102 protein-coding genes and 1 pseudogene (2 of these 103 running past the window's edge) are annotated in these 114,692 nt (G+C 67.6%); 56 read left to right on the top strand and 47 right to left on the bottom strand.

Going from position 1 to position 114,692, the window contains the following annotated elements:
* From AB8808_RS16330 to prpC, 3 genes are all read left to right on the top strand, one after another.
* On the top strand, positions 1-159 hold the end of the coding sequence (locus tag AB8808_RS16330; RefSeq protein ID WP_369930661.1) for an alpha/beta hydrolase. 1,440 nt of this gene lie to the left of the window's left edge; the window shows 159 of its 1,599 coding nt (coding positions 1,441-1,599); its start codon lies beyond the left edge, outside the window; it ends in the stop codon at positions 157-159.
* An 85-nt stretch (positions 160-244) separates the two neighbouring features.
* Positions 245-1,132, top strand: coding sequence for a methylisocitrate lyase (gene prpB, locus AB8808_RS16325; RefSeq protein WP_285406030.1), 888 nt, complete (start codon positions 245-247; stop codon positions 1,130-1,132).
* A gap of 12 nt (positions 1,133-1,144) precedes the next feature.
* A complete protein-coding gene (gene prpC / locus AB8808_RS16320) occupies positions 1,145-2,299 on the top strand; it encodes a bifunctional 2-methylcitrate synthase/citrate synthase (protein ID WP_036140202.1) in 1,155 nt (384 codons plus the stop codon).
* A gap of 227 nt (positions 2,300-2,526) precedes the next feature.
* Here prpC and AB8808_RS16315 read toward each other — a convergent pair whose 3' ends face one another.
* Positions 2,527-4,545, bottom strand: coding sequence for an FAD-dependent oxidoreductase (locus AB8808_RS16315; RefSeq protein WP_369930659.1), 2,019 nt, complete (start codon positions 4,543-4,545; stop codon positions 2,527-2,529).
* Positions 4,546-4,877: 332 nt separating this feature from the next.
* Here AB8808_RS16315 and AB8808_RS16310 point away from each other — a divergent pair, with 332 nt between their 5' ends.
* Positions 4,878-5,735 carry an outer membrane protein gene (locus tag AB8808_RS16310; protein WP_369930658.1) on the top strand — a complete coding sequence of 286 codons (858 nt, stop codon included), beginning with the start codon at positions 4,878-4,880 and terminating at the stop codon, positions 5,733-5,735.
* A 590-nt stretch (positions 5,736-6,325) separates the two neighbouring features.
* On the opposite strand, the gene AB8808_RS16305 is transcribed toward AB8808_RS16310, so the two are convergent.
* Both AB8808_RS16305 and AB8808_RS16300 read right to left on the bottom strand, forming a co-directional pair.
* Complete coding sequence (locus AB8808_RS16305; RefSeq protein WP_369925716.1) at positions 6,326-7,270, bottom strand: IS110 family RNA-guided transposase; 945 nt, start codon at positions 7,268-7,270, stop codon at positions 6,326-6,328.
* Between the two features lie 446 nt (positions 7,271-7,716).
* Positions 7,717-8,385, bottom strand: coding sequence for a TerC family protein (locus tag AB8808_RS16300; RefSeq protein WP_369930657.1), 669 nt, complete (start codon positions 8,383-8,385; stop codon positions 7,717-7,719).
* 291 nt (positions 8,386-8,676) lie between these two features.
* On the opposite strand from AB8808_RS16300, the gene AB8808_RS16295 reads away from it, so the two are divergent.
* Positions 8,677-10,128: a bifunctional 2-methylcitrate dehydratase/aconitate hydratase gene (locus AB8808_RS16295; RefSeq protein WP_369930655.1), complete on the top strand. Its 1,452-nt coding sequence runs from the start codon at positions 8,677-8,679 to the stop codon at positions 10,126-10,128.
* A 195-nt stretch (positions 10,129-10,323) separates the two neighbouring features.
* Positions 10,324-11,424, top strand: a complete 1,101-nt coding sequence (locus AB8808_RS16290) for an OmpA family protein (protein ID WP_036140216.1) — start codon at positions 10,324-10,326, stop codon at positions 11,422-11,424.
* A gap of 305 nt (positions 11,425-11,729) precedes the next feature.
* On the opposite strand, the gene AB8808_RS16285 is transcribed toward AB8808_RS16290, so the two are convergent.
* Positions 11,730-14,162: a TonB-dependent receptor plug domain-containing protein gene (locus AB8808_RS16285; protein ID WP_369930654.1), complete on the bottom strand. Its 2,433-nt coding sequence runs from the start codon at positions 14,160-14,162 to the stop codon at positions 11,730-11,732.
* Between the two features lie 193 nt (positions 14,163-14,355).
* Between AB8808_RS16285 and AB8808_RS16280 the strand changes: the two genes are divergently transcribed.
* The 4 genes from AB8808_RS16280 (at position 14,356) to AB8808_RS16265 (ending at position 17,864) form a co-directional block, all read left to right on the top strand.
* Complete coding sequence (locus AB8808_RS16280; RefSeq protein WP_369930653.1) at positions 14,356-14,814, top strand: DUF3574 domain-containing protein; 459 nt, start codon at positions 14,356-14,358, stop codon at positions 14,812-14,814.
* On the top strand, positions 14,814-16,409 hold the full coding sequence (locus AB8808_RS16275; protein ID WP_369930652.1) for a hypothetical protein: 1,596 nt from the start codon (positions 14,814-14,816) through the stop codon (positions 16,407-16,409). The genes AB8808_RS16280 and AB8808_RS16275 overlap by 1 nt, the downstream gene beginning before the upstream one ends.
* Positions 16,410-16,663: 254 nt before the next feature.
* Positions 16,664-17,194, top strand: coding sequence for a lactoylglutathione lyase (gloA, locus tag AB8808_RS16270; protein WP_369930651.1), 531 nt, complete (start codon positions 16,664-16,666; stop codon positions 17,192-17,194).
* A 13-nt stretch (positions 17,195-17,207) separates the two neighbouring features.
* A complete protein-coding gene (locus AB8808_RS16265) occupies positions 17,208-17,864 on the top strand; it encodes a rhomboid family intramembrane serine protease (RefSeq protein ID WP_369930650.1) in 657 nt (218 codons plus the stop codon).
* Between the two features lie 6 nt (positions 17,865-17,870).
* On the opposite strand, the gene rapA is transcribed toward AB8808_RS16265, so the two are convergent.
* The 5 genes from rapA to AB8808_RS16240 form a co-directional block, all read right to left on the bottom strand.
* Positions 17,871-20,702 carry an RNA polymerase-associated protein RapA gene (rapA, locus tag AB8808_RS16260; protein WP_369930649.1) on the bottom strand — a complete coding sequence of 944 codons (2,832 nt, stop codon included), beginning with the start codon at positions 20,700-20,702 and terminating at the stop codon, positions 17,871-17,873.
* Between the two features lie 72 nt (positions 20,703-20,774).
* A complete protein-coding gene (locus tag AB8808_RS16255; protein ID WP_369930648.1) occupies positions 20,775-21,455 on the bottom strand; it encodes a Fe2+-dependent dioxygenase in 681 nt (226 codons plus the stop codon).
* A 19-nt stretch (positions 21,456-21,474) separates the two neighbouring features.
* Entirely contained in the window at positions 21,475-23,790 is a 2,316-nt protein-coding gene (locus AB8808_RS16250) for a catecholate siderophore receptor Fiu (protein WP_369930647.1), read from the bottom strand.
* A gap of 259 nt (positions 23,791-24,049) precedes the next feature.
* Positions 24,050-24,838 carry an ABC transporter permease gene (locus tag AB8808_RS16245; RefSeq protein WP_369930646.1) on the bottom strand — a complete coding sequence of 263 codons (789 nt, stop codon included), beginning with the start codon at positions 24,836-24,838 and terminating at the stop codon, positions 24,050-24,052.
* Positions 24,835-25,434 carry an ABC transporter ATP-binding protein gene (locus AB8808_RS16240; RefSeq protein WP_369930645.1) on the bottom strand — a complete coding sequence of 200 codons (600 nt, stop codon included), beginning with the start codon at positions 25,432-25,434 and terminating at the stop codon, positions 24,835-24,837. Before AB8808_RS16240 ends, AB8808_RS16245 begins: the two co-directional genes overlap by 4 nt.
* Before the next feature lie 226 nt (positions 25,435-25,660).
* Between AB8808_RS16240 and AB8808_RS16235 the strand changes: the two genes are divergently transcribed.
* From AB8808_RS16235 to AB8808_RS16215, 5 genes are all read left to right on the top strand, one after another.
* Positions 25,661-26,326, top strand: a complete 666-nt coding sequence (locus AB8808_RS16235) for a response regulator (protein ID WP_369930643.1) — start codon at positions 25,661-25,663, stop codon at positions 26,324-26,326.
* A 91-nt stretch (positions 26,327-26,417) separates the two neighbouring features.
* Positions 26,418-27,764, top strand: a complete 1,347-nt coding sequence (locus tag AB8808_RS16230) for a TolC family protein (RefSeq protein WP_369930642.1) — start codon at positions 26,418-26,420, stop codon at positions 27,762-27,764.
* On the top strand, positions 27,761-28,792 hold the full coding sequence (locus AB8808_RS16225) for an efflux RND transporter periplasmic adaptor subunit (RefSeq protein ID WP_369930641.1): 1,032 nt from the start codon (positions 27,761-27,763) through the stop codon (positions 28,790-28,792). Before AB8808_RS16230 ends, AB8808_RS16225 begins: the two co-directional genes overlap by 4 nt.
* Positions 28,789-31,869, top strand: a complete 3,081-nt coding sequence (locus AB8808_RS16220; protein ID WP_369930640.1) for an efflux RND transporter permease subunit — start codon at positions 28,789-28,791, stop codon at positions 31,867-31,869. The genes AB8808_RS16225 and AB8808_RS16220 overlap by 4 nt, the downstream gene beginning before the upstream one ends.
* A gap of 45 nt (positions 31,870-31,914) precedes the next feature.
* Positions 31,915-33,030 carry a glycosyltransferase family 9 protein gene (locus AB8808_RS16215; RefSeq protein ID WP_354517053.1) on the top strand — a complete coding sequence of 372 codons (1,116 nt, stop codon included), beginning with the start codon at positions 31,915-31,917 and terminating at the stop codon, positions 33,028-33,030.
* On the opposite strand, the gene AB8808_RS16210 is transcribed toward AB8808_RS16215, so the two are convergent.
* Both AB8808_RS16210 and AB8808_RS16205 read right to left on the bottom strand, forming a co-directional pair.
* On the bottom strand, positions 33,012-33,164 hold the full coding sequence (locus AB8808_RS16210; RefSeq protein WP_506193229.1) for a hypothetical protein: 153 nt from the start codon (positions 33,162-33,164) through the stop codon (positions 33,012-33,014). The genes AB8808_RS16215 and AB8808_RS16210 overlap by 19 nt on opposite strands.
* A gap of 118 nt (positions 33,165-33,282) precedes the next feature.
* The gene (locus AB8808_RS16205) at positions 33,283-35,421 is read right to left on the bottom strand and encodes a M13 family metallopeptidase (RefSeq protein ID WP_369930639.1); all 2,139 of its coding nucleotides are present in this window, start codon (positions 35,419-35,421) and stop codon (positions 33,283-33,285) included.
* Positions 35,422-35,664: 243 nt separating this feature from the next.
* Between AB8808_RS16205 and AB8808_RS16200 the strand changes: the two genes are divergently transcribed.
* Together AB8808_RS16200 and AB8808_RS16195 are read left to right on the top strand one after the other, a co-directional pair.
* Positions 35,665-37,383, top strand: coding sequence for a phospholipase C (locus AB8808_RS16200; protein WP_369930638.1), 1,719 nt, complete (start codon positions 35,665-35,667; stop codon positions 37,381-37,383).
* Complete coding sequence (locus AB8808_RS16195; RefSeq protein ID WP_369930637.1) at positions 37,376-38,998, top strand: multicopper oxidase family protein; 1,623 nt, start codon at positions 37,376-37,378, stop codon at positions 38,996-38,998. Before AB8808_RS16200 ends, AB8808_RS16195 begins: the two co-directional genes overlap by 8 nt.
* 38 nt (positions 38,999-39,036) lie before the next feature.
* Here AB8808_RS16195 and AB8808_RS16190 read toward each other — a convergent pair whose 3' ends face one another.
* Complete coding sequence (locus AB8808_RS16190) at positions 39,037-40,866, bottom strand: M14 family metallopeptidase (RefSeq protein WP_369930636.1); 1,830 nt, start codon at positions 40,864-40,866, stop codon at positions 39,037-39,039.
* 51 nt (positions 40,867-40,917) lie between these two features.
* Here AB8808_RS16190 and AB8808_RS16185 point away from each other — a divergent pair, with 51 nt between their 5' ends.
* From AB8808_RS16185 to AB8808_RS16170, 4 genes are read left to right on the top strand one after another with little or no spacing between them, the layout of a single operon-like run.
* The gene (locus AB8808_RS16185; RefSeq protein ID WP_369930635.1) at positions 40,918-41,448 is read left to right on the top strand and encodes an RNA polymerase sigma factor; all 531 of its coding nucleotides are present in this window, start codon (positions 40,918-40,920) and stop codon (positions 41,446-41,448) included.
* The gene (locus AB8808_RS16180) at positions 41,435-42,073 is read left to right on the top strand and encodes a hypothetical protein (protein ID WP_369930634.1); all 639 of its coding nucleotides are present in this window, start codon (positions 41,435-41,437) and stop codon (positions 42,071-42,073) included. Before AB8808_RS16185 ends, AB8808_RS16180 begins: the two co-directional genes overlap by 14 nt.
* A 55-nt stretch (positions 42,074-42,128) precedes the next feature.
* Positions 42,129-42,794 (top strand): response regulator, encoded by a 666-nt coding sequence (locus tag AB8808_RS16175; protein ID WP_369930633.1) that lies wholly within the window; start codon positions 42,129-42,131, stop codon positions 42,792-42,794.
* On the top strand, positions 42,791-44,185 hold the full coding sequence (locus AB8808_RS16170; RefSeq protein ID WP_369930632.1) for a sensor histidine kinase: 1,395 nt from the start codon (positions 42,791-42,793) through the stop codon (positions 44,183-44,185). Before AB8808_RS16175 ends, AB8808_RS16170 begins: the two co-directional genes overlap by 4 nt.
* An 83-nt stretch (positions 44,186-44,268) precedes the next feature.
* Here the strand turns inward: AB8808_RS16170 and AB8808_RS16165 are convergent, their stop codons facing one another.
* A complete protein-coding gene (locus tag AB8808_RS16165; RefSeq protein ID WP_369930631.1) occupies positions 44,269-46,146 on the bottom strand; it encodes a M61 family metallopeptidase in 1,878 nt (625 codons plus the stop codon).
* Between the two features lie 176 nt (positions 46,147-46,322).
* Between AB8808_RS16165 and AB8808_RS16160 the strand changes: the two genes are divergently transcribed.
* Entirely contained in the window at positions 46,323-46,766 is a 444-nt protein-coding gene (locus AB8808_RS16160; RefSeq protein WP_369930630.1) for a DUF4442 domain-containing protein, read from the top strand.
* Positions 46,767-46,781: 15 nt separating this feature from the next.
* Here the strand turns inward: AB8808_RS16160 and trxA are convergent, their stop codons facing one another.
* Entirely contained in the window at positions 46,782-47,654 is an 873-nt protein-coding gene (trxA, locus tag AB8808_RS16155) for a thioredoxin (protein ID WP_369930629.1), read from the bottom strand.
* 120 nt (positions 47,655-47,774) lie between these two features.
* Between trxA and AB8808_RS16150 the strand changes: the two genes are divergently transcribed.
* The 13 genes from AB8808_RS16150 to AB8808_RS16090 all read left to right on the top strand — a co-directional run bounded on the left by AB8808_RS16150 (position 47,775) and on the right by AB8808_RS16090 (position 64,325).
* Positions 47,775-48,455, top strand: a complete 681-nt coding sequence (locus AB8808_RS16150) for a paraquat-inducible protein A (RefSeq protein ID WP_369930628.1) — start codon at positions 47,775-47,777, stop codon at positions 48,453-48,455.
* Positions 48,452-49,072 (top strand): paraquat-inducible protein A, encoded by a 621-nt coding sequence (locus AB8808_RS16145; protein ID WP_285406106.1) that lies wholly within the window; start codon positions 48,452-48,454, stop codon positions 49,070-49,072. The genes AB8808_RS16150 and AB8808_RS16145 overlap by 4 nt, the downstream gene beginning before the upstream one ends.
* The gene (locus AB8808_RS16140; RefSeq protein WP_369930627.1) at positions 49,069-50,748 is read left to right on the top strand and encodes a PqiB family protein; all 1,680 of its coding nucleotides are present in this window, start codon (positions 49,069-49,071) and stop codon (positions 50,746-50,748) included. The genes AB8808_RS16145 and AB8808_RS16140 overlap by 4 nt, the downstream gene beginning before the upstream one ends.
* Positions 50,745-51,335, top strand: a complete 591-nt coding sequence (locus AB8808_RS16135) for a PqiC family protein (protein ID WP_369930626.1) — start codon at positions 50,745-50,747, stop codon at positions 51,333-51,335. The genes AB8808_RS16140 and AB8808_RS16135 overlap by 4 nt, the downstream gene beginning before the upstream one ends.
* A 1,021-nt stretch (positions 51,336-52,356) precedes the next feature.
* Positions 52,357-55,104 carry a leucine--tRNA ligase gene (gene leuS, locus AB8808_RS16130; protein WP_369930625.1) on the top strand — a complete coding sequence of 916 codons (2,748 nt, stop codon included), beginning with the start codon at positions 52,357-52,359 and terminating at the stop codon, positions 55,102-55,104.
* 2 nt (positions 55,105-55,106) lie between these two features.
* The gene (locus tag AB8808_RS16125) at positions 55,107-55,688 is read left to right on the top strand and encodes an LPS-assembly lipoprotein LptE (protein ID WP_036140265.1); all 582 of its coding nucleotides are present in this window, start codon (positions 55,107-55,109) and stop codon (positions 55,686-55,688) included.
* Between the two features lie 60 nt (positions 55,689-55,748).
* Positions 55,749-56,711, top strand: coding sequence for a DNA polymerase III subunit delta (gene holA / locus AB8808_RS16120; protein ID WP_369931279.1), 963 nt, complete (start codon positions 55,749-55,751; stop codon positions 56,709-56,711).
* 5 nt (positions 56,712-56,716) lie between these two features.
* The gene (gene nadD, locus AB8808_RS16115) at positions 56,717-57,376 is read left to right on the top strand and encodes a nicotinate-nucleotide adenylyltransferase (protein ID WP_369930624.1); all 660 of its coding nucleotides are present in this window, start codon (positions 56,717-56,719) and stop codon (positions 57,374-57,376) included.
* Positions 57,377-57,464: 88 nt separating this feature from the next.
* Positions 57,465-57,851 (top strand): ribosome silencing factor, encoded by a 387-nt coding sequence (gene rsfS, locus AB8808_RS16110; protein WP_081916412.1) that lies wholly within the window; start codon positions 57,465-57,467, stop codon positions 57,849-57,851.
* Positions 57,852-57,858: 7 nt separating this feature from the next.
* Complete coding sequence (gene rlmH, locus AB8808_RS16105; protein WP_036140272.1) at positions 57,859-58,329, top strand: 23S rRNA (pseudouridine(1915)-N(3))-methyltransferase RlmH; 471 nt, start codon at positions 57,859-57,861, stop codon at positions 58,327-58,329.
* 10 nt (positions 58,330-58,339) lie between these two features.
* Positions 58,340-58,897 (top strand): Maf family protein, encoded by a 558-nt coding sequence (locus AB8808_RS16100; protein WP_369930623.1) that lies wholly within the window; start codon positions 58,340-58,342, stop codon positions 58,895-58,897.
* Between the two features lie 55 nt (positions 58,898-58,952).
* Positions 58,953-60,437: a ribonuclease G gene (gene rng / locus AB8808_RS16095; protein WP_036140276.1), complete on the top strand. Its 1,485-nt coding sequence runs from the start codon at positions 58,953-58,955 to the stop codon at positions 60,435-60,437.
* Positions 60,438-60,467: 30 nt separating this feature from the next.
* On the top strand, positions 60,468-64,325 hold the full coding sequence (locus AB8808_RS16090) for a YhdP family protein (protein WP_369930622.1): 3,858 nt from the start codon (positions 60,468-60,470) through the stop codon (positions 64,323-64,325).
* A gap of 71 nt (positions 64,326-64,396) precedes the next feature.
* On the opposite strand, the gene AB8808_RS16085 is transcribed toward AB8808_RS16090, so the two are convergent.
* Complete coding sequence (locus AB8808_RS16085; protein WP_036140279.1) at positions 64,397-65,593, bottom strand: sterol desaturase family protein; 1,197 nt, start codon at positions 65,591-65,593, stop codon at positions 64,397-64,399.
* 331 nt (positions 65,594-65,924) lie between these two features.
* Here AB8808_RS16085 and AB8808_RS16080 point away from each other — a divergent pair, with 331 nt between their 5' ends.
* The 3 genes and pseudogenes from AB8808_RS16080 (at position 65,925) to tldD (ending at position 67,913) form a co-directional block, all read left to right on the top strand.
* The gene (locus tag AB8808_RS16080) at positions 65,925-66,038 is read left to right on the top strand and encodes a type II toxin-antitoxin system RelE/ParE family toxin (RefSeq protein WP_369931278.1); all 114 of its coding nucleotides are present in this window, start codon (positions 65,925-65,927) and stop codon (positions 66,036-66,038) included.
* 12 nt (positions 66,039-66,050) lie between these two features.
* Positions 66,051-66,302, top strand: a pseudogene (locus AB8808_RS16075) (HigA family addiction module antitoxin); the annotation flags it as partial.
* A gap of 171 nt (positions 66,303-66,473) precedes the next feature.
* A complete protein-coding gene (gene tldD, locus AB8808_RS16070; protein WP_036140281.1) occupies positions 66,474-67,913 on the top strand; it encodes a metalloprotease TldD in 1,440 nt (479 codons plus the stop codon).
* A gap of 67 nt (positions 67,914-67,980) precedes the next feature.
* Here tldD and yjgA read toward each other — a convergent pair whose 3' ends face one another.
* Together yjgA and AB8808_RS16060 are read right to left on the bottom strand one after the other, a co-directional pair.
* Positions 67,981-68,538 carry a ribosome biogenesis factor YjgA gene (gene yjgA, locus AB8808_RS16065; protein WP_369930621.1) on the bottom strand — a complete coding sequence of 186 codons (558 nt, stop codon included), beginning with the start codon at positions 68,536-68,538 and terminating at the stop codon, positions 67,981-67,983.
* Entirely contained in the window at positions 68,535-68,783 is a 249-nt protein-coding gene (locus AB8808_RS16060) for a DUF1653 domain-containing protein (protein ID WP_369930620.1), read from the bottom strand. The genes yjgA and AB8808_RS16060 overlap by 4 nt, the downstream gene beginning before the upstream one ends.
* Before the next feature lie 124 nt (positions 68,784-68,907).
* Here AB8808_RS16060 and pmbA point away from each other — a divergent pair, with 124 nt between their 5' ends.
* A complete protein-coding gene (gene pmbA / locus AB8808_RS16055) occupies positions 68,908-70,257 on the top strand; it encodes a metalloprotease PmbA (protein WP_369930619.1) in 1,350 nt (449 codons plus the stop codon).
* Between the two features lie 104 nt (positions 70,258-70,361).
* Positions 70,362-70,790: a DUF4870 domain-containing protein gene (locus AB8808_RS16050; protein WP_369930618.1), complete on the top strand. Its 429-nt coding sequence runs from the start codon at positions 70,362-70,364 to the stop codon at positions 70,788-70,790.
* Between the two features lie 250 nt (positions 70,791-71,040).
* On the opposite strand, the gene ispA is transcribed toward AB8808_RS16050, so the two are convergent.
* Entirely contained in the window at positions 71,041-71,943 is a 903-nt protein-coding gene (gene ispA / locus AB8808_RS16045) for a (2E,6E)-farnesyl diphosphate synthase (RefSeq protein ID WP_369931277.1), read from the bottom strand.
* Positions 71,927-72,187 (bottom strand): exodeoxyribonuclease VII small subunit, encoded by a 261-nt coding sequence (locus tag AB8808_RS16040; RefSeq protein ID WP_369930617.1) that lies wholly within the window; start codon positions 72,185-72,187, stop codon positions 71,927-71,929. Before AB8808_RS16040 ends, ispA begins: the two co-directional genes overlap by 17 nt.
* A 155-nt stretch (positions 72,188-72,342) precedes the next feature.
* On the opposite strand from AB8808_RS16040, the gene AB8808_RS16035 reads away from it, so the two are divergent.
* Entirely contained in the window at positions 72,343-72,552 is a 210-nt protein-coding gene (locus AB8808_RS16035; protein WP_369930616.1) for a hypothetical protein, read from the top strand.
* A 31-nt stretch (positions 72,553-72,583) separates the two neighbouring features.
* Here the strand turns inward: AB8808_RS16035 and tilS are convergent, their stop codons facing one another.
* Positions 72,584-73,879, bottom strand: coding sequence for a tRNA lysidine(34) synthetase TilS (tilS, locus tag AB8808_RS16030; RefSeq protein ID WP_369930615.1), 1,296 nt, complete (start codon positions 73,877-73,879; stop codon positions 72,584-72,586).
* A 30-nt stretch (positions 73,880-73,909) separates the two neighbouring features.
* Complete coding sequence (locus AB8808_RS16025) at positions 73,910-74,869, bottom strand: acetyl-CoA carboxylase carboxyltransferase subunit alpha (protein WP_369930614.1); 960 nt, start codon at positions 74,867-74,869, stop codon at positions 73,910-73,912.
* A gap of 258 nt (positions 74,870-75,127) precedes the next feature.
* On the opposite strand from AB8808_RS16025, the gene AB8808_RS16020 reads away from it, so the two are divergent.
* Positions 75,128-75,868: a hypothetical protein gene (locus AB8808_RS16020; RefSeq protein WP_369930613.1), complete on the top strand. Its 741-nt coding sequence runs from the start codon at positions 75,128-75,130 to the stop codon at positions 75,866-75,868.
* Between the two features lie 48 nt (positions 75,869-75,916).
* Here AB8808_RS16020 and dnaE read toward each other — a convergent pair whose 3' ends face one another.
* The 8 genes from dnaE to AB8808_RS15980 form a co-directional block, all read right to left on the bottom strand.
* Positions 75,917-79,462, bottom strand: a complete 3,546-nt coding sequence (gene dnaE / locus AB8808_RS16015; protein ID WP_369930612.1) for a DNA polymerase III subunit alpha — start codon at positions 79,460-79,462, stop codon at positions 75,917-75,919.
* A 143-nt stretch (positions 79,463-79,605) separates the two neighbouring features.
* Complete coding sequence (locus AB8808_RS16010) at positions 79,606-80,190, bottom strand: NUDIX hydrolase (protein WP_285404402.1); 585 nt, start codon at positions 80,188-80,190, stop codon at positions 79,606-79,608.
* Between the two features lie 71 nt (positions 80,191-80,261).
* Entirely contained in the window at positions 80,262-81,086 is an 825-nt protein-coding gene (locus AB8808_RS16005) for a 5'-3' exonuclease (protein WP_354517356.1), read from the bottom strand.
* Positions 81,087-81,148: 62 nt separating this feature from the next.
* On the bottom strand, positions 81,149-81,721 hold the full coding sequence (locus tag AB8808_RS16000) for a nitroreductase family protein (RefSeq protein ID WP_369930611.1): 573 nt from the start codon (positions 81,719-81,721) through the stop codon (positions 81,149-81,151).
* Between the two features lie 59 nt (positions 81,722-81,780).
* Positions 81,781-82,374 (bottom strand): DUF3106 domain-containing protein, encoded by a 594-nt coding sequence (locus tag AB8808_RS15995; RefSeq protein ID WP_369930610.1) that lies wholly within the window; start codon positions 82,372-82,374, stop codon positions 81,781-81,783.
* Positions 82,375-82,379: 5 nt separating this feature from the next.
* Positions 82,380-82,757, bottom strand: a complete 378-nt coding sequence (locus AB8808_RS15990) for a hypothetical protein (RefSeq protein ID WP_369930609.1) — start codon at positions 82,755-82,757, stop codon at positions 82,380-82,382.
* On the bottom strand, positions 82,754-83,272 hold the full coding sequence (locus tag AB8808_RS15985; RefSeq protein ID WP_369931276.1) for an RNA polymerase sigma factor: 519 nt from the start codon (positions 83,270-83,272) through the stop codon (positions 82,754-82,756). The genes AB8808_RS15990 and AB8808_RS15985 overlap by 4 nt, the downstream gene beginning before the upstream one ends.
* A gap of 194 nt (positions 83,273-83,466) precedes the next feature.
* The gene (locus tag AB8808_RS15980) at positions 83,467-83,922 is read right to left on the bottom strand and encodes a hypothetical protein (RefSeq protein ID WP_369930608.1); all 456 of its coding nucleotides are present in this window, start codon (positions 83,920-83,922) and stop codon (positions 83,467-83,469) included.
* A 191-nt stretch (positions 83,923-84,113) separates the two neighbouring features.
* Here AB8808_RS15980 and sufT point away from each other — a divergent pair, with 191 nt between their 5' ends.
* From sufT to AB8808_RS15965, 3 genes are all read left to right on the top strand, one after another.
* Positions 84,114-84,671 (top strand): putative Fe-S cluster assembly protein SufT, encoded by a 558-nt coding sequence (gene sufT, locus AB8808_RS15975; protein WP_036140313.1) that lies wholly within the window; start codon positions 84,114-84,116, stop codon positions 84,669-84,671.
* 214 nt (positions 84,672-84,885) lie between these two features.
* Positions 84,886-86,739, top strand: coding sequence for a M4 family metallopeptidase (locus AB8808_RS15970; protein WP_369930607.1), 1,854 nt, complete (start codon positions 84,886-84,888; stop codon positions 86,737-86,739).
* A gap of 320 nt (positions 86,740-87,059) precedes the next feature.
* A complete protein-coding gene (locus AB8808_RS15965; protein ID WP_369930606.1) occupies positions 87,060-88,412 on the top strand; it encodes a S8 family serine peptidase in 1,353 nt (450 codons plus the stop codon).
* A 13-nt stretch (positions 88,413-88,425) separates the two neighbouring features.
* Here the strand turns inward: AB8808_RS15965 and AB8808_RS15960 are convergent, their stop codons facing one another.
* The 4 genes from AB8808_RS15960 to wrbA form a co-directional block, all read right to left on the bottom strand.
* Positions 88,426-88,911, bottom strand: a complete 486-nt coding sequence (locus AB8808_RS15960) for an asparaginase domain-containing protein (protein WP_369930605.1) — start codon at positions 88,909-88,911, stop codon at positions 88,426-88,428.
* Positions 88,912-88,970: 59 nt separating this feature from the next.
* A complete protein-coding gene (locus AB8808_RS15955) occupies positions 88,971-90,617 on the bottom strand; it encodes an acyl-CoA dehydrogenase family protein (RefSeq protein WP_369930604.1) in 1,647 nt (548 codons plus the stop codon).
* A gap of 108 nt (positions 90,618-90,725) precedes the next feature.
* Entirely contained in the window at positions 90,726-91,088 is a 363-nt protein-coding gene (locus AB8808_RS15950; protein WP_369930603.1) for a DUF2069 domain-containing protein, read from the bottom strand.
* Positions 91,085-91,687, bottom strand: coding sequence for an NAD(P)H:quinone oxidoreductase (wrbA, locus tag AB8808_RS15945; protein ID WP_369930602.1), 603 nt, complete (start codon positions 91,685-91,687; stop codon positions 91,085-91,087). Before wrbA ends, AB8808_RS15950 begins: the two co-directional genes overlap by 4 nt.
* Positions 91,688-91,770: 83 nt before the next feature.
* Here wrbA and AB8808_RS15940 point away from each other — a divergent pair, with 83 nt between their 5' ends.
* Positions 91,771-93,042: a YihY family inner membrane protein gene (locus AB8808_RS15940; RefSeq protein WP_369930600.1), complete on the top strand. Its 1,272-nt coding sequence runs from the start codon at positions 91,771-91,773 to the stop codon at positions 93,040-93,042.
* Positions 93,039-93,515 (top strand): TlpA family protein disulfide reductase, encoded by a 477-nt coding sequence (locus tag AB8808_RS15935; RefSeq protein ID WP_369930599.1) that lies wholly within the window; start codon positions 93,039-93,041, stop codon positions 93,513-93,515. The genes AB8808_RS15940 and AB8808_RS15935 overlap by 4 nt, the downstream gene beginning before the upstream one ends.
* Before the next feature lie 16 nt (positions 93,516-93,531).
* Here AB8808_RS15935 and AB8808_RS15930 read toward each other — a convergent pair whose 3' ends face one another.
* Positions 93,532-93,981 (bottom strand): copper chaperone PCu(A)C, encoded by a 450-nt coding sequence (locus AB8808_RS15930; RefSeq protein WP_369930598.1) that lies wholly within the window; start codon positions 93,979-93,981, stop codon positions 93,532-93,534.
* Positions 93,978-94,595, bottom strand: a complete 618-nt coding sequence (locus tag AB8808_RS15925) for an SCO family protein (protein WP_369930597.1) — start codon at positions 94,593-94,595, stop codon at positions 93,978-93,980. Before AB8808_RS15925 ends, AB8808_RS15930 begins: the two co-directional genes overlap by 4 nt.
* An 80-nt stretch (positions 94,596-94,675) precedes the next feature.
* Between AB8808_RS15925 and AB8808_RS15920 the strand changes: the two genes are divergently transcribed.
* From AB8808_RS15920 to AB8808_RS15895, 6 genes are all read left to right on the top strand, one after another.
* Complete coding sequence (locus AB8808_RS15920; protein WP_369930596.1) at positions 94,676-95,053, top strand: DUF423 domain-containing protein; 378 nt, start codon at positions 94,676-94,678, stop codon at positions 95,051-95,053.
* Positions 95,054-95,085: 32 nt separating this feature from the next.
* Entirely contained in the window at positions 95,086-96,267 is a 1,182-nt protein-coding gene (gene purT / locus AB8808_RS15915) for a formate-dependent phosphoribosylglycinamide formyltransferase (protein WP_369930595.1), read from the top strand.
* 72 nt (positions 96,268-96,339) lie between these two features.
* Positions 96,340-98,073, top strand: a complete 1,734-nt coding sequence (locus AB8808_RS15910) for a tetratricopeptide repeat protein (RefSeq protein WP_036140331.1) — start codon at positions 96,340-96,342, stop codon at positions 98,071-98,073.
* A gap of 5 nt (positions 98,074-98,078) precedes the next feature.
* Positions 98,079-98,912, top strand: a complete 834-nt coding sequence (locus AB8808_RS15905) for an SDR family oxidoreductase (protein ID WP_369930594.1) — start codon at positions 98,079-98,081, stop codon at positions 98,910-98,912.
* A gap of 97 nt (positions 98,913-99,009) precedes the next feature.
* The gene (mrcB, locus tag AB8808_RS15900) at positions 99,010-101,343 is read left to right on the top strand and encodes a penicillin-binding protein 1B (protein ID WP_369930593.1); all 2,334 of its coding nucleotides are present in this window, start codon (positions 99,010-99,012) and stop codon (positions 101,341-101,343) included.
* A 4-nt stretch (positions 101,344-101,347) separates the two neighbouring features.
* A complete protein-coding gene (locus AB8808_RS15895) occupies positions 101,348-101,860 on the top strand; it encodes a tetratricopeptide repeat protein (RefSeq protein WP_036140336.1) in 513 nt (170 codons plus the stop codon).
* Positions 101,861-101,996: 136 nt separating this feature from the next.
* Here the strand turns inward: AB8808_RS15895 and hemE are convergent, their stop codons facing one another.
* From hemE to AB8808_RS15875, 4 genes are read right to left on the bottom strand one after another with little or no spacing between them, the layout of a single operon-like run.
* A complete protein-coding gene (hemE, locus tag AB8808_RS15890) occupies positions 101,997-103,070 on the bottom strand; it encodes a uroporphyrinogen decarboxylase (protein WP_369930592.1) in 1,074 nt (357 codons plus the stop codon).
* Positions 103,060-103,323, bottom strand: coding sequence for a hypothetical protein (locus tag AB8808_RS15885; RefSeq protein ID WP_369930590.1), 264 nt, complete (start codon positions 103,321-103,323; stop codon positions 103,060-103,062). Before AB8808_RS15885 ends, hemE begins: the two co-directional genes overlap by 11 nt.
* Before the next feature lie 42 nt (positions 103,324-103,365).
* On the bottom strand, positions 103,366-104,433 hold the full coding sequence (gene aroB, locus AB8808_RS15880) for a 3-dehydroquinate synthase (RefSeq protein ID WP_369930589.1): 1,068 nt from the start codon (positions 104,431-104,433) through the stop codon (positions 103,366-103,368).
* Positions 104,433-104,963, bottom strand: coding sequence for a shikimate kinase (locus tag AB8808_RS15875; protein ID WP_369930588.1), 531 nt, complete (start codon positions 104,961-104,963; stop codon positions 104,433-104,435). The genes aroB and AB8808_RS15875 overlap by 1 nt, the downstream gene beginning before the upstream one ends.
* Before the next feature lie 7 nt (positions 104,964-104,970).
* Between AB8808_RS15875 and AB8808_RS15870 the strand changes: the two genes are divergently transcribed.
* Both AB8808_RS15870 and pdxH read left to right on the top strand, forming a co-directional pair.
* Positions 104,971-105,819 (top strand): SDR family oxidoreductase, encoded by an 849-nt coding sequence (locus AB8808_RS15870; RefSeq protein ID WP_369930587.1) that lies wholly within the window; start codon positions 104,971-104,973, stop codon positions 105,817-105,819.
* A gap of 77 nt (positions 105,820-105,896) precedes the next feature.
* Positions 105,897-106,484: a pyridoxamine 5'-phosphate oxidase gene (gene pdxH / locus AB8808_RS15865; protein WP_369930586.1), complete on the top strand. Its 588-nt coding sequence runs from the start codon at positions 105,897-105,899 to the stop codon at positions 106,482-106,484.
* Positions 106,485-106,503: 19 nt separating this feature from the next.
* On the opposite strand, the gene AB8808_RS15860 is transcribed toward pdxH, so the two are convergent.
* From AB8808_RS15860 to AB8808_RS15825, 8 genes are all read right to left on the bottom strand, one after another.
* A complete protein-coding gene (locus tag AB8808_RS15860) occupies positions 106,504-107,157 on the bottom strand; it encodes a response regulator (RefSeq protein WP_369930585.1) in 654 nt (217 codons plus the stop codon).
* Entirely contained in the window at positions 107,127-108,713 is a 1,587-nt protein-coding gene (locus tag AB8808_RS15855) for a sensor histidine kinase (protein ID WP_369930584.1), read from the bottom strand. Before AB8808_RS15855 ends, AB8808_RS15860 begins: the two co-directional genes overlap by 31 nt.
* On the bottom strand, positions 108,706-109,500 hold the full coding sequence (locus AB8808_RS15850) for a cobalamin-binding protein (protein WP_369930583.1): 795 nt from the start codon (positions 109,498-109,500) through the stop codon (positions 108,706-108,708). The genes AB8808_RS15855 and AB8808_RS15850 overlap by 8 nt, the downstream gene beginning before the upstream one ends.
* A 65-nt stretch (positions 109,501-109,565) precedes the next feature.
* Positions 109,566-110,267 (bottom strand): arginyltransferase, encoded by a 702-nt coding sequence (locus tag AB8808_RS15845; protein WP_369930582.1) that lies wholly within the window; start codon positions 110,265-110,267, stop codon positions 109,566-109,568.
* A gap of 41 nt (positions 110,268-110,308) precedes the next feature.
* Positions 110,309-112,195, bottom strand: a complete 1,887-nt coding sequence (locus tag AB8808_RS15840; RefSeq protein ID WP_369930581.1) for a GAF domain-containing protein — start codon at positions 112,193-112,195, stop codon at positions 110,309-110,311.
* Complete coding sequence (locus AB8808_RS15835; RefSeq protein ID WP_506193228.1) at positions 112,188-112,907, bottom strand: biliverdin-producing heme oxygenase; 720 nt, start codon at positions 112,905-112,907, stop codon at positions 112,188-112,190. The genes AB8808_RS15840 and AB8808_RS15835 overlap by 8 nt, the downstream gene beginning before the upstream one ends.
* Entirely contained in the window at positions 112,908-113,300 is a 393-nt protein-coding gene (locus tag AB8808_RS15830) for a putative signal transducing protein (RefSeq protein ID WP_036140358.1), read from the bottom strand.
* A 36-nt stretch (positions 113,301-113,336) separates the two neighbouring features.
* Entirely contained in the window at positions 113,337-114,587 is a 1,251-nt protein-coding gene (locus tag AB8808_RS15825) for an alkaline phosphatase family protein (protein WP_369930579.1), read from the bottom strand.
* Between the two features lie 53 nt (positions 114,588-114,640).
* On the opposite strand from AB8808_RS15825, the gene AB8808_RS15820 reads away from it, so the two are divergent.
* A protein-coding gene (locus tag AB8808_RS15820; RefSeq protein ID WP_369930578.1) for a hypothetical protein crosses the window boundary here: on the top strand, positions 114,641-114,692 show its beginning. Its footprint extends 359 nt past the window's final position; the window shows 52 of its 411 coding nt (coding positions 1-52); it begins with the start codon at positions 114,641-114,643; its stop codon lies off the right edge, out of view.

Genomic DNA, 114,692 nt, shown 5'->3' with positions numbered 1-114,692 from the left:
AAGGAAACGCTGGATGGCCTGCACGCCCGCAGCGATATCCGCTTCCTGCCCGGCAAGACCCACTTCGACGTCTATGTCGAGGGCGACGATCGCCAGGCGCTGATGAAGAAGATCGCCTGGGAGATGTATGGGGTGGCGCGCCCAGGGCAGGGGAGGTAAATCCCGGTAGGACGCGTACGCCGCGCCGCAGCAAGGCCTCTTCACGCAGCTGCGCTAAAATGCGCGTCTTTACCCGGAGCATTCCATGGCGCAGCCTTCCTCGGCCGGTGGCCGTTTCCGTGCCGCCCTCGCGGCCGAACGGCCCCTGCAGGTCATCGGCGCGATCAACGCCAACCATGCGTTGCTTGCGAAGCGAGCCGGGTTCCAGGCCATCTACCTGTCCGGCGGCGGCGTGGCCGCCGGGTCGCTGGGCCTGCCCGACCTGGGCATCAACACGCTGGACGACGTGCTCGTGGACGTGCGCCGCATCACCGATGTCTGCGACCTGCCGTTGATGGTCGATATCGATACCGGCTTCGGGCCCAGTGCCTTCAACATCGCCCGCACCGTCAAGAGCCTGATCAAGGCCGGCGCCGCGGCGTGCCACATCGAGGACCAGGTGGGCGCGAAGCGCTGCGGTCATCGTCCCGGCAAGGAAATCGTCACCACGGGCGAGATGGCCGACCGGGTCAAGGCCGCGGCCGACGCGAAGACCGATCCCGACTTCTTCCTCATTGCTCGCACCGACGCCATCGCGGTGCTTGGCGTGGACGCCGCCATCGAGCGGGCGATCGCCTGTGTCGAGGCGGGTGCCGATGCGATCTTCGCCGAGGCGGCTTACGACCTGCCGACCTACCAGCGTTTCGTCGACGCGGTGAAAGTGCCGGTGCTGGCCAACATCACCGAGTTCGGCCAGACCCCGTTGTTCAGCACCGAGGAACTGGGCAGCGTCGGCGTCGGCATCGTGCTGTATCCCCTTTCCGCGTTCCGCGCCATGAACAAGGCGGCGGAAAACGTCTACACCAGCATTCGCCGCGACGGTCACCAGCGCAATGTCATCGACACGATGCAGACGCGCGAGGAGCTCTACGACCGCATCGGCTACCACGAATTCGAGCGTCACCTCGACGCGCTTTTCTCTAAGCAGGGTTAAGGAGAGTCACGCATGAGCGACACCGCAACCACGACCGGCCCGAAGCCGAAGAAATCCGTCGCGTTATCCGGCATCGCCGCCGGCAACACGGCGCTGTGCACGGTCGGCCGCAGCGGCAACGACCTGCATTACCGCGGCTACGACATCCACGACCTGGCCGCGAAGGGCTCGTTCGAGGAAGTGGCCTACCTGCTGGTGCACGGCGTGCTGCCGAACTGGATGGAGCTGAACGCGTATCGCGCCAAGCTGAAGCGCCTGCGTGGCCTGCCCGCGCCGGTCAAGGCGTCGCTGGAGCTGCTGCCGGCCGCCACGCATCCGATGGACGTGATGCGCACCGGTGCCTCGGTGCTGGGCACGGTGTTGCCGGAGAAGGACGACCACAACGTCACCGGCGCGCGCGACATCGCCGACCGGCTCATGGCCAGCTTCGGTTCCATCCTGCTGTACTGGTACCACTTCAGCCACAACGGCAAGCGCATCGAGACCGAGACCGACGACGAGTCGATCGCCGGCCATTTCCTGCATCTGCTGCATGGCCGCAAGCCCAGCGAGCTGCATTCGCATGCGCTGGATCGTTCGCTGGTGCTGTACGCCGAGCACGAGTTCAACGCCAGCACCTTCGCCGCGCGTGTCATCGCCGGTACCGGCTCGGACATGTACTCGGCTATCACCGGTGCCATCGGCGCACTGCGTGGCCCGAAGCACGGCGGTGCCAACGAGGTGGCGATGGAAATCATCGCGCGCTATCGCGACGCCGCCGAGGCGGAAGCGGATATCCGCGCACGCGTCGAGCGCAAGGAGATCATCATCGGCTTCGGGCATCCGGTGTACACGGTGTCCGATCCGCGCAACGAGATCATCAAGGAAATCGCGCGCAAGCTGTGCACCGACGGCGGCAACCCGCGCCTGTTCGAGGTGTCGGAAAAGATCGAGAAGCTGATGTGGGAACTGAAGAAGATGTTCCCCAACCTCGACTGGTACTCGGCGTCGGCGTACCACATGATGGGCGTTCCCACCGCCATGTTCACGCCGCTGTTCGTCATTGCGCGGACGTCGGGCTGGAGCGCCCACGTGATCGAACAGCGCCAGGACGGCAAGATCATCCGCCCGAGCGCGAACTACACCGGGCCGGAAGACCAGACGTATACGCCGATCGAGAAGCGTTGATGTAGTGAGGCGGCTTCGCCGCGGTGTCTCGATTCGCGCACATCGTGCGTTATCGGAGGCGGCTTCGCCGCGGCGTTTTCTGTTCGCGCACATCGTGCGCTCCTACAACGCGGCTGTCGTAGGAGCGCACGATGTGCGCGAATGGGGGCACCGCGGCGTAGCCGCCACATCGAACGCACGATGTGCGAGAAGCAGGATGCCGCGGCGCATTGACGCCGTAGCCTGATTCACATCTCCGCCGCCATCCGCGTCGCGCGGTCGATCGCCCGCTTCGCATCCAGTTCTGCGGCCACATCCGCGCCACCCACCAATCGTACGTCGACGCCGCGCGCCAGCAGGGCGGCATGAAGGGCGCGATTGGGCTCCTGCCCGGCGCAAACGACCACATGGTCCACGGCCAGCAATTGAGACTCTCCATCCGCGGTCACATGCAGGCCGGCGTCGTCGATGCGCTCGTAGATCACGCCGCCGATCATCTTCACGCGCTTGTTCTTCAACGTGGCGCGGTGCACCCAGCCTGATGTTTTGTTGAGGCGCGCACCGGGTCGCCCCTCGCTTCGCTGCAACAACCACACCTCACGCTCGGGTTTCTCCGGCTGCGCCGGCATCAGGCCGCCGGGAGTAGCCATGGTCATGTCCACGCCCCATTCGCGCGTCCAGCGTGCGATGTCCGTCGTCGGCGAGGGGGCGCTCTCGGTCAGGAATTCGGCGACGTCGAAGCCGATGCCGCCCGCGCCGATGACGGCGACCCGGGCGCCCACCGCAGCGTTGCCGTGAAGGACATCGATATAGCTCAGCACCCGGGGATGATCGGCGCCGGGGATCGACAGCGGCCGGGGTAGTACGCCGGTGGCGAGGACCACGGTCTCGAAGCCGCCGGACGCCAGCATGTCTGCGTCGGCATCGGTGCCCAGCCGGCGGGTCACGCCGGTCTCGTCCAGGCGATGGTCGAAGTAGCGCAGCGTTTCGCTGAATTCTTCCTTGCCCGGAATTCGCTTGGCCATGTTGAACTGGCCGCCGATCTCGTGGGCGCGATCGAACAGCGTGACGGCATGCCCGCGTTGGGCCAGGGTGGTCGCGGCGGCCAGGCCCGCGGGCCCCGCACCGACCACGGCGACACGGCGCGCGACGGCCGCCGGCGTGATCGTCAGTTCGGTCTCGTGGCAAGCCCGCGGGTTGACCAGGCACGACGCCCGGCGATTCTCGAAGACGTGATCGAGGCAGGCCTGGTTGCAGGCGATGCAGGTGTTGATCGCCTGCGGCCGCGAGGCGCGCGCCTTGTTCACCCATTCCGGATCCGCGAGCAGCGGCCGGGCCATCGAGACCATGTCGGCGTCGCCGTCGGCCAGGATGCGTTCGGCCACGTCGGGCATGTTGATGCGGTTGGTGGTCACCAGCGGTATCGCCACCTCACCCTTCATGCGCCGGGTCACCCAGCGGAACGCGCCGCGCGGCACGCTGGTCACGATGGTGGGAACCCGGGCCTCGTGCCAGCCGATGCCCGTGTTGATGATCGTCGCACCGGCGGCTTCCACCGCCTTGGCGAGGGTGACGATGTCGTTCCACGGCTGCGCGTCGTCGACCAGATCGAGCATCGACAGGCGGTAGACGATGATGAAGTCCTTGCCCACCGCCTCGCGCATGCGCCGCACGATCTCGATCGGGAACCGCATGCGGTTGTCGGCCGAACCGCCCCAGCAGTCGGTGCGCTTGTTGGTGCGCGAGGTGAGGAACTGGTTGATCAGGTAGCCCTCGGAGCCCATGACTTCGACGCCGTCGTAGCCGGCATCCCGTGCCAGCTTTGCGCTGCGTACGAAGGCGTCGATGGTGCGCTCCACGCCACGCGCGCCGAGCGCCCGTGGCGTGAACGGCGTGATCGGCGACTTGATCCGGGAGGGGGCGACCGACAGGGGCTGGTAGGCATAGCGGCCGGCGTGGAGAATCTGCATGCAGATCTTGCCGCCCTCGGCGTGGACCGCCGAGGTGACCTTGCGGTGTCGACCCACGTGCCAGGGCATCGACATCGTGCCCGACATCGGTTTCAGCCAGCCCTGGATGTTCGGCGCGATGCCGCCGGTGACGATCAGGCCCACGCCGCCGCGCGCGCGCTCGGCGAAAAACGCCGCCAGCTTGTCGTAATCGGCGGCCTTGTCCTCCAGTCCCGTATGCATCGAGCCCATCAGGACACGGTTGCGCAGGGTGGTGAAGCCCAGATCGAGCGGGGCGAGCAGATGGGGGTAGGACACGGCGACATCCGGTTCAAACGATCGTTCGAATGATCCCCGGATCGTGTCGTCGGGGCAAGGGCGGGCGCAGCAGCGGGCGACCTTGCCAGGTGGCGCGGGCGTGGCGGAGTAGGCCTCACTTTCGCAAGGTAAAGCGCACGTGAGTCCCGATATGTGATGCAGATCACCTTTCGTCACGGGCGGAATAGGCCCTGAAGGCGGCTTGCGGTGCTGTTTTCGCCGATGTTTCAAACGCTGGGAGGTTCCCGTGCACGAAACGCACACACTTGCGTTTGTTAAAATTTCAAACGGGGCTACTAACAACTTTTAAACATTTCCAGGGAGTTTTGTTCATGCGCACAGGTCAATTCCGTTACGGCAAGCTCACTGCAGGCCTTGCCATCGCTTCGCTCGCCGCCTTCGGCGCGGTGGCGCATGCGCAGGACACCAGCGAGAAGAAGTCGCAGTCTCCCGCCCTCGATAACGTCAGCATCTGGTTGGGTGGCTACTACACCAACAACGACACGACGATCGGCGCGAAGACCGGCTTTCTCAACACCAGCGGCAAGGTGAACCTCGAAGACGACCTCGACTTCAAGAAGCACAAGACCGTGCCGCGCGCGCGCCTCGACTTCCTGATCGGCGAGCACCAGGGCTTCACCTTCGACTACTACGAAGTGAACCGCTCGCACGCCAAGAGCCTCGATACCTCGATCAATTTCCTCGGCACGCCTATCGACGCCACGGCTCGCGTCAAGGGCGACCTGAAGTTCACCTTCGGCAGCGCCGCCTACAAGTGGTGGTTCGGCACGGGTAACGACGTGTTCGGCGTCGGCCTGGGTGCGGCCTACTACAAGGTGCAGGCGAGCATCAGCGGCACCGCGTCGGGCTTCGGCCAGACGGTTTCGGACCGCGCTTCCAGCGACGTCAACGCCTGGGCTCCCAACCTGCAGCTGGGCTGGCGCCACGCGTTCAACGACCAGTGGCGCATGTACTTCAACGCCTCGGGCGTGAAGAAGAACGGCGGCAGCGTCTACGGCCACATCTGGGACGCGGCGCTCGGCGTCGAGTGGTTCCCGTGGCAGAACGTGGGCTTCGGCGCGGAATATGCCTATACCCGCATCAAGCTCAACCAGGACAAGCGTCGCTACGACCTGGATCTCGACATGAAGCTCGACGGACCGGCTGCCTACGTCCGTTTCCGCTTCTGACCAACCGGTTGGCGGTCGGCTCTCGCCGTCCGCCTCGCCGGGGGGAATCCTGGGCCGCCTTCGGGCGGCCTTTTTTGTTGGTGGTTGGTGGTTGGTTGGTCGGGTGATGGGCTCGCCTTCGGCATCGCGTTGGGCCTTGGGCCGTGGAGCAAGAGCCGGCGGGTGCCACCCTCGTGGCCACGCCTGCGGCGACCCGAAAGGGAAGGGCCGCTGGCGCGTCCGTTTACTTATTGCCCTTCGGGCACGGGTCGGGCTTCGCCCGGGGATTTTTGATTCGCCATCCATGGCTCAGCAAAAATGGCCGGCCGTCCTGGCCGGCCCCCTTCGGGCCTTTTCCGTTCGAAGCCCTCGCCTGCGGCTACCGGCCACGAGGGTGGCACCCGCCGGCTCTTTCGCAGACTGAGGTTGCGTGTGGGAGAGCACAGAGCGGGGGGTCGCTTCGTTGCTGGGAACGCTCGCTTGCCTGTTGCGTGTGGCATCTGTCGCCTTAGGTGTGTTGAGGGTTCGCGCACACGCGTGCGCTCCTACCCAGCCGGCGGATCACGCGTTCCACACCCTGCCTACCCTGGGTGTAGGAGCAACTGTCTTTTTCAGGCCTCTACCGTGCCGTGCCATTGAGTCTGATCGCGGGCCATGGCGTTGAGGGTGATGAGCAGTTTGCGCATGCAGGCCACGATGGCCACCTTCGGAGGCTTGCCTCGCGCTTTAAGGGCCTGATAGTGGGCTCTCAGAGGTGACTGGGTGCTGCGGATGGCGGCGAGTGCGGCCATGTAAAGGATGCGCCGCACGAAGGGCCGGCCGGCCATGATCTGGCGGGGGCCGTCCCGCCGCCCGCTCTGCTTGGTGTACGGCGCGACGCCGACCAGCGCGCTGATCTGCCGATTGCCGCGTTGGCCCAGCTCCGGTAGGAAGGCCAGCAGCGTGGCGACGGCGATCTTGCCCAGGCCAGGCACCTGGAGCAGTTGCTCAGCAAGCGGCGCATCGGCGGCTTTGGCGGCTTCCGCCATGAGCCCTTCGAGTGCCTTGATCTCCGCGGTCAGCAGGGCGCCTACCCGCTCTAGCGCCCCTTGGACGACCATCGACTCGCACCGTTTGATCCGGCGGCGGTTGTCGTCGCGCTGCCGGATCAACTGATCCCGGCCCTTCACCAGGCCGCGCAGATGGCGTTGCGCCGGCGTTGGCGGCTTATAGGGCTGCGGCGTGATGGTCTGGGCCATGTGGGCCAAGGCCCTGGCGTCGGCCTTGTCGGTCTTGGCAAACTTGCCCAGGCTACGCACGAAAGCGGTGCCACGATGCGAGGCAATCCGGGTCACCGTATAGATCTGGGCGATGGCATCCAGAATCAGGTTCTCGTAGCCACCGGTGGCCTCCAGGACCACGTGTTGCACGTCCAGCCTGGCCATGACGCGAAGCAGTTTCTTCGCACCGGCTGGGCTGTTGTCGAACTGCTCACAGGCGCCGGTTTGTTCACCGGCACGGAAGAAAGCCACGTCAAGCGTCTTGCTGCTGACGTCGATACCGAGGTAAAAAGTCATCGTCTCGTTCCAGCTAGGGCGGGATAGAGAGCACTTTCCACGGGCCCACGCTTGTGATGTTCGAGCCGTTAACTCGGGCAACTGTTCGGGCTTGGTGGAAAGAAGGGAGTGTGGCGGCCCGGGCTCCTACACGTGCTCAAGGCACCGCGCACAATCGGCCTGCCACACTCCGCTCTCGACTTCGAATCTACCCCATCGAAAAGACACAAGCGCACGATGTGCGCGAACAGCCAACAAAGCGGCAACGCCGTACCCCGACCGCTACTCGTTCACCCCACGCGCTACTCGCCCAACACGCCACCTCAATTTGAGGAAGAGCCGGCGGGTAGCCCCCTCGGTGCGGGTCGCCGGAGGCGTGGCACCGAGGGGGCTACCCGCCGGCTCTTGCTCCAAGGTGCCAAGGCTCAAGCCCCAACGCGATGCCGAAGGCGAGCCACTCACGCTGATCATCCCCGCACCCGACGCCCCCAAAGCCACCCGCCGCCACAGACGCCCAGCACGAGCACCGCATCCAGCACCCACGGCGCCCACGGCCGTCCATCGAACCAGGGCGCCACCAGGCCGTCATGGGCGATCATGCGCGCCGCGGTCCAGGCGATGGCCGCGGCACCGATGTAGACGACCGCAGGGAACCGCTCGATCAGTTTCAGGATGAGGGTAGAGCCCCACACCACCAACGGCACGCTGATCGCCAGCCCGAGAACCACCAGGCCCATGTGGCCCTTGGCCGCGCCGGCGATCGCCAGCACGTTGTCCAGGCCCATGAGGGCGTCGGCCACCACGATGGTGCGGATCGCCGGCCAGAAGCCCGACGCGGCATCGATGTTCGGATCGTGGTCGTCGTGCTTGAGCAGTTTCCAGGCGATGGGGATGAGCAGGGCGCCGCCGACCAGCATGAGACCGGGCAGCTTGAGCAGCCAGATCACGGCGAAGGTCAGCACGATGCGCAGGGCGATCGCCCCGAACGTGCCCCAGAACACCGCTTTCTTCTGCAATTCGCGGGGCAGGTTGCGTGCCGCCAGGGCGATCACGATCGCGTTGTCTCCCGCCAGGACGAGGTCCAGCAGGACGATGGCGGCAAGGCCGGAGAAGAATTCGGGAGTGAGAAAATCCATGCGTGGCGGCCTTTGCGCGTGGTGAGATCGAATGCGGCGGCCACGGGCACGCGCGCTCGTGGTCACCACAAAAGTCTCGTTCCTGGCGCAAGCCACCGCGACGACCGGGATGCATGGGGCATCCGTATTGACGACCGTCGCGCACGAAACCCCGGAGGGACTTCGCGGAACTACTCCCCTTCGGGTTGGTAGTGGGGTGCATTGTGCTCGGTTGGGATGCACCGCGGCAAGACATTGCCCCGGGGTCACCGGTTAAAATCGTCGGCTATCCCAACCCCGCGAGTGACATCCATGAGCGCACACGACATCCGTTCCGCCACGCGTCCCGATCCGGACCAGCCGCTGGTGGACATCGCCAACTACGTCGCCGACTACCGGATCGACTCGCAGGAGGCCTACGACACCGCGCGTTACATGCTCCTGGATTCGCTGGCCTGCTCGGCCCTGGCGATGAAATTCCCCGATTGCGTCAAGCACCTCGGGCCGCTGGTGCCGGGCGCGATGATGCCCGGTGGCTCCCGCGTGCCGTTCACGGCGCACGAGCTGGACCCGGTGCAGGCGGCCTTCGCCATCGGTACGCAGATCCGCTACCTGGATTTCAACGACACCTGGCTCGCTGCCGAGTGGGGTCACCCCTCCGACAACCTGGGCGCCATCCTCTCGGTGGCCGATTACCTTTCACGCAAGGCGGTCAAGGAAGGCGGCGCGCCGCTGACCGTGCGCGACGTGCTCGGCTATGCGATCAAGGCCCATGAAATCCAGGGCTGCTATGCCCTGAAGAACAGCTTCAACCGCGTCGGCCAGGACCACGTGATCCTCGTCCGGCTGGCGTCCACAGCCGTCACCACGGCCATGTTGGGCGGCGACAAGGACCAGATCACCACCGCGGTCTCGCACAGCTGGATCGACAACGGCGCCCTGCGTACCTATCGCCATGCGCCCAATACGGGTCCGCGCAAGAGCTGGGCCGCGGGCGACGCCTGCCGCCGTGCCGTCACCCATGCCATCAACGCGGTCTACCGCAACGTGGTGGGTTATCCGTCGGCGCTGACCGCCAAGACCTGGGGCTTCTACGACGTGGCCTTCAAGGGCAACGCCTTCGAGTTCGAGCGCCCGTTCGGCAGCTACGTGATGGAAAACGTGCTGTTCAAGATCAGCTTTCCGGCCGAATTCCACGCCCAGACCGCGGTGGAATGCGCCATGGCGCTGCACGAGCAGGTCGCCTCCCGCGTGGACGAGGTCGAGAAGATCGTGATCGAGACGCAGGAAGCCGGCGTCCGCATCATCGACAAGACTGGCCCTTTGGCGAACTACGCCGACCGCGACCACTGCATCCAGTACATGGTGGCCGTGCCACTGATCTTCGGCCGCCTCACCGCGGACGACTACAACGACGCCGTGGCGGCCGATCCGAGGATCGATGCCCTCCGCGACAAGATGACGGTGGTGGAGAACCCCCAGTTCACCCGCGACTACTTCGACCCGGAGAAGCGCTACATCGGCAATTCGGTGCAGGTTTTCTTCAAAGATGGTTCAAAAACTGAAAAGATTTCGATCGACTTTCCCATCGGTCATCGCAACCGCCGCGCTGAAGGCATCCCGGTCCTGCTCCGCAAGTTCGAGGCGGCCCTGCGCGCAGAGTGGCCTGCAGAGCGGGTTGAGAAGGTTCTGGAGGTGACTTCGTCGGCCGAAAAACTCGACGCGATGCCCATTCACGAGTTCATGACGCTCTTCACGGCTTGATAATAGCCGTGACTCAAGTATGAACGGCGGTTTTTAGCACGTGTTCAATTGTTTGATTTTTGCTAAACTGCCGCCGCCCGTTGAAGGGATATAAAAGCGAGGGACGGCTGAAGTCCCCGGATTAGATTTTAGATTTACGCGCGATTCCGTTTGGGGTGGAGCGCGGAAGCGAATACCAATAATGAGGAGACACCGATGAAACGTAAGGGCTTGTTTTTGCTGATCGGCTTGGCCCTGGGCGGCGTGGGTGCCGTTCATGCGCAGGAATCCGCTGCTGACACCGCGGGTAACGGCTATGACGGCCGCTGGTACATCGCACCGACGGTGGGCGGTTACTACAACGACACCGACCGCAACACCAACAGCCGTCAGGTCTATTACGGCCTGGGCTTCGGTAAGTTCATTTCGAACAACGCGTCGATCGACATCTTTGCCGATCGCACCAAGCGCGACAACGACGGTAACGGCCACTGGTCGAACAACAGCTACGGCGTGGCAGCTCGCTTCTACGCTGGTGCCTGGGACAGCTGGCGTCCGTACCTGCTGGCTGGCGTGATGGGTTCGTACCACCACAACCCGTCCGACAACGGCTGGTCCCCGGCTGCCGAGCTCGGCGTCGGCGTGTCGAAGACCATCACCGACAGCTCCGACTTCCGCGTCGAAGCCGGCTACCGCTACGACTGGGACGACAAGACCGTCGAGAGCGAGAATGGCTACGGTGACTGGTTCCTCGGCTTCTCGATCGTCTCGCGCTTCGGCGAGCCGCCGGCAGCTCCGGCTCCGGTCGCTGCTGTCGCTCCGGCCGCTCCGGATTGCTCGACGCTCGACAGCGACGGCGACGGCGTGAACGATTGCGACGACAAGTGCCCGGCCACCCCGGCTGGCACGATCGTCGGCCCGGACGGTTGCCCGCAGAAGGTCGTCATCGACCTGCGTGGTGTCAACTTCAAGTTCGACCGCCCGAAGAAGGGTGAGACGAACATCGGACCGACCCTGCAGGAGCCGACCAGCGACTCGCTGGGCGTTCTCGACCAGGCTGTCGACACCCTGCAGCGTTACCCGGCCGTCAAGGTCACGGTTGCTGGTTACACGGATAGCGTCGGTAAGGACGCTTACAACCAGGGCCTGTCCGAGCGTCGCGCGAAGATCGTGTTCGACTACCTGACCTCGCACGGTATCGGTGCGGATCGTCTGGAAGGTCCGATCGGTCACGGCGAAAGCAACCCGATCGACACGAACGACACGGCCGAAGGCCGCGCTCGTAACCGTCGCACGGAACTGCAGGTTCAGCAGTAATCGTTGCAAGATCGGTAAGTGCAGCATGAAAGAGCCCGGCGAAAGCCGGGCTCTTTTTTTGTGCAGGCCACAGGGTCGGCCAACGTTCCAAGGGTCCGGCACCCCGACGGTCCACGTGCCCGCGTGGCATTCCGCGCCATGTGAGACCGCTTTGTTCGGTGGTTGGAAACGCCCGGCGTTAGGCGGGGCGCGGCATCGTTCGTTTTAGTGGCCTGGAGGGTTCGCGGACATCGTCCGCTCCTACATTGGCCCGCGACCGCGACGATCTTGACGGCGGACGCAACGCACCGCCGGGTGTGGCGGGGTTACCAGGCGTAGCGGAGTCGTCCGTACCAGTACGCGCCGTTCGAGCCGATCGGGGAGATCACGTCGTAGGGGAAGTTGCCGGCGTAGGCGATGTCGGGGATCGAGCGATCGGGGTACTGGTCGGTGATGTTCTGCCCGCCCAGCGCGAGGGAAAGGCGATCGGTGGCGTGCCATTCGGCTTCCGCATCCAGCTGCCAGCGCGCCGCATAGGTCTGCTTCGGCACGAAGCCACCACCGAAATCGAACACCCGCGTGGTGCTGCCCTGGCGTGTGGCGCGGCCCAGTAACGACCAGCGCGAGTTGTCCCAGCGTGCGGTGAACGCGCCACGCTGGCGCGGGGCGGCATCGGTGAGCGTGTTGCGTTCTTCCAGCCCGAACAGCACCGCATCCGCGCCGAGCGCGGCCAGTTCCGGTGGCGTGTCGCGGACGTGGCGGATCGACGTGCGGTTGTAACTATAGGTGGCGGTGAGCGTGAGGTTGCCGCCGAAGGCCGGTTGCCGGTAGTTGGTGACCAGCTCCGCGCCACGGGTGCGCGTGTCCACGGCGTTGGTGAAGAACGCCACGCTTTGGATACCCGGTACGCCGAAGCGCGCGTCGATGTAATTTTCCAGGCCGTCTGGTGCGATGGTTTCGGACAACGTGACACGGTGGTCGACATCGATGCGATACACATCCAGCGAGGCGTCGAAGCGCTCGCCCAGGCGGGCGGTGAGCCCGAGACTGTAGTTGCGGGATTTCTCGGGCTTGAGGTCGCGCGCGCCCAGCCCGCGCGCGATGGGATTGTCGACCGAGAGCACGCGGCCCTGTACCAGGGTGCCGTCGGCGCCGTAGCCCGTGGATGTGGATTCGAAACCGACCTGGCTGAGCGAGGGCGCGCGCAGGTTGTTCGATGCGGCGCCGCGAATGGCGAAGGCATCGGTGAGCGCGTACCGGCCACTGAGCTTGCCCGTCCACGCGGAGCCGAAGTCGTCGTAGTGCTCGTAGCGCCCTGCGGCATCGGCGAAGAAGCGATCCGTGACGTCGCCGGAGAGATCGACATAGGCGGCGCTGACGTTGCGATGCAGGTCTGCCGTGTCCTGGGGTGTCAGGCCGCCACCGGCCTGCGCGCCGGTCGGTGCGCCCATGATCGGCCCCACCGCATAGGACGCCGGATCGCCCGCATAGGTCCGGAAGCCCTCGTGGCGGAACTCCGCACCCGTTGCCAGCGTAAACAGCTTCGAGCCCCATTCCACGGATCGGCTTAAGTCGAGGTTGGCGGTGCCCTGCGTGCTGTCGTACTTGCCGATGGCGAAGCGCGTGGGGCTTTGCTCGCCCAGGGACACGTTGACGGTGTCGCGCAGGTCGTAGTCGAAGGTGTTGCGACCCCAGGTCAGGCTGCCGTCGATATCCCATTCGCCTGCACGGCCGCGCGCGCCGGCGGTGAGGTTGACGTCGCGGTTGTAGCCGAGCGATTCGGGCCGATAGCCTTGCGGATAGAGCGCCGGCACGTTCGCGTCGCTGTCGGGATAGCGAAAATAGTTGTCGCCGACGGTGCGGCGTTGCGTGTACATGCCGAAGGCGTAGCCGCGCACGGTGTCGCCCAACGGCAATTCGGCGTTGAACCAGCCGCTGTAGTTCTCGTTGCGCGGATCGCCGGCGGCGTAGTTTCGCTTGCCGCGCAAGGCCAGGTTTTCCGGCGAGGGGTTCTCCCAGGAGGGGATGTCGTCACGGCCGGCCCGGTTGGTCGGCTGGCGGTTGTTCCCCTCGATGCCGGCACGGACGAAGCCACCGTCGCCCCCGAGTTTGGCGCCCGCCTTGGCGCTGACGTAGCCGCTCTGGCCGTCGGTGATCTCTCGGTTCCCGGGGCGGAAATTCGTGTGGTAGGCCCCATAGGTGGCGTCCACCTCGCCGCCCTCCGGGGCATCGTCGAGGATGATGTTGACCACGCCCGCGATGGCGTCGGATCCGTATTGCGCGCCGGCACCGTCGCGCAGCACCTCGATGCGCTTGATCGCGCTGATCGGAATGGCGTTGAAATCCACCGGCGTGGTGCCGCGGCCGATCTTGCTGTCGCTGTTGACCAGGGCGGAGGTGTGGAAGCGCTTGCCGTTGACCAGCACCAGCACCTGGTCCGGGCTCATGCCTCGAAGCTGGGCGGCGCGCACGTGGTCGGAGCCGCCCGAGTTGGACTGGCGGGGAAAATTGAACGAGGGCAGCAGGGTGGCCAGCGCCTGGCCGAGCTCGCCGTTGACGGCACCGGCGGAGCGCAGGTCCTCCGGCGTGAGCACATCGATCGGCACCGGCGAATCCAGTACCGTGCGGTCTTTGGCGTGGGTGCCCGTGACCACGATCTGGTCGAGCGTGGAGGCGGTGTTGCGGTCGGCCTCCTGAGCGGCGGCGGGAAGGGCGGCAAGACCGAGCAGGACGGCGGAAGCGAGGCGGGACGGGTGCATGGATGATCCTGGCGGGCACGCGGGGAGGTCACCGCGGCGACACGGGCGACGATGGCGGAGCATGATGGTTCCGGTGGCCGCAGTAACGTGCGAACCTTGCACTATTTGTTGCATTGCAGTGTACGCTGTGTCAATAGGTCGGACGCCTAGCCGTATGGACGTCCGTTTCGAAATACTCGTGCAAGGGGTTTCCATGAAGGTGTTCGCTGGTCTTTTCCTCGCCGTCTCGCTCGTGACGGCCGCCTGTGCCGGCCCCGCGCAGCGCGGCTCGGCCGCACCTGTCGCGGCAACGCTGCAAGGCGATACGGCCCATCCGGATGCCACCCGTGGATGGGTCCGCACGGAGCTCTACTTCGGGTTGGGTCGCGCGGATGCGCACGACGGCGTGGACGAAGCGGCGTGGCGCGGTTTCCTCGACAAGGAAGTGACGCCCCGTTTTCCCAGCGGCCTCACCGTGGTCGACGCTTACGGCCAGTGGCAGGGCAGGCAACAGGCCCAGCCCGAGCGCCTCCGCTCGAAGATCGTGGTGCTGCTGTATCCCGATACGCCGGCGGCGCGGGCGTCGGTCGATGCCATCCGCGCGGCGTGGAAGGCGAAGACGGGCGACCAGTCCGTGCTGCGCGTGACCCAGCCCGCGGACGTGTCCTTCTGATGGCGGCCGTCCCCGCAACGCGTCGTCGCTTCGGCGGCGGCGACCTCAACGGCGTCCTGGGTCTGGTGGTCGACAACCTGTCGTTGCTGGCCTTCCTGGCCACGGCGCTCATCGGCATCTTCGGCATGCCGGCCGACCTGGTGTTCCGGCGCATGTTCCCCGGCACGGCACTCGGCGTGCTGCTGGGCAATCTCGCCTATACCTGGATGGCCCGCCGCCTGGCCGCGCGCACCGGCCGCGACGACGTCACGGCCATGCCGCTGGGGATCGACGCGCCGACCACCATCGGCATGGCGCTGCTGGTGCTGGGCCCGGCGTTCGCGGGCTACCGGCAAGCCGGCATGGATGCCGCCGCCGCCGGGGAGGCCACCTGGCACCTGGGCATGGCGTCGCTGGTGGTCATGGGCGTGCTCAAGTTGGTGCTGTCGTTCTTCGGGGCGTGGGTGCAGCGCTCGGTGCCGCGCGCGGGCCTGCTGGGCTCGATTGCCGGCATCGCGCTGGTGCTGATGGGCCTGCTGCCGCTGGTCGAGATCCTGCGTGTGCCGGTGGTGGGCTTTGCCGGGCTGGGTATCGTGCTGTACGCGCTGATCGCCCGGCGGCGCCTGCCGTTCGGCATCCCGGGCGTGCTCGGCGCCTTCGTCGTCGGCGTGGCGCTGTATTACGGGCTGGGCCCGGTCGGATTGCTGGGCAGCGGTTATCACGCGCCCGCGGGCTGGACATGGCGGCTGGGCCTGCCGCTGCCCAACCTCGGTTTCCTCGATGCCTTGCCGGCCACGCTGCCCTACCTGCCCCTCATCCTGCCGTTCGGCCTGCTGATGGTGGTGGGCGGCATCAACGTGACCGAAAGCGCGCGCGCGGCGGGGGATGATTACTCGACCCGCGACATCCTGCTGGTCGAGGCGCTGGCGACGCTGGTGGCGGGCATCTGCGGGGGCGTGGCGCAGACCACGCCATACATCGGACAGCCGGCCTACAAGGCCATGGGCGCACGCACGGGCTACACCCTGGTCACGGGTCTGGTCATCGGCCTGGGCGGCGTGTTCGGCTACCTGTCCAACCTGGTGGAATTGCTGCCCGTGGCGGTGCTCGCGCCGATCCTGGTCTTCGTGTCCGTCAGCATCACCACCCAGGCGTTCGAGGCCACGCCGTTACGCTACGCGGGCGCCGTGGTCTTCAGTTTCTTCCCGGCCATCGCGCGGCTGCTGGCCATCAAGCTGGGCGATCCGACCATCGTGGACCCGGCGCATTTCGCGGCGCTGTACGCCGACAACGCCCACGGTATTTCGGCCATGGCGGTCATCGTGATCCTCGGCAACGGCTTCATCATCACCTCGATGGTCTGGGCCAGTTTCGTGGTGGCGATGATCGACGGGCAGGTGCGCAAGGCCGCGGGTATCGTGGCGCTGGGGGGCGTGCTTACTGCGTTCGGGGTGATTCATTCGGTGGCGCCGATCGGTTCGGTGTACCTGCCCTGGTTGCTGGATGCGGCGGCGCGGGCGGTGGTGTGGCAGTTCGTGGCGGCGTATGGGGTGTTGGCGGGGGTGTTGATGGTGTTGTCGGTGGGGGAGACGAGGGGGGCGCGGGAGGCTTCGTAGGGGCGGCGGGGTGGGGTCGGAAGCGCCTTGGGGTAGGGTGGGGGCGGCTTCTTCGCTGCGTTGGCTTTTCGCTCACATCGTGAGCTCCTACGCGTTGGTTTTTCGCTCACATCGTGAGCTCCTACCCGCGTTGTAGGTGAGGTTTGGCGGGTTGTAGGTGGGATGTGGCGGGTTTTGGGTGGATGGCGTGGGGCGGTGCTTGAATTGCGGGGGGTGGGAGGCCACCCTTGGGCATTGTCCCGAGGAAAATCCCCATGTCTCTTTCCGACCTGACCTCATTGCCGGGCGTGACCGCCGCGCCGGACGCCGTGACCCATGGCTACGTGTTCAACCATACGATGATCCGGGTGCGCGACCTGGACGTGTCGCTGGACTTCTATACGCGGGTTCTGGGCTTTACGCCCGTGTACCGGCAGGTGCACGAAGAGGCGGCCTTCACCATCGTCTACCTGGTGCTGGTGGGCGATCGTGCGCTCATTCCGGATGACGACGCGGAGCGCAAGCGCTGGGTGCTGTCGCAGCCAGGCGTGCTGGAGCTGACGCACAACCACGGCACGGAGAAGGATGCCGCCTTCGCTTACCATAATGGCAACGGCGAGCCGCGCGGCTTCGGCCACCTGTGCGTGAGCGTGCCTGACGTCAACGCCGCCTGCGCGCGTTTCGAGGCGATGGGCGTGGCGTTCCAGAAGCGCCTGAGCGACGGTCGCATGCGCCATATCGCCTTTATCCGCGATCCGGACCAGTACTGGATCGAGATCCTCCAGCCCACGCCGTTCGTCGCCTGACCCGCCTGACGCCATGCCGACCAACCTGCCCCCGGTAACCCGCAATCTCCTGATCGCCAACGTGCTGGTCTTCATCGTGCAGACGCTGCTGGGCGACGAGCAGACGCTGGCGGTGAGCCGCTGGTTCGCCCTGTGGCCGATCGGCCACGACCTTGCCGTGGACCTGGGCGGCGGCGATATCGCCGGCATCGGGTTCCGCGTTTGGCAGCTGGTGACCTACGGCTTCATGCATGGAAGCATCATGCACATCGTGCTGAACATGTACGCGTTGTACATGTTTGGTGGGCTGATCGAGCGCGTGATGGGCCAGCGGCGCTTCGTCATCTACTACTTCACCTGCCTCGTAGCGGCCGCCGTGGCACAGCTGGCGGTGGTGTACTTCTTCGAGCCGGGCCGCATGTACCCGACGGTGGGTGCGTCCGGTGCGGTGTTCGGCCTGCTCGGCGCATTCGCCATGCTGTTCCCGCGCGAGAAGCTGATGCTGATCCCGATTCCCATCGGTATCCCGGCGTGGTTGTTCGTCACGCTCTACGGCGCCGCCGAACTGATCTTCGGTGTTACCGGCACGGTATCCGGCGTGGCGCACTTCGCCCACCTGGGCGGATTGTTCGCCGGGCTGGCGCTGCTGTGGGCGTGGGGCGTCAGGCCGCCGCCACGCCCTTCGTTCTGAAGCGAGTCAGCGCAGCGCGAGGAAATCCGGGCTGACCACGAAGCGTACCGAGTCGAGGCGGAAACGCGCTTCGGGGATCGCTGCCAGCAGGGCATCGCGTTCGTTCTCCACCGCCTCCAGCTCTGCGTCGGTGATCGACGGATTGACCGCGTGCAGGGCGACCAGCCGCGCGTACTCCGTGTCGAGTTCGCGCCGTGCGGTTTCCATCGCCTCCACCTTGATCACTTCGGCACGGGCCTCGGCGAGGTCCTGTGCGCGTTCCAGCATGGGCGGCACCAGCTTGGAGAGGAACTTGCGATAGCGCGGCACCTCGATGTTGCGATCGGGCGCGCGGCGCATGGCGACGTCGCTGGGGCGGAAGCCCGGGCGTTCGCTGAGCTTGGTGTCCACCGTCAGGGCCAGCGGTGTCGTGGGCAGGAAGCGGCCCGGATCGAGCGTGCGGTCGGCGATGATTTCCAGCACGAACACGGCCTGCAACAGGGCCGTGCGCACGGGCAGGGCATCGTCGACGAGGAAGGCGGCATTGCCGTTCTCTCCCGAGACCAGCAGGTCCACCGCGGCCAGCACCATCGGGTGGTCGAGGCGCAGCAGCGGCAGGTCTTCGCGTGCGAGGGCGAGGTCGCGCGAGAACGTGACCGACAACGGACCATCGGCAAAGCCGGTGAGGCCGTCGGTGGACAGGTACTGCGGATCCAGCAGCACGATGTCCTTGGCCAGTTCTTCCGCGTGCACGCCGAAGGTCTCGAACAGGCGCTGGATGAAGGCGTCGCGCGCTTCGTCGGCGTCTTCGGCGGCAAAGCTGCCGGCGAGGTCGTCCGCATGCGGGTCGCGGCTGGCGGCCAGTTCGAGCAGATGGTCGCGGCCGGCGTGGATCAGGGCGGCCAGTTCCTCGTGCGCGCCGCGGGTCTCGGCGATGAGCGCATCCAGCTCCTGGTCGCGCGCGTCGTCCTCGCGGGCGTGCTCGTCGGCGAGCGTGGACAACAGCTCACCGAACCGACGCAGCAGCTCGCGACCGTCGGCGGGACTGGAGCGGAACGCGTCCATGCCTTCGTCGTACCAGCGCGCCAGGATGTGCTGCGCGCTTTGCTCGACCACGGGCACGTGGATGCTGATGTCGTGTTTCTGGCCGATGCGGTCCAGGCGACCGATGCGCTGTTCGAGCAGGTCCGGATCGAGGGGGAGATCCCACATCACCAGGCGGTGGGCGAACTGGAAGTTGCGGCCTTCCGAACCGATCTCGGAGCACAGCAACAGGCGCGCGCCATCGGGCTGGGCGAAGAACGCGGCGTTGCGGTCGCGCTGCACGATGCCCAGGCCTTCGTGGAAGCGGGCCACGCCCACGCCACTCTTCGTGCGCAGGGCTTCCTCGATCGCCAGCACCTTGGCCTGGCTGCGGCACAGCAGCAGGAACTTGTCCGCCGGATGCGCGTCGAGCAGGCTCAGCAGCGCGGCCAGGCGCGGGTCGTCGTGGTAGTCGAATTCCAGTGGTGCCGGTGGCTGTTGCAGGTCGGAGCGGAACTCTGCCAGCAGGGCGTCGCGGCGGCCGGGCTCGAGCGCATCGGCATCCAGCACGCGGATGTGCGGCACACGGTGCGGAAAGCCGCCGATGCCGGCACGGCGGTTGCGGAACATGGCGCGGCCGGTGCCGTGGCGATCGATGAGGGCGGCCAGCAGGGCGTCGTTGGCGTCGTCGCGCTCGACCAGGCCGAGCAACTCGCGGTCGCCGGTGAAGCGAGCCTTGAGCACCTCGCGATGCGCCGTGCCGAGTGTCTCGCCCGCGGCCAGCACGCTGGCGACTTCGGACAAGGCGCCATAGCCTTCCGCCTCGCCGAGGTAGGTGTCCAGGTCGCTGTAGCGCTGCGGGTCGAGCAGGCGCAGGCGGGCGAAATGCCCGGCGCGGCCCAGCTGCTCGGGCGTGGCGGTGAGCAGGATGACGCCCGGCGTGGCGGCGGCGAGGGTCTCGACCAGGCGGTAGCGGGGGCTGGCCTCGTCCGGGGTCCAGGCCAGGTGGTGGGCTTCGTCCACCACGATCAGGTCCCAGCCGGCCTCGGTCAGCTGCGCGGCGCGCTTCGGCGAGCCTTCGAGGAAGGCGAAATCGGCGATGACCAGCTGTTCGTCCTCGAACGGATTGCGGCCGTCGCTAGCCTGTTCGATCGCCTCGCAGCGTTCTTCGTCGAAGATCGAGAAGGACAGGTTGAAACGGCGCAGCAGCTCGACGAACCACTGGTAGACCAGGGTTTCCGGCAGCAGCACCAGCACGCGACCCGCGCGCCCGGCCGCCAGCTGGCGCGAGAGGATCATGCCGGCCTCGATCGTCTTCCCCAGGCCGACCTCGTCCGCCAGCAGCACACGGGGCGGGCGACGCGCGGCGGCGATGCCGGCCACACGCAGCTGATGCGGCACCAGGCCGATCCGCGCCGATTCCAGGCCCCAGGCCGCGGAGCGACGGGCATCGGCACGCCGGCGCAGGGCTTCCAGGCGCAGGTCGAAGCGGTCGTTGGTGTCGGTACGGCCACCGATCAGGCGGTCGTCCGCCTGAGACAGCGCCTGTTCGTCGTCCAGCTGGCCTTCTTCCAGTTCGCGGCCTTCGCCACGGTAGACATAAAGGCCCTCACGTTCCTCGATGCGCTCGACCAGGAAGGCGATGCCCTTGCCCGATACACGCTGGCCGGCGCGGAATTCCGCACGAATCAGGGGGGCGCTGTCCGACGCATAGGGGCGCAGCACGCCCGCCTTGGCGAACAGCACCTGCACGCTACGTCCCTCGACGCGAAGAACGGTGCCGAGACCGAGCTCGGGCTCGGCGGTGGAGATCCAGCGTTGACCGGGTTGGAACATGCGAGGGGAGCCAGGACTGCAAGGGGGCGTTGATTATCCGCCGCCCGGCTCCGGATGCCTACCTTTGTGAGATCAGGTCTCGGCCCAGCGTCTCAGCAGGTTGTGATAGACGCCCGTCAAGCGCAGGATCGCCGCCTGATCCGCCCCTGTGGCCGACAGCTCGCGGATGGACGTATCGAGCTCCAGCAGCAGCCGCCGCGCACCATCGTCGCGGACCAGGCTCTGCACCCAGAAGAACGCGGCGATACGGGCGCCACGCGTCACCGGCGTCACCCGGTGCAGGCTGGACGAGGGATAGACGATGGCGTGGCCGACCGGCAGCTTGACCTCGTGCTCGCCGTAGGTGTCGCTGACGATCAGTTCGCCGCCGTCGTACTCGTCCGGCTCGGACAGGAACAGCGTGCATGAGATATCGCTGCGGACGTGTTCGTCGCCGTGGCCGGTGGACATCACCGCGCCGTCGATATGGAAACCGTATTCGCCACCGCCTTCGTAGCGGTTGAAGCGCGGCGAGATCGTGCGCAGCGGCAGCGCCGCCGCGTGGTAGAGCGGATGGCGGGTGAGCGCCGCGACCACCTGTTCACCCAGCTGGCGCCGCAGGGGCGATGCATCGGGCAGCTGCAGGTTGCGCTTCACCTTCGCGCCCTGCGGACCGACGGTCTGCCGACCGTCGGTCCAGTCGGCATCCATCATGGCGGCACGCATTCCCGCGACCTGTTCGGCGGTCAGGACATCGGGGATATGCAGCAACATGGCGGATTCTTCCGGTGGATCAGAAACGGACGTTGGCGGTGAGCATCGCCGAGCGCGGCGTCCCCGGAGTGTAGCGGTAGCCGCTCTTGTTGATCGCGGCCACGTAGCGCTTGTCGAACAGGTTGTACACGTTGAGCTGGAGGTCGATGTTGCGGTTGATCGGGTAGCTGGCCATCGCATCGAACACCCAGTACGCCTTGGTGTACTGCGGCGTGCCCACCGCGCCGTCGGTGCCGCGCAGCAGTTCGCCGGAATAGCGTGCGCCGCCGCCGACGGTCAGGTCGAACGGCAGGTGGTAGGTGGTCCAGGAGGTGAACGCCTTCTTCGGCGTATAGGCAAGGTCGTCCGAGCCGTTCTGCGTCACGTGGGTGCCTTGCTCCACAGTGGCGTCCATCGTGGTGAAGCCGGCGCTGACCGCCCAGTCTTCCGTCAGCTTGCCCAGGGCCGATACCTCGATGCCCTGCACGCGCTTCTTGCCGATCTGGTAATAAAGCAGGTCGGTCGGGTCCTGCACCAGCTCGTTGGTCACCGTGGTGCGGTACAGCGCGCCGGTCAGCAGCAACCGCGAGTCGAGCAGATCCCACTTGGTGCCGATCTCGGCGGTACGTGCCTTCTGCGGATCGAAGTTGGGATTGTCGGCACTGTTGGTTGCGCCGGACAGCGTGAGCGTGTTGCCGCCCGGTGGCTCCTGCGACTGCGCCACGTTGATGTAGATGCTGCCGTTGGCGGCCGGCTTGTACAGCACGCCCACCTTGTAGTTGATCAGGTTGTCGCTCTTGGTGGTGTCCACGCCGGGCAGGATGCTGCCGGCCGGCAGGCGACCGCACGCGGGGCCATTGCGCGCACCGCAGACCACGAGGCTGCTGAAGTCGGTCTTGTAATGGTCGAAGCGCACACCGGCGTTCACCTGCCAGTTCTCGCCGAACTTCAGTGTGTCGAACAGGTAGGCTGCGGCGGTGTTGGTCTTGCCGCTCGATACCGCACCGGTCTCGTGGTAGCGCAGACCACCCACGTCGGAGTACGGCTTGTACAGATTGGCCGCCGGCAAGGTGCTGCCGGTGACGGGGCCGAGGCCAATGGTGCGTGCCTGCTCGTTGGTCAGCTCGATACCGGCGCTGATGTTCTGCGTGACCGCACCCGACTCGATCGTCGCCGTGAGGTTGGTCTGGTTGGTGGCGATGCGGTTGGACTGGTGCTTGAACGTCGGCAGGCTGCGTGCCAGCGTCCAGGTCGACGGATCGGCCGGGTCGGGCGTGAGCAGGTTGGCGGTGGTGCCCATGAACGCGGTCAGCAGGTAGTCCTGCGTGGTGCGTGCCCAGCGCGAGCTGTTGTGCAGCGCCACGGTGTCGCTGAAGTCGTGCTCGACGATGACGGTGAACATGTCCTGCGTGACATGATCGTGGTCCTGGTTGGTGCCGTAGTAGTTGTCTTCGTCGACCTTGCCCGCGCCGGTGAGGAACGCTCGGCGATCGGGTGACGTGTAACCCGGCAGGCCGATGGTCGGCACGCCGCCGTCTGGCACGTTGTTCTGTTTGATATGCAGGTAGTCGAGGTAGACACGGGTCGGTGTGCCGAGCCCGAAGGCCAGCGACGGCGCCACGCCCCAGCGGTTGTTCTCGATCCGGTCGCGTCCGGCCACGTGGCTGTCCTGGCCCATGACGTTGAGGCGGAACGCCGCGTCGTTGCCCAGCGCCTGGTTCCAGTCGGCGGTGCCGCGGCGGCGCTGGCCGCTGCCCACCTGCACCGAGCCGGATACGCCGTTGCCGAGCACCGGCTGCTTGGTCACGAGATTGACCGCGCCGGTGGGCGCGGTGCGGCCGTACTCCGTGCCGTCCGGCCCCTTGGTGACTTCCACCTGCTCGATGTTGAACACATCGCGCGACACGGTGCCCAGGTCACGCACGCCGTCGACAAAGATGCTGCCCGAGGTATCGAAGCCACGCATGTAAATGGAGTCGCCGGTGTTGGTCGAGCCGTTCTCGCCGACGAAGAACGTGCCCACGCCCGGGCTGTTGCGCAGCGCCTCGGTCAGCGTGGTGGCGCCCTGTTGCTGCATCAGGGCGCGGTTGATCACCTGGATGGTCTGCGTGGTGTCCAGCAGCGACTGGGTGAACTTGGGCGAGGACACCTTGTCCACGCGGTAATCGCTGGAGCGATCCGCCTGCACCTGCATGCCTGGGAGGGCCTGCGCGTCGTTGACCTTGGCCTGCTGCGGCGGGGCGACATCCACCGGTGCATCGCCAGCGATGGCGCCATGGGCGAGCGAGAGGAGGACGGCGGCGCCGACGGTGCGTACCGCGGGTGCGGCGTGCTTGCGGCTGGTGATGAAGGCCATGGTAATCCTTGCGAGAGACGATGACGAAAAGGGCGGGGGCCCGGGCTGCGCGCACGCGGCCGCATCGCGCGAGGCGATGACTGGGGCGGAAGACGGTGACTGCCCTTGCGATGCGTGCTGCGCAGGTAAGCGTTAACCCGGCGTGATGCACATCGTAAACTTAATGAGAACGATTCGCAATATTCATGTATGGGATCTCCAGGGATTCGCCCATCCCCTCGTCGCCATGGTGTCGAGGAATGGGGCTTCGCCGATCGGCTCAGCGCAGTCGGTCGAGGCGCAATCGCTGCCGTTCGTCGGTCAGGCGCGATATGGCCAGAAACGCCGTGCCGATCGCGGACAGGCAGCTGGAGCCCGCGAGCAGGATCAAAAGCAGGATCTGGTATTTCACGGCGTCTACCGGATCGGCGCCGGCAAGCATCTGGCCCGTCATCGTCCCCGGCAGGGTGATGACGCCGGCGGCGGCCATCTGGTTGATGACCGGAACCATGGCGTTGCGGATGGCACGGGTCACCAGGGGCGCGGTGGCGTTGCGAAAGCTGCGGCCCAGCATGAGCTGGGCCTCGATGCCTTCGCGTTGCAAGCTCACGTTGTCCAGGACGCCGGACAACGCGATGCTGCCCGCGTTGAGGATGCTGCCGAGCAGGATGCCCACCAACGGGATGGCGTAGCGGGGGTCGTACCATGGCTCGGGGCGTATGGCGGTCATCAGGGCGAAGGCCGTCGTCAGGAGCACCACGCCGACCACGTTGGGCAATGCCACCAGCGCGTTCCCGTCGCGCAGCCGGCGCGACGGTCGCACGGCCACTTCGCGTGCCGCGACCAGGGACATGGCAAGCAGGATGCCTGCGGTCAGCCACGGCGAGTGACCGGCGAACACGTAACGCAGCAGGTAACCCACGGCGACGAGCTGTACGACCATGCGCAGTGTCGCGATCGCCAGCGCGCGATGAAAGCGCAGCCGTAGCCACACCGACAGGCCCCCGTCGATCAGCAGCAGTATCCCGGCCCACGCGATATCGGTGGTGTGCAAGCTGAGCGGCATCATGGCCGCACCAGCGTGCCATCGCACATGACCAGGGCTTCATCGCCGAGACGGTCCGCCTGCGCGACGTCGTGCGTGACGATCACCACGATCAGGCCTTCTTGCATCCGTCGGCGCAGGACGGCCTCCACGGCGAACGTCGCCGTCGCATCCAGCGAGGCGGTCGGTTCGTCCAGCAGCACCACCCTCGGCCCGGTGAGCAACGCACGGATCAGGGCGAGTCGCTGGCGTTCGCCCGTGGACGTTTCATCGACCGGTTGGCCGAACAGTCGGTCGGCGAGCAATAAGTCGCAGGCCAGCGCACCGCGTTCGTCGGACTGCCCGGCGACGAAGTGTTCGTCCACACTGTCCGCCCACCAGCCGCTCCTGGCCGGAAGCAGGGCCACGCGGCGGCGCCACGTCGTCGGCGACATCGTGGCACGGTGCTCGGCGTCGAGCGATACCTGACCCTCACACGGGTCGAGGTCGGCGAGCATGCGCAGGAGCAGGCTCTTGCCCGAGCCGGAAGGACCGGTAATGGCCAGGCACCGCCCGGACGGGACATGGAAATCGAACGGCCCGGCGAGGCTGCCGCGCAAGGCATGGACATCGAGGCTCAAGAAAGGCGTCCGTGGTCATGGTCATATCGGGGTCGCCCACGGTGAACGCGGGCAGGGTTTGCTCACCGATAGGGTCACCCTTGCGACTTATCTGAAGCTTACGCCGGTACTCAGCCACTTCTAAGCCACGTCCGGAATAATGCGCTCGCCTTGCCGAATACGTGACCCAAGCCGCGCGCATGGATGCGATACCTGACGTCGTTGTGTGCCGAAGAGGACGTGATCGATGAACATTATCGTGGTCGAGGACGACGCGCGGTTGGGCTGCGCCATCAAACGGGCGCTGGAACATCTGGCTTACACGGTCACCTGGCTGCGCAACGGCGCCGAAGGCCTCGAGGCATTGCGTAACGAGTCGGTGGATCTCGTACTGCTCGACCTGGGCCTGCCCGAGAAGGATGGCATCGACGTCATCACGGAAGCGCGCCGGCTCAACGTCAGGACGCCCATCCTGGTGATGACCGCCCGGGACAGCGTGGAGTCGCGCATCCAGGGGCTCGATGCCGGTGCCGACGACTACATGACCAAGCCCTTCCATCTCGATGAACTGGCTGCGCGCATCCGCTCGCTGGCTCGACGCGCGCGGGGCCTGGCCGACAACCAGCTGGACGCGGGCGCCCTGTCGCTCAACCTGAGCACCCTGGAGGTGACCTACCACGCGCGTCCCGTCGAGCTGACCCGACGCGAGTTCGCGTTGCTGCGTATCCTCATGGAGCGCCACGGCAAGATCGTCCGCCGCGAGACCATCGAAGGCTCCGTCTACGGCATGGAATCGGACGTGGGCCCGAACGCGCTGGAGGTCCTCGTGCATTCCCTGCGCCGCAAGCTCGGCGCCGAGGCGATTCGTACCGTGCGCGGTTTCGGTTACATGGTGCCGCGCGACCTCGCATGATCGTGCCGCGCTGAGGCGCGGCCATCGAAGCGGGCGTCATTCCGGCCTGTCGTCACGCCGGATGCCCGGCCAAAGATTGCGCTAAGCCGGCATGTCTAACCTGCGGGCCATGAAAGCCGCCGGATGGAATGCGTTGCGTCACTTGCTTGCCCTCGTCGGGGCGACCGGTCTGGTGGGCTGTGCGACCTATCGCCCGCTGCCGCTCGTCACGCATGCCACGCTGGCCCGTCGTGTCGAGGACCTCCAGGGTGGCAAGGGCACGGCCCTGCCGCTGGACGAGGCGGCCGTCCAGCGCCTTGTCCTGCTCAACAATCCCACGCTGGCCGCGACGCGCGCCCGCCATGGCGTCGGCCGGGCGCAGGTGCTGGACGCCTCGACCCTGCCGAACCCGAGCGTGCAGGCCAACCTGGGCTTCCTGGTGGCCGGTGCAGGCGACGTGCCGGCGTGGGGCGCCAGCTTCGCGCAGAGCCTGCAGGGTCTGATCGTGCGCGGTGCCCGTCGCGACGAAGCGCGTGCCACGGCCTCGGCCACCGACGCACAGCTGCTGTGGGAGTCCTGGGTCACGTTGGCGCGGGCGCGCCAGCTCGTCGTCGACGTGGTCGATGGCGAGCGCCGCCTGACCCTGCGCGATCGCCTGGCCGACCTGATCGAAGCACGCGCGGCATCGCTGCGCGCCGCCGTGGGGCGAGGCGATGCGGACGCCGGTACATCCAGCGCCGTTTTCGCCGCGGCGGTCGACGCACGCACGGCGGCCAGCGACGCGCGACAGGTCGTGCAAGCGCAGCGTGCGGAACTGTCGGCGCTGTTGGGCCTCGATGCCGACGCGCCCTTGCCGCTGGCACCGCTGCCAGCGCTGGGGCCTTTCGATCTGACGCAGGCGACGGCGGCAGTCGCTTCGATGGGCGAGCACCGTCCCGATCTTGCCGCGCTACGCTTCGCCTACGCCGCGCAGGAGGCGCGCCTGCGCGGCGCGATCCTCAACCAGTTTCCGCCGTTGTCGGTCGGCGTGGACGCCACACGCGACAGCAGCAAGGTGCTCGACATCGGTCCTTCCGCCTCGCTCGAGTTGCCCGTGTTCGATCGCCAGCAGGGCAAGATCGCGGTGGCCGAGGCGACGCGCCAGCAGCTGCATGACGAATACACGGCACGCATCGACGAGACCGTGGTCGAAGCGCACGCCTTGATCGCCGCGGTGGTCGCCGCGGCGCGGGCCGCGGCGCGCACCACCACGGACACCGTGGCGATGGATGCAGCCAGCCGCGCCTTCGCCCGCGGCGACATCGATGCCGCCATCTACGCCGATCTCAACGTCGCCGCGCTGGGGCAGGATGTCGACCGGATCACCCGTGACCTGTACCGGCGCGAGCAGCGCATCGCGCTCGACGCACTGACCGGCGCGGGATTGCCCAGCTCGCTTCCGCCCGGGATCGCGCCATGATTCGTTTTCTTTTCCGCGCCGCCGTGGTGGCGATCGTCGTCGCGCTTGGCGGCTGCGATACCGGTGCCGATGCGGGCACGCCGGGGGCGATGATCCCGAGTGCCGTGATCCGGCAGGTGACGCCGGTGCGCGGCCACTTCGACGATATCGTCGTGGCCTATGGCCAGGGTGCGGCGGGCAGCGGCGGCACGCGCGCGTTGACGTTGCCGATCGACGCGACGCTCACCCGGGTCGATGTCGCCGCGGGGCAGCATGTGAACGCCGGGCAGGTCCTGGCGTCGTTCGTGCCGACGAAGGCGGCCGCCGCGGCACGTGTGGCGGCGCGCTCGGCCGTTGCGTTGGCACGGGCGCAACGTGAACGCACGGCACGCCTGCTCGCCGACCACCTCGCTACGAACGACCAGCTGGCCCAGGCGGACAAGGCCATGCATGACGCCGAAGCCGCATTCGCCGCCCAGGACACGCCGCACGAGAAGCTGCAGGCACCCGCCGATGGCACGGTGCTGACCATCGATACGCTGCGTGGTGCACAGGTCGCCGCGGGCGGGACGATCATGACGCTTGCCGATACCGACTGCACCGGCTTTGCGGGTGGCATCGAGCCCGCCGATAGGGCCCGTGTGCACGCGGGTGACACGGTGGCGCTGCACGCGTTGTCGGGAGGACGCGAGCTGCCCGCCCGGGTGGCCACGGTGGCTGGTGCGGTCGATCCGCAATCGCGTCTGGTCGGGGTTACGGTCTCGACGTCATACCCGCTGATCCAGGGCATGGCCTATCGCGCCGATATCGTGGTCGGTTCGCTGGCCGGCTGGCAGTTGCCTGCCGATGCCGTGACGGGCGAGGAAGGCGCACGTGCCGTGTGGCAGGTGAGGCAGGGACAGGCGCACCGTGTCCCGGTGACCGTGGTCGCGCAGCACGGCGACCAGGTGCTGGTGGCTGGCGCGATCGAGGCATCGCTGGCGCTGGTGACGGTCGGTGCCACACAACTGGACGAGGGTATCCAGGTGCGCCCCATGGATACGCCATGAGCGGCGACGGCTTCCTTGTCCGTCACGCAAGGACCTTCATCCTGCTGGCGATGGCACTCGCGATCGCCGGTGCCGTGGCCGCCTGGGCGCTACCCGTGGGCCTGTTTCCGCAGGTCGCGTTCCCGCGTATCGTCGTCGATCTGGATGCCGGCGACCGTCCCGCCGATACGATGGCGCTGCTGGTGACCCGCCCCGTGGAAGAGGCGATCCGGACGGTGCCCGGGGTCGAGAGTGTCCGCTCGGAAACCTCGCGAGGTGCCGCCCAGGTCTCGGTGGACTTCGGCTGGGGGCGAGACATGATCGCATCCACGCTGCTGGTCGATGCGGCCATCGCGCGCGTCGTCACCAGCCTCCCCGCAGGCATCACTTACGACGTCCGGCGCATGGACCCGACGGTGTTCCCGATCATCTCGTATGCGTTGCGCTCGGACAGCGTGTCTCCTGCGGGCCTGCGCGATCTTGCCCGGTTCCGCATCGCCCCGGCGCTGGCTTCGGTACCCGGCCTGTCGAGGGTCGACGTGCAGGGCGGCGACACACCGGAAATCGAGGTGGAAGCCGATGTCCGGAAGCTTGCCGCGCATGGCTTGTCGCTCGACGACCTGGTCGGGGCGATCGGCGGCGCCAACGTCGTCCGTGCGGTCGGCCGCGTCCAGGACCGCAACAAACTCTTCCTCACCCTGGTCGACCAGCCGATCCGTGACGTGCGCGACATCGGCGCCGTGGTGGTGCGACGTGCGGACAGCGGCTGGATACGCGTATCCGACGTAGCCACGGTGCGCACGGGTGTCGAACCGCAATGGACCCGGGTTGCCGAAGACGGCCGACCCGCGGTGTTGTTCAACGTGTTCGAGCAGCCCGACGGCAACGCGGTGGCGATCGCCGCGGAGGCCAGGGCGCGCCTGGCCGGGCTGGCGCTGCCGAAGGGCGTCACGTTGCGCAAGTGGTACGACCAGAGCGAGCTGGTGACCGATGCCGCCGCCAGCGTACGTGACGCCATTGCGATCGGCCTGCTGCTCGCGGCGGTCGTGCTCTGGGCGTTCCTGCGCAACATGCGTATCGTGGCGATCGCCATGGTCGTCGTGCCGGCGACCCTGGCGATCACGGTCCTGCTGCTGCGCGGGATGAACATGAGCTTCAACATCATGACCCTCGGTGGCATGGCCGCGGCCGTCGGGCTGGTGATCGACGATGTCATGGTGATGGTCGAGCACCTTGCCCACCGCACTGCGCACGCCGCGGGATCCGAAGCGCGGGACGGCATACAGCGAAGCCTCTTTCGCTCGGCGCGCGACTTCCTGCCGCCGCTGTCCGGCTCAAGCGCGGCGACGTTGATCGTGTTCGTGCCGATGGCGTACCTGGACGGCGTGACCGGCACGTTCTCGCGTGCGTTGTCCATCACGATGGCCTGCGCGCTCGCGGTGTCGTGGGCCATGACCGCCTTCATCGTGCCGTATCTCGCCTCGCGCTGGATCGATGTGTCGCGCTGGAGCGATCCGGGCGTGGGCAAGGCGCGCGGCCTGGTTCGCTGGCATGGCGCAGCCTACCGTACAGCGGTGCGCCGGCCCTGGTGGGCCGCCATCGTCATGCTTTGCCTGTTCGTCGCAGGTGCCTTCGCGGCATCACGGGTACCTACCGGTTTCATGCCCGATGCCGACGAGAGTGGCTTCGTCCTCGATTACTACACGGCGGCGGGCACGTCGCTCAGCGAAAGCGAACGCCAGGTCGCCCAGATCGAGACCATCCTGCGCACGCGGCACGATGTCGAGACGTTCTCGCGTCGTCTCGGCACCGGGCTTGGCGGCGACCTCGGCCAGGCGCATCACGGCGACGTGTTCGTCCGGCTGAAGCCCGATCATGCGGCGCCGACCCGTGAGGTGATGGAGGACGTGCGCGAAAGCGTGTTGCGAAACGTTCCGGGCGTGGAGGTGGAGGCCGCGCAGTTGACGGAGGACCTCATCGGCGACCTGATCGCCGTGCCGCAGCCGATCGAAGTGAAGCTGTATGGCGACGACGAGGTGGCCTTGCGCGCTACGGCGACCCGTGTCGCGGAAAAGCTGGCGCACACCGACGGCCTGGTGGATATCCAGAGCGGCGTCCGCATCGCGGGAGATGCACTGGACATCCGTCTCGACCACGATGCGGCGGCTGCGGAGGGCGTCGACGCCGATCTGGTCGGACGCAGCGTCGGTGCCGCGCTGGACGGCGTCGTTGCTACCACGCTGCCCCTGCTTACCCGGGCGGTCGGCGTCCGCGTGTCGATGCCCGGCGCGCGGGAGTGGCGCATCGCCGATCTCGCCGACTTGCCACTCAGGGCGCCCGATGGTCACGTCTTTCCCCTGCGTCGCATCGCGTCGCTCGTGCCGGTGAGCGGACAGGCGCAGATCACCCGCGAAAACCTGCAGACGATGGTACCGGTGACCGCGCGTATCGCCACCGGTGGCATGGACGCCGCGGTGTCCGGCGTTCGTGCCGTGCTGGCGCAGCCCGGCCTGTTGCCGACCGGCACGCGCTACGAACTGGGCGGCCTCTACGCGCAGCAGCAGGTGGCGTTCGCCGGTCTGCGCAAGGTCTTTGCGGTGGCCATGTTCGCCGAATTTCTGCTGCTGATGCTGCTTTACCGCAGCCTGTGGCTCTCGGGTCTGGTGATCGCTGCCTCACTGCTGTCGGCGTCCGGCGTCTTCCTCGCGTTATGGGTCACCGGGGTGGATCTCAACGTCACCGCCATGATGGGCCTGACCATGGTCATGGGCATCGGTACCGAGATGGCGATCTTCCTGGTCTCCGAATACGTGGCCCGTCGCCGTACGGCGACGTCCGTGGCCGCTTTGCGGCGTGCGGTGCGCCTTCGTGTAAGGCCGATCAGCATGACCACTTTCGCGGCGATCCTCACCTTGCTGCCGTTGGCGCTGGCGATCGGCCGCGGGGCGCGCATGCAGCAGCCGCTCGCGATCGCCATCGTCGGTGGCCTGCTGGTGCAGTACCCGCTGGTCCTGCTGGGCTTGCCCGTGGCCATCGGCGCCGTGGAGCGCGGGCGTGAACGGACGTCGAATCGTCATCCAACGGACAGGAAGATCTAAGGTACTTGCGGCATCGTGGGTGCCTGACTACCGCCAGAGCCTGTCATGTCTCCTTTCGCATCCGCCCCCGCCGCTTCGTCGAGTGAGGCCGCCCGTGTGCCCATGCACGGTCACGGCGCGCTCTGGCGCCGTCGAATGGCCACCTGGCTGGTGAACCATCTGCTCCCGCCGGCGAAGAACCTGGTCGGCGCCGCGAGCCTGCCGTCGATGGGCATCCAGCGCATCCTGGTGTGCCGCCCGAACCATCGCCTGGGCAACACCCTGCTGCTCACGCCTTTGCTGGTCGAGATGGAACGGCGCTTCCCCGGTGCGGAAGTGGATATCCTTTCGGCGGGGCCCGCGGCGCACGGCGTGTTCCGCGGATTCGACATCGTGGGGGATTGCACGACGCTCGACCGCCGTGCCGTGCGACATCCGCTGAGGACCCTCGGCGCGCTGCGCAAACTGCGGGCGCGTCGGTACGATCTGGTGATCGATGCCGCGGCGGGCTCGTCCTCGGGTCGTCTGGCGGCCATGCTCACGAAAGCGCGATTCCAGCTGCGCACCGACGCGATGCCGACGGAGGGTCTGCCGTTGCACCTCGCGGCGCGTCCCGTGCAGGCCCTTCGCTGGGCGCTGGGCGTCGCGGGTGACGCCGATATTCCCCTGCTGGACCTGCGCCTGACCGACCAGGAACGTGGCTGCGGCATCAACGCACTGGCACGCGTTTTGAACATCATCGACCCGCGCGAACGACCGGTACTGGCGATTTTCCCGAACGCCACAGGCTCCAAGCGCCTGCCGGCGGCATGGTGGAGCGACTTCACCACGGCGTTGCTGGCGAAGACCGGCGACATGCGTATCGTCGAACTGGTGTCTGCCGACGGTCAGTCGCGTCTGGGGGGCGGCTATCCGACGTACTACACCAGCGATCCGCGCAAGCTGGCCGGGTTCATCGAAGCCGCCGGCACCTACGTCAGTGCGGATTGCGGCGTGATGCACCTGGCGGCCGCGACCACCGCGACTACCGTGGGTCTTTTCGGTCCGACCGATCCGCAACGTTACGCGCCGTATGGTCGCGACAATGCCGCCGTGACCTGCGACGACGGCTGCCCGCGGCAGGCAGCGGCGCGCGTGGCGGCGCACCTGCTGGGCCGACGGCTTCACACACGAAGCACGTAGTAGGGAACGATGCCGTCGGTACCGGTAGGCGCAGCGCTGCGCTGCACCCGCAAGCCATGGCGTGCCGCGCTTTCATGGACGTCGACCAGCACCGGCGTGTGGCCGAACAGGACGATAAGCCCGCCGCGTCGCACACTCGGTACCAGTCGGTTGAACAGGACGTTTTTAGAGTGAGTGATTTCTCCGGACCGAAAAAAGACGCCGCACAAGGCGTGCGGCGTCTTCTGATCTACGAGGCGCGATTGACGGCGCTTACCAGATCTTCACCTGCTTGTCGCCCGAGCGAACCATCTTCGCATCCGGCTTGCACTGGAACGCGGTAGCGAAGGCTTCCATGTTCGACGGCGCACCGATGGCGCGCAGCGAGGCGGGTGCATGCGGGTCGGTGTTGAGGTAGAGCATGGCCTGCTTCTCGCGCACGCTGCCGCGCCACACGCGGGCCCAGTTGAGGAAGAAACGCTGGTCCTGGGTGTAGCCGTCGATCTTCGACTCCGCTTCCTTCGGATTCTTCTTCAACGCTTCCTGCAGAGCGTCGTATGCCACGGCCGTGCCGCCAAGGTCGGCGATGTTCTCGCCCAGGGTCAGCTTGCCGTTGACGTGCAGGTCCGGCTTGTCTTTCAGCGGCGTGTATTCGTCGAACTGCTTGACCAGCTTGGCGGTGCGCTCGTCGAACTTGGCGCGATCGGCCTTGGTCCACCAGTTGCTGTTGTTGCCTTCGCCGTCGAACTGGCTGCCCTGGTCGTCGAAACCGTGGCTGGCTTCGTGGCCGATCACCGCGCCGATACCGCCGTAGTTGATCGCGTCGTCGCCGTTGGCGTCGAAGAAGGGCGGCTGCAGGATGGCGGCCGGGAAGTTGATCGTATTGTCGGTCGGGTTGTAGTACGCGTTGACCGTCTGCGGCGTCATGCCCCATTCCATGCGGTCGGTCGGCTTGCCGATCTTGGCGATGTCGTAGTGGTAGTTGAACTTGCCGGCGGCTTCGACGTTGCCGTAGTAGTTCTCGCCGTTGACGTCCAGGCCCGACCAGTCACGCCACTTGTCCGGGTAGCCGATCTTGGGCAGGAAGGTGTTCCACTTGGCGATGGCCTTCTGCTTGGTCTCGTCGCTCATCCAGTCGAGCTTTTCCAGGCGTGACTTGAGCGCGTTACGCACGTTGTCCACCAGCTCGCTGGCGCGCTGCTTGGCTTCCGGCTTGAACACCTTGGCCACGTACAGCTGGCCCAGGCCTTCGCCCATGGACGTGTTGACGGTGCCGAGCACGCGCTTCCAGCGCGGCTTCTGCTGCGGCTGGCCCGCGAGGGTCTTGCCGTAGAAATCGAACTTGTTGTCCTGGAAGGTCTTGGACAGGTACGGCGAGGCGCTGTCGATGGCGTGGAAGCGCAGGTAGGCCTGCCAGGTGGAGACCGGCGTGGTCGCCAGCATCGTGTCGAACGCCTTGAAGAACTTCGGCTGCGACAGCGAGAAGCCCTTGTCGACGGTGACGCCCTGGGCGGCGAAGAACTTCTCCCAGTTGAAGTGCGGGGTGACCTTGTCCGCTTCCGCCACGCTGACGAAGTGGTACTGGTTTTCCGGTGCGCGCAGTTCCACCGGCGAGAGCGAGGCCGCGGCGAGCTGGGTCTCGAATTTCATGATGGCGTCGGCCTGCGTCTTCGCATCCGCGTCGGACACGCCGGCCAGGGTCAACGTCTTGACGATGTAGTCGACATAGGCCTTGCGGTTGTCGGCCTGCTTGGGATCGGTGTAGTAATCCTTGGTCGGCAGGCCCAGGCCGTCCTGCTGGGTGAAGCCGATCTGCATCTTGGCGTTCTTGAAGTCGGCGCCGGCGCCGAAGCCGAACACGTAACCGTTGCCGTCGTTGAAGCTGCTGTCGAGGAAGTCCACGATGTCCTGCGGCGACTTCAGCGCGTCGATCTTCGCCAGCTCCGGCTTCAGCGGTTCGATGCCGGCCTTCTCGATGGCATCCTCGTTCATGCCCGAACGGTAGAGCAGGCCGATCTTCTGTTCGATCGAGCCGGCCTTGGCGCTGGCCGCGCCCTTGTCCATGGCGTCGACGATGTCGTGCTGGGTGTTCAGGCTGGTTTCCGCCAGCTGGTCGAAGGCGCCCCAGCGGGTACGGTCGTCCGGAATGGGGTTGGCCGCCACCCACTTGGCATTGACGAAGCCGTTGAAGTCGTCGCAAGCGTCGATGCCGGTGTCCAGGTCGGCCACGTTGAACGTGGGGCCTGCAGGCGCGGCGGCGGCCGTGGTGGCCGGAGCGGGCGCGCTGCCCGTCGCGGCCGGGGCGTTGGCGGCCGGCGCGGCGCTGTCGGCATCGTTGTGCTGGCTGCACGCGGTGCCGGCGAGCGCGATGCTCAAGGCCAGCGCGAGCGGCTTCAGGTACTGCTTGGTCATGGATGTCCCTCGATGGAAAGTGACGTACATCGGCACCCCCCGGGCGCCGCACTGCCCGAGGATAACGGCTGGCGGGCCGGCGCAGGGCTAACCGTGACGAAAGTCATGGTTCGGCATATTCCGCAAGGAATCGCGGCGAAGTGACGCCGGACTGTCATCCGCGTTTCGCAAACTAGGGCGTCGCCGCGTCACAGGGGGTGCGGTCTTCACGCAATGCGATCGTCTTATCGAGGAATCATCGTCATGCGCAAGTTACTGGCTGCGGGCATCGCCTGCGTGCTCACCCTGTCCGGCGCGTCCATCGTCGTGGCCCAGCAGACCGCGCCCGCGGAGGCCACGTCCGTCGAGGATGCCCTGGGCTTCGGTTTCGGCCACGGCCATGGCAGGGGCCCGCATACGGCCACGCCGATCCGGCACCTCGTGGTGATCTTCCAGGAAAACGTTTCCTTCGATCACTACTTCGGTACCTATCCGTTCGCGGCCAATCCGGCCGGCGAACCCGCTTTCTACGCCCGGCCGTTCACGCCGCCGGTGAACGGGCTGACGCATCGGCTGCTCACCGCCAACCCCAATGCGGCCAACACCGGCAATGCCGACGCCGCGATCAACCCGTTCCGGTTGAGTCGCGCGCAGGCCGCCACCGCCGACCAGGATCACGGCTATACGTCGGAGCAGCGCGCCTTCGACGGCGGTCGCATGGATGCCTTTCCGCGCTACACCGGCCGCGGCGAGACGCTGCCCGGCGGCGACGCCGCGGAAGAGGGCAAGGGCCAGGTCATGGGCTATTACGACGGCAACACCGTCACGGCCTACTGGAACTACGCCCAGCGCTACGCCCTGAGCGACAACCATTACGGCACCGGCTTCGGTCCCTCCACTCCCGGCGCGGTGAACCTGATCGCCGGGCAGACCGCGGGCGTGATCGACACCCTCAACGGTACCGGTGCGGAAACCGATGACGGCCACGGCGGGCTGACCATGATCGGCGACCCCGATCCGCTGGGCGATGTCTGTTCCTCGCCCACGGCCAACCAGGTGACCATGGGTGGTCGCAACATCGGCGATTTGCTCAACGAGCAGCAGGTGACCTGGGGCTGGTTCCAGGGCGGTTTCGACCTGGGCGTGACCAACCCGGACGGCAGCACGGGGTGCGGCCGGCATACCCTGTCCGCGGTGACCAAGGTCACCTCCAACGATTACAGCCAGCATCACCAGCCGTTCCAGTACTACCCCTCCACCGCCAATCCGACGCACGCGCGTCCCACGTCGCTGGCCATGATCGGCCGTACCGATGCGGCCAATCACCAGTACGACACCCACGATTTCTACGACGCGCTGGACACCGGGCACCTGCCGGCGGTGAGTTTCCTCAAGGCGCCCGCGTACCAGGACGGCCATGCCGGTTATTCCGATCCGCTGGACGAGCAGGCCTTCGTCGTCCACGTGATCAACGCCCTGCAGCAAAGCGACGATTGGAAGGACACCGCCGTCATCATTGCGTACGACGATTCCGATGGCTGGTACGACCACCAGGCGCCGCCGCGCGTCAACGGTTCGGTCGGCAGCACCGACGCCCTCGATGGCGACGGTGTATGCAAGGGTCACGGCACGTTGCCCGGGCTGGATGGCAAGACGCCGGCGCAGGGCCGCTGCGGCTTCGGTCCGCGCCTGCCGCTGCTGGTGGTGTCGCCGTGGGCCCGCGAGAACATGGTCGACCACAGCATCACCGACCAGAGTTCGATCACGCGCTTCATCGAGGACAACTGGCTGTCCGGCAAGCGTATCGGTGGCGGTTCCAGCGATGCACAGGCTGGCCGCATCGACGGCATGTTCGACTTCTTCCTGCCACGCCTGTTCGATCGCAAGCTGATCCTCGACGAAACCACCGGCCAGCCGAAGCACGCTGGCGGCGGCTGGCCGGGTTGGCCGCAGTGGCCGAACGGGAACGGTGGGCATGGTTGATCGCCGTCGGTTCCTGACGACGGCGGGTTGGGCGGCCGCGGCGGGATGGATCCCGTCGCGGTTGCTCGCGCACGACATGCACGGCATGCACGCGGCGCCGGCCGGCAAGGTGGGCAACACGTTGTGCATGCATCCCATGGGCGATACCAGCCGGATGCCCGGGCTGGTCGATCCGGCACGCCTGGCACCGTTCGTGGATGCCTTGCCGTTGCCGCCCGTGCTGCACGCCGTGCATGGCAAGCCGCTGCACGTGCGCATGGCGCAGACCGCGCAGAAGCTGCACCGCGACCTGCCGCCCACGACCTTGTGGACCTACGGTGGGCATTACCCCGGCCCCACCATCGAGGCACGCACGGGTCAGCCGATCGATGTGATCTGGGAAAACGCGCTCCCGCGCAAGCATTTCCTTCCCGTCGACCACGCGATCTGCGGTGCCGAGGCGGACAAGCCCGAAGTCCGCGCCATCGTGCACCTGCACGGGGCCAAGGTGCCGCACGCGGACGACGGTTATCCCGAGGACTGGTACGTGCCCGGCGTCTCGCGCCGTCACCACTATGCCAACGTGCAGGACGCGACGGCGCTGTGGTACCACGACCATGCGATGGGCATCAATCGGCTCAACATGTACGCCGGGCTGATGGGTATGTATCTGCTGCGCGACGAGCACGAGTTGTCGCTCGGCCTGCCCGCGGGCGAGCAGGAGCTGCCGCTGGTACTGGCCGATCGGCTGCTGCATACGGACGGCCGTTTGTATTATCCCGATTCCGGTGACGCCAAGGCCCCGTGGGTGCCGGAGGTATTCGGTAACCTGACCGTGGTCAACGGTGTGGTGCTGCCACGAGCGGATGTGCTGCCGCGTCGTTACCGTCTGCGCGTGCTCAACGCCGCGAACGGGCGTTTCTACCACCTGCGCTTCCGCGACGGCCGGCCTTTCCAGGTTATCGGCTCGGACCAGGGTCTGCTGGCGTCGCCATCGACGATGAAATCGATCTTCCTGGCGCCGGGCGAGCGTGCGGACATCGTGGTCGATTTTGCCGCGTTGCGCGGCGGTACGGTCGAGCTGATGAACGATGCGCTGCCGCTCATGCGTTTCGCAGTGGGGCAGGGCGCGGTTCGCGACGACAGCCGTGTGCCCGACGTGCTGCGCGACCTGCCGCGCGTGACGGCGTCCACCGCGTCGAAGACCCGCGAGCTGACCCTCGACGAATACAGCGACTGCGTCGCCACGCCCATGCTGATGCTGCTCAACGGCAAGCGCTGGCACGATCCGGTGACGGAGTCGGTAAAGCTCGGCAGCACCGAGATGTGGAACCTGGTTAACCTCACCGAGGATACCCATCCGATCCACCTGCACCTGGTTCGTTTCCAGATCCTCGATCGGCGTCCGTACGACGTGGACGAGTATATGGAAAAGAAGACGATCCGCTATGTGGGGCCGGCGCAGGAACCGCCGCCGCACGAGCGTGGCTGGAAGGACGTGGTGCAGGCGTATCCGGGCATGGTCACGCGCATCGTCGCCACCTTCGACGGCTTCCCCGGACGCTACGCGTGGCACTGCCATCTGGCCGAGCACGAGGCGAACGAGATGATGCGTCCGTTCGAGGTGGTGGCCTGAGCCACCGTGCCTGGTAAGTCAGGCAACGGGCGCCGCGGTCAGCGCGGCGCCAGCGTTTGCAGTGCCGCGTTGGCCAACCGCAGTACGGGGTAGGCGCCGACCTTCTGCACCGTGTACCACGGGCTGCGTTCGTAGAAGAAAGCCAGCCGCGCACGCGGGCTGGCCGCGAACGTCGCATCGTCCCGCAGCTTCCGGTCGAATTCGGTTTTCAGCGCAGGGTCGTCGGCGAGCATCTTCCGGGCGAGCGCTTCCAGCACGCGCGGCTCGCCGTATTCCTTCTGTTCGAAGATGCCGTTGAGGTAGCCCCAGCGCAGCAGGGAATCCGGCGCGCGTGCATCGAGCAGGTTCAGCGCGAGCACGGCATCGGCGTTGTCGGCGCGCACGATGACCGTGCCGGCAGGCAACACCACGCTCTCCCGGGCGGACGCGATGGCCACGTCCTTGAGCATGTGGTGGCCTTCGAACGGCTTGTCCGCCCAGACCGGCCGGGTGAGCGTGTCGCGCGTGGCCTCGACCTTCAACGGCGCTGTCGTGCGCGTGTAGGGAATGCCATGCGCGTCTAGCCGCGCGACGATCTCCGTCCACTGCGGCGGAATGGCCCACGCGGCGGGCAGCGGTGCGGCGACATCGGGCAGCAGATCGTTCCAGCTCTGGATATCGTAGGTCTTCCTGACCGACGGATCGTAGCGGACCCAGGTGTCGCCGGAGATCTCGCTTTTGGTCTGTGTGAAGGCAAAGCCCTTCAGCTGGAACGGCTTGGGCGTCGGGTCCTGCCTGAACGTCACCGGTAGCGAGGCACCCGGCTGTGCGGCGCGTGACGCCGCCCAGGCATCCGCCGCACGCGACGCGGCAAGCAACGCGGACGAATCGTCGTTCACCACCGCCAGCAGGCTGCGCACCACGTCGTACGTAGCGCGCACACGCACCTCGTACGACTTCAGCATGTGGGTCTCGATCAATAGCCCGGCGCGGTTGCGGATGGCCGCATAGCCGGTGGAAAAGCGCGGCCCGGAGCCGAAGTTCTCGATGCCCTTGGTGATATCGCGGCCGTCGCGGAATTCGAGGTAGGGCGAGGCGAGGTGACCGAGTGCCTCATAACGAGGCATCGTCTGGTCGGTGAACGCTCGGGCCTGCCAGGCGGCGATCGACGGCGGCAGCTTGTGCGCATCCTCGGCATACCAGGTGAGGTCGTACTGGTAGTCCGCACCGTCGGTGGTATGGATATCGACCAGCAAGTCGGGGTTCCACGTGTTCCACAGCCCCAGCCATGCACGCGTCTCGGGGGCGTCGGCCTTGACGTAGTCGCGGTTGAGGTTCAGGTACTGCGACTGCCCGCGAAACCCCATTTCCGCCGGGCCGTTCTGATTGATGCGGAAGTAGGGGCCACTGTTTTCGTGGCCGTCCACGCTGTAGACGGGGATGTACACCAGCACTACGTGATCCAGCAGGTGCGGCAGCGTGTGCAGCACCGCGATGTCGCGCAGCAGCATCAGCCCGGCGTCCTTGCCCTCGATCTCGCCGGGATGGATGCCCGCCTGGACGAGCACGACCGGCTTACCGGCGGCCCGGGCGCGCTCGGGCGTAAGGTCGCCATCGGCCGCGGCGATCACCACCGTCATGGGCCGGCCTTCCGGCGTCGTGCCGAAGGTGGCCAGCCTAATCGTCTCAGGCGCCGCATGAGCCAGCCGGCGCAGGAACGCCTGGGTATCCGCATAGGAGGGCGTGGTACGAAACCCAGAGGCCTCCGCCGGTGTGGTCCAGGTGTCTGTCGCGTGGGCCGTCATTGCCAGCAGCGCGACAAGGGCGAGGAGGATTCGGGTGGGCAGGGTCACGGGTGGCCGGGCCTTGGAGGACGGGGAATGGGGCATTGTGTGATTTTTTTCTCCTCGCGGCGAATCATGGGGGAAAGAGGAGCTGGCATGGCAGACGAGGCAAGACGACGCGAGTGCGACATGCTTCTGCATATCCACCGAAAAATCATTTTCAAGGTGGCGGCGGTCTACGCGCGGAGTGAAGAGGATCGGCGCGATCTCGCCCAGGACATCGCGCTGCAGGTGTGGCGTTCGTTTCCCCGTTTCGATACGTCACGATCGTTCTCCACATGGATGTACAGGGTGGCCCTCAACGTCGGGCTCTCCCACGCACGTCGGGTGCGGGAGCACCACCATCCGCTCGATGAAACGGTGATCGACAAGCTTGGCGGCGGTACGCCCATCGAGGAGCCCGATGAGCGACTGACCATGCTATGGGCCGCTATCGAAGCCCTGGCGCCGCTGGAGCGTGCTCTTGCCCTGCTTTATCTCGATGACCTGTCCCATGCAGAAATCGCCATTGTCATGGGCATCAGTGAGTCGAACGTCGGCACGCGCATCGCGCGCCTCAAACAACGGCTGCGTCGGGATCTGACCGGCAACGGCCTCATCAAAGGAGACGATCGTGGAACTCGATGAATTGCGGGCAGGTTGGGCGGAGCTGGATCAGCGCCTGGATCGTGTGGAACGCTCCCGTGATGCTCTCGAGGCCCGTACGGTGATAAGCGGGGTACGTACGGAGTTACGCCCGTTGATCGGGGGGCAGATAGTGCAACTGCTGGTGGGCACCTGGTTGGCTTTGCAAGCAGGCGCTTTCTGGATGGCACATCGACAGACTTCCGGCCTGCTGGTAAGCGGATTGCTGCTTCATCTTTACGGCATTGCCATGATTGCTGCCGCAGCGCGAAGCCTGGTGCTGGCGACGGGACTGGACGAAAGTTTGCCTGTCCTCGACGTGCAAGCGCGGATCGTGGCGCTCAGGGCATGGCGGATTCGAGAAGGGCGCTGGTTCGGCTTGGTGGGCTCGTTCATGTGGGTAGCCATGATCGTCTGTGTGTTCGGCATGCTCGGCGTGGACATTCTTGTCGTGAACCCGGCTTTCGTCGTATGGAACCTGCTGGCTGCGTTCGTCTGCGTGGGTGTCTTCGCTGCCGTCTCCTTTCTGCGCCCGGCGCAGGGCGGCAGCGCCGTGCGACGGGCACAGGCTCGCCTGGATGAAGTAGCCCGTTTTCGTGACATCGACCGCCCCTCAACCGATCCCTAAGCTGGTACTAAGCGCCCGATAGGGATAATTTGCTCCTATCCCGGAGGGCACCGCCTTGCACATCATTCTCGTCGAAGACGATGCCCGACTCGGCGATGCCATCCGTCGCGCCCTGGAACGCCTGACGTACACGGTCAGCTGGTATCGCGACGGCAACGAGGCGCTGGTCGCGCTGCGCGACCACGATGCGGACCTGGTGCTGCTCGACCTGGGCCTGCCCGGCCGCGACGGCATGGAGGTGCTGAGCGAGGCCCGCCGGCTGCGGGTGACCACGCCGGTGATCGTGATGTCCGCACGCGATGCCCTGGATTCGCGTATCCAGGTGCTGGATGCGGGGGCGGACGACTACCTGGTCAAGCCCTTCCACCTCGACGAACTGGCCGCGCGCATCCGTTCGCTGGCACGGCGCGTGCGCGGCGCGGCGGTGAACAAGCTGGAGGCGGGGGCACTCAGCCTCGACCTGGGCAGCTTCGATGTGCACTGGCGCGGCGAGAAAGTGGAACTGACACGGCGTGAATTTTCGTTGTTGCAGGCCCTGATGGAGCGCGCGGGCCGGATCGTCCGTCGCGAATCGCTGGAAACCTCGCTGTACGGTCCCGACAGCGCGATGAGTACCAGCGCGCTCGAGGTGCTGGTGCACTCGCTGCGACGCAAGCTCAGTCCCGGCGCGATCCAGACCGTGCGTGGCTTCGGCTACATGGTGCCGCGGGAACCGATGTGAAGCCGCTGAGCCTGCGTTCCCGTTTGCTCGTCCTCATCGTATTCATGCTGGCGGTGGTGCTGCTGCCGCTGGGCGTGCTCAGCGCGAAACGCACGCTGGAGGAAGTGGACGAGTTGTCGGACGGTCGCCTGGCGCAGGCCGCGCGCACGCTCGAGGTGCTGGTCGGGCGCATCGGTGTGGACCAGTTGCGCACTCAGCGCAACGCTCGCCTGCTGGTGCCCAGTGTGTCCAACCATCCACAGGAACTGACCGTGCAGGGCCGTACCTTCGAATCCGAAGTGGGTTTCCAGGTGCGCGACAGCGATGGTCATCTGTTGCTGGGCACGGAGAATCTGGCCGGGCTGCCCGACACCCACGCCGCCGACGGGGCGTTCGAGGATGTGGTGAACGGTCGTTACGAGTGGCGCGTGTTCACGCTGATCATGGAGCGCGACGGGATCACCATCCGGGCGGGCGAGCGCTACGACAGCCGTCACGAGATCACCCGCGCCCTGTGGATCGAGCACGGCCTGCCGACCCTGCTGGGGTTGCCGCTGCTGGCTATCCTGGTCGGCTGGGCGATCCGTCGCGGCTTGCGTCCCCTGGAAGCCTTGGCCGATGCGCTCTCCCGTCGCGAGGCCGGCAGCCGTGAGCCGATCCATCTGGTCGACGCGCCCACCGAATTGCAGCCGGTGCTCATCGCCTTGAATGAGCAGATCGAGCGGCTGGAAGGGGCGTTGGAGCGCGAACGTCGTTTCAGTGCCGATGTGGCCCACGAGCTGCGCACGCCACTGGCGTCGACCATGATCAACCTGGAGGACGCGATGGCCTCGGCGGAGCCGGACGCGGCGACACGCTCGGCGCTTGAGGCGGCACGCGAATGCCTCGTCTCGCTGGCCCGGCGCACGGAGCAGTTGCTGGACCTGGCGCGCCTGGAGGCCGGTGCCGCCGCCGGGCCGCGCAGCCGGGTGGACCTGGGCGAACTGGCGTTGCAGGTCATCGACGAATTGTCGCCCCTGATCGGCAACGGACAGGTCGAGCTGAGCGTGCGCGAGCTGCCGGACCACCTGTTCGTAGAGGGTTATGGCGTCGCCCTGGGGGCGTTGATGCGCAACCTGCTGGAGAACGCGTTCCGGCATGTGCCGCCGGGCGGACATGTGGAATTGTCGATCGACACGGTCGACGGCGCGGCGCGCATCGTCGTGACGGACGACGGTCCCGGCATTGCGCCGGAGCGTCGCGCGGCCATGTTCACCCGTTTCCAGCGCGGGGCGGATACGCACGGCGAAGGCCATGGGCTGGGCCTGTCGATCGTGCAGCGTGCGGCCCAGCTGCACGGCGCCACCATCGACCTGCTGGACCGCGAGGGCGGTTCGGGGTTGCGGGTCGTGGTGGGGTTGCCGGTGGGGTGATCGACAGGGGGGGGCGTTTTTCGCGCACATCGTGCGCTCCTACGGCCGCGTTGGGATGGCGTGTGGCACGGCGGCAGCGTCGATCAGGGCGTGGCGATGGCGCCGATCAGGTCCTTGCCGTCGCCGCGCACCAGGTGCGGGTATTTCAGGCCGCCGTGGTAGTCGACCTTGATCGTCGCGTAGTCGTCGGTGCTCTTGACCAGGAACTCGATGGGCGTCGATGTGCCCTTGGCGGCCGTTACCGCGTCCTTGAGCACCTGGGGGGAATAATCCTTGCCGTTGACGGCGACCAGTTGCACGCCCGGTACGAGGCCCGCCTTTGCGGCGATACCGTCCCATTGCGCGTCAGTGACGATGCCCTTTTCGTTCACCTGGATGCCGAGCGAATAGGTGAAGTTGGCTGCCTTGCGGATCTTTTCCCCCGTGATGACGAAGGGCGAGGGCTTGTCGTCGTACACCAGTTTCCAGCCGCCGCCTTCGATGCCGTGCTCGGGCAGGGTGTCGCCGGTGTAGTCGAGGCGCTGGCGCAGGAAACCCGCCCAGTCGAACGGCTGGATGCGATTGAGCGTGGCGACGACGTCCTCGAAGGTATAGGTCTTGGGCGTGTAGCTGCCGTTGTCCATGCCGTAGAAGGCCTTGGCGAATTCGTCCAGCGTGTGCTTGCCGCCGGAGAGCGTGCGCATCCTGGTATCGACGTCCAGCCAGAGCAACTGGCCTTCGGGGTAATAGTCGGAGCTACGCCGCAGGTTGTCCCACCCCGGGCTGCTGCCCCGCGACGAGAGCGGAATGCCGTCCGCGGTGTCCTGCAGCGATCGCCACGACCGCCCCGTGCGCGCCGACATGCTGGCGGCGATGCCCGCCAGCGAGTCGCGCCATTGCTCGGTGGTCCAGATGCCCGAGCGCGCGGTGAGTACGCCGGCCCAGTAGTCGGTCAGGCCCTCGTACACCCACAGCAGGTCGTCCTGCATCGGCTCGGCGAAGCTCGGCGTCCACAGGTCGGCCGGCCGACGGAACTTGCCGTTCCAGGAGTGGATGTACTCGTGCGGCAACAGCGTGCCCGCGGCCACGTTGACGTCGGCATCGGTGAGGAAGTTGGCGAACAGGCGGTCGTCGCTGGACTGGTGGTGCTCCAGACCAAAATGGCCGGTGTGGTCGGACGTCACCAGCAGGAAGTCGTAGTGCGCGTAGTGATGCGCGCCGAACAGCTTGTTGGCCTGGACGATCAGGTTGCGCTGCACCTGGATCTGCTTGTCGGTGGCCTTGACTCCCGCGGCGGTGTCGCCGGTGATGTTCAGGTGCACTGGCGTGGGCTGGCCGGGCGCCAGGTCGATGCGATTGAAATACTTGCCGCTCATGACCGGCGAATCCACGAGGTTCTCATAGCTCACGGTCTTGAAATGCACGGTGTTGCCGCTCTGCGAGGCGGTATCCAGCGCCGAGGCGTAGCGCCATCCGGCCGGCAGTGTGACGCTTGGATCCACCTTGATCCGGCTCGCGTAGTAACCGGCGGGATAGAACGACACCTCGTTGAACGACAGCGGCACGTAGTTCGGCGTGGCCGGTGCGAGGTAGACGAACGACAACTCGAGCGTGCTGGCGCCTTCGGGCACGTCGACGTGGAAGGCGTACATTTCCTTCGTGTCGCGGCGCCAGGGGATCTTCTTGCCGTTGGCCGTGATCTGGATGCCGGCGACATTCGACAGGGGACCTGCCGGGCCATGCACCCCCGGGATCCACTCGGGATAGTTGAGCACCATGTGCCCGGGCGTCACCGGAATCGTCTCCCTGACGCGGAAGATGTTCTTCGCGGCGTCGGAGAGGTCCACGTCGAGGGTCAGGTTGCCGGGGTAGGGCGTGTCCGCCGCGACCGGAATATCGGCCGCGCGCGTGGCCGTGGCGGAGAAGGTCGTCGCGGCGAGGATGGCGGCGGCGAGGATGGCACGACGGAGCGGCAGGCGCATGGCGGCAGGGTTCCCCTTGGCGGACGGTAGCGTCCGATAGTCGGCAGCTCGCCCACCCGCGGCGTGTGCCAAAGGTAACGGCGCCCGGTGATCCGGCGCATGTTTTAAACGGGTGGCTTCGCCCCGGCGCGGTCGGCGGCTAGCATGTCGGCTCGCGTATTCCAGGTATCCCGGCCATGAAAGCCAGCACGCTCCGTCGCATCCTCAACGCCTGGCCACCGTTCCTGTTCACCGGCATCCGCGTGGTGACGATGAACGATTACCGCTATGCCCGGGTCCGGCTGAAGCTGGCCTGGTACAACCGCAACTACGTGCGCACGCACTTCGGTGGCAACCTGTTCTCGATGACCGATCCGTTCTGGATGATCATGGTGCTGAAGTCGCTGGGCGACGATTACATCGTATGGGACCAGGCGGGCGAGATCCGCTTCATCGCTCCCGGTCGCGAGGATGTCTTCGCCGAGTTCCGGGTGGACGACGCGCTTCTGGACGAACTGCGCACCGCCGCGGCCAACGGCGAGAAATGCCTGCGCTGGTTCGACACCGATATCCGTACCGCCTCGGGCGAGCGGGTAGCCAGCGTGCGCAAGCAGCTGTATGTCCGCCGCAAGCGCCGCTGAGCAGCCGGAGGCCACTCAGAACACCAGCGAGGCCATCTTCCGGCGATAGGCGCTGACCAGTGCGGCGTCATCAAGGGTGGCGAACGCGGCGAGCAGGCGTTTTTTGGCCTGGCCGTCCTGCCAGTCGCGCTGGCGCTTGAGGATGTCCAGGAACTGGTCCAGTCCTTCGGCGGCGGTGCCCTCGATCAGCAGACGCACGCCGAGCAGGTCGCGGGCCTCCCAGTCGGTATCGTCCGTCTGGACCCGCTCGCGCAACTCGGCCATGGACGGTGCCCCGTCCAGCGCGCTGGCCAGTTCCAGTTGCTTGGCGAGGCGAACGGCGCGGGCATCGGTGGCCAGGTTGGCCGGAAGGGCGTCCAGCTCGGCCTGGGCCGGCTTCACCTGCCCGGCGCGCATGAGAGCCAGGGCGAGGTCGAGCTTGAGCTCGGCGCGGTCCGGCTCCGCGGCGATGTCCTGCTGCAGGCGGTTGATCGCGTCGGCGGCGGTCTCCGGCGCAGCAACCTCGGCCGGCTCCTCGACCGCGGCTTCGGCGGGCGCCACACCGTGCTTGGTCAGGAACTCGCGGATCTGGCCTTCCGGCAAGGCCCCGGCGAAGCCATCCACCACCTGGCCCCCGCTGATCAGGATGACCGTGGGAATGCTGCGTACGCCGAACATCGCGGCCAGCTCCTGCTCGGCGTCCACGTCGATCTTGGCGAGGCGGAAGGCGCCGTTGTATTCGCCGGCCAGCTTCTCGAGGATCGGGCCCAGCGACTTGCACGGGCCGCACCATTCGGCCCAGAGGTCGACGAGCACCGGTGTTTCGAGCGAGGCCTGGATGACGTCGGTCTCGAAGCCGGCGGTGGTCGCGTCGAAGACGTGTTCACTGCGGGTCGGGGCGTTGTTCACGGAGGACTCCTGGGACGTTGGTCGATGGCCCCTTACGTCGGGGAAGGGCGGGAGCATATCAAGGTGCCCCATGCATTTAGCCCGGGCACCGCTTTTAGGCCGGCGCCTAGGTTTTTCATCATGCGCCGTCTACGCGGATTTGCGATCATGGGCGCCGAGGGCCAGCCGGCCCGGAGCCGCCGGGTTGGCATGCGTAAAGGTCAGGACCTGATTATCTGCGAGCACTGCGACTCCGTTTACCGGAGACGCAGCCTTGCGCGCGGGGAGGTATCCGATTGCGTCGTCTGCGGCGCGGTGCTGGAGCGCCACCAGTGGCTCGGTGTGGACAGCCAGTTCGCCCTGATCGTCGCCGCGCTCATCGTCTTCGTCATCGCCAACGTATCGCCCATCGTCACCCTGGGCCTGTCGGGCATGACGGCCGCCACCACGCTATGGGGCGCGGTGATCGCCATGTGGCAGGATGGCGCCCAGATAGTGGCCGTACTGACCGCCCTGACACTGTTCTTCTTCCCGCTGGCGCAGATCCTCATCTTCGGCTGGGTGCTGCTGTTCGCCCGTAAGGGGCAGCGTGCACCAGGCTTTGCCTGGGCCATGTCCGCGCTGGTCCGCGTGAAGCCCTGGAGCATGATCGAAGTATTCATGCTCGGCACCCTGGTCGCCGTGGTCAAGGCGCATACCTATTTCGATGTGGTGCCCGGCGCAGGCATCTGGGCCTTCGGCTTCCTCACCCTGCTGGTCACCGTGTTTTCGGCGCACGACCCGCGCAACCTGTGGGACCTGACCGGGGGTGCCAAGGCATGAGTACGCCGCCCCGCGCCGTGGACATGGGCATCATGTCCTGCCATGTCTGCCAACTGGTCACCGCGTACACGGACGATCCCCACGCGCATTGCCCGCGTTGCGGCAACCCGCTCCACGGGCGCAAGCACGGCAGCATCTCGCGCGCCTGGGCGCTGCTGCTGGCCGCGGCGATGTTCTACATCCCGGCCAACATCTTCCCGATCATGCGCACCGAGAGCCTGTCCTCCAAGGACGACAACACCATCCTCAGCGGCATCGTCGAGTTGTGGCAGGCCGGCTCCCCCGGCCTGGCCGCCATCGTCTTCACGGCGAGCATCGTCGTGCCCATGCTCAAGTTCATCATCATGGGCTACCTGCTGGTGTCCGTGCAGCGGTCCAGCGACCTGGGCCCGCGCCAGCGCTCCAAGCTGTACCGTTTCGTGGAACTGATCGGCTACTGGTCGATGCTCGACGTGTTCGTCGTGGCGATCCTGTCCGCGTTGGTGCATTTCAAGATACTGAGCCGCGTCGAGCCCCTGCCTGGCGTGGTGTATTTCGGCATCGTCGTCGTGCTGACGATGCTGGCGGCCATGAGTTTCGATCCCAGGTTGATCTGGGACAAAAGGAAATCGCAATGAGCGACACCCACGACGGAAAAACGCCGGCCCCTGACGAGTTGCCGCAGCCGGAGGTGCGCAAGTCCAAGCTCGGCTTTTCGCTCATCTGGCTGGTGCCGATCGTGGCGGCGCTGGTCGGCATCTCGCTGATGGTCAGCCATGCGCTGTCGGCCGGTCCGCAGATCTCGGTCACCTTCCTCACCGCCGAAGGCATCGAGGCAGGCAAGACCCAGGTCAAGTACAAGAACGTGGTGATCGGCAAGGTCACCACCATGCGGTTGTCCAAGGACCGCACGCACATCTCCGTGGTAATCGACCTGGAGAAGGACGCCCGCGCGTTCGCGACCAAGGGCACGCGCTACTGGGTGGTGCGGCCGCGCATCGGCGCCAGCGGCGTGTCCGGCATCGATACGCTGCTGTCCGGTGCCTTCATCGGCGCGGACGCGGGCGATTCCGAAGACGAAAAATCCGACTTCACGGGGCTGGAAACACCGCCGGCGGTCACCCATGGCGCCCCGGGGCGACGCTTCGTGCTGCACTCCAGCGACCTGGGTTCCCTGGATATCGGCTCGCCCGTCTACTACCGCCGCATCCAGGTGGGCCGCATCGTTTCCTACGAGCTGGACAAGGACGGCAAGGGCGTGTCGTTGCAGCTGTTCATCGACGGCCCCAACGACCGCTTCGTCACCAGGGACGCCCGCTTCTGGAATGCCAGCGGCGTGGACGTATCGCTGGGCGCGGACGGCCTGAAACTCAACACGCAGTCCATCGCCACGGTGATCGCCGGTGGCGTGGCCTTCCAGTCCGCCCCTGGTCCGCACGACGAAACCCCGGCCTCGGAAATGGCCGATTTCACGCTGTTCAACGACCAGCAGACCGCCTTGGCGCCGCCCGATGGCAAGCCGCACTACATCCGCATGCGTTTCGAACACTCGCTGCGTGGCCTGGCCCCGGACGCGCCCGTGGAATTCCTCGGCGTGAAGGTCGGCCGGGTGGTGTCGGTCAATCTCGACTACGACCCGGTCAGCAAGACCTTCCCCGTGATCGTCGGCGCCGTGGTCTATCCGCAGCGCCTCGGCAAGGCGGACGAGAAACTCCGCGCGGCCGTCGGCGGCAACGAGGAAGAGCAGCTGCCGCGTATCCTGCATGGCATGGTCGACCACGGCCTGCGCGCGCAGGCACGCACCGGCAACCTGCTGACCGGTCAGCTCTACGTTGCGATCGACTTCGACAAGAAGGCACCGAAGGTGACCTTCAACGAGAAGGCGTCCCCGCTGGAAGTGCCCACCACGGCGGGCGACTTCGATCACCTGCAGGAGCAGATTTCCAGCATCGTCGACAAGGTCGAGAAGATTCCCTTCGATTCCATCGGCAGGAACCTGGACGGCAGCCTGCAGGAACTGCATGGCACGCTCAAGCAGGTCAACACCGAACTCCTGCCGGAAGCGAAGAAGACGTTGCAAGGCGTCAACAAGACGGTGGGCACGGCCAACGATGCGCTGTCCGCGGATTCGCCGCTGCAGCAGAACATCACGGTGACACTGGAGGAACTGCAGCGCACGGTGCGTTCGGTGCGCGCCTTCACCGACTACCTCGGCCGCCACCCCGAGTCGCTGCTGCGTGGTCGCGGTGCCGACGCGCCGCCCAAGGTCATCACCCCGCCGCCGTCTCCGCAGGCCAAGGAAGCAAAGCCATGATCCAGACACTTCGCCTCGCGGCCGCCGTTACGTTGCTGGGCACGCTTGCCGCGTGCTCCTCGGCGCCCACCCATTTCCACACGCTGATCCCGCCCTCGGCGGGTCTGCCACCCGCCGCCGCGCCGTTCCTGATCGACGTCCAGGCCGTCGGCGTGCCGCCGCAGGTCGACCAGCCCGCGTTGGTGTTGCGCCAGGGCGCCAGCGGTATCGCGGTACTGGACGGCGAACGCTGGGCTTCGCCGCTCGGCGACGAGATCCGCGGCGCACTGGCCGCGGACCTTTCCACGCGCCTGGGCACGCACGATGTGCACGGCCTGCCGCGCGGCAAGGACGCCAAGGTGGTGTACGTGCAGTTCGACGTGCGTCGCTTCGACTCCGAAGTGGGCGGAAACGCCACCCTCGAAGCCAGCTGGTCCGTGCGTAGCGGCGACACCGCCAGCACGTGCGCCTCGCGGGTAAGCGAGCCGGCGGGAAGCAGCTACGACAGCCTGGTCGATGCGCATCAGCGCGCGCTGGGCCAGGCCGCCGATCAGGTTGCCGCGGCGGTTCGCGCGGTGGCGGGCGGGCAGGCGGCTACCTGCCGTTAAGCGGGGTGTTCGTGTAGGAGCGCACGATGTGCCTGTAGGAGCGCACGATGTGCGCGAAAAGCCAACGAAGCGGTGAAGCGGTAAGCGGTAAAGCCGAACTCCTCGAGCAAGAGCCGGCGGGTAGCCCCCTCGGTGCCACGCCTGCGGCGACCCGCTAAGGAAGGGCCGCTGGCGCGGCCGTATTTCTATTGCCCTACGGGCCCGGGTCGGGCTTCGCCCGGGGATTTTTGATTCGCCATCCATGGCTCAGCAAAAATGGCCGGCCGTCCTGGCCGGCCCCGCTACGCGGCCTTGTCCGTTCGAATCCCTCGCCTGCGGCTACCGGCACCGAGGGGGCTACCCGCCGGCTCTTCCCCAAACTGAGGTGGGGTGTTGGGCGAGCGGCGCGTGGTGATGGGCGGGCAGGGGTCGGGGTACGGCGTCAGCGCTTTGTTGGCTGTTCGCGCACATCGTGCGCTCCTACACCAGGGTAGGCAGGGTGTGGAACGCGTGATCCGCCGGCGGGGGTAGGAGCGCACGATGTGCGCGAACCCTCAACACACCTAAGGCGACCGATGCCGTGCGCAACAGGCAAGCGAGCGTTCCCAGCTACGCAGCGAAACCTGGCTCTTGGCTTTTCCCACACGCAACCTCAGTCGTCGAAAGAGCCGGCGGGTGCCACCCTCGTGGCCGGTAGCCGCAGGCGAGGGGTTCGAACGGACAAGGCCCGAAGGGGGCCGGCCAGGACGGCCGGCCATTTTTGCTGAGCCATGGATGGCGAATCAAAAATCCCCGTTCGAAGCCCGACCCGCCCCGAAGGGGAATAGATAAACGGCCGCGGAGCGGCCCTTCCTTGACGGGTCGCCGCAGGCGTGGCCACGAGGGTGGCACCCGCCGGCTCTTGCTCCAAGTCGCAACAGCTCCTGCTCCAAGCTCCAAGGCCCAGCTTTTGCCTTCAAACCCCCCATTAAGCTAGTCTCCCGCGATTGAGCGCCGCGCTTTTCCCGCGCGGCCACCCGAGCAACTACCGGTAGCGAACACCATGCAGGACACCCCCGACCAGGGCGCGCGGGAGCAGGGCGGTTACGCCCCGGCCGCCGTCGAAAGCAGCGCGCAGCGCTTCTGGAACGACACCCGTGCCTTCGAGGTCACCGAAGACTCGGACAAGCCCAAGTACTACTGCCTGTCGATGCTGCCGTACCCGTCGGGTGCCCTGCACATGGGCCATGTCCGCAACTACACCATCGGCGACGTCATCAGTCGCTTCCAGCGCCAGCAGGGCCGCAACGTGTTGCAGCCGATGGGCTGGGATGCCTTCGGCCTGCCCGCCGAGAACGCCGCGATCAAGAACAACACCGCGCCGGCGAAGTGGACCTACAAGAACATCGAGCACATGCGCGAGCAGTTCAAGCGCATGGGCTTCGCGTACGACTGGACCCGCGAGGTCACCACCTGCCGTCCCGAGTACTACCGCTGGGAACAGCAGATGTTCACCCGGCTGATGAAGAAGGGCCTGGTGTACCGCAAGAACAGCGTCGTCAACTGGGACCCGGTCGACCAGACGGTGCTGGCCAACGAGCAGGTGATCGACGGCAAGGGCTGGCGCTCCGGCGCCACCGTGGAAAAACGCGAGATCCCGCAGTGGTTCCTCAAGATCACCGCCTATGCGCAGGAGCTGCTGGACGGCCTGGACACGCTGCCGGGCTGGCCCGACGCGGTCAAGACGATGCAGCGCAACTGGCTGGGCCGTTCCGAAGGCCTGGAGATCACCTTCGACGTGGACGGCCAGGCCGAGCCGCTGACGGTGTTCACCACGCGGCCGGACACCCTGATGGGCGTGTCGTACGTGGCGGTGGCGGCCGAGCATCCCATCGCCACGCGTGCCGCGGCGGACAACCCCGGCCTGGCCGACTTCATCGCCAGCTGCCGGTCCGGCGGTGTGTCCGAGGCGGAGCTGGAGACGCAGGAGAAGCGCGGGTATTACACGGGTACCGATGCCGTGCATCCCCTCACGGGTGAAAAGGTGCCGGTGTGGGTCGCCAACTTCGTGCTGATGGGCTACGGCACCGGCGCGGTGATGGCCGTGCCGGGTCACGACGAGCGCGACTGGGAGTTCGCCCAGAAGTATTCCCTGCCCATCCACATGGTGGTGGTCGATCGCGGCGTGGTGGATGCCGTGGCCGAACTGAAGCGCGACCTGGCGGCCGACGGCACCGACACCGTGCAGAACGCGCTGGACGGCGGCTCGTCGGATGCGTACCAGGTGTCCGCCGCGGTGGAGACGATCAAGACGTTCGAGACCAACATCCAGACGGTCGGCGCGTACACGGAGCACGGCACGCTCATCAACTCCGGTGAATTCGATGGGCTGGATTTCGCGGCGGCGTTCGACGCCATCGCGGCGAAGCTGGCCGCGACCGGCCGTGGCGAGCGCCGGGTCAACTGGCGCATCCGCGACTGGGGCGTCAGCCGCCAGCGTTACTGGGGCTGCCCGATTCCGGTGATTTACTGCCCGAGTTGCGGTGCGGTGCCGGTGCCGGAAGACCAGCTTCCCGTGGTGCTGCCCGAGGATGTCGCGTTCTCCGGCGTGCAGTCGCCGATCAAGGCCGACCCGACCTGGCGGCAGACCACCTGCCCGACCTGCGGCGGCCCGGCCGAGCGGGAGACGGACACCTTCGATACGTTCATGGAGTCCAGCTGGTACTACGCGCGCTACACGAGCCCCGGCGCCGAGGCGCAGGTGGACGAGCGCGCCGATTACTGGACGCCGGTGGACCAGTACATCGGTGGCGTCGAGCACGCCATCCTGCACCTGCTGTACTTCCGCTTCTATCACAAGCTGATGCGCGACGAGGGCCTGGTGCACAGCGACGAGCCGGCCACCAACCTGCTGTGCCAGGGCATGGTCATCGCCGAAACCTATTTCCGCAAGGAAGACGAAGGTCACCTGACCTGGTTCAATCCGGCGGACGTGGACGTGCAGCGCGACGAGCGCGCGCGCATCACCGGCGCCGTGCTGCGCAGCGACGGGCTGCCGGTGGAGATCGGCGGCGTGGAGAAGATGGCCAAGTCCAAGAGCAACGGCGTAGACCCGCAGTCCATGGTGGACAAGTACGGCGCGGACACGGTGCGGCTGTTCTCCATGTTCGCCGCACCACCGGACCAGTCGCTGGAATGGAACGAGGCGGGCGTGGAGGGCATGGCCCGCTTCCTGCGGCGCCTGTGGCGTGACGTCACGGCCCATGTCGAGTCCGCCGCGGTGGCCCAGGGCGATGGCGCGGCGGCCGAGGCCTCGCGCAGGACGTTGCGCCGCCAGCTGCACGAGACGATCCAGAAGGTCACCGACGATATCGGTCGCCGCCAGTCCTTCAACACGGCCATCGCTGCGCTGATGGAGCTGCTCAACGCGCTAGGCCGGTTCGACGATGCCAGCGCCGCCGGCTCGGTGTTGCGCCAGGAGGCCTTCACCGCCATCGTCCAGCTGATCAACCCGTTCACGCCGCATCTGTCCCATGCGCTATGGCAGGTGCTGGGCCAGGGCGAGACGCTGGTGGAGGATGCCGGCTGGCCGGCGGTCGATCCCGCGGCGCTGGTTCGCGACTCGCTGACCTACGCAGTGCAGGTGAACGGCAAACTTCGCGCTACCATCGAGGTGCCGGCCGCGGCATCGAAGGAAGATGCCGAGGCCATGGCCCGGGCCGAGCCCGCCGTGGCCCGGTTGCTGGAAGGGCAGACCGTGCGCAAGGTGATCGTCGTGCCCGGCAAGATCGTCAACATCGTCGCAGGATAACCATGAGCCCGACCCCGCTCCGTTCGCTCCGTGTCGCCGCCCTCGTTGCCGTCGTGGGGCTGGTCAGCGCCTGTGGCTTCCATCTGCGCCAGTCCGCGGCGCTGCCGCCGGGCATGCAGAAGATCCACCTGACCGTCGCCGGGGGTGGCCGCCTCGAGCGTGAGCTGTCGCGCGCGCTGACCAACGCCGATGTGACGGTGGTAGACCACGCTTCCGTGGATGCCGCCGAACTGGCGATCACCTCGAACAACTTCCGTACGGATTCGCTGACCGTCAGCGGCACCGCGCGCGTCACCGAATACGCCGTGCGCTATCACGTCGATTTCAACGCGAAGGCCGGCGACGGCAGCCTCATCATCGCGCCGCAGAGCGTCGATATGTCGCGCGAGTTCAGCTACGACGCCCAGAACACGATCGGCACCGCCAGCCAGACCGAAGAGCTGCAGCGCAGCCTGGTCGGCGACATGGTACAGGCCATCCTGTTCCGCCTCGAAGCAGCGACGGTGCACCCGGCCGCGGCGGCTGCGGCGGCCGCCGCAGCCACGCCGTCCGCGCCCGCGCCCGCCTCGTCGACCGCGCACTGAGCGGATAACGCCGTGCCGTTCAGTCCGGGCCAGTGGCAGAAGCACCTCGCGGGCGACCGCATGGCGCCGGTGTACCTGCTGGCCGGCGAGGAACTGCTGGTGCTGGAAGCCGCCGATGCCGTACGGGCCATGGCCCGGCGGCTCGGTTTCAGCGAGCGCGAGGTGCTTGAAGCGGACAGCCGTTTCGACTGGGACGACCTGGCGCGATCCTCGGCCGGCCTGTCGCTGTTCGCCACGCAGCGCCTGCTCGACCTGCGCCTGGCGGGCGGGCGTGCCGGCAAGGACGGCAGCGCGGCAATCACCGAGTTCGTCGGCAACCCGCCGCCGGATACCACGCTGCTGATCACCGCCACCGAGTGGAGCACCAAGCACGAGGCGGTCTGGACCAAGGCGGTGGATCGCGGCGGTATCCAGGTGGTCTTCAATGCGCCGCGCCCGCACGAATGGACGCAGTGGGTCGGCCAGCGTCTGGCGTCCCGCGGGGTCAAGGCCAGTCCCGATGCCGTGGCGATGCTGGCCGAGCGGGTCGAGGGCAACCTGCTGGCGGCCGCCCAGGAAATCGACAAGCTGGTGGTCCTCGCGGGCGACCAGCGGCTGGACGCCGCGACGCTGGAAAGCCTGGTGGCCGACAGCGCCCGCTTCGACGCCTTCAAGCTGACCGACGCCGCGTTCGCGGGCGAGGGCGGCCGTGCCCTGCGCATACTGGCCGGGTTGCATGCCGAGGGCGACGAGCTGATCGCCCTGATGGGCTGGCTGGTCAACCAGCTGCAGCTGGCACTGCGTCTGGCCAACGCGCGCGATTTCGCGGCGCAGGCGAAGGTGGAGCGGCTATGGCCCGCGCGCGAACAACTCTTCCGCAAGGCCCTGCGCCGCGCGCCGCGCGAGCACTGGATGGCCTGCCTGGCCCGGGCCGCCCGCATCGACCGCATGGCCAAGGGCCGCGAGCAGGGCAATCCGTGGCTGGAGGCCGAACGGCTGATAGCCGCCATCGCCGAGCCCCGCGCGGCGGCTGCCTTCGCGTGAGCGACATGCGTCCGCTAGCCATCCTCGGCGGCACCTTCGACCCGATCCACCACGGCCACCTGCGTGCCGCGTGGGAAGCCGCCGAAGCCCTCGACGCCGAGGTCCGGCTGGTGCCCGCGCGTACGCCGCCGCACCGGCCGCCGCCGGTGGCCGATGCGGCCGGCCGGGTCGCCCTGCTGCGCGCCGCGCTGGCCGGGCAGGACCGGCTCCGGATCGACACCCGCGAACTGGACCGGGACGGCCCCTCGTACAGCATCGACACGCTGGCGTCGCTGCGTGCCGAGATCGGCCCCGTGCGTCCGCTGGTGCTGCTGGTGGGGGCCGACGCCTTTGCCGGGCTGGCCTCCTGGCAGCGCTGGCGCGACCTGTTCACGCTGGCCCATGTGGGCGTGCTGAACCGCCCTGGGGTCAGCCACGCCCCCTCTTCGGAACTGGCCGACTTCATCGCCGGGCGCCGCGGGACCCACCCGCAGGGGCCGGCCGGCGGCGTGCTGGACATCGCCATCACGCCGCTGGACATCGCCGCCACGGCCATCCGCGAGGCCTTTGCCGCCGGCCACGAGCCACGTTTCCTGATGCCCGCGACCTGCTTCGATCCTCCGGAACTGCTGGCGCCGTACCGTGCGCTGGCGGACGCCGCGTCCCCGCCCCGGGCCGCCCGCTGAAAGCTGCCGAGGCATTTGACGCGTCCCCGGGCGGGCGGGGGTATACTTCGCCCAACGCCGGCATTCCGCCGTACGAGGTTTTCGTATCTTGAGTTCGTCCGCATCCCGCAAGGCCAAGCCCGCCATCAGCAACGAGCACCTCCGCCAGCGCGTGGTCGCGGCCCTCGAAGACCTCAAGGCCAAGGACGTCCGCGAAATCGACGTTCGCGGCAAGACCTCCATCGCCGATATCCTCTTCATCGCGTCGGGCACCTCCGCCCGGCACGTCAAGTCCATTGCCGACGAAGTCATCAAGTTCGCCAAGGAAGCGGGCGTGATGCCGCTAGGCGTCGAAGGCCAGACCGAAGCCGAATGGGTGCTGGTCGACCTGGGCGACATCATCGTCCACGTCATGATGCCGCGCATCCGCGAGTTCTACGGCCTGGAACGCCTGTGGACGGTCGGCGACGACGGCTTCGAAGCCGCCCACGCCTGATCCGCCCATGCGGGCGCGCCTCATCGCCGTCGGCGAGCGCATGCCGGCCTGGGTGGCGGAAGGTTTTGCCGAATACCGCAAGCGGCTGTCCCACGAGCTGCCCCTTGAACTGATCGAGATCAAGCCCGGCACGCGCGGCAAGGGCCGCGACGACGTGCGCGCGACCCTCGACGAAGGCGCCGCCATCCTCGCCGCCTTGCCGCGCGACATCCACGTCGTGGCGCTGGACGGGCGCGGCAAGGCGTGGTCCAGCGAAGACCTGGGCCAGCAACTGGAACAATGGCGCATGGGCGGGCGCGATCTCGCCTTCCTGATCGGCGGCCCCGACGGCCATGCGCCGGACGTGCTGGCGCGCGCGGACCAACGCTGGTCGCTCGGCCCGCTCACGCTGCCGCACATGCTGGTGCGCCTCGTGCTCGCGGAGCAGCTCTACCGCGCCACCACGCTGGTGGCCGGGCATCCCTACCATCGCGCCTGAAGGAACCGCCGTGCTCTACCTGGCCTCGCAATCGCCGCGCCGTCGCGAACTCCTCGGCCAGATCGGCGAGGCGCACCGCACCCTCGACGTGGATGTCGAGGAGATCCGCACCGCCGGCGAATCGCCCGACGATTACGTCTCGCGCGTGGCGCGGGACAAGGCGCATGCCGGGTTTGCGCTGGTCGCGGCCGAACCGGGCGCGCGCGTGCTCGGCGCCGATACCGAAGTGGTGCAGGGCGATGAGGTGTTCGGCAAGCCGCGGGATGCCGTCGACGCGGTGGCCATGCTGAGGCGTCTTTCGGGAAACGAGCACCGCGTGATCTCCGCCGTATGGCTCGTGGAGGCAGGCGAGCAACGCAGGGTGGTGTCGGTATCGACCGTGCGCTTCGCGTCGCTCTCCGATCACGACATAGCGTCCTACATCGATACCGGCGAATGCTTCGGCAAGGCCGGCGCGTATGCGATCCAGGGCCGCGCCGCGGCCTTCGTCGCGCACCTTTCCGGTAGTTACACCGGCGTGATGGGACTGCCCCTGTTCGAAACCTCCCGGCTTCTTCGCGGTCCGTGACAGTCGCGGGACGCGCGGGATATAAAGCGGGATGACTCATGGAAAAGGGCACGCAGTGAGCGAGGAAATCCTGATTAATGTCACGCCGCGTGAGACGCGCGTGGCCGTCGTCGAGAACGGCATGTTGCAGGAAGTCCACGTTGAGCGTGCCAGCCGGCGCGGTTACGTGGGCAACGTGTACAAGGGCCGCGTGCAACGCGTCATGCCGGGCATGCAGGCCGTGTTCGTCGAGATCGGTCTCGACCGCGCAGCGTTCCTGCATGCGTCGGACATCGTTCGCCCGGCGCTTCCGCCCACCGATGCGCCCGACGGTAAATCCGGCGGCCACGGCCCTGTCCCGCCCATCAGCGAACTGGTCCACGAGGGCCAGGAAATCGTCGTGCAGGTGGTCAAGGACCCGATCGGCAGCAAGGGCGCGCGGCTGTCCACGCACCTGTCCATCCCGTCGCGTTACCTCGTGCTGCTGCCGCACTCGCGCACCCTGGGGGTGTCCGTGCGCATCGAGGAGGAAAGCGAGCGCCAGCGCCTGAAGGACATCATCCTGCCGCTGATCGGCGAGAACCATCTCGGCTACATCGTGCGCACCAACGCCGAGGGCCAGTCCGAGGAATCCCTGGCCTTCGACGTCACCTACCTGAGCAAGGTGTGGCGGGTGGTGCAGGAAAACATCCAGAAGGCCCGCGTGGGCGAGCGGGTCTACGAGGAACTGTCACTGCCGCTGCGGTCGCTACGCGATTCGCTCAACGACGGCATCGAGAAGGTGCGCGTCGATTCACGCGAGACCTACGAGAAAACGGTCAAATTCGTGGCGAAGTTCATGCCGGTGCTGTCCGACCGCATCGAGCACTACGCGGGCGAGCGGCCGATCTTCGATCTCTACGGCGTGGAGGACGAGATCCAGCGCGCCCTGCGCAAGGAGGTGCCGCTGAAATCCGGCGGCTACCTGATCGTCGACCAGACCGAAGCCATGACCACGATCGATGTGAACACCGGTGGCTACCTCGGCAGCCGCAACCTCGAGGAAACCGTGTACCGCACCAACCTCGAGGCGGCACAGGCCGCGTCGCGCCAGCTGCGCCTGCGCAACCTCGGCGGCATCATCATCATCGACTTCATCGACATGATCGACGACGAGCACAAGCGGCAGGTGTTGCGCATGCTCGAGAAGGGCCTGCTGAAGGACCACGCGAAAACCACGGTCTATCCGATGTCCGCGCTGGGCCTGGTGGAAATGACGCGCAAGCGCACCACCGAAAGCCTTGAGCGCCAGTTGTGCGAGCCGTGCCCGTCGTGCAGCGGTCGCGGCACGCTGAAAACCGCCGAGACGGTGATCTACGAAATCTTCCGCGAAATCACCCGTGCCGTGCGCCAGTTCAACGCGCAGAAGCTGCTGGTGATGGCCAGCCCCAAGGTGGTCGGCCGCATCCTCGAGGAAGAATCCACGGCGGTGGCCGAGCTGGAAGAATTCATCGCCAAGAGCATCCGCTTCCAGGCGGAAGAACATTATTCGCAGGAACAGTTCGATGTCGTTCTCCTCTAAGCCCGGCGCGCGTCGCCGGCACGTCGGCCGGTGAGTTCCGGCTGGCGCCATCGCCTGAGACGCCTGCGGTTCTTCCTCATCGGTCTGGTCGCGAGCGTGCTCATCGCGCTCGCGTTGCTCATGGCGCTGGGGCAGTTGCTGCTGCCGCTGGCCGCCCGTTACCCCGATCGCGTGGCGTCGTTGCTGAGCGACGCCCTGCACCGGCCCGTGCGTTTCGCCTCGCTGGAAGGATTCTGGCAGCCGTCGGGGCCGTTGTTCGTGATGCGCGACGTCACGGTGGTGCCCACCGAGGGCGGTCAGCCCGTGCACCTGCCGCAGGCGGCGGTGAAGCTGGACTTCGGTGCGCTGGTGCTGCCCTCGCGACACCTGCTCAACCTCCGCCTGAGCGACCTTCGCCTGGGCCTGCGCCGCGCACCCGACGGCCGCTGGAGCATCGACGGGCTTCCCGGCGACGGCGGCCGGCGCACGGTGTCGCTCGGCAACCTGGCGGCCGATCTGTGGGTGACCAACCTGCGCCTGGATATCGACGACGAGACCACCCAGCGGCACTACGGCCTGGTGGTGGATCGGCTGCGCGCCAGCCTGCAGGACAACGCGATACGCCTGGGCGGCAACCTCCGCCGCGAAAACGTCCCCACGGTGCTTACCGCGGCGGGCCGCTTCGCGCTGGACGGTTCCAGCGGCCGTGTATACGTGCACGGCGCCGATGTCGATTTCGCCGCGCTCACCGGCGATTTCACGGCCGGCGGCTATGCACTGGCCTCCGGCAAGGGCGCGTTCGAAACCTGGCTGGACTGGAGCGATGCCCGCGTGGTGCGGATGACCTCGCGGCTGGATCTCGACGGCCTGGGCGTGCGCGGTCCGGAGCGCACCGTGAAAACGGCCGGCCTGCACGGGATCGCCCGTCTCCGGCGCACCGCCGAGGGCCAGCGGATCGATTGGGCCGCCCGCGACGGCGGCGATATCGCCCTGCTGCTGCGCGCGACGGGCGACACCACCGACGGCACGCTGGTGGGACGCCAGGTCGACCTGGCGCCCTTGTTGCCCTGGGCCGGCCTGCTTCCGCGGATGTCGCCGGCCCTGTCGCGCTGGCTCACCGAAGGCCACCCGCGTGGCCGTTTCGACGACCTGCGTGCCGACTGGAATTCCGCCACCGGCGTGGCGTTCGTGCGCGCGGGCTTCTCCGGCCTTGGCATCGACGCGAGCGGCACGCTGCCGGGCCTGTCGTCGCTCAAGGGCGAGGTGCTGGGCGATGCGGAGGCGCTGTCGCTCAGCCTGCCCACGCAGGCGACGACGATCGATGCGACGGGAATGTTCCGCAAGCCGTTCGTGCTGTCGTCGCTGAGTGGCGACATCGTCGTCTACCCGCAGGACGGCGACTGGCACATCGGCATCGATCCGCTCGATGTGCGCGGCGAGGACTTCACCGGCCAGGTACGTGGCGAATACGTTCTGCCCGCGGCCGATACGGGGCCGTTCCTGGACATGTACGTGGCGATGGGCGAGGGCGACATCTCGGCGGCCAAGCTGTTCTGGCCGATCCATGGCATGTCCGAGGGCTCGCAGAACTGGCTGAACCGCGCGATCGTCTCGGGTCACATCGAAAGCGGCGCAGCGCTGGTGCGCGGCAACCTGCGCGATTTTCCCTTCCGTAACCATGAAGGCCGTTTCGAAGGCCGCGCCGTCGTCGACGACACCGTGCTCGATTACGGCACGGGCTGGCCGCGCGCGGAAGGCATCGCCGCCGTCGCCAGCTTCGTCGACAACAGCATGTCGATCGAGGCCACCGAGGGCCATTCGCTCGGCAATGCAGTCAGCTCCGCGTCCGCGACCATCGACGATTTCGCCGAGGGCGTGTTGAACCTCACGTTGAGCGGTGCGGGCACCGGTGCCAGCTACCTGGACCTGGTCAAGAACAGCCCGGTCGGCGCGGGCAGTCGCGACACGCTGGACAAGATCAAACTGGGCGGCACTGGCGAGTTCGGCTTCAGCCTTATGCTGCCGTTGAAGGATACGAAGAGTTTCACGCTGGACGGCACGGCCACGCTGAAGGACGCCGACCTGGTGGCCGACGACTGGAAGCTGCGCCTGGACGGCATCACCGGGCCGATGCGTTTCGACGGCAAGGGGTTCACCGCCAAGGGCCTGACCACCCGGTTCCAGGGGCAACCGGCCAGCCTCGACCTGGCCATTGCCGGGGGTACGGGCGATCCGGCGAAGATCGTCACGGCATCGGTCACGGGTGCGTTCACGCTGGAAGAGATGCTGCGGCCGTACGACACCCTCAAGTGGCTGGCCGACATCGGCAAGGGGCGCGGCACGTTCCGCATCGGTTTCGACCTGAGCCGCACGGGGCAGGGCGACGCGACGGCGCAGGCGCTCACCGTGGATTCGGACCTGCGCGGCGTCGAGCTGTTGCTGCCGACGCCGGTGAAGAAGCCGGCCGCCGCGGCGCAGCCGCTGTCGGTGCGCGTGGGCCTGCCGGTCGATGGCGCCCGCCTGGACCTGGCGCTGGGCGACGTGGTCCGCGGCCGCCTGCGGCTGCCCACCAATACGGTGCCTCTCGCCGCCGCCTTCAACCTGGGCAGCGTCGTGCCCGCCGCGCTGCCCGCGCAGGGTTACCTCATCGGCGGTCATGCCGCCAGGCTGGACGTCTCGGGCTGGGTCCAATACGTGGTCGGCCTGTCCACGGGGGGCAGCAGCGGGCCGGGCCTGAGCGCGCTCGACCTCGTGGCGGACGATGCGGAGGTGTTCGGCCAGCATTTCTCCGGCCTGCACATCATGGCCAACCCCGGCCCGCAGGCGCTTTCGCTGAAGGTGGACGGGGAAGGCCTGGCGGGCGAACTCACCGTGCCCAACGACGAGATGCGCCGCCGCGGCATCACCGCGCGCATGGACCGGATATGGTGGCCCTCGGCAGACGACGCCGCGGACGCGGCGAAGAAGGGCAAGACCGCGGCGGGCGCCGCGACGACGGTAGCCTCCACCGCCGCAAAGGCGCAGGACGCGAAAGACGCGTCCGCTGCCGGCGGCAAACCCGCCAACACGAACGAGGCGGGCGTGGCGCCGGCCAGCCTGCCGCCGATGCACCTGCAGGTCAGCGACATGCGGCTGGGCAAGGCGAAGCTGGGCGAGGCGCGGCTGGAAACCTGGCCGACCGACGACGGCATGCACATCGACCAGTTGCGTGCGCAGTCCAAGAACGTGCAGATCACCGCGTCGGGCGACTGGACCGGCGACGAGACGCGTAGCCGCACCCACCTCGCCATGGATTTCGCCTCGGAAGACGTGGCGCGCATGTTCGACGCACTCGGATTTGCCGGCATCCTGCAGGGCGGCCGCACCTCGGCACGCCTCGACGCCACCTGGCCCGGTGGCCCGTCGGCCCTGGCGCTGGCGAACATGGACGGCACGCTGAAGGTGGACGTCGCCAAGGGCCGCATCCTCGAGGTGCAGCCCGGCGTCGGCCGCCTGTTCGGCCTGGTCTCGGTGACCGACCTGCCGCGTCGCATGGCGCTGGACTTCGGCGACGTGCTCGGCAAGGGCTTCGCCTTCGACTCTATTACCGGCGATTTCCGTTTCGCCGATGGCAACGCCAGCACAGACAACCTCGCCATCCGCGGCCCTGCCGCCGATATCACCATCACCGGCCGTGCCGGCCTCAAGGCCCGCGACTACGACCAGGAAGTGCTCGTGGTACCGCACCTCGGCAACAGCCTGCCCGTGGTCGGCGCCCTGGCCGGTGGCCCGGTCGGCGCCGCCGCCGGGCTGGCGGTGCAGGGCCTGCTCGGCCGCGGCCTCAACCAGGCCGCGCGCAAGCGTTACCACGTCACCGGCAGCTGGGACAAACCCGTGTTCACCCCCATCGAAAAGGGCGAAACCCCCTGACCCACGCAACCAGCCTCCGTAGGAGCGCACGATGTGCGCGATACAGGGTTGCGTGACACGCAACCCCGTTTCTAAGGCTTCTGCCGCCGAAACGGAAACATCTGCTGCCGCACGAACCCTTCCGGCATGTAATCGCCCACCACGCCGTACTTCTCGGGAAACCGCTTCGTCGACTTCACCGCGGTGCCGAACAGGTAATCGATGAACGCGTAGTGCGCCGCGTAATTCCTGTCGATCGCCTCGTCGTCGGAAGCGTGGTGCCAGTGGTGAAAGTCGGGCGTCACGATCACGTACTTCAACGGCCCCCACGGCAGGTGCACGTTGGCATGGTTGAAGACGGCCTGGAAGCCGACGACGAGGATGTACGCGTTCATCACCGCCTCGCTGAATCCCAGCACGTAGAGCGGCGCCAGCACGCAGACGCGCGTGAACAGCAACTCCAGCATGTGCTGGCGAGATCCGGCCAGCCAGTCCATCGTCTTCACGCTGTGGTGCACCGCATGGAAACGCCAGAGGAACGGCACCTCGTGGTACGCGCGATGCGTGGCGTACTGGGCCAGGTCGGCCACCAGCACACACAGCAGCAGCTGCGGCACGAAGTGGATGCCGGCCACCATGCGCTGGAAGTCGCTTCCCGTCAGCCAGCCGAACCCGTGGTGGATCAGGAAGTTCACCACCAGCAGCGCCAGACCCACCAGGAAGTGGTTCACGGCGAAGTGCTTCATGTCGGTCTGCCACTCGAAGCGGAACACCGACTGCCCGCGATACAGCGGAAACAGCTTCTCGATCACCACGAACAGCAGCGTGGAGCCGAGCAGGTCGAGGATGAACCAGTCCAGGCCGATGTAAGGCGTGTGGTCGGGAAACGCACCGACCGGCACACGCGAGCCACCAAGTGCCACGGCGGCGATGACCAGCACGAAGGCGGCGATGTTGAGGTTGCGCCGCCGGCCCAGGATCACGTTGGCCAGCGACAGCCCGCCCGCGATCAGCAGGGCGCCCAGTAGCGCCTGGCGTAGCACGTCCACCGAATACCGGTGCCGCAGGTCCGGCGTGGTCAGGTACTGCGGGAAGTGGAAAGCGATGACCGCCAGCAGGCCGAGAAAACCGAGCGACAGCGCGATCGCGGTGCTGACCATGGCCTTGCGCGGGTCGAGGTGGCCGCTGCTATGCAACAGATCGCGTGTTTCGTCGACCACGGCTTCCGCGCGACGGACAGGCTCCGCCGCGACACGACGGACGAAGGCCCGTTTCTTTCCCCTGCTCATGGAGGCTCCGTTCCGGTGAGTTTGTATGAGCATCCTAGCATTCGAACGGGCTTGGGCCGGCCGTTGCGGGTCAATCGCTTACCTTACGACCTGGGCGCCACCGGCATACGTTTAGACGCCTTGTGAATAGTATCTCTGTTCGTTACTATCGAGCAACGTTACTAACATGATCATGTCGTTCGGCGACGCTGCGACTCGCGAGCTTTTTTCGACGGGCAAAGCCGGAAATGGAGTCATATGGCCAAGCCATCCATGCGCAGGCTTGCGATGCTCCATCGGGCCGAGTCGATCGAGCAACTGAGGGTTCCCCCCCTCCAATCGCCTCAAGCCGCTGCACGGCGACTACTCCGGATGGCACAGCATCCGGATCAACGACCAGTACCGGATCTGCTTTATCTGGCGCGACGGACATGCGCACGGCGTCATCATCGTCGACTATCACTGACAGGAACCCACGATGCGCGACATTCCCTATCCTCATCCGGGCGAGATCCTGCTCGAGGAGTTCCTCAAGCCCATGGGTATCTCGCAGTATCGCCTGGCCAAGGCGATCGGTGTTCCCGCCCCACGTATCGGCGAGATCGTCGCCGGACGGCGATCCATCACGGCCGACACCGGATTACGGCTGTCGCGTTATTTCGGCATGTCGGACTGGTTCTGGACCGGATTGCAAGCCGACTACGACCGGGAAATGACGCGGGACGCCCTGGCTCATGTCCTCGATGCCATCGTTCCCTGGGAGCAGACGAGCAAGGCAGGCCCCACCGAGCCGGTGGCGAACCGCCGCAAGACAGCCCCTGCGAAAAGGGTCTGCAGGGTTTAAGCTGACCCCATCCGGCCCCACCTGTGGGGTCTCCCCCATCGCTAACGGCGCCCCTTGATGGATTCCCTGATTTCCCTTGCCGAACGTCGCCTGCTGACTCCCGGCGGCCTCGCTTCCACCGACCTGGATCGCGTGTTTTCCCAGCTGATGGGGCCGTCGATCGACGCGGCGGACCTGTATTTCCAGCACTCGCGCAGCGAGTCGTGGGTGCTGGAGGAAGGCATCGTCAAGGACGGCAGCCATTCGATCGAACAGGGCGTAGGTGTACGCGCCATCTCGGGCGAGAAGACCGGCTTCTCCTATTCGGACGAGATCGTCTTGCCCCAGTTGCTCGAGGCCTCGCGCGCGGCGCGTGCCATCGCCCAGGGCGGCGCGGGTGCCGGCCGGCCGCTGGCGATCGCCACGGGCCGCGGCCTGTATCCGGCCATCGACCCGGTGGAAAGCCTGCCCAATGAAGAAAAGATCGCGCTGCTGCGCGAGGTCGACGCCTACGCACGCTCGCGCGATCCGCGGGTGAAGCAGGTGGTCGTCAGCCTGGCCGCCACGCTGGACACGGTATTGATCGCCGCTTCCGACGGCACGCTCGCGGCCGATGTGCGCCCGCTGGTGCGCCTCAACGTGCAGGTCATCGCGGAACAGGGCGGTCGTCGCGAGCAGGGTCACTCGGGCGGCGGCGGGCGCTATGGCTATCGTGAGCTGATCGAGAACGGTCGGGCGCATGCGTTCGCCGACGAAGCGGTACGCCAGGCCCTGGTCAACCTCGAGGCAGTTGATGCACCCGCAGGCAGCATGACCGTCGTGCTCGGGCCCGGCTGGCCGGGGGTGCTGTTGCACGAAGCCATCGGCCACGGCCTGGAGGGCGACTTCAATCGCAAGGGCAGTTCCGCGTTCACGGGCCGCATCGGCCAGCGTGTGGCGGCCGAGGGCGTCACCATCGTGGACGACGGCACGCTTCCGGGGCGTCGCGGTTCGCTCAGCATCGACGACGAGGGCACGCCGACCGAATGCACTACGCTGATCGAGAACGGCATCCTCAAGGGCTACATGCAGGACAAGCTCAACGCCCGCCTGATGGGCGTGAAGTCCACGGGTAACGGCCGCCGCGAATCGTTCGCGCAGCTCCCCATGCCGCGCATGACCAACACCTACATGCTCGCCGGCAATCGTGAGCCGGAAGAAATCATCCGCTCGGTGAAGCGCGGTCTGTACGCGGTGAACTTCGGCGGCGGGCAGGTCGACATCACCAACGGCAAGTTCGTGTTTTCCGCCAGTGAGGCCTACCTCATCGAGGACGGCAAGATCACGCGTCCGGTGAAGGGCGCCACGCTGGTCGGCTCCGGGCCGGAGGTGCTCACGCGTGTGTCCATGATCGGCAACGATCTGGCCCTGGACGAAGGCGTGGGCGTCTGCGGCAAGGACGGCCAGAGCGTGCCGGTCGGCGTGGGCCAGCCGACGCTGCGCGTGGATGGCATGACGGTGGGCGGTACGGCGGCCTGACATAAGGCCCGCCGTACCGCCCCTGCGTGGCGCGGCCGGTACACGGCGCGCCACGCAAAACACCGCATCACTCGGCAGCGTCGTCCTCGGAAGACGCTTCCAGCTCCTTCAGCAGGCGGTAGATCTCGCGGAACGCATGCAGCGGCTTGTTCGCCTCGCGTTCGCTGCGCGCCTGCCGGACGATGGAACGCACATGCTGGCGGTCGAGGTGGGGATGCGTGTCGAACAGCTCGCCCAGGGCCTCGTCGCCCCCGGTAAGCAGTTTTTCGCGGGCCGCTTCCAACCGATGCATGTGGGCCGCTTCCTGGCGCTGCCGGTCTCGGTCCTCGCCCAGGGCGGCGCGTGCGTCGACGAACGCCTCATCACCGTGGCGGCGCATCTGCTTCGCCAGATAGGCCAGCTGCCGCTTGCGCGCGATGTGCGCGGTGATCTTCCGCGTGCGGCCGATCTCGTCGACGATGTCTTCGGGCAGCTTCAGCTTGAGAATGCGGCTGGGCGGCAGGTCCATCAGCTGGCCGGCCAGCTTCAGCATGTCGAGTGCGTTGCGGCGTAGCTCGCTGCGGCTGGGACCGAAATCTTCTTCGTCTTCCGCGTCCGGCTTCGGACGATCGTCATGGGTCCTCATGCCGGTGTCTCCTGGCTGGTGAGCGGATCGATGGCATCGCGTTCGAAAGCGAAACGGGGTTGGTCGCGGCCTTCATGCTGCACCGTTTCGGCGAACATGGCAGCCGGGCGTACCCACAGGCCGTGCTCGCCATAGAGGGCCTGATAGACGACCAGTTCTTCCATCGTCTCGCTGTGCCGGGCAGTGCCCAGCACGCGGTAGGGCATGCCCTTGAAGTGACGGTAATAGCCGACACGGATGCTCATAACGGTTCCATGGCACCATGCACGGTGCGCTGCGTTGCTTTTGATCGGGTGACGCGACCCCCATTAACGATGGGTTGGCCGCGCGCGGCCCGTCATTCTAACCCAGCCCTTCGGGAAGCCCCACGTGAGCCTCGTTTCGACACGCGACAGCAGCCAGCAGGATCTCGACCGCCTCGCCACCCTGGCCGAGGACACCATCCGACGCGCCCGCGCCGCCGGTGCCAGCCAGGCGGAGGTGTCCGCCAGCATCGACGTAGGCCTCAACGTCAACGTTCGCCTGGGCGAGGTGGAGACCGTCGAGCACACGCGTGACCGCGGGTTTTCGCTCACCGTCTACGTCGGGCAGCGCAAGGGCTCGGCCAGCACGGCCGACCTCCAGCCCGAATCGATCCAGGCCACGATCGACCAGGCGTGCGCCATCGCCCGGTTCACCGAGGAAGACCCGGCCTCGGGCCTGGCTGAGGCCGGACGCATGGCCACGGTGTTTCCTGATCTCGATCTGTGGCACCCCTGGGACCTGGACGTCGATGCGGCCATCGCCCTGGGTCAGGCCGTCGAGGATGGCGGTCGCAGCGTGCCCGGCATCACCAATTCCGACGGTTCCAGCGTCAATACCGGGCAGAGCCTGTCCGTCTACGCCAACTCGCATGGCTTCGTCGGGCGCGAACGCGGCACCCGCCATTCGTTGTCGGTCGCGTTGATCGCGGGCGAAGACGATGGCATGCAGCGCGACTACTGGTACGACAGTGCCCGGCGCGCGCAGGACTTCACCGATCCCGCCGAGATCGGTCGCAAGGCGGCGGAGCGGACGCTTTCGCGGTTGAACGCGCGTCGCCTGGGTACCCGGCAGGCACCGGTGCTGTTCGCCCCGGAAGTGGCGCGCGGCTTGCTGGGTCACCTGCTGGGTGCCGTCAGCGGCGGCTCGCTGTATCGCCGCTCCAGCTTCCTGCTCGACCATGCGGGCAAGCAGATCCTGCCGTCCTGGTTCCGCATCGATGAGAAACCGCTCATTCCGCGCGGGCTGGCGTCGTCGGTGTTCGATGCCGAAGGCGTGGCCACCGTCGATTCGTCGCTGGTCGTGGACGGCGTGCTCCAGCGTTACATCCTGGGCAGTTATTCGGCACGCAAGCTCGGCCTGCAATCCACCGGCAATGCCGGCGGTGTGCACAACCTCGTGGTCGCCACCGGTGGCGACGACTTCGCGGGCATGCTGCGCAAGCTCGGCACCGGGCTGCTCGTCACCGAGGTGATGGGGCAGGGCGTGTCGATCGTCACGGGCGATTACTCGCGCGGGGCGTCCGGCTTCTGGGTGGAGAACGGCGAGATCGCCTACCCGGTCGAGGAGATCACCATCGCCGCCAACCTGCGCGACATGTATGCCAACCTGGTGGCCGTGGGCGCGGACGTGGATCGTCGCTCCCACGTATTGACCGGATCGTGGCTGGTCGAAACCATGACCATCGCGGGCGAGTAGGGTCGCTTCGCAGGCAGGGTGGTTCGCAACACCCTGCCGTAAGTCTGCTTGACAGGGTCCCGGCGCTCTCCGACAGTGCAGTCGACACTTCACGGAGCAGCGCCATGAGTACGCCTTCCGATCAGATACCGCCGTCAACCCCGCCGCCGCCATCCCCGCCTCCCTACGAGCCGCCGCCGTACGACCGGGAACCCACCGTGGCGTCGAGCAGCAACGACGACAAGAACCTGGCGATGCTCACGCATCTGTCGGGCCTCATCCTCAGCATCATCGTCCCGCTGGTGGTGTGGCTCATCAACAAGGATCGTGCCGACAAGGCCTACCTCGTCGCCGAGTCGAAAGAAGCCCTGAACTTCCAGATCACCGTGCTCATCGGCTACGTGATCTGCTGGATACTGACGATCATCCTCATCGGCGCGTTCCTGCACGTGGCGCTGTGGATTCTCAACATCGTCTTCTGCATCGTGGCCGCGGTGAAGGTCAGCCAGACCGGCACCTACCGCTACCCCTTCGCACTGCGCCTGGTCAGCTGACCGCTGGCCCTCCGTGAGCTCCTACCCCTTGGGGGGTAGGAGCGCACGCACGTGCGCGAACCCTCACCGTCGCTACGGCGAAAGAGGCCATACATCACGTACGTGTTGGCTGTCCCGGCCGCCAAACGAAGGCATCGTTGTTGCTGCATTCGGCTTCATTCGATTTAGCAAACGATGAGGGTTCGCCCACATCGTGGGCTCCTACCCTTCGGGTCCAGCGTGGTCGCGGGTGGTGGGGTGCTCGGCCCGATCAATGCCCGCGGTGCGCGGAATAGCGGGCCAGCTCGGCGAGCCACTCGCCGCGGGGGCCCAGGGGCGCGATGGCGTCCAGGGCGTCGTTCACCAGCGTGGTCAGGCGGGCGCGCGAGGCGTCCAGGCCGATGATCGACGGGAAGGTGGGTTTGTCCGCGGCGGCGTCCTTGCCGGCGGTCTTGCCGATGATCGCCGACTCGCCTTCGATGTCGAGGATGTCGTCGCGTACCTGGAAGGCGAGGCCCACGGCGTGGCCGTAACGGTCCAGCCGTTCCAGTACGGCGGCGTCCCGGCAGCTGGCCGCCAATGCGCCCAGACGGACGGACGCGCGGATCAGTGCGCCGGTCTTGTAGGCGTGCATGCGCTCCAGTTCCTCGAGCGAAAGCTTCACGCCGACGGCCGAGAGATCGAAGGCCTGGCCGCCCGCCATGCCCTCGGCGCCGCAGGCGGCCCCCAGCGTACGCAGCATGGCGATGCGTGCGGACGCATCGTCGTCGGCCGCATGGGGCGTGGACAGTAGCTCGAAGGCCAATGCCTGCAGGGCGTCGCCCGCCAGGATCGCCATGGCCTCGCCGAACGCGATGTGGCAGGTGGGACGGCCGCGGCGCAGGTCGTCGTCGTCCATCGCCGGCAGGTCGTCGTGCACCAGCGAATACGCGTGGATGATTTCCACGGCGCACGCGGGCGCGTCGAGGATGCCGTCGTCACAGCCCAGCGCATGGCCGGCGGCGTAGACCAGTAGCGGACGCAGGCGTTTGCCGCCACCGAGCACGGCATAACGCATGGCGCGATGCAGTTCGACGGGAGCGAGGTCGGCGGCCGGCAACGCGCGCGCGAGCGCGTCGTCGGCACGGCCGGCCAGCGCCTTCAGCGGCGCGGGCAGGTCAGTCGATGCGGGAATCAAAGGGTTCGGACGTTTCGGGAGTGGCGGGATCGAGCAGCAGGCGCACGCGCAGTTCGGCCTGTTCCAGCGCCGTCTGGCAGTGCCGGTAGAGGCCGATGCCGCGTTCGAAGGACTTCAGCGACTCGTCCAGACTGAGCTCGCCACCTTCCATGCGGGTGACCAGTTGCTCGAGCTCGTCCAGGGAATGCTCGAACTCGGCGATCGAGGAGGTGGCAACGGCGGGAACGGACGACTTCGGCATGGCCGCAAAACTAGCTCACATGGCCGTCTGGATCAATCTCGGCCGATGTCGCCCACGGCATAAAGTAGGGCAATCACGCAACTTGGCGTCAGTGTTCCAAGCGTAAGCGCGGGCAGTGGCTGGCAGCCCGCGGGGGCCGTGGTTGAATTCCCCTCGTGGATCCGGATTGCGACGGCCAGGGGTATGCCGCCGTCTTGCGCCAGGCGGACACCGGCATCGGCCAGATCGTGGTGCTACCCCGCAATCCGGGTGCCGCCGGCGGTCATGAGGCCACGTACGTCACCCAGTTCCGCGTGACCTCGGACGGCAACGCGCCGGTCACCCTGCATTACCGCGCGCGCTTCATCGACGCGACGTGTCGGTGAGCGTGCGCGACCGCACGTAACAGGCGTTGCCTCAGGCCCCGGTGTCCTCGTCCCACACCGGGGCACCACCGGCCTCGTCGAAAAGCCGTCGGCCCTGCTCGCTGATCCAGCGGGTGCCGACGGCCACGAGGTCACGGTCGGCCCATAGCAGCGGCGTGCGTGGTCGCCGCCAGGGCGGTACGGCTCCCTGCTGGAACAGGTCGCGAAGCTCGCGGGTGTGACGATCGCCCTGCGGCCGCAGGGTTTCACCGCCGGCGCGGTAGCGCACCTGCAGCGGCTGGGCCAGTCGCCTCCCGTCCAGCGTGAGACGGCCACCACCGGGCAGCACCAGCGGCTCGCCATGCCAGGAGGCCGACCATTCCGGGTCGAACGCCGACAACCGGCGCATGGCCCAAAGGCGGCCTCGCCATACCCGCACCTCGGTATCGCGCCAGCCCACCAGGGGCAGCCGTTCGGCGCCGCCTTCGTGGATCTGCCGCTCCAGTTGCTCGCGTTGCGCCGTCGTCGGCGCGGACAGCCCGCGGGTGTGCAGCCAGTGTTCCAGCGAAGGCGCCCGCCACGCGAGGGGAAGCGCGAGCCAGCCGCGGGCGTCCAGCGTGCCCTCGCCCCGGTCCAGGCCGGTCAGGGCGTCCATCCACGCATCGCGCAGGGTGTCGGCGGCGGCCAGGCACAGTCGTGCGCTGTGGGCGATGCTGGTCGCGGCCTGCGGCCAGCGCGCGAGCAGCGCCGGCACCACCGTGGCGCGAAGGTAACCGCGTGCAATCAGCGGGTCGTCGTTGGACGGGTCGTGCAGCGTGGCCAGCGCGTGCGCGGACACGTGCTCCAGCAGGACCGCCCGGGGCAGGTCGAGCAAGGGCCGCCAGAGCATGCCGGCACCCAGTGGACGCAGGCTGCGCATGCCGGCCAGGCCTTCGGGTCCCGCCCCGCGCAGCAGCTTCAGAAGTACGGTCTCGACCTGGTCGTCCCGATGATGGGCAAGCACCATGCGCTCGCCGGGGCGCAGCGATGCGGCGAACGCGGCGTGCCTCGCCCGCCGCGCGGCGGCTTCGATGCCCTCGCCCTGGCTGAGGTCCACCGTGACACGGGCCACCTCGACCGGCACGCCGAGCGCATCGCCGGTGCGGCGGCAATGCGACGCCCAAGCGCCGCTGTCGGCGTGCAGTCCATGATCGACGTGGAGGGCACGCAGGGCCGGACGCGGCGTACAGTGGGCCAGGGCATGCAGCAGGGCGGTGGAGTCGGGACCGCCGCTGTAGGCGACGACCAGCGGCACGTCGTGGTCGCTATCGAGCGCCAGCGCGAGGTGATCGGCCAGGGTGCGGCTCATGGCGCGCACCCCGGCCGGACCGCGCGGGCATCACCCTTCGGTGAAGGCACCATATCCGCGCAGGCGCTTGTAGCGATGCTCGAGCAGGGTTTCGACCGGCAGGCCTTGAAGGGCATCGAGTTCGTTGAGCAGCACGGCCTTCAGGCGCACCGCCATGGCCTGCGGGTTGCGGTGCGCGCCGCCGAGCGGCTCGCGCACCACCTTGTCGATCAGCCCGTTCTCGAGCAGGCGCGGGGCGGTGAGGCCCATGACCTCGGCGGCATCCTTGGCCTTGTCGGCGCTTTTCCACAGGATGGAGGCGCAACCCTCGGGCGTGATCACCGAATAGGTGGAGTACTGCAGCATGAGCGTGCGGTCGCCCACGCCGATGGCCAGTGCGCCGCCGGAACCGCCTTCGCCGGTGACGGTGCAGATGATGGGCACGCGCAACTCGGCCATTTCCAGCAGGTTGCGGGCGATGGCTTCCGACTGGCCGCGCTCTTCCGCGTTGATGCCCGGCCAGGCGCCGGCCGTGTCGATGAAGGTGAGCACGGGGATATCGAATCGCTCGGCCATCTTGAACAGGCGCAACGCCTTGCGGTAGCCCTCGGGGCGCGGCATGCCGAAGTTGCGCTTGACCTTGGACTTGGTATCGCGCCCCTTCTGGTGGCCGACGATCATGACCGAGCGGCCGTTGATGCGGGCGAGGCCACCCACGATGGCCTGGTCGTCCGCGAACATGCGGTCGCCCTTGAGCTCGTGGAACTCCTCGCACATGGCCTGGATGTAATCGAGGGTGTACGGGCGCGCCGGGTGGCGCGACACCTGGCTGACCTGCCATGGCGTGAGGTTGCGGAAGATCTCGGCGGTCTTGATCTTCAGCTTCTCGCGCAGGCGGCCCACTTCCTCGTCGATGTTGAACGCCTGGCCGCTGCTGGCGTGCCGAAGTTCTTCGATCTTCGCTTCCAGCTCGGCAATGGGTTGTTCGAAATCAAGGAAGTTGGGATTCATGAATACGGAGCATCCGGACAGGACCGCTGATTATACCCAGTGCCGGGCCGGGGCGTGTGCGCACGGGTATGGATGGGCTGGCGCTTCGGATCTGGCCTAAATGTCTGTAGGCGCAAGGGGCTACTCGCCCAGTCCTGGCCTTTCTCACTGTCGGCTCTGCTTCAATCGCCCTGCGGACGGCGTAGTCCGCGGCATGCCTGTCGTTTCGGTATTCGTCGAAGACGTGGAGGCAGTCCCTTACTTGGAAAGGATTCTCCCATGCATACATGCTTCCCCCTGCGTCGGCTAGCCGTGGTCGCCGCTTTCCTCCCCCTCGCCGCGGTCGGACGCGACGCGTTCGACGTGCCGGCGTGCGACGCACCGCTGCCCCCCAACGCCTACGTGCCCGCCTGCCTGGTACCGGTACCCAACGGTGACTTCCGGGGCATCGATGCGCCGCGGGGGTCCGAGACGGGCAAGCACTGGCACCCGTGGGAACCCACCTTCACGTGGGTGGGCCTGCCGCGCGAGCTGCACGACGCGGTCGAGCATCTCAAGCCCTGGCATTTCGTCGGTGACGGCCGTCCCGCTTATCGCGACGAGATCCACGGCAAGCCTGGCATGGTGCTGACGCCGAAGCAGGGCGCGATCTACCAGTGGCTTCCGGTCAAGGCATTCGACGGCACTCAGGGGCATGAGGTGGCCTATTCGGTGCGAGTCACGTATGCGCCCCATGCCACCCGATCCGGTGGGCGGATCGTCGGCCCGATCGAGGGGCCGGTGGCCATGGCGTTGACCCTGGTCGCTGCCGATACCGCCGCGGAACGCGTGCCGCAGGTTTTCCATGACCGGCAGGTGGCCTCGGAATACCAGTCGGCTACCTACACCGCCACGCTGACCGTGCCGGCGAACACGTCGTTCGACCAGTTGGGTGTATCGATCGAGGCGGAAGGCGACGTGCCGCTGGTGGTGGAGAAGGTGGAGCTGCTCGAGAAGACGAGCTTCATGTTCGACGACTGAGCGGGCACGGCGAGGTCGCGCCCCACGGAAACCATGCGCGGCCGTCCGTCAGTCCGACGGTCGCACGAGGCGCAGCTCCGTGCCCAGCACGCCCGGCAGCGCGCGCAGCGTGCGGACCAGGTCGGGCAGGGCGCGCACCCGCCACGCTTCGCCCAGTTCGAAGCTGGCCTGGCCCTCCGCATTGCGGTAGCCGGCCAGCATCAGCGGAGTGCGCCCGCCGCGGTAGCCCATCAGCGCCTGGCGCAGGTGCTGGTTGAATTCCGGCCCCACCCCGTTGAGTTTGAGCGTGAGCAGCCGGCCGAAATGCTCCATGGCGTCGGACAGCGCATAGGCCTTGCGGGCACGCAGCTGGTAGCCGCCGGCGAAGTCGTCGATGCGCAGGCCGCCCTCGACCACGATCATGCTGCCGCGGGTGAGCAGGGAGGCCGCATCGGTGAACACCTCGCGGAAGAAGCTGGTTTCCAGCATGCCGGTGGCGTCTTCGATCTGCACGAAGGCGTCGCTCTCGCCGCGCTTGCGCATGCCGACCACCATCCCGGCGACCACCCAGGGCGTATCCGGCCCGCGGCGGAAGCGATTGGCGTTCTCGTCGTCGTCGTTGCGGCGCGGTTTGGGTGGCTGGTAGCGCTGGGGAATCTCGCCGATGGGGCAGCTGCCCAGCTGGGCCAGCTCCGCCTTCCACGGGTCGGTGGGGTGGCCCGAGAGGTAATGGCCGAGGGTGTCGTGCTCGCCCTGCAGCAGCTGTTCCAGCGGCCACTCCGGCACAGAGCCGGACAGTTCGATGATGCTGGGCGCCTCGGCCGCGCCGAACGCGTTGCCGAAGATGTCGACCTGGCCGGAAGCGCGGTTTTTCGCTTCCTGGTCGGCGGCGCGCATGGCCTCGGGAATGTGCTTGACCAGGGTGGCCCGGTTTTCGCCCAGGGCATCCAGCGCGCCGGACTGCACCAGGGCTTCCATCGTGCGCTTGTTGAGCTTGTTGGAGCCGACCCGCTGGCAGAAATCGACCAGGCCGCGGAACGGCCCCTTCGCCCGGCGCTCGGCGACGATCTCCTCGCAGATGCCCTGGCCCACGCCTTTGATGGCGCCCAGGCCGTAGCGGACCACGCGCGGCTCGACGGCCTCGAACATCCAGTCGGAGGCGTTCACGTCGGGCGGCAGCACCTGGATGCCGATGGCGCGTGTCTCGTCGAGGAAGGTCACCGCCTTCTCGGTGTTGTCCATGTCCGAGGAGATGGTCGCGGCCATGAACTCGGCCGGGTAGTGCGCCTTCAGCCAGGCGGTCTGGTAGGAGACCAGCGCGTAGGCGGCGGCATGCGACTTGTTGAAGCCGTAGCCCGCGAATTTTTCCATGAGGTCGAAGATCGCGTCGGCCTTGTGGCCCTCGATCCCGTCCTTGGCCGCACCGTCGCGGAACGTCGCGCGGTGCTTGACCATCTCCTCGGCTTTTTTCTTGCCCATGGCGCGGCGAAGCAGGTCGGCGCCGCCGAGCGTGTAACCGCCGACGATCTGCGCCATCTGCATCACCTGCTCCTGATAGACCATGATGCCGTAGGTCTCTTTCAGGATGGGCTCGACGCGCGGATCGGGGTAATCCACCGATTCGCGCCCGTGCTTGCGCGCGCAGAAGCTGGGGATGAGATCCATCGGGCCGGGCCGGTACAGCGCCACCAGCGCGATGATGTCTTCGAAACGGTCGGCCTGCGCGTCCTTGAGCATGCCCTGCATGCCGCGCGACTCCAGCTGGAACACCGCGACCGTCTGCGCCTTCTTCAGCAGGTCGTAGACCTTCGGGTCGTCCAGCGGGAGCGACTCGATCACCAGCGGCTCGGTGCCTTCCTTTGCACGGCGCTTGTTGATGGCCTTCACGGCCCAGTCGATGATGGTGAGCGTACGTAGGCCCAGGAAGTCGAACTTGACCAGGCCCACCGCCTCCACGTCGTCCTTGTCGTACTGCGTGACGACGCCTTCGCCGCTGGCTTCGCAATACAGCGGGGCGAAGTCGGTCAGCGGCGTGGGTGCGATCACCACGCCACCGGCGTGCTTGCCGGCGTTACGGGTGAGGCCTTCGAGGCTGAGTGCCAGGTCGATCAGCTGGCGCGGTTCTTCTTCCTGCTCGTACACATCGCAGAACTCCCTGACGATGCGGTCGGGCTCTTTCTTCGATTTTTCCGTGCGGCCGAGCGCATCGCCCAGGGTGAGATCCAGCGGGCGGTTGGGGATCAGCTTGGCTAGGCGATCCACCTGGCCGTAGCCCATGCCCAGCACGCGGCCGGAATCGCGCAGCACGGCCTTGGCCGCCATCGAGCCGTAGGTGATGATCTGGCTGACGTGGTCGCGGCCGTACTTGCGCGAGACGTAGTCGATCACCTCGTCGCGGCGGTCCATGCAGAAGTCGATGTCGAAGTCGGGCATCGACACGCGCTCGGGGTTGAGGAAGCGCTCGAACAGCAGCTCGAACTGGAGCGGGTCCAGGTCGGTGATCTTCAGCACCCAGGCCACCAGCGAGCCCGCACCGGAACCGCGACCCGGGCCCACGGGAATGCCGTTGTCCTTCGCCCAGCCGATGAAGTCGGCCACGATCAGGAAGTAGCCGGGGAAGCCCATGCCGATGATGACGTCGACTTCGCGGTCCAGTCGCGCCTGGTAGTCCTCGCGCGTCTTGCCGGCCGCCAGCGGATGCTGCTCGAGTCGTTCGTCCAGCCCCTTCTGCGCCTGCGCGCGGATGAAGGTGTCGAGCGTATGGCCCTCGGGCACGGGAAAGTCGGGCAGGTAGTACGTGCCGAATTCCAGGACCAGGTTGCAGCGCTTGACCAGCTCGATGGTGTTCTGGAGCGCTTCGGGGATGTCGGCGAACAAGGCTTCCATGTCGTCGGGCGACTTGAAGTATTGCTCTTCGCTATAGTCCTTGGGCCGTTTCGGATCGGCCAGCACGCGGCCCTGGTTGATGCAGGTGCGCGCCTCGTGCGAGTCGAAGCCCTCGCGCTCCAGGAAGCGCACGTCGTTGCTGGCGAGCACCGGCAGTTCGTGGTCGCCGGCCAGCTTCATGGCGGCGCGTACCCAGTTCTCTTCGTTCTCGCGACCCGTTCGGGTCAGCTCGAGGTAGAGACGATCGGGAAACAGGCGTTGCAGGAAAGCCAGGCGCAGCGTGGCGGCGGGCAGCCCGGCGGTCAGCGCCACCCGCGCGACGTCGCTTTCGCGGCCGGCGATGGCGATCAGGCCGCGCACGCTTTCCGGGTGCATCCAGGCGGCATCGACCAGGGCGCGGCCCGTGCCCTGGCCTTCGCGCCAGGCGCGGGAGACCAGCCGTGAAAGGTTGAGGTAGCCGTCGCGATCCTGGCAGATCAGGGTGAGCCGCCAGGGACGCGGATCGTCGGGGCTGGATATCCATACGTCGCAGCCGGCGATCGGCTTGACGCCGGCGGCCATGCACTGCTTGTAGAACTTCACCAGCCCGAACATGTTGTTCTCGTCCGTCAGCGCGACGGCGGGCATGCCCGTGCGTACGCAGGCCGCGACCAGCTGCTTGATGCGGATGGTCGAGTCGACCAGCGAATATTCGCTGTGCAGGTGCAGATGGGCGAAACGGACGGACATGGGCGGCGCCGGGTGATGCAGAGGGAAGGCTAACCGGGACAGGGGGTTGGGACAAGAATTGACTTTCACCCAGGGCGCCGGAAACGGCGCCCTGGGGCGGCTGGCGGCTTTACGTCGGCCTGGCGTCCGGGCCTGCGCTGCCTTCAGCGCATATGGGCTTCCGGGTGCTCGATGAACCAGAGGCCCGCGAACAGCTTGGCGTCGATGGAGAAGCCTTCCTTCGCGCGGTCGAACAGCCACTTGCCGGCCTCGGCGCGCGGTACTTCGTGCACGATGATGTTTTCCGTCTCGTCGCCGCCGCCCTTGCCGACCCGTTCCAGGTCCCAGGCGCGGGCGAAGGCGATCATCTCGGTGCTCATGCCCGCCGACGACGGGCCGTCGTGCACGAACTCGATACGACCGCACGCATAGCCGGTTTCTTCTTCCAGTTCACGCCGGGCGGCCAGCAGCACGTCCTCGTCCTCGGCGCCGGCCAGGTCGCCGACCAGGCCCGCCGGCATCTCGATGGTGTTCTTCAGGATCGACACGCGGTACTGCTCGACGAACACCACCTTGTCGTCCGGCGTGACCGCGAGAATGATCACGGCGCCGCCCGGGTTGTTCCGTTCGGCGTACTCCCAGCGCCCGCGCCGCTTCAGGGTCAGCCACTTCGCCTTGTGCAGGACTTCCTCCGGCTCGCTGGCGTCGGCGGGAACGGGCGAGGCATGGGGCAGCGGGCTGGTCGGCATGGCGGGCTCCTTGGATGGGCAGGTGACTATCCGGCCAAGGGTATATCGGCGAGGTGACGTTAGCGATGGAGCTAGATCAGCGCCCGCAGGCGCGAACGTGTCAGCGGCCCGAAGCGCAGGCGCTCGCAGAGCTCGTCGAGGGTGTCGGCCTCGCCCCGGCGCCGGCTCAGCGCATCCGCGGTTTCCGCCACTGCGATATCCAGGGCGATGCGGGTCAGCCGGCGGCACAGCAGGGCCTGGTCGGCGTGCTCGCGCAGGCGCACGGCGCAGGCGGCCGCGCCGCGGAAGCGCAGGTAGGGCACCTCGTCGACACGATCGAGGATGGCGTCCAGGCTGCCGAAATGAGCGAGCAGGGCGGCGGCGGTTTTCGCGCCGATGCCCGGCACGCCGGGAATGTTGTCCACGGCGTCGCCGCACAGGGCGAGGTAATCGGCCACCTGGTGCGGATGCACGCCCAGCTTGTCGAACACGCCGGTGGGACCCCAGCGCAGGTTCTTGGCGAAGTCCCATTGCTCGTCGTGTTCGCCCAGCAGCTGGCCGAAATCCTTGTCGGCCGACACGATGACGCCGCGGAACCCGTGCGAACGCAGGCCCCACAGCGCGCTGCCGATCAGGTCGTCGGCCTCGTACTGGTGGTCGTTCAGCACGGTGAGGCCCAGTGCGGCCGAGACCTCGCGGCACAGCCCGAACTGGCGCACCAGCTGCGGCGGCGGCAGATCGCGGTTGGCCTTGTAAGCGGGATAGATGGCGTTGCGGAACGAGGTGGTCAGCGACGCATCGAAAGCCACGGCGATGTGCTCCGCGCGGCTGCGTTCGAGCAGTTCGCAGAGGAACCGGGTGAAGCCGTGCACTGCGTTGACCGATTCGCCCTCGTGGTCGTGGAACTCGTCCGGCATGGAATGCCATGCACGGAAGACGTACAGGCTGCCGTCGACCAGGTGGACGAGCGAATCGGAACTCACGGCGACCACACGCTCACGATGTCGTCGTACGACGGACGGTCGCGCTCGGGGGCATCCATCGTGGGCGTGCCGACGTGGATGAAGCCGACGACGTGCTCGTTCTTCTTCATGCCCAGCAGCCTGGCTACATCGCGATCGTACGCCGCCCAGCCGGTCAGCCACTGTGCGCCGAAGCCCAGCGCCTGGGCGCCGAGCAGGATGTTGTAGGCGACGCAGCCGGCGGTGAGGTCCTGTTCCAGTTCGGGCACCTTGCTGTCGGTGTCGATGCGGGCGGACACCACGAGCACCAGCGGCGCGAACTCGTAACGGCGCCGTTCCTTTTCCTGCTTGGCGTCGGAGAGGTCGGGGTTGGCATCCAGGGCCAGCTTCGCCAGCTTGCGGCCGAAGGCGAGCTTGTCCTCGCCACGCAGCACGCGAATGCGGAAGGGCTCGAGCTTGCCGTGGTCCGGCACACGGATGGCGGCCTCGAGGAGGCGTCGCAGCGTGGCGTCGTCGGGGGCGGGTTCACCGAGCTGGCGCGAGGGCACCGAGCGGCGGTCGTTGAGGCTAGCCAGGGTAGGGTCGGTCATGGCACCAGTTTAACGGAGCGCGGTCTCGCCTGGCGCGACGGCCTTCGCCGGCGCCTTGCTCAGTTCCCCGGGGGCGGGGGCGGACGGTGATCATCATCCGGGCCATCGTGGCCGCCCGGCCCCCCTGGACCACCGTGGGGCGGGGGCGGCGGCACGATGTCGTTCGGTCCGATCCGGTCCACCGCGTCGCGGCGCTGCTCGGGTGTGAGGTTGCGCCACTTGTCGATCAGCGCGCGGCGCTGGTCGGGGGACAGGTTGTTGAACCGCTCGAAGGCGTCGTGCAGGCGCGCGCGCTGCTCCGGTGACAGGTCCTGGAATTTCTGCTGGTTCTTGCGCGCCTCGGCGCGCTCCTCGGGCGTCATGTGCTGCCAGCGCTCGATGCGATCGCGGATCTGCGCACGACGGTCGGCAGGCAGGCCGCGCCAGCGCTGCGCTTTCTCCAGCATCCGCGACTGGCGCTGCGGCGGGAAGGTATCCCAGTCGCGGGCCAGCGGGGCGAGGATGTCCTTTTCGTCCGCGGACAAGGCGCTCCACGGCCGCGGCGGGGGCAGCGGCGCCGTATCGCCCGGCGGCGGAGGGTCCTGCTGCGCGGTGGCCGCGAGGGGCGCGGCGCCGACGACGAGAAGGGCGAGCACGAACGAGAGGCGGCGCATGGCGGTCACTTGCGGGACGAAGACGAGGGGGCGTCGTTGTAGGCGAGCCAGCTGTAGAACTGCATGTCCTTGTACAGCGCGGGATCGGCGATGTCGGCATCCGGGGGCAGGTCGTTGGGCGCCGCGTCGCGCGACGCGGCCACGGCGCTGTCGGTCGGCGCGACGCGTGGCTGCGGCTGCCAGATCATCAGCGAGGCGAGTGCCACCACGGCGAAAGCGCCGGCGGGCAGCAGCAGGCGACGTGTCACCGAGGGCCGCGGGTCGGCCAGGGCCGTTCGGCGTGCCGCGCGCAGCCGGGCCGCCGTGGACGGGTCCACATCGCGGCTGGCGCGCAGGTAGAGCTCCCGGGCGCGACGTTCGAGGGATCGATCGTGCAGGCTCATCGCCATGCCTCCAGTTGGTCGCGCAGCGCATGCATCGCGCGCGAAAGGTGGGTTTTCACGCTTCCGTCCGAGCAGCCCATCGCCGCGGCCGTCTCGGCCACGTCCAGGCCTTCCAGGATGCGCAGCGTGAACGCTTCGCGCTGGCGGCGGGGCAACCCGCGCACGGCGGTCACGATGTCGCCATAGGCCTGCGTATCCTGCAGTCGGGCCGAGGGGTCCGGTGCGTCGTCCGCCGGTTCCCACTGGGGCAGTTCGTCGCCGTCGTCGTCCCGACCGCCACCGATCCAGCCGACGACGATCGAGCGCACCTTTCGGCGGCGCTGCAGGTCGACGATCCGGCGGCGCAGGATGCCCCAGAACAGGGGTGTCCACTCGCCCGCGGGCTTGGCCGAATAATGGCGGACCAGGCTGAGCATGGCGTCCTGTACCGCGTCCATGGCATCGTCGCGGTTGCCCAGGTGAATCTCCGCCATGCGCCAGGCACGACGTTCGATACCGGCGAGGAACGCGTCCATGCTGGCCGGCACCTCGCGGACATCCGCCAGCGATGCGCCGTCGAGGGCGAGCGAAGCGTTCACGGGCTTCTCCGCGTCGTCTTTGTTCGCATCCTCGTGCTCCATACCGCTAGGTTCACTCCGGTAAACGCGGTCATCGACCGCCGGTTGACGGTCGTCCACCGCGGGATAGTCGCCGTCGGTGGATTTACCGCCTATGAAAGCCGGCGGCGACGTTCGATCCGTCGTTGCAGCGGCCACGCGGTCAGCGCGGCCAGCAGTGCGCCGGCCAGGTAGAGCGCCAGTTGCCCCGGCCCCTGGGCGAGGCGGCCCAGGGCCAGCAGCATGCCCGGACCCGCATCGGCGATGGCCTGGCCGAAGCCGATGCCCATCATGCCGGAGATGGTGGCGGCGACGACCAGGCACGACGTGTACACCGCCGCCAGCAGGGTGGCACCCGCGGCGAGCAGTGCGCCGGCCAGGCCACGAACATGCAGCCAGCGTCGCACCACCACGCCCAGCAGCCAGCCCACGGGCAGGACCAGGGCCGGCAGTGCCCGACCGAACATCATGGAAGGCAGCATCCACACCGCGCCGGCAGCCAGGCCGAACATGGCGGAGCAGAGCGCGCCGAAGAGGAATCCGCCCATACCCGGACGCTCAGCCGGCATGGATTGGGGTCGTGTCGCGCATGGCATCCAGGATGGGCAAAAGGAAGTCATCATAGCCGGGCAAGCCGTCGCTCGCTCTTGAGCCCCGCCTCCGGCGCCCCGACCTATGCGGGTGGATGCCTACCTTCGCCTTGCGCGGCGGCGCATAATCGACGACTTTGCGGCCGCGGCGCGGCCTTCACAGGACAGCAATGAGCGGCTTCAGCCTCAGCAGCGAACCCTTCACCCTCGAGCGCGACTGCCAGGCGGTCATGGTGCCGCAGGGCGAGACGGTGACGCTCCCCGCCGGGCAGATCGGCTACATCACCCAGGCCCTGGGCGGCAGCTTCACCGTTTATGTCGAAGGCAACCTGTTCCGCATCGCGGGCGGCGACGCCGACGCGCTCGGCAAGGAACCGCCGCGCCCGATCGAACTGGAAGACGGTGCCACCGACGAGGACGTGGAAAAGCTGGTGTGGCAGCAGCTGCGCACGTGTTTCGATCCGGAAATCCCCATCAACGTGGTCGAACTCGGGCTGGTGTACGACGTCAGCCTCGAATCGGGCGACGAGGGTGTCCGGCGCGCGTACGTGAAGATGACGCTGACCGCTCCCGGTTGCGGCATGGGCGACATCCTGGTCGACGACGTACGGACCAAGCTCGAGCTGATTCCCACGATCGCCGAGGCCGACGTGGACCTGGTGTTCGATCCGCCGTGGAACCACTCGATGATGTCGGATGCGGCGAAGCTCGAAACCGGCATGCTCTGACCTTCGCCCCTCCTCCTGCCTGCCGACGCCCTAGGGAAATCCCTAGGTAGTCGTTCGCGATATCTTGCGCTAGGTTGGCAAGGACTTTCGGTTGGGGGACCGAAGGTCGCGAAATAAAACGGGCATCGCGCTACGGCGCGTATTCATATCGTTCGGAATGTGGTCCTCACGGCTGCAATGGCCTCGTGCGGCCCATTCCTGGAGGAGGAACGTAATGGCAAGTCATGTTCGCTTGAAACTCCTGGTGGCATCCCTCGGGATCGCCGCTACCTCGGTCGCATCGGCCGCCACGGAACAGGCACTTCGCGCCCAGAGCCTGGGTGCGGTACCGGCCAACCAGCTGGCCGCCCGGCTCGGGTTGTCCGCCGACAACGGGTTCGTCGCCAAGGCGGCACTGCCGACGGCGAAGGGCACGCAGACCGTCCGCATGCAGCAGACCTTCAAGGGTGTGCCGGTCTACGGTCGCAGCATCGCGGTGGAGCAGGACGGGCAGGGCAATGCCCTGGTCGCCAACGGCGAGGTCACGTCCGACCTGCAGGTCGACATCGCGTCGGTCGCGCCGCGCATCGACGGCACGCGTGCCGTCGCGCTGCTCAGCAAGCAGGCCCCGTCGCTGGCCGGCGTGGCCAGTGTCCAGCCGGAAAACGCCAAGGCCGACCTGTACATCTACCCGGGTGACGGTGCGCCCGCGCGGCTGGTCTACCTCACCTCGTTCTTCTCCGGCGGCGAGCATCCCACCCGTCCCACCGCGCTGATCGATGCCAACACCGGCGAGATCATCCAGCAGTGGGAAGGCCTTGCCTACGCCGAGATCGACGCCACGGGCCCGGGCGGCAACCAGAAGACCGGCCAGTACACCTGGGGCGCCGGCGGCAAGCCGGCCCTGCGCGTGACCCAGTCGGGAACGACCTGTACGGCGCAGAACGCCTACGTGAAGTCGTACAACATGAAGAAGGCGACCTCCGGCAGCGGCACGCTGTGGAGCTTCACCTGCAGCGCGGGTTCCAGCGGTGACGCGGTGAACGGTGCCTATGGCCCGATCAACGACGCCCACCATTTCGGTGGCGTGGTGCACGACATGTACACCTCGTACACCGGCGCGGCGCCGCTGAACCAGGTGCTGATCATGAAGGTGCACTACGGCAACGCGTACGAGAACGCGTTCTGGGACGGCAGCTCGATGACCTTCGGTGACGGCGCCAGCACGTTCTATCCGCTGGTGGCCCTGGACGTGACCTCGCACGAAATCAGTCACGGCTACACCGAGCAGCACTCCAACCTCGCGTACAGCGGCCAGTCGGGCGGCATGAACGAGGCGTACTCCGACATCGCCGGTGAGGCGGCGGAGTTCTACGACCGCGGCACGAACGACTTCCTGGTCGGTGCCGACATCGTCAAGACCAGCGCGGGTATCGGCAATGCGCTGCGTTACATGTGCACACCGTCGCAGGACGGCGGGTCCATCGACAATGCGTCCCAATACACCAGCGGCCTCGACGTGCATTACTCCTCGGGTGTGTACAACAAGGCGTTCTGCCTGCTGGCCAAGACCAGCGGCTGGGGCACGGTCAAGGCGTTCAAGGTGTTCGCTCGCGCCAACGCCCTGTACTGGACGGCCAGCTCCACGTTCAACAGCGGCGCCTGCGGTGTCGCCAGCGCGGCGACCGACCTGGGCTACACCGCAGCCGATGTCGCCACGGCCTTCAACGGCGTGGGCGTCACCTGCTCGACGGGCGGCGGTGGCAACACCGGTGGCACCGCCCTGCAGAACGGCGTGGCCAAGACCGGCCTGGCCGGTAGCGCGGGCACGGAACTGAGCTACACGGTGGTGGTGGCCGCGGGTGCGTCCAACCTCAACATCGTGACCAGCGGCGGCTCCGGCGATGCGGACCTGTACGTGAAGTTCGGTTCCGCGCCGACCACGTCCAGCTACAACTGCCGTCCGTACGTGTCGGGCAACAACGAGACCTGCACCTTCGCCGCGCCCCAGGCGGGCACGTACTACGTGAAGGTTCGCGGTTACTCGACGTTCTCCGGCATTTCGCTGAAGGCGACGTGGACGCCGTAAGTACCGACTGATCGGCGTTGAAACGAAGCCCGGGCGGAGACGTCCGGGCTTTTTCGTGCGTGGCTGGGGACTGTTTGGAAGCCGAAGCAGAAGCAGAAGCAGAAGCAGAAGACCTCGTCGCTCGTAAGGCGCGGCGGTGAGGCGCTCGGTGGTCACCCGACGCCTCCTTCCCGTGCCCGCCAACGACGATGAGCCCGTCCAGTAAGTCGCTAATCGCATCACCTACGCAAACGCAAGGGCGGCAACGCATGTTTGCGCTGGAGGTATCGACCTACGTTGTCCGTACCCGCGGTATGGCCGCGAATCGCTAGGACATCGACATGCGTTTCATCCACCGTTCTTCGTTCGTCTTCGCCGCCGCGGTGATTTACCCGTTCGCGTCGCTTGCTGCGGACACCTCACCCATGCGGTTCATCGTGCACTTCGACAGTCAGCGGTCGGCGGCTACTGCGGTGCGAACCACGTCGATATCATCATTGCCTTCCCGTGTGGTTGCGGCGCGTGCGGGTGGCATTCGCCATGTGCGGTCTCTGGGCTCGGGGGGTGACGTGTTCGAGGTGAGCGACGGCGATGCGGCGCGCCTGGCTGCGCTGCCGGGCGTGGTGGATGTCGAGGAAGATCGGATCGTGACGCCTGCGCGCGGGCTGACCTCGCTGTGGCACCGGCAGTGGTACATGCACGATCCGCGCGTCGGCATCGATGCGGAGGTGGCGTGGCGTTACACCCGCGGTGCGGGTGCGGTGGTGGCCGTACTCGATACCGGCGTTGCGGCGCATCCGCAGCTGGATGGCCAGCTGCTGCACGGCTACGACTTCGTCAGCGACGCGACCGCGGCGCGCGACGGCGATGGGCGCGATGCCGATCCCACCGACGAAGGCGACTGGCACGAGGCCGGTGAGTGCAAGTCCGAAAAGCCCTCGGCGTCGTCATGGCACGGTACGCATGTCAGTGGCCTGATCGTGGCCCGCTCGCCGGATGGCCGCGGCATGCTCGGCGTGGCGCCGGAGGCGAAGGTGGTGCCCGTGCGCGTGATGGCGAAATGCGGAGGCCGGCTTTCCGATGTGGTGGATGCGATCGCGTGGGCCAGCGGTGGCGAACTGGCGGGTGTTCCATTGATCGACCGGCGAGTCGACGTGATCAACCTCAGCCTGCGCACGCCCGGAGCGTGTGGGCGCACACTGGCGGAGGCGATCGCGGCGGCGCGCTCGCGTGGTACGGCGGTGGTCGCGGCAGCGGGCAACGACGGCATTCGTGCGTCGGCGGTGTCGCCTTCCAATTGCGCCGGCGTGGTCAGCGTGGGTGCGCTGGCGCGTGACGGCTCGATGGCCCGTTATTCCAACCATGGCGATGGCATCACGCTGTCCGCGCCGGGTGGCACGCTGGGTACGTTCGGGGTCGACGACATCCTCTCCACCATCGACGCCGGCAAACAGGGTCGTGAGCGGCCGATCCTGGCCTATTACGCGGGCACCTCGATGGCGGCGCCGCAGGTATCCGCCCTGGTCGCCCTGATGCGTTCGGCAGATCCTTCCATCGCGGTGGATACCATTACCCGCCAGCTGGTGGACAACGCGCGACCGCTGCCGGGCCCGTGCCCGAAGGGCTGTGGCGCCGGGCTGATGGATGCGGGGGCGACGGTGGATGCCGTCGTCGAGGATCGCGCCGGTGGTTGACCGGCGCGGACGATCACACCGCTTCGAAGCGGTTGGCGTCGCGATTCTTGCGCACGGTTTTCGGGTCCCACACGCGGCCGTTCATGGCGATGTACACGCCATCGGCCAGCGACTGCACCGCGCCCACCGCACAGCCGATGTTGAAGACGGCGTCCGAACCCTGGAACCGCGCGGGGTTCAGGGCGCCGGTCAGCACGATGACCTTGCCCGGGATGCCGGCCAGCACGTGCGCCGTTTCCACCATGGTGTCGGTGCCGTGGGTCACCAGCACATGGCGATGGGGCTGGGCCTCGATGGTGCTGCGCATGAGGGTGCGGTCTTCGTCGGTCACGTGCAGGCTGTCCTTGCGCAGGATCGGAATCACCTCGAAACGGAAGGCGACGCCGAGCTGGTGCAGAATGTCGCCGATCTGCGGGGAGCCGATCTGGTAATCCGACTTGTCGTCGAAGTAGACCTTGTCGATCGTGCCGCCGGTGGTGACGATGGTGAGTTGCTGCATGGTTGACCTGCGAAGCGGGGTGAAACGGGCGTCCATCTTACATGGTGTCGGCTTCGCCTTCAGGGATGGTCCGGCGCTGTGGCCAACAGCATGTCGTCATCGTTCCCGGGCAGCGACAACCGGTCCAGGCCGCGCGCGACAAACCGCCGGCAGGCCGCTGCGGGGCGCGTATCGCCATCGGCGGCGCCTGCTGCCGACCGTGCCAGGAGGGCGGCGGCCATGCAGCGTGCGAGCGTGAACGCGATACCGCGGGCGGAGGCTTCCAGCGAGGAACGGTCGGAGGCGACTTCCGCGAGCAGGGTCTCGGTCGCGTCCAGGCTGCGGTCGATGGCCCGGCGCGTGGCGTCGCCTTCGGGCACCAGCCCGGCCACGGCGGTGCGCAATGGGGCGATGCCGGCCCCGCCGAGCGCACGCAGCATGTCGAGCGAAAGCACGTTGGTGGTGCCTTCCCAGATGGCATAGACCTGCGCATCGCGCAGCAGCTGTGGCAGGCCGGTGTCCTCGATGTAGCCCGCGCCGCCGAAACACTCCAGGGCTTCTGACACCACGCGGATCGCCACCTTGGCCGTCCACAGCTTGGCCAGCGGTGTCAGCAGTCGCAGCAGGGCAACGTCCGCCGTTCCGGCCTCGCCGTGCTCGACGTGACCCAGCAGTTCGGCCACGTGGAAGGTGAGCGCGAAAGCGGCCTCGTATTCGGCCTGCATGTCGGCCAGCGTGCGCGCGTGCAGCGGGTGGTCGATGAGGCGCCGGCCGAACGCCTGGCGTCGGGTTGCGTAATCGCGGGCGAGCGCCACCGCACGCGCCATGCTGGCCACGGCGCACACCGCGTTCCAGGTACGCGTGACGTTGAGCATCGGCGCAATCTGGCGTACGCCATGCTCGACCGGTCCCACGGGAAGGGCGGGAAGGCCGTCGAGGTGGATCTCGGCGGTCGGCAACTCATGCGTGCCCAGTTTCTTCTTCAGCCGGTCGATGGTGATCCCGCGCCATGCGCCGTACTCGTCGCGGGTCTCGACGTAGAACAACCCGAGCGCCGCCGTTCCCGCGCCGGCGGCTTCCGGGCGCGCCAGGGCCAGCGCCGCCTCGCCCACCACCGCCGAACTGAACCACTTGCGGCCGTAGAGCCGCCACTGGCCGTCCGCGTCCTGCCGCGCGGCGGTTTCCGAACGGCCCACGTCCGAGCCGCCGGGCGTTTCGGTCATCCACTGGCCGGACAGCCAGAAGGTGGACGGGTCGCGGCTGAGGAAATGCGGCAGGGCGCGTGCCGCCAGCGCGGCGTTGCCAGAGGCGCGGATCGCCGTCGCGGCGCCGTCGGTCATTGCCAGCGGGCAGCAATAGAACTCGCTGGCGACGTGGTAGAGGTAGACGCGGGCGAACGCTTCCACGCGCGCCCAGGGCGAGGGCTCATGGCCGGCCGCGAGTACCGCATGCCGCGTGGTGATCGTCGGGCCTTCTTCCCAGGCCGGCGTCAGCGCGATGCGGTCGACACGGTTGCCCCAGGCGTCCCACGCGGTGAGCACCGGCTCCGTACGCGGTGTGCGTTGCCGTCGTTCCCACGCCATGACCGCGTAATCGCCGAGGGCATCCATATCGCCGTGCAGGGCGGCGACGCGGTCCGGCGGCAGCCGTTGGACCAGCCAGGCGCGCAGCACGCGATCGTGGCGATAGGGCTGGGCCAGCCGGGGGGCGTCCTGCACGAATGCCATGGTGATGTCCCTCGATAACGGAGCGAAGGCTCCAGCCTGCACGGACCGCGCGTGCGCGTCGATGTGCTGCGCAGCATGCCGGTCGATCGGCCGCGCATGACGTCGTCGTCAGCCCCGCCGGCGCACGCCCGCGCCGAGGGTGCCGATCAGCAGCAGGGTGACGACGATCTCCAGGGCGGCCAGCCAGCGGTCGCCCGTGGAACTCCAGGCCTCCGCCACGCCGTGGCAGAAATAGAACAGGGCCAGGATGCCGACCCACAGCAGGGCGCGGGTGACCCTGGGCAGCGAGAGCAGCGGCAGCAGCAGCGGCGGCACGGTGAGGGCGAACGCCACCCAGGTGGGAATCGATACCGGGGGATACAGCGTGTACCAGAGCACCTGGATGGCCAGCAGTGCCGCCCAGGCCGCCAGTCCGGTCTTCTGGCTGCCGCTCAACGCCGTGGGCCACCCGGCGGCGGGGCCCTTCGTCATGCGGGCGTGCCGAGCCGGCGCGCGATATCGGCCAGCCGCTTGCCCAGGGCGCGGGACAGGTCGCGCTCGTGCTCGCTGATCGCGTTCTCGCCGCGCGGCCCGGCGACGTGGCTGGCGCCGTAGGGGGTGCCACCGGTGGTGGTGCTGGTGAGGGCCGGCTCGGTGTAGGGGATGCCGACGAGCAGCATGCCGTGGTGGAGCAGGGGCACCATCATCGTCAGCAGCGTGGACTCCTGACCACCGTGCATGGTGCTGGACGCGGTGAAGACGGCGGCGGGCTTGCCCGCCAGGGCGCCCGAGGCCCACTCCGCGCCCGTGGTGTCGAGGAAGTGTTTCAACGGCGCAGCCATGTTGCCGAAGCGGGTAGGGCTACCCATCGCGAGGGCCACGCACTCGACCAGGTCGGCGCGGGTGACGTAGGGAGCGCCCTCGTCCGGCTCGGGCGGCATCGCCGTTTCGGTCACCGGCGCGACCGGCGGCACCTGGCGCAGGCGCGCACGCATGCCGGGCACTTCCTCGATGCCGCGGGCGACGAGCCGGGCGAGCTGGGCCGTGTGCCCGCTACGGCTGTAGTAGAGTACGAGAACGTCGTGGGACATGGATTGAGTGCCTTTGCGAAGGCGCTAGTCTCGCAGAACTGTTCACGATCCCAAACCATCGGGACAAGGATCCAAGGACCCCCATGCCGTTTCGCTTCGACCGCGACCGCGCCCTGAGCTTCACCCGCTTCACCTGGCTGCGCTTCGTCGACGACAAATGCTTCGAAACCGCCGGCGCGCTGTCGTACACCACCCTGGTCTCGCTGGTGCCCCTGACGGTCGCCGTGTTCGCCATCCTTTCGGCCTTTCCCGTGTTCGCCGAATGGCGGGGTGCGCTGGCCGCCTATGCGTTCCAGAATTTCGTGCCCGCCACGGGCATGAAAATCCAGGAATACATGATGGCCTTCGCCGACAAGGCCAGCCAGCTCACCGGCATCTCCGTGCTGGTCATGCTGTTCAGCGCCGTGTCGATGATGATCAGCATCGAGGATCGCCTCAACCGCATCTGGCGCGTGCGCAAGCCGCGCGGCTGGACCTCGCGCCTGTTGTTGTACTGGGCGGCACTGACGTTGGGACCGATCCTGGTCGTCGGCGGGCTGGCGCTGTCGTCGTATATCACCGCCTTCCCGATGCTGCACGCGGCAGCCGACCAGATCGCCTCGCAGTTCCGCCTGATCAGCCTGCTGCCCTTCGTCATCACCTTCGTGACGCTGGTGCTGATGTATACCATGGTGCCCAACCGGCGCGTGTCGTGGCGGCATGCGGCCATCGGCGCCTTGCTGGGCGCCATCCTGTTCGAGTTCGCGCGGTGGGGCTTTGCCCAGTTCATCCGCAATTCGCCCAACTACGAGGAAATCTACGGTGCGCTGGCGGCGATCCCCATCTTCCTGCTGTGGATCTACCTGTCGTGGATCATCGTGATCCTGGGTGCCTCCATCGCCGCGTCCATCTCCGCCTTCGAGTACGTGCTGCCCACCGAGGCGCTTCCCGACGGCGCGGAGTTCATCGGCCTGCTGGTGGTGCTCCAGCACTTCGTCGAGGCGCAGCGCTGCGGCGACAGCATCGATCCGGCCACCATCCGCGTGCGTGAGCCCTACCTGCCGTCCAACGCGATCGCCAGCTATTTCGAGGACCTGCAGCGCGCGGACATGATCCAGCGCGGCGAGGCCGGTGGCTGGTTGCTCAGCCGCAGCCTGGATACGACCGAACTGGTTCGCGTCTATCGCTGCACGCAGTACCGGTTGCCGCTGCATCCGCGCGAGCAGGTCGATCGCATGGGCATTACGCTGCCACCCGACCTGCTGGCGCTGCTGGACCAACTGGCGGCGGCGCTCGACGCCACCCTGGGCGCACGCCTGGACCACCTGTTCCCGCCGACCCCGGCACCCGCTTCCATCGAGGATTCCCCCGCATGATCCTGCGTACCCTTGCCTTTGCCGCCCTGGCCCTCGCCGTGTCGCCCACGGTCGTCGTGGCGGCCACGGCCGCCAGCCCGCAACTGAAGGTCACCACGCTCGACGGCAAGCCCTTCGACCTTGCCGCGCAGCGCGGCAAGTGGGTGATCGTCAACTACTGGGCCACGTGGTGCGTGCCGTGCATCAAGGAAATGCCGGATATCTCGGCCTTCGTGAAAAGCCGCAAGGATGTCGCCGCCATCGGTCTTGCGTTCGAGGACACCGACGCGAAGGAGATCAAGGCCTTCATCGACAAGCATCCCGTGTCGTATCCCATCGCGCAGGTGGACGTCACGGCGCCGCCGAAGGATTTCGACGCGCCCAGGGGCCTGCCCACCACGTACCTGATCGCGCCGGACGGCCACGTGGCCAAGACGTTCATCGGGCCGGTGACGGGCGAGAAGCTGGGCGAGGCCATCGCCAAGGGCGGCTGACCTCGCCGTCAGCCGTTCAGTCCGTCGGGCCGGTCGCGTTGGCCGGCCGCGCGACGAACGTGGCCGGCAGTTTCTTGCCGTCCGACAGCTCAAAGGTGATGGTGAGCCGGTCGCCCGCCTTCACGGCGTGCTTCGGCTTCTCCAGCATCACGTGGTAGCCGCCGGGCGTGAAGGCCAGCGTGCCCTCGGGCGGCAGGTCCACGCTGTCCACCATCTCCATGCGACCCATGCCGCCCTCGGTGCTGCTGCGGTGGATCATCGCTTCCGCGTAGTCGGCGCTTTCCGCACCGACGATCTTCAGTGCGCTGCTGGAGTGGTTGCGGAAGGTGACGTAAGCGCCGGCCGGCAGGCTGCCCGGGAGCACGCGTATCCACCCCGCGCTGGCTTCCACGGCAGGCGTATCGGTGGCGCCGGCGGCGCTGGCGGCAAGCAGGAACAACGAGGCGGCGAGCGAGCGAAACATCATGCGTGCGGCTCCAGGGAGGTGAGCAGGGTCAGGTCGTGGACCATGTCGTCCTGCGAGGCCGACGGCGTGGCAAGCAGGCGCGCCTTGCCCTCGGCGTCGAAGACATAGATGGCCGAACTGTGGCTGACGTCGTAGGCGCCGTCGCCCTTGTCCGGCTCGCGGGTGAACGCCGAGCGATAGCGTTTGGCCAACGCTTCCACATCCGCGCCCGAGCCGACCAGGCCGACGGCATGCTTGTCGAAGGCGTTGACGTAGTCGTGCATGATCTGCGGCGTATCCCGCGCGGGGTCGACGCTGACGAACAGGATGCGCACCTTGTCGGCGGCGGGGCCCAGGCGGCCCAGCACCACATGCAACTGGGTAAGCGTCAGCGGACAGACGTCGGGGCAATGGGTGTAGCCGAAGTACATCAGCGTGACCTTGCCGCGGTAGTCGGCACCGGTGACCGTCTTGCCGCTGTCGTCGGTGAGCTTGAAGTCGAGATCCGGCAGGTGACCCGATACGTCGTTCAATCGCCACTCGGGCTGCGGCTCGCGCTGGCAAGCGCTCAGCGCGACCACGGCGAGGAGGGCGATCAGGGTCAGCACGACCCGGCGGGGAAGGAACGGCTTCATGCGACACTCCGCGGGATATCCTCCGCAGGATACGCCACCCGCGCCCGCGATCAGGCGCCCTCTACCGCGGAACCTTGCGAATGCGACAACCTGTCAGCAGCACCCACGCCCTCCTGGTCGGCCTGGCCGGCGCCACCGCCGTGGGGCTGGGCGCGTTCGGTGCCCATGCGCTGCGCGGCATCGTGGACGAGGCCGGCCTGCAGGTCTGGCACACCGCGGTGCAATACCATTTCTGGCATGCCCTGGCCCTGTTCGTGGCCGTGGTCGGTCTGGCACCGGGCCGCGCCCGCACGGTCGCCATCGCCCTGTTCGCCGTCGGCATCGTGTTGTTCTCCGGCAGCCTCTACGCGCTGGCGCTGGGCGCGCCGCGCTGGACCGGCGCGATCACCCCGCTGGGCGGCGTGGCGTTCATCGCCGGCTGGATCGCCGTGGGGCTGTCGCTGCACCGCGTTCGGTAGAATGCACGCCTTAAGTTCACCAGGATTCCCGCATGACGACCTTCGGCACGCCGCACGCTTCCAACGCACTCAAGGTGCTCCTGCTGGGTTCCGGCGAACTGGGCAAGGAGGTGGCGATCGAGCTGCAGCGCTTCGCCGTGGAGGTGGTGGCGGTGGATCGTTACGCCAACGCACCGGCGATGCAGGTGGCCCATCGCAGCCACGTCATCGACATGCTGGACGCCGATGCGCTGCGTGCGCTCATCGAACAGGAGAAGCCGGACCTCGTCGTGCCGGAGATCGAGGCGATCCACACGCCCACGCTGGTGGCGATGGAAAAGGAAGGCCTGCGGGTCATCCCTACCGCGAAGGCTGCCTGGCTGACGATGGATCGTGAGGGCATCCGTCGACTGGCCGCGGAAGAGCTCGGCCTGCCGACCTCGCCGTACCGCTTCGTCGATACGCACGAGGCGTTCATCGATGCGGTGGCCGCGCTCGGCACGCCGTGCGTCGCCAAGCCGGTGATGAGTTCGTCGGGCAAGGGCCAGAGCGTGCTGCGCACGCCGGCGGATGCGGATGCCGCCTGGGAGTATGCCCAGGCCGGCGGTCGTGCCGGGCGGGGTCGGGTCATCGTCGAAGGCTTCGTCGACTTCGATTACGAAATCACCTTGCTCACCGTGCGGCATCGCGATGGCGTGTCGTTCTGCCCGCCCATCGGTCATCGCCAGGAAGACGGCGACTACCGCGAATCGTGGCAACCGCAGGCGATGAGCGACGCGGCCCGCGCCTCCGCCGAACGCCAGGCGGATACGATCACCGCGGCACTGGGCGGCTGGGGCGTGTTCGGCGTGGAGTTCTTCGTCCGCGGCGACGAAGTGATCTTTTCCGAAGTGAGCCCGCGCCCGCACGATACCGGCCTGGTCACGCTGATCTCGCAGGATCTTTCCGAGTTCGCGCTGCACGCGCGGGCCATCCTCGGCCTGCCCGTGCCGGAGATCCATGCGTTTTCTCCCGCCGCGTCGTGCGCGGTGCTGGTGGAGGGGGAAGGGCAGGCGCCCACCTACCATGGCGTGGCCGAGGCACTGGCGGAAACCGGCACCATGCTGCGTATCTTCGGCAAGCCCGAGGTGCGGGGCCGTCGCCGCATGGCGGTCACGCTGGCGCGTGCCGCCACCGTGGAGGAAGCCCTCGCCAAGGCCAAGCGCGCCGCCGGCCGCATCCGCGTCGAACTCTGATCCCACGGGCCCGACAACGGCCGTTCACGCCCGAATGTTAAGCTGCTGCGCTTCCCGGTAAGACCCACGCCCATGAGCGGACGCAAAGACAACCACGATCACGAACGTCGCGGTCGCACCGAGCCGACCCTCGGGCGGCTGGACGACCTCGACCGTCCCGCGCCGCCCGTCGACGACGGGCTGCCGCATATCGTGGTGGACACGCCACGTCGACGCCCCGGGCCATCCGCGCCGCCGCCGAAGCGTGCGCGCAAGCGCGGCTGGCTGGTACCGGTGCTGGTGCTGGTGCTCATCGGTGGCGTCACCGGCCTGTGGCTGCAGCAGGATCGCCTGCGCACGCTGATGCCCGCCACGGAACTCAACGACATCCTCGGCCAGGCCAACCGTGCGCTGGCCGCCGGCAAGCTCGACGGTACGGCGGGCGACAGCGCCCGCGAGCTGTTCGAAAAGGCCCGCGACCAGCAACCGGACAGCGACCAGGCCCGTGACGGCCTGCGCCGCGTCGGCATGGCGGAGGTGGCGCGCGCGGACGCGGCCCTCGCCGCCGGCAACCTCGACGAGGCGCAGGCGGCACTGGACGTTGCCCGCGAACTGCTGGGCGGTGGCAGCGATGTGGAACGCCTGACCCAACAGCTATCGCAAGCGCGTAATCCGCAGGGGCGCACCGAGTCGCTGGTCGATCGCGCGCAGGCGGCATTCGCCGCCGGCCAGCTGGACGGCGACGAAGGCGCCGGTGCGCTCTATCGCCGCGTGCTCGATGCCGACCGTAACAACACGGTGGCGGCGCGCGGCCTGGACAAGGTCGGCGACGCTCTCGCGGCGCAGGCACGCCAGGCCATCGCCGCCAACGACCGGCCCAAGGCCAACGCCCTGGTCGATCGCATCGCCATCCTCGTCCCGGGCTACAGCGACCTGCCGTCGCTGCGGGCATCGCTGGCGGAAACCCGCAAGCAGGACGACCAGGCCACCGCCGCGTTGATCCAGCAAGGCAACGACGCCATGCGCGCGGGACGCTTCACCGGCGATGGCGACGACACCGCGCTGGCCCGATTCAAGGCGGTGCTCGCCGTGGACCCGGACAACGCGGCTGCCAAGGCCGGTCTGGGCCAGGTGGCGCAGGCGCTGATCGTGCAGGCCAATGCGGCGCTGGACAGTGAGGACGATGCCCAGGCGGCGAAACTGCTGGAACAGGCGACCAAACTGGCGCCGAAGTCGGCCGAGTTGGCCGCGGCCCGCGCTCGTCTGGGCGGAGGCGACACCGGCGCGCCGCATGCTGCCGTGCCGCCTGCGCGTGCAACCCAGGGCGCGCCCGTCGCTGCCGCCGCTGACGACGACACGTCCGAGGCGTCCCTCGCCGTCAGCCCGGAGCAAAAAGCGCGGGTCGCCGCGCTGGTGCGTCGTGCGCAGGCCGCCACATCGCGCGGCGACATCATGGACCCGCCCGGCGACAGCGCCTACGACCTCTATCGCAACGCCCTCTCCATCGACGGCAACGACCCCACCGCACGCGCTGGCCTGCAGGGCTTGCCGGCGCAGGTCGAGAAACAGATGCAGCAGGCCGTGGCCAGCGGCAACGTCAAGCGGGCCGAAGACCTCTACGCCACGATGTCCGATCTCGCCCCCGGCGATGCCTCGCAAGGCGAGATGCGCCATCGCCTGGGCAGCGCGCTGATCGACAACGCCTTGCAGCGCTCCAGCGCCGGCGACCGCCAGGGCGCGTTCCAGGCCCTGGACCACGCGCGCCGCTACGTGCCCGACGATCCGCGCCTGCAAAGCGCTTACGAGCGCATTGCGACGGGACGCTGAGCACGATGACGGTACTGGTACTGGGCGGCTCCGGTCAGATCGGACACTTCCTGCTTCCCCGGCTCGAGGCCGCCGGCTATGCCTGGCAGGCGGTGAGCCGGCAGCCGCCACCGGGGGACGCGCGCTGGGTTGGGGGCCAGTTGCCCGATGCCATGCCCGACTTGCCGCCGCTGCGTGCCGTGGTCTCGCTCGGTCCGATCGACCTGCTGGCCACCTGGCTGGCCGAGATGCGCCTGCCGGGTGTGCCGCACGTCATCGCCACCTCGTCGATGAGCGCGGAGACCAAGCGCGAATCCGCAGTGCCCGAGGAGCGCGAGGTATCGCGGCGCCTGCGCGATGCCGAGACCACCCTGATCGCCACCTGCGCGTCGCGGGGCATGCCCTGGACGGTGTTCCGGCCCACGCTGATCTACGGCGCGGGCATGGACAAGAGCCTGACCCCGATCGTGGCATCGGCGCGCCGGCGTCACGTGTTTCCGCTGCCCCCCGGGCGTGGACAGCGCCAGCCCGTGCATGCCGACGACATCGCGGCGGCGGTCGTCGCGGCCCTGGGCACGGCCGCCGCCCGCGGGCGCACCCTGCCCATCGGCGGCGGCGAGCGCATCACCGCGGCGGAGATGTTCCGGCGCACGCAGCGCAGCGCTGGCGGACTGGTGCTGCCGGTGCCCGTGCCGCGCGTCCTGCTCGACATGGCGGCGGCCCTTTCGCCCACGATCCGCGGTCCCGTCGCCCGACTCGATGCCGACCTGATCGCCGACAATGGCGACCTGGAAGCGCTGCTCGACGTGCACCCGCGGGCGTTTCGCCCCGTCGCGGCCACCTGGCGGCCGGTGCGCTGACCTTCATTGCCCTCGCTTTGCCCGCTCTCGTTCAGATGATCGCCGGTGAACTGCCCCTATCATCGGTCCCCGACCCCTCCCGCAGGACTTCTTCGCGTTGGCTTTCCTGAACCGTCTCGGCTCCCTCCTGCGCACGGCCTGGCCGTGGCTGCGCATTCCTTTCTGGCTGGTCATGGGGCTGCTGTTCGGCTTCCTGCTGCCTTACACGCTGATCCTCAACGCCCGCTTGCAGGATCGCTTCAACGACCTCGTGTTCGCGGTGCCCACCCGTGTCTACGCGCGACCGCTGCCGCTGGAAACGGGCAGGGCGCTGACGCCCGCCGCGCTGGAGCTGGAGCTCACCTTTGCCGGTTACACGGCCGAGGGCGCCGGCAAGGTGCAGGGCAGCTATTCGAAGAACGGTTCGCGCTTCGTCATCGCCTCGCACGGGTATTTCGGACCGGACGGCGGTGAGTTGCCGCATCGCATCCGCGTGGCCCTGGCCGACGGCCAGGTGGCCTCGGTGGTGGACGACACCAACAACAAGCCCATCGCGTCGATCCACCTCGACCCCGCGCGCATCGCCACGCTGTACGGCGCGCAGCAGGAAGAGCGTCGCATCGTGCGCCTGGAGAACGTGCCGCCGCTGCTCGTGCAGGGCCTGCAGGCGGTGGAAGACCGCGACTTCAAGAACCACATCGGGCTGGATTTCTCGGCCATCGCGCGCGCCTCGTTCGCCAACCTGCGCGCAGGCCACACGGTGCAGGGCGGCTCCACCCTGACCCAGCAGCTGGTGCGCAACCTGTTCCTGGATCGCAACCAGACCATGCTGCGCAAGGTCAACGAGGCGATCCTCTCGCTGCTGATGGAAGCGCATTATTCGAAGGGTCGCATCCTCGAGGCGTACGTCAACGAGGTGTTCCTCGGCCAGCAGGGCAACCAGGCCGTGCACGGCTTTGCCGCCGGCGGCGAGTTCTTCTTCGGCCGCCGCCTGGAAGACCTGCGCCCGCAGGAAATCGCCCTGCTGATCGGCCTGGTCAAGGGCCCCAGCTATTACGATCCGCGCCGTTATCCGGATCGCGCGCTGTCGCGCCGCAACCTCGTGCTGCAGCAGTTCCACGACACCGGCCTGCTCGACGACGCGCAGACGAAGGCCGCACAAGCCACACCGCTGGGCATCGCGCCGAACGCGCAGCTTCCGCATAACCGTTTCCCCGCGTTCATGCAGCTGGTCCGCTCGCAGATCACCGCCGACTTCGACGAAGCCGCGCTACGCGACGGCAGCCTCAGCATCTTCACCACGCTGGACCCCGCCGCGCAGCTCTACACCGAGCAGGCGATCATCACCACGATGAAATCGCTGGGCAAGCGCGGTGCCGCCGCGCAGGCCGCGGCCGTGGTCACCGACACCACCAACGGCAGCGTGCTGGCCGTGGTCGGCTCGCGCGATCCCGGCGAGCAGGGCTTCAACCGCGCGCTGGATGCCCGCCGCTCCATCGGTTCGCTGGTCAAGCCGCTGGTGTACCTGGTGGCGCTGGCGCAGCCGTCGAAATGGTCGCTGGCCTCGATCGTCGACGATTCACCGATCAACATGCGCCAGCCCGACGGCACGCCATGGACGCCGCAGAACGACGACCACGAAGTACATGGACAGGTGCCGATGCTGGACGCGCTGGTGCACTCGTGGAACCTCGCCACGGTGAACCTCGGCATGCAGGTGGGGGTGCCGCGGATCAAGGGCTTCCTGGAATCGTTCGGCCTGGAGGGCGTCAATCCCAGTCCGTCGCTGCTGCTGGGCGCGATCGACCTGTCGCCGTTGCAGGTGGCGCAGTTGTACGAGTACATCGCCGCCGATGGCCACGCGCTGCCGCTGGTGGCCGTGCGTGGCGTCATGGACAACAAGGGCCAGGCGATCAAGCGTTACGAGGTGAAGGGCGGTGACGGCGAGTACCAGACCGCTGCGCGGCTGACCACCTGGGCCATGCAGCAGGTGGTCAACGGCGGCACCGCCGCGGCCATCGGCAACTCCAGCCTGTCCTGGCTGCATGCCGCGGGCAAGACCGGCACCAGCGACAGCCAGCGCGACAGCTGGTTTGCCGGCTTCACCGGCGACCGCCTGGCGGTGGTCTGGATGGGTCGCGACGACAACAAGCCTACGGGCCTGTACGGCGCCACCGGAAGCATGCGCGTGTGGCAGGAGCTGTTCCGCAAGCTGCCGACGCGGCCCCGCTCGGCGGCGCCCGGCGAAGGCCTGGAGATGGCCTACGTGAACCCGCAGACGGGCAAGCGCACCGACCCCTCGTGCGAAGGCTCGCGACAGTTCCCGTTTGTGTCCGGTTACGTGCCGGAAGCGGAAGAGGGCTGTTTCTGGCAGCGATTCAAGGGTATGTTCGGCGGCGGCGACGGAGCCCAACAGCCCGCACCGCCCGTTCCCAGTAATCCTACGGATTGACGCCATGCATCGCCTTCGTTTCTGCGCCATCGCCGCCGCCACCCTCGTCGCCGCCTGCAGCCAGCCGGCACCGCCGCAGGCCACGCGGCCCAGCAAACCCGTCTACGACATCGTGGCGCAGATCCGCGCCGCCGGAGAGCGCGAGAAGTCGGCCATCGAGGTCGCGCCGTTGCGCGATCCCGGCGTGCAGGGCCTGCAGCAGGCCGCCGCGGCCGACGAGCGCGCCGGCCGGTATCCGGATGCCGACGCCAAGCTCGCCCAGGCGTTGAAACTGGCGCCCCAGGCGCCCGAACTCATCCAGGACCGCGCCGAAGTAGCCGTGCGCATGCAGGACTTCCCGCGCGCCGAGCAGCTCGCGAAGCAATCGTTCGACATGGGCCCGAAGTCGGGCAGCCTCTGCGCCCGCAACTGGCAGACGGTTTACGAAATGCGTATGCAGGCCGACGACCAGGCCGGCGCCACCGCCGCCAAGGCGGAAGGCGGCAAGTGCCACATCGCCGGCCCCAACCGGTTCTGATAAATAGATATAGGTACATGTAGGAGCGGACGATGTCCGCGATGCTTTTCGCATGGTCCGTTCGGAATGCCCGGATCACCAGGATGCCCGGATCGCCCACATCGTGGGCTCCTACACGGTAACGCCCCGCCCGTTTTTACGGCGTGCGGAGGGTGCGGCCGTGGGCGTGCACGGTGTCTACCAGCACCTTGACGTTGTCGGGGTCTACTTCTGGCGTGATGCCGTGGCCCAGGTTGAACACATGGCCGGGGTGATTGCCGAAGCTGTCGAGCACGGCGCGCGCCTCGCGCGCCACGATGTCGGGTGAGGCACGCAGCACGGCGGGGTCGAGGTTGCCCTGCAGGGCCACGCGGTCGCCCACGCGCCGGCGCGCTTCGCCGATGTCGATCGTCCAGTCCACGCCGAGTCCGTCGCAGCCGGTGTCGGCCAGGGCTTCCAGTTGCCCGTTGGAGCCCTTGGAGAAGAGGATCACCGGCAGCTCGCGGCTGACCGGGTCCGCCTTCAGCGCATCCACCACCTGGGTCATGTAGCGCAGCGAGAACTCGCGGAACGGCGCGGGGCCGAGCATGCCGCCCCACGTGTCGAAGATCATCAGCGCCTGGGCACCCGCGTGCGCCTGGGCAATGAGGTAAGCGGAGACCGAGCGCGCGATGGTATCCAGCAGGCGGTGCGCCAGCGCTGGGTCGTTCCAGGCCAGCGCCTTGACCCGAGCGAAGTCGCGTGAACCCTCGCCTTCGACCATGTAGCAGGCCAATGTCCACGGGCTGCCGGAAAAACCGATCAGCGGCACGCGGCCGCCCAGTTCCTGGCGGATCAGGCGTACCGCGTCCATGACATAGCGCAGCTCCTTGTCCATGTCCGGCACCGCCAGGCGATCGATCGCGGCGGCGTCGCGCACGGGGCGCGCGAAACGCGGGCCCTCGCCCTGTTCGAACGACAGGCCCAGGCCCATGGCGTCGGGAATGGTGAGGATGTCGGAGAACAGGATGGCCGCGTCGAGGTCGAAGCGCGCCAGCGGCTGCAACGTCACCTCGCAGGCGTACTCGGGGTTCGTGGCCAGCCCCATGAAGCTGCCGGCCTTGGCGCGGGTGGCGCGATATTCCGGCAGGTAGCGACCGGCCTGGCGCATCACCCACACCGGCGTGGTGTCGACGGGCTCGCGACGCAATGCGCGGAGGAAGCGATCGTTGCTCGGCGCGTCAGCGACCATGTGCCGACTCCTGGCCTTGGCTGAACATGACTTTGAAGCCTTTTTTCAGTTGGGCGTCGCGGGTTTTCTCGAAAGCCGCCAACGCCGAATCGTGCGTGATGTGCACCTCGCGCTTGAGCGAGGCCTTGCCGCCCTGGACGCCGCTTTCGCGGTAGAGGGTCCAGCCGCCGAGCAGGTCCTGCTCAAGGGTGATCTGGACGTAGCGGGGCGCTTCCGTTGCGACATCGGGCAGGGTTTGCATGTAGATCCGCATCGAACGATCCGGGCTGGCGCAGGGCCGATCATTGTAGGCGTGTCAGGCCAGCACCGCGAGCACGTCGTCCTCGGCGACACCGGACACGATCTCCGCGCGGCCGATGCCGCGCCACAGGATCAGCCGCAACGTGCCCGCCGTGTTCTTCTTGTCCAGCCGCATGAGTGCCAGCAGCCGGGTGGGCGCATGCCGCGGCGAGCGCTCGGTGGGCAGGCCCAGGCGTTGCAGCAGGGTGACCAGGCGTTGCGTATCGTCGGCGGTAGCCATGCCCAGCCGCTCGGACAGGCGAGCCGCCAGCACCATGCCGATGGCCACGCCCTCGCCGTGCAGGATCTCGCTGTAGTTGCCGGCGGTCTCCAGGGCATGCCCGAAGGTGTGCCCCAGGTTCAGCAGTGCCCGTTCGCCCTGTTCGGTCTCGTCGCGCGCCACCACGCCGGCCTTGTACCGGCACTTGCGGGCGATGGCCTCGATCAGTGGACGGGTCTCGCGCGTGGCCAGCGTGTCGGCGTGGTCTTCCAGCCAGGCGAAAAATGCCGGATCGCCGATGGCCGCGCCCTTGACGATCTCCGCCAGGCCGGCCTGAAACTCACGCTGGGGCAGGGTGTCGAGCAGGTAGGGGTCAGCCACCACCGCGCGCGGCTGGTGGAATGCACCGGCCAGATTCTTGCCCGTGGGCAGGTTCACGCCGGTCTTGCCACCGACGGAGGAATCGACCATGGCCAGCAGGGTGGTCGGCACCTGGATGAAGTCGATGCCGCGCATCCAGCAGGCCGCCGCGAAGCCCGCCATGTCGCCGACCACGCCGCCGCCCAGGGCGATGACGCAGGCGTCGCGCGTGGCACCCAGCTCGCCCAGCGCCTCGAGGATGCGGCCGATATTGGCAAAGGTCTTGTGCATTTCGCCGTCGTCGAGCAGATAGGACGCCCAGCGCAGGCCGTCCAGGCCCTGGGCCAGCGCGTCCAGATACAGCGGAGCCACGGTGGTGTTGCTGACCACCAGCACGTGGCGCCCACGGATCATCGGTCGCCAGCGCTCACTGTCCGTGAGCAGCCCGGGGCCGATCCATACGGGGTAGCTGCGACCGGCCAGGTCGACGTCGACGGTTTCCATCAGGGGCGTTTCCAGTGACGGTCGAGGAGGGCGACGGCGCGCGGCACGGCGGCGTCCACGTGCTCGTGGCGACCCAGGAAGATCAGGTCGGCGATCTCTTCGTACAGGGCGTTGCGTTCGGTCGCCAGGGCTTCCAGTCGTCCGCGACGATCGGCGCCGGCGATCATCGGGCGGACGGTGTCGTGCGCGAGGCGATCGAACTGCTCGGCGACGTCGACCGACAGCAGCAACACGGTGCCGCGCGACATCAACCGGGCGCGGTTGTCGGCGTCCAGCACGGCGCCGGCGCCCGTGGCGAGCACGACGCCGTCGGCGCGGCTAGACTCGTCCAGGTGCGCCGATTCCAGCGCACGAAACGCCGCCTCGCCTTCGCGTTCGAAGAGGCTGACAAGGGTCGTGCCCAGCCGCGCTTCGATCTGGACGTCCAGATCGACGAACGGCAGGCCGTAATGCGCCGCGAGGCGTTGTCCGATCGTGGTCTTGCCGGCCCCCGTGGGGCCGATCAGGAACAGGTTGGGCGAAGGATTCATCGCAACCATGCTAACAACAAGCCACCCCAAGAGGTACGAGAGCGTGCTGGTCGCCGGCGCGGGCGACGTGGGCAGCCGCGTGGCCAGGCAGTTGCTTGCCGACGGGCATCGCGTATTCGCCCTGCGTCGGGGCGAAGCGGCCGACGGCGACGGTATCGGCTGGTTGCGGGGCGACCTGACGCAGCCAGCCACCCTGCGCGACCTGCCATCGGTGGACGCGCTGATTTACGCCGCCGCGCCCGACGCCCGCGACGAGGACGCCTATCGCGCCCTCTATGTCGACGGCCTGCGCCATATCGTCGACGCGCTGCCGGTCCCGCCGCGGCGCACGGTGTTCGTGTCGTCCTCGGCCGTCTATGGCGAGCATGGCGGCGACTGGGTGGATGAAACCACGCCCGTGGCGCCGGGGGCGTTCAGCGGTCGCGTCATGCGGGATGCCGAACAGTGGCTGGCCTCGCGAGGGGTGGGCGGCGTGAGCGTGCGTCTGGCCGGCCTTTACGGTCCGGGGCGCACGCAGTTGTTCGAGCGGTTGCGCGATGGCCTGGCCCGGGTGCCGCGTGGGCAGGGCGTCTATGCCAATCGTATCCATGTGGACGACGCGGCCGCGTCGCTGGCGCTGGTGCTGTCGCTGCCGGACCCGGCGCCCGTGTATGTCGGCGTGGACGATACGCCGCTGCCGATCGACGTGCTGTACGACCACCTGGCCGGACTGCTCGGCGTGCCCTTGCCTCCGGATGGGCCGGGGCCGGCCGGCATCGGCAACAAGCGGTTGTCCAATGCCTTGCTGCGGGCGTCCGGCTTCCGCTGCCGGTGGCCGGATGCGCGTGCCGGTTACGCCGCGTTGCTCGCCGGCTGACCGCGACGAAACGCCCCGGAAGGGCGCGGACCGGCGTGCTAGCATCGAACGATCCCCTGGCCCGAAGCCCAGCCACGATGCTCACACCCGATATCCTCGATACCTTCCAGGGCCTGCTCGACGAGGCCAAGGCCAGCGGCGACCGCGAGCCCACGGCGATGAACCTCGCCACTGCCGACGCCAGCGGGCGCGTGCACTCGCGCATCGTGTTGCTCAAGGGCATCGATGCGCACGGCCTGCGTTTCCACACCAATCGCGAAAGCGCCAAGGGTCGGGAAATGGCTGAGCACCCGCAGGTCGCGCTGTGCTTCCACTGGAAGCAGATCCGCGAAGGCGTTCAGGTGCGCTTCGAAGGCCGCGTGCAGTTGCTGGATGACGCGGAATCGGATGCCTATTTCGCCAGCCGCCCGCGTGGCAGTCGCATCGGCGCCTGGGCGTCCAGGCAAAGCCAGACACTGCCCGACCGTGCCACGTTCGAAGAACGCGTGGCGCATTACGAGGCCGAGTTCAAGGACCGCGACGTACCGCGTCCGCCACACTGGGGTGGCTACCTGATGCAGCCGGATCGCGTGGAATTCTGGTACGGCGCGCGCTACCGCCTGCACGAGCGATTCGTCCACACCGACGGCGGCACGGCGTGGTCCAGCCGGATGCTCTACCCCTGAATCCGCGTGCCGGCCGGGGCTAGAGCAGCAGCCCCAGGTCCTCGGATCGGCGCACCAGCTCCAGCGTGCTGTGCACGCCCAGGATCTGCATGATCATGTACTTGTGCGCCTCGACCGTGCGCGCCGACAGACCCATCCGCTCGGCGATCTCGCGCGAGCGCAACCCCTGGCCCACCATGCGCAGCACCTCGCGCTGTTTCGGCGTCAGCTCGCGCATCTCGTTCGGCAGGCGGGCGGCCGCATGCACGCCGAGCGACGGCGTGACATAGATGTCGCCGTCGCGCACCCGACGCAGCGCCAGCAGCAACTCCTCCCCCGCGGACATCTTCAGCACGTAGCCGTTCGCGCCCGCCTTCATCGCCATATCGGCGAGTGACGGATCGGCATGCATGGTCAGGATCACGAACGGCAGGGTGTCGCCGCGGGCGCGCAGTGTCTTGAGCACTTCCAGGCCGTTGCCGCGGGGCATGTTGATATCCGAAAGCGCCAGGTCGGGCACCTCGCGACCGATGGCCTCCAGCAGCGCGCCGCCATCCTCAACCACCGCCACGATGTCGTAGTCGGGTTCGAGCAGGCGGACGATACCCTCGGCGACCATGCGATGGTCGTCGGCGAACACGAGGCGTGGACGGGCCGGCACGTTCACGGACTTGCCAGGGGCAGATGGACGCATAGCTGGACTCCTTTACCGGGCGCGCTGCGGAGATCGAAACGACCCCCGAGCAACCTGGCCCGCTCATTCATGCTGATAAGCCCGATACCGGACGCGTGGATCGGCAACCGCGCCGGATCGAAGCCGTGTCCATCGTCTGCGATGTGCAGGGTGGCGTGGTCGGCGCAGATCGCCACCGCGATGGTCACACGCGATGCCCCGGCATGGTCCAGCGCATTGCGCAGCCCTTCCTGGGCGATCCGGTAGACGCACAGGGCGACCTCGCCGGACAGCGTGGCGGCGTCCGGCGGCACGGACAGATCGATGCGCGGCGGCCCCGAGCGACCGGTCGACGTACACAGCGCCTGAAGGGCCTCCTGCAGGCCGGCGTGGCTGAGCCAGCCGGGATGCAACTGGTGCGACATCAGCCGCAGGTCCTCGGCCAGGGCCATGACCTGTGCCTGCACGTTGCCGACGTCGCCGGCCTGTGCGGCGGGAACGCGCCGACGCAGCGCGCTCAGGTCGATGGAGGCGGCGGCCAGGCGCTGGTTGATGTCGTCGTGCAGGTCGCGCGCCAGGCGGGCACGCTCCTGTTCCTGCGTGGCGATCAGCCGCCCGGCCAGTTCGCGCATGTGGTTGCGCGCGTTGTCCAGCGCGCGCTGGCCCGCCTGGCGCTGCTCCACGAGGGCGCTTATCGCGATCGCGCACAGGGTGGCGCCCAGCGTCCACAGCTGCACCGCCAGCGTGGTGTCCTGCAGGCGGGCGGCGACGAAGGGGCCGTGGCCACCGACGCTCAGTTGCGCGGCCATCACCACGATCACGAACATCGCGGCCGAACTGCCCGCCATCTGCGCACGCAGGCAGGCGGCGACGAGGATCGGGGCGGGCGCAAGGCACAGCAGAGGCAGCAATCGGGCGTGCGCGCCCAGGGTGTACCAGATCACGCCCAGCAAGGCGATGGCGCAGGCCATGGCGGCAACGAACACCGGCGGAATGCGACCGGCGTGGCGCACCGAAGCGTCGGGGCTGCGCAGGCTGGTCCACGCAGGCAGGTAGAGCACGTAGCCCAGGGCATGGGCCAGGGCGACGTTGGTGCCGTCGCCCAGTACGGCGCCGTCGTACGAGGTATGCGGCGCGACCCGCCCGATCAGCAGGGCCGATCCGATCGGTAGGGCGACGACGACGATGGCGCCGCGGACCAGCAGCATGCGGATGTCCTGCAGCAGCGGCATGTCGCCACGCACATGGCGCAGGGCCCAGGCGGCGGCAGGCGTAAGGGCCAGCGCGGCGCCCAGCACGGCCACCGTATCGCCCAGGGGCAGGCGGAACAGGCCCACGCAGGCAACCAGCAGTCCCGCGAACGCGGCCGTCACCAGTCCCGGCCAGCGCCGCGGCGGCGTGGCCAGCAAGGCGCCGAGCAGTACCGCGCCCGGAAACCAGACGATATGCGTACCGCCTTGCCGGCTCCACAGGGCGTACGACAGCAACTGCGCCGCCAGGCAACCGACGAACACGCCGCCCAGCCACATCGCGCTGCCGCCGGCGTTCTCGTCCCGGGCGGCACGCGCTTCAGCCATGTCGCGCGCTCCAGCCATGGATGATGCGGCGCAGGGCGGCCAGGCCGTCGGTGAGCGCGGCCGGCCCCGGTTGCAGGATCAGCGGGGATTTCACCTCGTAGAGTTCGCCGTCGCGGATGGCCGGCACGCCTTCCCAGCCGGCGCGGGCGGCTACCTGTTCGGGGCGGAAGCGCTTGCCGCACCACGAGCCGATGATGATTTGCGGCGCGGTGGCGATGATTTCCGCCGGGTCGCCGACGATCCGGTCGCGTGCCAGCGACTGGCTGGCCCGATGGGGCAGCACGTCGTCGCCACCGGCGATCGCGACCAGTTCCGAGACCCAGCGGATGCCGGAAATGTGCGGATCGTCCCATTCTTCGAAATACACGCGCGGACGGCGCGGCAAGTGCGCGGAGGCATCGCGCACGTCGTCCAGCCCGCGCGCCAGCTCATCCGCCAGCCGATCCGCACGAGGGGCGGCACCGACAAGGGCGCCGAGGCGGCGGATGTAGTCGAGGATGCCTTCCACGCTGCGGTGGTTGGAAATCCATACCTCGACCCCGGCCTTGATCAGGGCCTGGGCGATGTCCGCCTGGATGTCGGAAAAGCCCACGGCAAGATCGGGCTGCAGCGCCAGGATGCGGTCGATCTTCGCGCTGGTGAAGGCGCTGACCCTGGGCTTGTCGCGGCGCGCTTCCGGCGGCCGCACCGTGAAGCCGCTGATGCCCACGATGCGATCCTGCTCGCCGAGCCGGTACAGGGTCTCGGTGGGTTCCTCGGTGAGGCAGACGATGCGGCGGGGGCCCATGACGACTCCGGAGCGTGACAGGCCCCGATTGTCACCGTTCCGGACGCCGTCGGCCAACGCCGCCGTCAGGGCATCGCGATCCAGCGCCCGTGCTGCCGGATTTCCAGGGGGTGGAAGCGACGCTTGTAGTCCATCTTCGGGTGCCCCGCGATCCAGAAACCCAGGTAGACATAGGGAATGCCGCGACGCCTGGCGAGGGCGGCCTGCTGGAGGATGCCGAAGGTGCCCAGGCTGCGTGCCGCCTCGTCGGGCTCGAAGAACGTGTAGACCGCCGAGACCCCGGTGAGGGCGATATCGGTGACCGCGACGCCGAGCAGGCGGCCCTCGCGGCGCATCTCGAGGAACACGGTGGGACTCCACGGCGCGGCCAGGAAACGCTGGAAATCCTCTTCGTCGGCCGTGTCCATGCCGCCGCCGGCATGCCGCGTGCGCAGGTAGCGTTCGTACAGCGCGTGGCGCTCGGCGGTGAAGCCGGGCATCGTCTCACTCACGTCGATATCGGCGTTGCGCTTCAGGCATCGCCGTTGGGTGCGATCCGGCGTGAAGCGCGCCACGTCGATACGGCAGGGCACGCACGCCTGGCAGGCGTCGCACTGCGGCAGGTAGAGGTGGCTGCCGGCCCGGCGGAATCCCTTCGCCAGGGCCTGGCCGTAGAGCTGGTCGAGACGAGGCGCCCCCGGATCGATCACCAGGTTCTGTGCCGTCCGCTCGGCAAAATAGCCGCAGGCGTGCGGCAAGGTCTGGAACAGGCGGACGCGATCGGTCATGGCCCGATCTTATCGCGTCTTTTTGGGGATGTCGGCGGTACTCAGGCCGGGTGGTAGACCGACATCCAGTGGGTGATCGCGCCGGCGGCATCCAGTACCGGTTCCAGTTCGAGCCGACCATGCAGCACCCCGCCGTCGGCCTTGCGCACCGAAACGGCGATCCGGGCTGCTTCGTCAGCGTCCAGCGTACCCGTGCGCCGCGCCAGCAGCGCCAGGTCGCCGACCAGGAGGTCGCCGATGATCAGGCCCGCCACGCTTTCGGCGCGATGGCCGGTGGCGCGTATGAAGGCGTCGTTGACGAAGACGATCTGGCACTCACGCCAGTCCGCGTGGCTGGCGTCGGTGATCACGATGGCATCGGGAAGACGTGCCAGCGAGGCGCGCATCAATGCGAAGCTCTGCTGGTAATGCTTGCGCTCCATCATCTCGATGAGCACGCGCAGGCCGCGCGCGGAGTCCAGGTGCTGGCGCGACCAGGGTCGCGAGCGACCGCGCACCGTCTCCTGCCACGATGAGAAGCTTTGTCGTGGCGACAGGCGCGCGCCGGGGATGACCTCGAGCTTGGTCAGGGCCGGATTGCCGGCCCAGCGCACGTTGCGCACCTGCTCCGCGCGCGTCCAGATCAGCACGTTGTGCGAATCCGCCTGCAACGGCATGAAGATGATGCCCGCGGCCAGGCTGGCGAACTCGGCCGCGGCCAGCTCGGGATAGTGCCTGCCGATCTCGTCGGTGTTGAGCACGCCGGTGATGCCATCGGCCCCGGTCGGTGTGTCGGAGGTGGCCACCACGTCGCGAATGCGCAGCAGGGCGTCCTCGGCGGGCAGGTGCCCGTGGCGGATGACATGGTTGCCCGCGAAGATGGCCACGCCATCGGCATCGACCACTTCCAGCAACTCCGGCGCCAGCGTGGCCAGCAGGTCGGGATCGATCCGGTCGCTTTCGTTGAACGCGGTGATCAGTTTCTCGCGGACGGTCAGCAGCGTGCTCTCCACCTCCACCTTGTCCATTTCCTCGATGGCGGCCACGCGCATGGCGAACGCCCGGGCAACGGCATCGGCCACTTCACGCATGCGATGGTCGGCGAAGAACGGCCGGTAGTGGTGGCACGCCACCAGGCCCCACAGCCGGCCGTTGGTGATGATCGAGGCGACCAGGGTGGCGGTGACGCCCATGTTGCCCAGGTATTCCAGGTGCACCGGCGACACGCTGCGCAGCGAGACGTCACTCAGGTCGGCAGGCGCGCCGGTCTGCGGGTCGAAGGCCGGCAGGATGGGCGAGGGAACGTAGCGGCAGTCGCTGATCTGGCGGACGCGGTTGCGCAGGTAGAGCGCGCGCGCCTGCACGGGAATGTCGGTGGCAGGGTAGTGCAGCCCGAGGTAGGCCTCCAGTTCGTCGTCGCGCGCCTCGGCGATAACCTCGCCATGCCAGTCGTGGTCGAAGCGGTAGACCATGACCCGGTCGTAACCCAGCGCGCCACGGATGGTGCGGGCGACGCGGGACGCCGCGCGCTGCACGTTGCCGTCGAGCTCCAGCTTGTGCGCGAAGTCGAAGGCGATCCGCAGCGGGTCCTCGTCGAAGGCGCTTTCGCGCGGCTCCAGCTCGATCAACCAGCGGGTGTCATAGGCATGCACGCTGGCGTGCCAGCCGCCGCGACCGGTGTCGTGCGGGAAGGTCACCGCGACCCAGGGCGTATGCGCCGGGCGCTCGTCGTCGAGGAAAAGGTCCGGCGGGAGGACAAGCAGCGTGTCCAGCGGGGCACCCAGCGCGGCGGCGAGATCGACGCCGAGCAAGGACGTCACGTTCTCGCTGACCTGGAGGATCGCCTGCGTCGCCGCATCGACCACGATCAGCATGCCGTGGGGCTGGACGGAACCCGGGATGTGGATGGGCTCGCGATCGCAGGCGGTAAGGTCGGGAAGCTCAGACATCGGTGGGTTCCTTCAGCGTCCGGCGAAAACGGGCGAACATCCCTCGTGCGCCGTCGACGGCGGCACGGCAGGAGGCATCGTCGGGCAGGTGGGTATCGAGGAGGTGCTGGAAACGGCGCCATGCGGACGGGGCATCTTCGCCCACGGCGTAGAAGCGGTGCCGGCGATCCGGGTAGAGCTCGCGCAGGCGGCGCGCGATGAGACGGCCGCCCAGGGCGGAGCCTTCGACGACGTAGAGTTCGCCCCAGGCGGTGGGGGTGTCGTGGTCGGCGCCAGGGGGCACGGTGGGGAGGGGTTTGTTGGTGGGGTTGTCGCGGGGGGGATCGCCCACATTGTGGGCTCCTACAGGGGTGTGGCCGGCGTGCGGCATCCCGCTCGTGTAGGAGCCCACGATGTGGGCGATAGCCAGATCGTCATCACGCCCCGGCTCGACACGCCCCATCCCCAGGTCCTCCCGTAACAACCCCGCCCGCGACACATACGCCCAACCGGCCCGGGCCGCGGCACCACGCAGCCACGCGCCCCGTTCCGCCTCCCAGGCCTCGAACAGCCCCAGCTGCGCACGCAGCAACGCGGCATACCCCGCCTCGCTCAGCGCGCCGTCCATCAGCCGGCGCATGCCGTCCGATGCCTCGGTGTCCTCGTGGTCCTCACGGGTCGCTTCGCGCAACACGACGTGCGCGGCGCGATGGTCGGCGGTGACGGGCGGCACTCAGAGGACCTGCGTGGCCTTGAGGATCACGATCAGCATGACGCCCACGACCACGGCCAGCACCATCAGGCGCACGCGGGACGCCGTGCGCTGCGCTACCGGACGACGGTCCGGATCGCGGTGCATCTGCAACTCTTCCTGGAAGCGGATGACCGGCTCGATGCCCATCTCCTTGAGCAGGGTGCGGGCCTGGGGGAAGTCGTCGGCACTCTTCACCCACACCTGCGGCCAGCTGTCACGGTCGGACTGCCGCTGCGAGTAGCTGAAGCGCTGATAGGTCGGGCGGTTCCAGGTCGATCGGTTGGTGACGGTCGTCTCGATCGCGTGCTCGGTGAGCAAGGCGACGATCCGGTCGATGTTCTCGGGGCGGGGTGAGGTATAGATCTGGCGCATGGCCGGATTCTACGGGATTGCCGGCCCCGGCGCGCCTCAGTGGGGCGGCGCGACGAGGGCGGCGCGCAGGTCGTCCAGGTGGCCGTCGTTCGGCAGCGGGTCGATGCCGAGCAGGTAGGCCAGCAAGGGATACACGTCGACGTTGGGGAACGGCGCCACCGTGACGCCCCGGCGGATCGACGGGCCGCGTGCCACGAACAGCGCGCGCATGGTCGGCTCCAGGTTGTCGTAGCCGTGCTCGCCACGGGACATCGGCACCGTGCGCTTTGCCAGCGCCTCGTGCGAAATGATCGCCCAGCCCGTATCCGCCATGCAGATCAGGGCGGGCACGCGCGGGTGCTTGCCGTAGTTCAGCCGCGGGGGCAGGTCCTGCTTGCGGTAGCAGCGCATGTGCGCATGCGGGCCGAGCAGGCGGGCCTCGGCGGCCGACGCGTCCACGCCCGGTTTCGGGTTGAACGCCGAAACGACGCCGAACGCCACCGGGTCCAGGACGTCCAGATCGGTTTCCTCGTCGGCGAAGACGATATTGCCCACCGGGACGTCGGCCATGCCGTGGTCGGACACCACGACCAGGTTGGTCCGATCGTAGAGCCCGCGGCGGCGCAGTTCGGCCACCAGGTAGCCGAGGGCGTCGTCCACCTCGCGCAGGGCCGCGTTCACCTCCGGCGAGTCGGGGCCGAACGCGTGGCCGGCGTGGTCCACGGCGTCGAAATACAGCGTGTCGAACGCCGGCTTCGGGCCCGGCTCGTCGATCCACGACAGCAGCTTGTCGACGCGGGCTCGCGAGGTCAGCGAATCGTCGAAGGGAATCCAGTGGTCGGGACGCACGCCATGGATGGCGGCCTCGGTGCCCGGCCAGAACATCGTGGCCGTGTGCAGGCCATCCTTCTGCGCCGTGACCCAGATCGGTTCGGCATCCGCCCACCAGCGGCCGTCGCTGGTCGCTTCGTGGTTACCCAGGCTGAACTTGCCCAGCACCGGGTCGTTCATGGTGTTGTTGACGATGCCGTGGTGGTCCGGCACGCGTCCGGTGACCAGCGTGTAGTGGTTGGGAAAGGTCAGCGAGGGAAACGAGGGCAACATGTACGTTGCCCGCGCGCCATCGCCGGCCAGTGCCAGCAGGTTGGGCGTGACGCCGCGCTCGAGGTAATCGGGGCGGAAGGCGTCGATCGACACCAGCAGCACGGCGGGGCGGTCGGACGCGGCAGGGTGGGTGACGCAACTGGCGAGGACAAGTGTGGCGATCAGCGTGAAGATCGCGGCGCAGCGGGAAAACGTGGCTTTCATGGGGAAAAACGTAGGCTCACTATCGAACAATCCCCCCATGATGGCGGAGTCTCATGACCAATTCATCACGCAATCTCGTGCTGTCGATGCTTTTTCTTGCGATTC

This window comes from Xanthomonas sp. NCPPB 2632, from assembly GCF_041228075.2.
Classification (GTDB): Bacteria; Pseudomonadota; Gammaproteobacteria; order Xanthomonadales; family Rhodanobacteraceae; genus Luteibacter.
This window is presented reverse-complemented; position numbering and strand designations above follow the sequence as displayed.

Excerpts from the sequence above, each read along its gene's own strand:
- AB8808_RS16280 (WP_369930653.1), top strand. The coding sequence starts at position 14,356 with ATGAAGGTGTTCGCTGGTCTTTTCCTCGCCGTCTCGCTCGTGACGGCC.
- AB8808_RS15950 (WP_369930603.1), bottom strand. The coding sequence starts at position 91,088 with ATGACGAAGGGCCCCGCCGCCGGGTGGCCCACGGCGTTGAGCGGCAGC.
- AB8808_RS16125 (WP_036140265.1), top strand. The coding sequence starts at position 55,107 with ATGAGCCCGACCCCGCTCCGTTCGCTCCGTGTCGCCGCCCTCGTTGCC.
- AB8808_RS15990 (WP_369930609.1), bottom strand. The coding sequence starts at position 82,757 with ATGAGCCTGCACGATCGATCCCTCGAACGTCGCGCCCGGGAGCTCTAC.
- AB8808_RS16185 (WP_369930635.1), top strand. The coding sequence starts at position 40,918 with ATGGCAGACGAGGCAAGACGACGCGAGTGCGACATGCTTCTGCATATC.
- AB8808_RS16225 (WP_369930641.1), top strand. The coding sequence starts at position 27,761 with ATGATTCGTTTTCTTTTCCGCGCCGCCGTGGTGGCGATCGTCGTCGCG.
- AB8808_RS15895 (WP_036140336.1), top strand. The coding sequence starts at position 101,348 with ATGCATCGCCTTCGTTTCTGCGCCATCGCCGCCGCCACCCTCGTCGCC.
- dnaE (WP_369930612.1), bottom strand. The coding sequence starts at position 79,462 with ATGTCCGTCCGTTTCGCCCATCTGCACCTGCACAGCGAATATTCGCTG.
- yjgA (WP_369930621.1), bottom strand. The coding sequence starts at position 68,538 with ATGAGGACCCATGACGATCGTCCGAAGCCGGACGCGGAAGACGAAGAA.
- AB8808_RS16300 (WP_369930657.1), bottom strand. The coding sequence starts at position 8,385 with ATGGATTTTCTCACTCCCGAATTCTTCTCCGGCCTTGCCGCCATCGTC.
- sufT (WP_036140313.1), top strand. The coding sequence starts at position 84,114 with ATGAGCGGCTTCAGCCTCAGCAGCGAACCCTTCACCCTCGAGCGCGAC.
- rapA (WP_369930649.1), bottom strand. The coding sequence starts at position 20,702 with ATGTTCCAACCCGGTCAACGCTGGATCTCCACCGCCGAGCCCGAGCTC.
- AB8808_RS16145 (WP_285406106.1), top strand. The coding sequence starts at position 48,452 with ATGAGTACGCCGCCCCGCGCCGTGGACATGGGCATCATGTCCTGCCAT.
- AB8808_RS15840 (WP_369930581.1), bottom strand. The coding sequence starts at position 112,195 with ATGTCTGAGCTTCCCGACCTTACCGCCTGCGATCGCGAGCCCATCCAC.
- AB8808_RS15955 (WP_369930604.1), bottom strand. The coding sequence starts at position 90,617 with ATGGCATTCGTGCAGGACGCCCCCCGGCTGGCCCAGCCCTATCGCCAC.
- tldD (WP_036140281.1), top strand. The coding sequence starts at position 66,474 with ATGGATTCCCTGATTTCCCTTGCCGAACGTCGCCTGCTGACTCCCGGC.
- AB8808_RS16305 (WP_369925716.1), bottom strand. The coding sequence starts at position 7,270 with ATGACTTTTTACCTCGGTATCGACGTCAGCAGCAAGACGCTTGACGTG.
- AB8808_RS15935 (WP_369930599.1), top strand. The coding sequence starts at position 93,039 with ATGATCCTGCGTACCCTTGCCTTTGCCGCCCTGGCCCTCGCCGTGTCG.
- AB8808_RS16005 (WP_354517356.1), bottom strand. The coding sequence starts at position 81,086 with ATGCCGGACGAGTTCCACGACCACGAGGGCGAATCGGTCAACGCAGTG.
- AB8808_RS16275 (WP_369930652.1), top strand. The coding sequence starts at position 14,814 with ATGGCGGCCGTCCCCGCAACGCGTCGTCGCTTCGGCGGCGGCGACCTC.
- pdxH (WP_369930586.1), top strand. The coding sequence starts at position 105,897 with ATGCTCACACCCGATATCCTCGATACCTTCCAGGGCCTGCTCGACGAG.
- AB8808_RS15825 (WP_369930579.1), bottom strand. The coding sequence starts at position 114,587 with ATGAAAGCCACGTTTTCCCGCTGCGCCGCGATCTTCACGCTGATCGCC.
- AB8808_RS15985 (WP_369931276.1), bottom strand. The coding sequence starts at position 83,272 with ATGGACGCGTTCCTCGCCGGTATCGAACGTCGTGCCTGGCGCATGGCG.
- holA (WP_369931279.1), top strand. The coding sequence starts at position 55,749 with ATGGCGCCGGTGTACCTGCTGGCCGGCGAGGAACTGCTGGTGCTGGAA.
- AB8808_RS16245 (WP_369930646.1), bottom strand. The coding sequence starts at position 24,838 with ATGATGCCGCTCAGCTTGCACACCACCGATATCGCGTGGGCCGGGATA.
- AB8808_RS16230 (WP_369930642.1), top strand. The coding sequence starts at position 26,418 with ATGTCTAACCTGCGGGCCATGAAAGCCGCCGGATGGAATGCGTTGCGT.
- AB8808_RS15925 (WP_369930597.1), bottom strand. The coding sequence starts at position 94,595 with ATGAAGCCGTTCCTTCCCCGCCGGGTCGTGCTGACCCTGATCGCCCTC.
- gloA (WP_369930651.1), top strand. The coding sequence starts at position 16,664 with ATGTCTCTTTCCGACCTGACCTCATTGCCGGGCGTGACCGCCGCGCCG.
- rlmH (WP_036140272.1), top strand. The coding sequence starts at position 57,859 with ATGCGGGCGCGCCTCATCGCCGTCGGCGAGCGCATGCCGGCCTGGGTG.
- AB8808_RS15855 (WP_369930584.1), bottom strand. The coding sequence starts at position 108,713 with ATGGCTGAAGCGCGTGCCGCCCGGGACGAGAACGCCGGCGGCAGCGCG.
- AB8808_RS16025 (WP_369930614.1), bottom strand. The coding sequence starts at position 74,869 with ATGAATCCCAACTTCCTTGATTTCGAACAACCCATTGCCGAGCTGGAA.
- aroB (WP_369930589.1), bottom strand. The coding sequence starts at position 104,433 with ATGGAAACCGTCGACGTCGACCTGGCCGGTCGCAGCTACCCCGTATGG.
- AB8808_RS15970 (WP_369930607.1), top strand. The coding sequence starts at position 84,886 with ATGGCAAGTCATGTTCGCTTGAAACTCCTGGTGGCATCCCTCGGGATC.
- AB8808_RS16235 (WP_369930643.1), top strand. The coding sequence starts at position 25,661 with ATGAACATTATCGTGGTCGAGGACGACGCGCGGTTGGGCTGCGCCATC.
- AB8808_RS15910 (WP_036140331.1), top strand. The coding sequence starts at position 96,340 with ATGAGCGGACGCAAAGACAACCACGATCACGAACGTCGCGGTCGCACC.
- AB8808_RS16165 (WP_369930631.1), bottom strand. The coding sequence starts at position 46,146 with ATGCGCCTGCCGCTCCGTCGTGCCATCCTCGCCGCCGCCATCCTCGCC.
- tilS (WP_369930615.1), bottom strand. The coding sequence starts at position 73,879 with ATGAGCCGCACCCTGGCCGATCACCTCGCGCTGGCGCTCGATAGCGAC.
- AB8808_RS15930 (WP_369930598.1), bottom strand. The coding sequence starts at position 93,981 with ATGATGTTTCGCTCGCTCGCCGCCTCGTTGTTCCTGCTTGCCGCCAGC.
- AB8808_RS15905 (WP_369930594.1), top strand. The coding sequence starts at position 98,079 with ATGACGGTACTGGTACTGGGCGGCTCCGGTCAGATCGGACACTTCCTG.
- AB8808_RS16200 (WP_369930638.1), top strand. The coding sequence starts at position 35,665 with ATGCGCAAGTTACTGGCTGCGGGCATCGCCTGCGTGCTCACCCTGTCC.
- AB8808_RS16190 (WP_369930636.1), bottom strand. The coding sequence starts at position 40,866 with ATGCCCCATTCCCCGTCCTCCAAGGCCCGGCCACCCGTGACCCTGCCC.
- AB8808_RS16220 (WP_369930640.1), top strand. The coding sequence starts at position 28,789 with ATGAGCGGCGACGGCTTCCTTGTCCGTCACGCAAGGACCTTCATCCTG.
- wrbA (WP_369930602.1), bottom strand. The coding sequence starts at position 91,687 with ATGTCCCACGACGTTCTCGTACTCTACTACAGCCGTAGCGGGCACACG.
- AB8808_RS16150 (WP_369930628.1), top strand. The coding sequence starts at position 47,775 with ATGCGCCGTCTACGCGGATTTGCGATCATGGGCGCCGAGGGCCAGCCG.
- AB8808_RS15870 (WP_369930587.1), top strand. The coding sequence starts at position 104,971 with ATGCTAACAACAAGCCACCCCAAGAGGTACGAGAGCGTGCTGGTCGCC.
- AB8808_RS15940 (WP_369930600.1), top strand. The coding sequence starts at position 91,771 with ATGCCGTTTCGCTTCGACCGCGACCGCGCCCTGAGCTTCACCCGCTTC.
- prpB (WP_285406030.1), top strand. The coding sequence starts at position 245 with ATGGCGCAGCCTTCCTCGGCCGGTGGCCGTTTCCGTGCCGCCCTCGCG.
- AB8808_RS16250 (WP_369930647.1), bottom strand. The coding sequence starts at position 23,790 with ATGGCCTTCATCACCAGCCGCAAGCACGCCGCACCCGCGGTACGCACC.
- AB8808_RS16295 (WP_369930655.1), top strand. The coding sequence starts at position 8,677 with ATGAGCGCACACGACATCCGTTCCGCCACGCGTCCCGATCCGGACCAG.
- leuS (WP_369930625.1), top strand. The coding sequence starts at position 52,357 with ATGCAGGACACCCCCGACCAGGGCGCGCGGGAGCAGGGCGGTTACGCC.
- AB8808_RS15885 (WP_369930590.1), bottom strand. The coding sequence starts at position 103,323 with ATGCGGATCTACATGCAAACCCTGCCCGATGTCGCAACGGAAGCGCCC.
- AB8808_RS16215 (WP_354517053.1), top strand. The coding sequence starts at position 31,915 with ATGTCTCCTTTCGCATCCGCCCCCGCCGCTTCGTCGAGTGAGGCCGCC.
- AB8808_RS15850 (WP_369930583.1), bottom strand. The coding sequence starts at position 109,500 with ATGGGCCCCCGCCGCATCGTCTGCCTCACCGAGGAACCCACCGAGACC.
- prpC (WP_036140202.1), top strand. The coding sequence starts at position 1,145 with ATGAGCGACACCGCAACCACGACCGGCCCGAAGCCGAAGAAATCCGTC.
- AB8808_RS15830 (WP_036140358.1), bottom strand. The coding sequence starts at position 113,300 with ATGCGCCAGATCTATACCTCACCCCGCCCCGAGAACATCGACCGGATC.
- AB8808_RS16310 (WP_369930658.1), top strand. The coding sequence starts at position 4,878 with ATGCGCACAGGTCAATTCCGTTACGGCAAGCTCACTGCAGGCCTTGCC.
- AB8808_RS16020 (WP_369930613.1), top strand. The coding sequence starts at position 75,128 with ATGCATACATGCTTCCCCCTGCGTCGGCTAGCCGTGGTCGCCGCTTTC.
- AB8808_RS16040 (WP_369930617.1), bottom strand. The coding sequence starts at position 72,187 with ATGCCGAAGTCGTCCGTTCCCGCCGTTGCCACCTCCTCGATCGCCGAG.
- AB8808_RS16195 (WP_369930637.1), top strand. The coding sequence starts at position 37,376 with ATGGTTGATCGCCGTCGGTTCCTGACGACGGCGGGTTGGGCGGCCGCG.
- AB8808_RS16205 (WP_369930639.1), bottom strand. The coding sequence starts at position 35,421 with ATGACCAAGCAGTACCTGAAGCCGCTCGCGCTGGCCTTGAGCATCGCG.
- AB8808_RS15860 (WP_369930585.1), bottom strand. The coding sequence starts at position 107,157 with ATGCGTCCATCTGCCCCTGGCAAGTCCGTGAACGTGCCGGCCCGTCCA.
- AB8808_RS15875 (WP_369930588.1), bottom strand. The coding sequence starts at position 104,963 with ATGAATCCTTCGCCCAACCTGTTCCTGATCGGCCCCACGGGGGCCGGC.
- nadD (WP_369930624.1), top strand. The coding sequence starts at position 56,717 with ATGCGTCCGCTAGCCATCCTCGGCGGCACCTTCGACCCGATCCACCAC.
- AB8808_RS15960 (WP_369930605.1), bottom strand. The coding sequence starts at position 88,911 with ATGCAGCAACTCACCATCGTCACCACCGGCGGCACGATCGACAAGGTC.
- AB8808_RS16160 (WP_369930630.1), top strand. The coding sequence starts at position 46,323 with ATGAAAGCCAGCACGCTCCGTCGCATCCTCAACGCCTGGCCACCGTTC.
- AB8808_RS16000 (WP_369930611.1), bottom strand. The coding sequence starts at position 81,721 with ATGACCGACCCTACCCTGGCTAGCCTCAACGACCGCCGCTCGGTGCCC.
- AB8808_RS15965 (WP_369930606.1), top strand. The coding sequence starts at position 87,060 with ATGCGTTTCATCCACCGTTCTTCGTTCGTCTTCGCCGCCGCGGTGATT.
- AB8808_RS16140 (WP_369930627.1), top strand. The coding sequence starts at position 49,069 with ATGAGCGACACCCACGACGGAAAAACGCCGGCCCCTGACGAGTTGCCG.
- AB8808_RS16255 (WP_369930648.1), bottom strand. The coding sequence starts at position 21,455 with ATGTTGCTGCATATCCCCGATGTCCTGACCGCCGAACAGGTCGCGGGA.
- AB8808_RS16050 (WP_369930618.1), top strand. The coding sequence starts at position 70,362 with ATGAGTACGCCTTCCGATCAGATACCGCCGTCAACCCCGCCGCCGCCA.
- AB8808_RS16290 (WP_036140216.1), top strand. The coding sequence starts at position 10,324 with ATGAAACGTAAGGGCTTGTTTTTGCTGATCGGCTTGGCCCTGGGCGGC.
- AB8808_RS15920 (WP_369930596.1), top strand. The coding sequence starts at position 94,676 with ATGCGACAACCTGTCAGCAGCACCCACGCCCTCCTGGTCGGCCTGGCC.
- AB8808_RS16085 (WP_036140279.1), bottom strand. The coding sequence starts at position 65,593 with ATGAGCAGGGGAAAGAAACGGGCCTTCGTCCGTCGTGTCGCGGCGGAG.
- AB8808_RS15995 (WP_369930610.1), bottom strand. The coding sequence starts at position 82,374 with ATGCGCCGCCTCTCGTTCGTGCTCGCCCTTCTCGTCGTCGGCGCCGCG.
- AB8808_RS15980 (WP_369930608.1), bottom strand. The coding sequence starts at position 83,922 with ATGCCGGCTGAGCGTCCGGGTATGGGCGGATTCCTCTTCGGCGCGCTC.
- AB8808_RS16010 (WP_285404402.1), bottom strand. The coding sequence starts at position 80,190 with ATGCCGACCAGCCCGCTGCCCCATGCCTCGCCCGTTCCCGCCGACGCC.
- purT (WP_369930595.1), top strand. The coding sequence starts at position 95,086 with ATGACGACCTTCGGCACGCCGCACGCTTCCAACGCACTCAAGGTGCTC.
- AB8808_RS15845 (WP_369930582.1), bottom strand. The coding sequence starts at position 110,267 with ATGACCGATCGCGTCCGCCTGTTCCAGACCTTGCCGCACGCCTGCGGC.
- AB8808_RS16060 (WP_369930620.1), bottom strand. The coding sequence starts at position 68,783 with ATGAGCATCCGTGTCGGCTATTACCGTCACTTCAAGGGCATGCCCTAC.
- hemE (WP_369930592.1), bottom strand. The coding sequence starts at position 103,070 with ATGGTCGCTGACGCGCCGAGCAACGATCGCTTCCTCCGCGCATTGCGT.
- AB8808_RS16135 (WP_369930626.1), top strand. The coding sequence starts at position 50,745 with ATGATCCAGACACTTCGCCTCGCGGCCGCCGTTACGTTGCTGGGCACG.
- AB8808_RS16285 (WP_369930654.1), bottom strand. The coding sequence starts at position 14,162 with ATGCACCCGTCCCGCCTCGCTTCCGCCGTCCTGCTCGGTCTTGCCGCC.
- AB8808_RS16265 (WP_369930650.1), top strand. The coding sequence starts at position 17,208 with ATGCCGACCAACCTGCCCCCGGTAACCCGCAATCTCCTGATCGCCAAC.